This window comes from Natronosalvus caseinilyticus (assembly GCF_017357105.1).
Classification (GTDB): Archaea; Halobacteriota; Halobacteria; order Halobacteriales; family Natrialbaceae; genus Natronosalvus; species Natronosalvus caseinilyticus.
In genome coordinates this window covers 3,784,108-3,894,806 of record NZ_CP071596.1, presented here as the reverse complement: position 1 = coordinate 3,894,806, position 110,699 = coordinate 3,784,108, and the positions used below count along the sequence as shown (strand labels likewise).

Sequence of the window (110,699 nt, the reverse complement as noted above, 5' to 3'; positions counted from 1 at the left end):
CGGGGGCTCCTCCGGTGGTCGGACCAGCACCCGGACCTCGCAACGTTCCTCGAGGAGAACGCCCGGCCGAAACAGGTCGTCCAGAACTACGTTCGACTGGTCGAGACGTTCCTCGAGCAGGACGTCCCGCTCGTTGGATTCGTCAAGAACCCGGCGACGCGGGCGATCACCCGCGCAGTCCAGTCGAAGGACATCGAAGCGCCGTGGGGCGACGACGGGACGTTCTTCACTCGAATCCTCGAGCGCGGCGAGTACGTCTCGGACGTCGACGGTGAGCGCTGGGAACGCGACACCGAGACCCTGACCTACACCGGCTGGTTCCGTTCGCGAGGTGGCGTCGACAGACCCCTCTCGCCCGAGGGCAACGCACTCGGCGTCGACAGGAAACTCGACCTGGAGGCCTACGAGGTGACCTTCTTCGTGATCTACGACCCGCGGGACGACCTGGTCTACCGGGTGGAAGCGCCGTACGGAGTCGTTCGCGACGAGGATCACCGAGAACGACTCACCCGGCAGTTGCTCCAGGACGTGGCCGTCGCGGGCGGGCCGCCACAGACCATCGAGAAGGCGGACGAACTCGCCAGGATCAGCGCGTCCGAGAAGCGCTCGCTTCGGGAGGCGCTCGAGGCGCAGTTCGAGACGGTCGAGCGGCGAACGTACGACGACAAGCGGTGGGGGGAGGAGTTCGCCTGAAGTTAGGTCGCGTCTCCTTCGAGCACGTCGGCGGCGTCGAGTTCGTCCTTCTCGATCTCGAGGTCGACGGCCTCGCGGTCGATGCCGATGCGGGCGAACTGGGTCTGGATGTGCTCGGTCGCGGCCTCGAGCGCCTGTTCGCGGGTGTCGAATCCGCGTGGCATCGGCGACTCGAAGGCGATGTGTACCTCGCGGCCGTCGACGAGCTGGGGGGTGCCGCCGCTATCGACCTCGTAGAACTCGTCGCAGATCCAGACGTACGGGGCGCCTTCGTCCGGCGCACCGCGGAACGAAGGGGCCTGCTCGCCCCGCTCGTACAGCGTCCCGGTGAGTTCGGTCCCGCCGGCACGGCCGCGTATGAGGAGCATACCAAACGGTAGGGTATCGAAACGGAAAAACCGGGTGGTTGCAAGATGGCCTCGAGCGGCCGTCTCGAGGAAACATTCGGAAAATCAGTATCGTCTCCGATTCGTGACAACCGGGAATCTATGGTAGTTTACTTTCGCCCTGACGGGGTTCGTTCGGCTCGAGGGGTGGGTTCGATGTTGCTCCTGATGAAGGGGCGTTCCGTCGAACAGCTGAACCTCCTTACTATACTAATTATAGTATTGAGAATGCGATCAGGCGCTTGAGTCTGTCAGTACACGCCCCTCGTTCTCCGGAGCGCTCCCGACGGCGATTGAGGCGTCGTGATGAAAATTGGAAAGGTATTAGTTACCCGTTTCGAAGGTTGCATCCATGGCGAAACACCCACGGCGAAAGAACAGTTTGCCGTCCGAACTCGATTCTTCAGTCGACCGAAGCCGTCGTCGCTTTCTCGGGGCGACCGCCGGCGCCTCGCTCGCCGCGCTCGCCCCCGCCAGTGCGAGCGTCGCGGCGAGCGGCGAGACGGTGACGATCGTCCACGACACGCACTTCCACGGACGGTTTCGCAACGCACAGGAGTACGACCTCAACATCGCTCGCTACTACACCGTCATCGAGGACGTCCTGGACGACGCCGATAACTCGCTCTTCCTGGGCAACGGCGACGACATCGCCCCCTCGATGCTCGGCCTCGAGTACGAGGGCGAGCACATGATCGAGGCGCTCAACTACATGGACATCGACGCGGTGGGCGTCGGTAACCACGAGTACGACTTCGGGGCCGACGTCGCGACGACACGCTTCGAGGAGAGCGAGTTCCCGTGGCTCGTCGCGAACCTGCTCGACGACGCCGGCGACCCGGTGCCGGGGACCGAGCGCTGGACCACGCTCGAGGCGGGCGGGCTTACGGTCGGCGTCTTCGGCCTGGTCTCGACAAACTTCCACTCGCTGACGGACTACCCGGCGGAGTGGCAGGTGCTCGGCTACGTCGAGGGCGCTCAGGAGGCCGTCGACGCCCTGCGAGCGGACGGGGCCGACGTCGTCGTCTGTGCCTCCCACGTCAGCACGGGCGTCCACGACACGCTGGCCGCGGAGGTCGACGGACTGGACGCTATCGTCGGGTCGCACTCGGGCATCGTGTTCGACGAACCCGCGGTCGTCGACGGGACGGTCGTCAGCGAGTTCGGCGACGAGTTCGCCCACGTCGGGTCGATCACGCTCGACGCCGACGGCGACCTCGTCGACTGGCGGCGAGTCGATCTGATCCCCGAGAACTGGAGTCCGACCGACGCGGTCGACGAGTACGAGCAGATCACGGCCCGCGAGACGGCCGATATCGAGGAAGACCCCACCCTCACCGACATCTCCGAGCGGTGGCAGGGGGAACTCGACGAGCGCCTCGGTCAGCCGTTCTTCGAGAGCGAGACGGACCTCAACGGCACGTTCGACAACTACGCGATCGAAACCGGCTTCGGGAACCTCATCACCGACGCGATGGCGACCATCGGCGAGACTGCGGACATCGAGGTCGACGTCGCCGTCCAGAACGGCGGCGGTATCCGCGGCGGCTACTACGAGGGCGGGCCGATCACCGGGGCGCAGGTTATGGAGACCCTCCCGTTCCCGAACGAGATCGAGGTCGTCGAGATCACCGGTCAGCAACTCGTCGACTACCTCGAGAGCGAGGTTCGCCCGCACCCGAGCGAGGACTACGGCACGCAGCCGGCGATCCAGGTCTCGGGCGTCTCCTACGAGTGGTGGGGCCACGACGACGAGACGTGGATCGACAACGTGTTCGTCGGCGGCGAACCGGTCGATCTCGGGGCGACCTACTATATGGCGAACAACGACTACGTCGTCGGCAACGACCCAATTTTGAGCGAGGCCGAGACCGTCCTCGAGTCGGGCCAGTTCCAGGGACCGTACGTGCTCGACGTTCTCGAGGAGTGGGGGACCGTGGCTCCCGAGCGCGAAAACCGGATGATCCGGGTCGACGAGGACGTCGGCGCGGGATCGGTCGCACGCGAAGACGGCGAAATCACGATCACCGTTCCCTTCCCGGCGGGCGGCACCGCCGTCGTCGAGGACTCCTTCCGGGCCGTGATCCGCACCGGCGACGACCTCGCGGCCGAGTCCGTCGCCGAGGACGGCGAAACCGTCGAGGTCGCCTTCGACGCCGAGGCGCTGTGTAAACTCGCCTCGAGCGTCGAGAACCCCGTCCTGCGGGTCTTCGGCGGCTACGATCCGGACGAGGAGTACTGGGGATACGGCTTCGAGTTGCCCACCTCGAGCGGCTACGACTACTTCAAACTGAAGTCGAGCGTCGACGCAGCAGCCGTACTCGAGACGGGCGAGGGTACGGACGGTCAGGACGACGACGATCAAGACGGTGAGGGACAGAACGGGGATCAGAACGGCGAGGATCAGAACGGAGACCAGGACCAGGACGACGAGCAGGAGAACGACGACGTCGTCGACGAGGATACCGACGAGAGAAACGAAGAGGAGGACGGTATGCCCGGATTCGGTCCGTTCGCCGCCCTCGTCGGCGGAGCGGGTGGAACCTACCTCTACTCCCGTGCACGCGGCGCGAACGACGAGGGACCCGACCTGGCCTGAAGGACAAACCGTAAATTGCTCTCCGCCTAACTCCATTACAGATGCGCGGAACGTCCCCGCTTTCGCGACGCCGCCTCCTCCAGCGAGCGACCGTCGGAGCCGGTACACTCGCGGTCGCCGGCTGTCTCGAGCGCGGTGCGGACGACACCCCGGAATCGAACGGAGACGACGAGCCGAACCAGTCGAACGACTCCGACGACTCCGACGACCTGCTCGCGTTCCCCGAAATCGAGAACCCACCGGACGCGGTGTACCGCCCGACTCACCGCGAGCGCATGCGGATGCTCGAGCCCGTCGACGCCGGCGACTACCGCGTCGCCGGAATGGTCACCTATCCACACCCGTTCTGGCTCGTCGACGGGAGCGACGTCGAGCAAGTCGAACCCGACCGCGACGACGTCCACCTGATGGTCACCGCCTGGGATCGGGAGACCGGTCAGGTGGTTCCCGTCGACTCGAGCCCCGTCCTCGAGCTCTCCCGGAACGGCGAGTTCGTCCGCGAGGTTCGCCCGTGGCTCATGCTCTCCCAGCAGATGGGCTTTCACTTCGGGGACAACCTCTCCCTCGAAGGCGACGGTACCTATCGCGTCGAGGGCCGATTGAGCCCGGTCTCGATCCGCAAAACTGGCGCGTTCGCGGATCGACTCGAGGAAGCGGTCTCGTTCGAGTTCGCGTTCGACTTCGACGACGACCTTCGCCGACTCGCGACCGAGGTCGAGTACTTCCCCGAGGACGAGTGGGGCGAGCGTGGGGCGCTCGAGCCGATGGGCCACGGAGACGGCGGAAGCGACGGTGGCGACGATGCCGATCACGAAGGTGAAGACGGCGACAGCGACCACGACGACCACGGATCCGCTCACGACGGCCACGTCATCCCGTACTCGAGTGCACCGCCAGCGACGGACCTTCCCGGAACCCTTCAGGACTCGCTCGAGAGCGGTGACGCCGTCTTCGAGATCACGATCCTCAAACCGGGTTCCAGGTTCGTCGACGCCGATCCCGAGGCGGGCGCCGACGATCGGTATCTCGCCGTCTCCCCACGGACGCCATACAATCACTGCGTCCTCCCGCTGATGGGCCTCGAGGTGACCGTCGACGGCGACTCCAGGCGACTGACCGAAACCCTCGACCACGAACTCGGCCTCCACTACGGGACGGCGCTGGCGACCGATTCGAACGAGGCCACCCTCGAACTCGACGTACGAACGCCACCACAGGTCTCGAGACACCGGGGCTACGAGACGGCCTTCCTCGAGATGCCATCTGTGTCGACGGTGATATCGCTATGACCGGGCGACGGCTCCTCGTCACGGTGCTCGCGCTGGCACTGGTGACGTCCGGCGTCGTCATAGCCGGTTTCGGGGTCGGAACCGTCGGCGCCGGCGACGCCGTCGCCACCATCTCGCCGACGCCCTACGAGGTCGAGGCCCAGCCCGGCGAGGAGATCGAGATCGACGTCGTCATGCGCAGCCAGGGCGCCCACGGCGAGGGCGTCGCCTCCTACGAGTTGATCGCCCAGTACCACCCTGACTACCTCGAGGTCACGGACGTCGAGGCCGGCGACTGGCTCGAACAGGGCGAGGAAACCGAGATCCGCGAGGAACGGGTGATCGCCAACGAGGTCGGAACGGCGATCCTCGAACAGCGGCGCGATCCGGCGGCCGGCGGGGCGACGGGGCAGGCTCGCGTCGCCACGATCACTCTCGAGGTCTCGGAAGACGCACCGGCGGCACAGACGACGCTCTCCTTTGGCAACTCCGAAGTCTACCTCGAGCGCGAGTTCCCGCTCGCGGTTCACGACCGGGAGGTGACGATCTCGATCGATGACGGCGAGGAACCGCACGAGCCGTTCGACCACCCCGATCCGCAGGACCGCGATGCGCTCGAGGCGATGGCGGACGATTCGACCGGAGAAAACGACACCGCCGGTGCTGGAGACGATCCGGACTCGAGCGACGGGGACGACTCCAGCGACGAGCCGGATGAGGATGCCTCGGGATCGGTGGACGAATCGGATAGCGACGAGCCACGCGATGCGGACGACGCCGATTCGGTTCCCGGGTTCACGGCCGTCTCCCTGCTCGTCGTGCTTCTCGCGCTTGCCGGATACCGCCGGTTCCACGACGGGGAGAAATAGCGACGTCTCGAGTCGAATTCACTGACGCTCGAGCAGTCGTCGACACCGAATCGCTCGAGCGATTACCGACGTCGATTCCTCGAACAGTCCTCGATCAGCGATTCCACGCCGCCGCATCCGGATCGACCAGTCGGTCGCCACGGTCGAACTCGGCGATGCGATCCAGTTCGTCGTCGCTCAACTCGAGGTCGAGCGCCGCGTAGTTCTCCTCGACGTGGTCGCCGGTCGCCTTCGGGATAGGGACCACGCCCTCGCGAGCGTAGTGCCAGGCGAGCGTCACCTGGACGGGCGTGGCGTCGTGGGCGTCGGCGATCGCCTCGAGCGTGTCGTTCCCGGCGACGTCGCCCTTCGCGATTGGGCAGTAGGCCACGGTCGTCACGTCGTGTTCGCGTCCGTACTCGACCAGGTCGTCCTGCTGGAGGAACGGGTGCAGTTCGACCTGGTTGGCCAGGATTGGCGACTCGAGAATCTCGCGGGCCTCCTCGAGCAACTCGACCGTGAAGTTGCTTACGCCGACGTTGTGCGTCAGCCCGCGCTCGCGAACCTCGTCCATCGCGGGCAGCGTCTCCTCGGGGTCGTAGGCGTCGGTCGGCCAGTGGACGTACAGCAGGTCGACCGTATCGACGCCGAGTCGCTCGAGGCTCTCCTCGGTCGTCTCGAGGATGTCGTCGTGTGCGAGGTTCGATGGATGGACCTTCGTCGCCAGAAATACGTCCTCGCGGTCGACGTCGCTTCGCTCGAGCGCGGCCCCGACTGCGGCCTCGTTGTCGTACATCTGGGCGGTGTCGACGTGGCGGTAGCCGGCCTCGAGCGCTCGCACGACGTTTTCGGTGCAGGTCTCGCCCTCGTGACCCGACGTTCCGAAGCCAGGTTGTGGGACGGGTGTCTCGCTCATACGGGGCCGGACGAGCGCCGAGTACTCGAGTGTCGGGGAAGCGGCAAGTGGTCGGCCGTCCCTCGAGTCGGTTTCGCGCCTCCGTCGTGCGCCTCGAGTTTATATACGATCGGGCGGCCAGACCGTCCATGGCTCGACAGCCCACTCGAACTCGCCGTACCGTCCTCGGAACGACCGTCGGCCTCGCCACGGGCGCTACTGCGGTAAGCGTTAGCGGAAGCGGCTCTGACGCACCGTCTCGGGACGGGACCACCGAGGCTTCAGAATCACGCGCTCGGTCTACGGCTCCCGCCTCGGGCTCGGGACTCCCGTTCGAAACGTTCGTCGGGACCGTCGACCGAATCGTCGACGGCGAACACGTCGTCATCCTGCTCGAGGAGGGCGGGCGAACCGTCGATCAGCTCGTCGTTCCCCGTGATCGACTCCCGGACGTCGAGGAGCGCGAGCGACTCGTCGTCCTCGTTCGCGACGGGGACCTCGCCGCGGCCTGGCCGCTTCCCGAGCGTCTCGACCCCCGCTCGAGGGAGTAATCACGAGTGCTGATTCCGGCAGGGCTCGCCAGGGTATCTCGACAGCGAAGTCCCAGGCACGACGTCTCGAGCGGACCGATTCGCCGTTCGCTCGCCGTCGCCTGAGTCGAACGTGCGCCGTGCGCGAGAGCCGAAGCTAGAGGAGTCGAGACGTCACTCCTCTCGCTCGACGTTGTCATTCGCATCGCCGCCACCGACATCGTCCTCGTCGTCACCTGCCTGCGGCGCGTCCGGATCGGTCTCGTCCTGGCGCATCGCGTCGTCCGCGTCGGCTTCGTCCTCGCTGTCTTCGTCCGCGTCGGCTCTGCTCGAGTCGTCGCCGTCCAGGGCACCGGGTCTCGGTCCACCGGTTTCGGGGTCGACCTCGCTATCGATCGACATCGTCGGTTGTGCCTGTTCGGCCGACGGGCCGGTCGCTTCGCTCGCTTCGTCCGCGATTTCGGTATCCGAGAGGTCCGCCTCCTCGGCGTCGTCATCGTCAAGACGTGGATCGCCCTCTGACGGCGCCTCTTCGGCCGATTCGTCGTCGACGGCCGGCTCGAGCGAGGACGTCTCGTCGTCTTGCCAGTCGAACTCTTCGCTCGAGGCATCGAGCCCGGTTTCGCGACCCTGGTCTTCCCGCTGTGCTGCTGCGTGAGCCTCGTCCGACGTGGACTTGTCCGATTCCCCGGTGCTCGCGCGACGTCTCTTGACGCCGGTACCGACGGCTGCCATGCCGATGGCGGCCGGGATGATACCACGCACTCGACCCCGTCGAATCGATCGAAGGCCTCGCCAGAGGACCACGGCGCCGGTTGCCATCGCGAGCGACCCGTCGCTCGCGCCCCGTTTGGCCAGTGACAGCGCCCGATCGATCGTCGACCCGCCGTCGAGCGGCGCGTCCGACTCGAGGGCTCGTTCGGTCAGATCGCCCGTCTGATTTCCGCCGTCTCCTGTGTCGACCATTGGATCGGGAGCTACACCGTCGATGCAAGTGAATCTTAGCCCGGCATACCAATCCACGCTCGATGCCGTCGCTCGCCGGCCGACGATTGTTGAGGACGGCGCCCGATACCGGAGACGTGACCGCCGAAACGTCACACCTCGAGCGCGCTCGCGAGCACCTTCGACGCGCGAGCGACGCCGCCGACCGAACCGTCCAGGAGCAGGCCGATTCGATTCAGGAGGGGCTAGATGAGGAACTCGAGGGCCACCGCACGCAGGACGAACCCGGACCGAAGACCGACCGGATCGCCGAACTCATCGAAAAACTCGACGGCCTCGAGTCCGAGGCGTCGGGCGAGGCCGGCGAGCGGCTCGCTCGTGCCCGGGAGGCCTGCGTCGAGTACCAGAAGTCACAGGCCCAGGACGACGAGACGTAGCACCCGGGGCGCGGTCGCCGCTCCCGACTTCGCCGACCTCGTCCTAGAGGCTCTCACTCGAGATCCGCACAGATCCCGACGAAGTTCCGCAGGATCTGGAGCCCCGTCTCGCCGCTCTTCTCCGGGTGGAACTGGGTCCCGAAGACGTTGCCCGCCTCGTTCGCGACGATCGAGGGGAACCGTCGCTCGTAGTCGGTGGTCGCGACCGCCGCCGACTCGTCGTCGGGGACGGCGTAGTAGGAGTGAACGAAGTAGGCGTATCGCCCGTCGACGCCCTCGACGAGCGGGTGTTCTCGTTCGACGGCGAGTTCGTTCCAGCCCATGTGGGGGATCTTTTGCCCTTCGGCGAAGCGGACGTTGGTTCCCGGGATCAGGTATAGTCCACTGACGGCGGACTCGCCGTCGGTTTCGCCCTCCTCGCTCGAGGTCAGGAGCATCTGCATGCCGAGACAGATCCCGAAGAGCGGCTGTCCGCGCTCGGCCACCGCCAGCAGGTCCTCCCGGAGCGGGTCGGCGTTCTCGACGCCCTCGCGGAACGCGCCGACGCCCGGGAGGACGACCCCGTCGGCGTCTTCGAAGTCGGCCGGGTCGTCGGTGATTTCGACGGCGGCGCCCGCCCGCTCGAGGCCGCGCGTGACGCTCCGGAGGTTGCCCAGGCCGTAGTCGACGATGGCGACGTCGGCGAGGGTCTCCTCGCTCTCGGTCGGGGACGATAGCGTGCTCTTGGTCATACGTACGGGTCGGCGACGAGCGAGCAAGTGCGTTGCCCTTCGAGAAAGAATTCCCCTCCTGAGTCGACTTACTTCGCGAGCGACCGGGCCATCCGCTTCGGGAAGCCCTTCAGCAGTTCCCACAACCCCATCGGCTCGGTGTCGTCGGCGCGGAGACGGGCGCGAATCCGCTGACTGAACATCTCGACGGAGATGATCATCACGAGGATGACGAGGATGGTCGCCATCGCGTTCGTGTAGGCGAACAGCCCCATTTGGACCTCGAGAACCTGGCCAAGTCCTCCACCGCCGACGATGCCGAGCGAGACGGCGATGCGGACGTTGATCTCGAAGATATAGAGCGTCCACGCGATGAACGGCGTGTGGACCTGACTCAGCATCCCGAAGGTGATCGTCTGTCGCCGGCTCGCGCCGGTCGTCTTCATCGCCTCGATGGGTCCGTCCTCGATTTCCTCGAGTTCGTCGACGAACAGTCGTCCGAGATTACCGATAGTGTCGACGGCGATAGCGATGGTCGCGGTGACCGGACCGATCCCAGCCAGTGGGATGAAGATCAGGATCCAGACGAGCGCGGGAATCGCCCGGATAGTGCTCATCGTCCCGCGGAAGATGAAGTTGAACGGGAACGGCGTGACGCGTTCGCTCCCGAGAATGCCGAACAGCAGAGCGAAGGGGAATCCCATGACGGTCCCGGCGACGGCCATCGAAAGCGTCGTGCCGGCTTCTCCGAAGAAGGGAAGCGGACCGCCCTCGGAGACGAAAATCGCGAGCAGGAGGCTCGGGATCGAGAGCAGGAAGCCGAGCGGGTCACCGAGCGGGCTCGGGTACTGGCCCAGTAACTCCTTGTCGTACAGGAGGTTCCGCTCGTGGATGTAGGACGTGTACTCGAGGAACCCGCTCGGGTCGAAAAACGGCGGTTCGGTCAGCAAGAACGGGAAGAAGTCCGTCGCCCGACGGGCGAAGGTGCCGTACTGCTTGTTAGTGGTGAACCACTCGACCGAGGTGAGTGCACTCAGGAACAGGTATCCGAGGACGCCGACGAGGATCCCGTAGCCGATCCACCGGACGCGGCGCCGTCGCTTGATGGCCTCGAAGCGTTCGACGACGCGGGAATCCGTTCCCGTTTCCGTCCCCTTCTTCGTTCCCGTACCGGTATCTGTACTCATACGTACTCACCCGAGGTCGGCGACGTCGCCCCATCGGTCTCGCCGCTCTGGTCGTCGCCCCGAGCGCTCGCCGACTCGGAGGCCTCGAACATCCCTTCGGTGTCGATGCCGCCGTAGATTTCGTCGATGACGTCCATCGTGAAGTCCTCGCGGTAACCGTCGAAGACCAGCTGGCCGCTTCGCAGGCCAATGAAGCGCTCACCGAACTTCCGGGCGAGGTTGACCTGGTGAAGACTAATCAGCGCCGTCAGTCCGCGCTCTTTGGCGGCCCGGCGAAGGTACCCCATGACCTGTTGTGAACTCCCAGGGTCGAGACTTGCGACGGGTTCGTCGGCGAGCATCGTCTTCGGATTCTGCACGAGCGCACGAGCGATGCCGACGCGCTGTTGCTGTCCGCCGCTCATCTGGCGGGCTCGTTTCTGGGAGTGGTCCAGCAGGCCGACTGTGTCGAGCGCTTCGAGCGTTTGGATCTTTTCCTCCCTGTCGTGAAGCTGCAACAGGCTCTCGAGGTAGTTCGACCGGTTCAGCGCCCCGGTGAGGGCGTTCGAGTACGCGGTCATCTGGCCGATGATATTGTGTTGCTGAAAGATCATGGCCACGTCCTGCCGCGGTTCGGTCACCTCTTCCCCGTCGATGGAGACGGACCCTTCGGTCGGCGTCGTCAGTCCGTTCATACAGCGTAGAAGCGTCGATTTACCCGAGCCGGAGACGCCGAGTACGATGACGAACTCACCGTCGGCGATTTCGAACGAGACGTCGTCTAATGCGACCGTCTCGCCGAACACTTTGGTCAGCCCGTCGACTGTTATCTCACTCATGCACGATTCTAAAGAGTGTTTCAAACGGGACTATTCAAGGTCTTCGAACTCGAGGCCGAGTTCGTCGAGGACGGTCTGGATCGGTTCGTAGTCGTCGATCGACCCCTCCTGGACGCCGGTGAACCAGAGTGGCTCGCCGTCGTAATCCTCGTCGTGCTGGAGGTCCTCCTCGGTAACGTTGAGGATGGCCTCCTCGACGTCGGAGCGGACGTCGGATTTCCACTCGGAGCGAACCATCAGGGGCGCACGCGGGAGGGGATCGGAGACCGCCAGCAGCTTGAGTTCGGCGTTGGGGTCGGCATCCTCGTTGCCGATGTCTTCGCCAGCCCCGTCGTACTCGGCGGAAATTTCGGCGAATTCGGGGTACTCGTCGAACTGCTCCTGGGGGACCAGCGGTGCGGACACGAATGCTCCGCTGAAGGCGGCCTTGACCTCGTCCCGGTTGATCAGCTGGTTGCGGGCCGTCGCGTGGTCGTCGTACCCGATTTCGAAGTCGACAGGGTCGCCGTCGGGCGCAGTTCCGGTGTCGAGACCCGCTTCCTTGACCATCGTGAGAGGAACAAGAGTCCCGCTCACGGAGAGGGGGGAGGCCGCGTTGACGACCTCTCCCTCGAGGTCCGCCAGTTCTTCGATGCCGCTGTCAGGCGTCGTCGTGATCGTCGAGAAATACTGGGCCGCGCCGTAGGCGACGCGGATTCCGATGACGTCGGCCACGTCTTTTCCGGCGACGGCTGCGGAGGGCGACGTGTCGGCGACGTCGGCCTGATCGTCGCGAATCGCCGTCAGCGTCTCCGAGTACGACTGGGTCGTGACGGGTTCGATGGTCGCGTCCGTCTCCGACTCGAGGTAATCGAACATCGGCTGGTACTGATCTTCGATAGAGACGTCAGCCTCGGCCGGGTTGAGCACGAACCGGACGGTGTTCTCGTCGTCGTCACTCCCACCACCAGTCAAGTCTCCCAGACAACCCGCCAGCCCCGCCGTCGCCGTCACACCTGCACCTTTGAGGAACGTTCGCCGCTTGTTTGTCCACCGTGTCTTATCGGACATGGATGACACTATGAACGCCACCATTTAGGCGTTTCTATGTCATCTACATACCCATCCATCGGTATCCCGATTGGGACGCGTTTTGTACACAAACCCGGCGGGTTTATCCACTATTTCCCTCCAATAGAGATATTATTAAACAAACGATTATCGAAAAATCTTTCGGTTTTCTGTATTGTTCGTCCGCACGAGATACGACATTTTCACGTATTCGTAACTTACCGATCGAACCTCGAGTGAGAGTGAGAGGATAGTGAGTGACCGTCAGCGTCCACCGTTCGATACGGCTAGTCGAACCCGTCGAGTCGCGCCTGCCCGCTCCCCTCGCTTCCCTCGAGTCCCGCCAACTCGGCCGCCGTCTCGAGCGTCTCTGCGAACGTATCGGTCTGGCTCCGGTCGTACAGCGTCGCGGCCGGGTGGAGACAGATCAGGACGCGTCTCGCGGTGCCGCCGATGCGGGCGTCCTCGACAGTTCCAGCCTCCTCGGTCACCGCGACCGACCGCTCGAGCAGGTGTTCGCTCGGCACCTTGCCGAGCGTGACGATCACCTCCGGATCGAGTCGGGCGATTTCGGTCTCGAGGTAGCCTCGACAGTGCTCGAGTTCCACCTTCGTCGGGTCCCGGTTCTCCGGTGGCCGACAGCGCACGCAGTTCGTGATGCGGACGTCTTCCCGGAGGAGGCCCACGTCCCGGAGGTGGTCGTCGAGAACCGACCCACTCCTGCCGACGAAAGGCTCGCCTTCGCGGTCTTCGGTCGCGCCGGGCCCCTCCCCGACGAACAGGAGGTCGGCGTCCTCGGGGCCGGTTCCGTTGACGATCTGGGAGCGCGAGTCGACCAATTCGGGACAGCGGGTGCAGGCCGTCACCTCGAGGCTGTCCATGTGTTCGGCGTCGGTGGCTTGCTCGGGGTCAGTCGACAGTTCACCGTTGGCGTCACCGTCGTCCGCGGTCATACGCTTCGCTCGGAGAGCCACCTACTAGAACCCTTCCACGCGCGTTCAAAAATCGGAGGGGAGCAGACGACCTACCGCGAAACCGACTCGAGACGTTCGCCCTCCAGTTCCTCGAGGCACCGCTCGAGTGGGGCGAGCGCCTCGTCGGCGATCGTGTACGGGTCGGTCTCGCCCGTCCGGACCGCCTCCGCGAGCGCGTCGACGCCGCCGGCGCGCTCGAGTTCGCCCTGGAGCAGGTCGTGGACGTCCTCCCGGAGCAGGGTTCGGATCTCCTCGCCGTACCGTCGTCGGGTGCGCTCGGCGAGGGTTCCGGAGCGCTCGAGGTAGCGGCGGTGGTGTGCCAGGTCCTCGATCAGGTCGTCGACGCCGGTTCCGTCGGTGGCGACGGTTTCGACGACGGGTGGGACCCACGTGTCGGGTTCGTCTGGTTGGGCTGCTTCGTGTGATTCATCTGGTTCCCCCTCACCACTGTCCTCGCTCGAGTGTGGACTCGAGCCACCCTCCCCCATCGCGTCCGCGCCGTGGTGGCCGCCTCCCGAACTCGAGAAGCCGCCGCCGTCGCCCAGTTCGATCATCTCGAGGAGTTCCTGGACCGTCCGGTCGGCGCCGGGCCGATCGGCCTTGTTCACGACGAAGACGTCGGCGATCTCGAGGATGCCGGCCTTGAGCGTCTGGATGGAGTCACCGGAACCGGGCGGAACGAGCACGGCGACCGTGTCCGCGGTTCGAACGATGTCGATCTCGTTTTGCCCGGCGCCAACGGTCTCGATGATGATCCGATCCTTGCCGAAGGCGTCCATCGCCTTGACGGCGTCGGCGGTCGCCGTCGAGAGCCCGCCGAGGGTTCCTCGGGCGCTCATCGAGCGCACGAAGACGTCCATGTCCCCGACGGTCGAGGCCATGCGGATGCGATCGCCCAGCACGGCCCCGCCGGTGAAGGGCGAGGAGGGGTCGATGGCGATCACGCCGACGGTCTCGCCTCGCTCGCGGTAGGTCTCGGCCAGTTTGTCGACCAGTGTGGACTTGCCTGCGCCCGGACTCCCCGTGATGCCGACGATTTCGGCGTTGCCGGTGTGGGCGTACAGGTCGGAGACCAGTTCGCGGTAGCCCGGCGCCCGGTTTTCGATCTTCGAGATGACGCGTGCGAGTGCCCGGTGTTTTCCATCGAGGAGGTCCTCGAGCAGGTCGTCGTCGCCGCTCATCGCTCGGGGGCGTTCTCGCGGACGAACTCGACGGTCTCCTCGATCGACGTGCCGGGTCCGAAGACGGCGGCGACGCCCTCGTCTCGCAGGGCTGCCTTGTCCTCCTCGGGGATCACGCCCCCGACCAGCACGAGGGTGTCCTCGGCGGCGTCGTACTCCTCGAGGCCGTCCATAATCTTCGGGACCAGCGTCTTGTGGGCTCCCGAGAGGATCGAGATGCCGAGGACGTCGACGTCCTCCTGGACGGCCGCCTGGACGATTTCGGCGGGCGCCTTGTGCAGTCCGGAGTAGATGACCTCGAAGCCGGCGTCGCGGAACGCTCGAGCGATGACGTGGGCCCCGCGGTCGTGGCCGTCGAGGCCGACCTTCGCCACGAGACACCGGATCGATCGCGTTTCCTGTTCGCTCATGCCCGTTCCTTTTCCGCCAGTCGGTTTGACTCTAACGGAAGTTCGTGGGGGATCGAGCGTGTGGGGGCTCGAGCGCCAATCGACGCGCACAAATCGCCGGCGCACCAGTCACCGCCAATGACCGATCTCGCGACCGACCTCCCGTTCACCGTCGACGTCCCGATCCGCTATCGCGACCTCGACACCTTCAGCCACGTCAACAACGCCGTCTACGTCACCTACCTCGAGTCGGCCCGAACCGCGTATCTCGAGGCGGTAACCGACCTATCCATCGAGGACTACGGGTTCGTCGTCGCGAACCTCGAGATCGACTACGAGCGATCGATCACGATGGGCCAGGACGTCGTCGTCGCGACGGGGACGACGAAGCTGGGCACCTCGAGCTGGACGATGAGCTACGAGATCTACGCCGACGAAACTCGTGCGGCGACCGGAGAGACGACGCTCGTGTGCGTTGACCCCGAAACCCGATCGTCGGCGCCGATGCCGGACTCGATGCGCCAGCGGATCGTCGAGTACGAGGGGCTCGAGGGTTGACGGGTCGCTCGAGGGACGCCCGACTCGACGATACCCGACCAGAGTCAGATCAGTCGATTCGCCCGCCAGTCAGCCGAACCACGCCACCAGCGTGGGTCTCGTGGGCGACCGCGCTCGCCCGCGCTCGGAGCCGATCGTGGGCGTCTCGCACCTTTCGATCGAGCTGTCCCGAGAGGTCGCGGTCGTAGCGAAGCCGCGTCGTCGGCGGCGTCGACAGGGTGACGACGACCCCGAAGAGTGCGTTGACGGGCGGGGCGTACCAGCGCTCGCTCCGACCGGCGTTGACGAGGACGAGGTGGCCCCCGAGCGCGAGCGTGTCACACCACTGGTCGACCGCTCGAGCCGGCTCGTCGAGCATGCCGACGACGAAGGTGGCGAGGATCGCGTCGACCCCGTCCTCGTCGGGAATCGGCGGCTGGGTCGCGTCCGCCCGGACGACGTGGACGTTGTCGTACGTGGCCGTCGCCGCACGCGCTCGCTCGAGCACGCCCCGGGTGAAGTCGAGCCCGACGACGGTGCCCTCGGGGCCGACCTGCTCGCGCAGGTACGGCAGGTTGGCACCCGTTCCACAGCCCATCTCGACCACGGTGTCGCCCGACTCGAGTCGGCAGGCGAGTGCGGCCTGGCGCCTGAGGGTGACGATACCGGGCGTTCGCGTGGCCAGCAGGTCGTACAGACGGGCCCAGCGGCCGTAGAACGCCTGTGCGTCTTCGGTCATACCAGCTCGCGAATCGTCCTCGCGACCGCCTCCGCGTCCGGACCCAGTACGTACGTGAGGGGCTCGATGCCCTCGCCGCCGGTCTGGTAGAGGACGGTCGCCTCCGGCGTCTCCTCGATGGCCGCCCCGACGCTCGAGGCGACGTCGCCCGATTCGTCGAACTCCGCGAGGTCGTGGCCGCGTTCGGCCAGTGTGTCCAATAGCGCGGGATCGTACCGGACGTTCACGGCGGCCGCCGCGTCGCTGCCGTGGCGTCGCGCGGCGAGGAGTACCGTGGCCACGTGCTCGGAGACGCCGAACTCGGGCTCTCCGGGGACCGTCGCTCGCCCCTTGACGTCGAAGATTCGCCCGGGGACGCCCGCCACGTCGTCGACGTCTTCGGCGTCGGGGACGCAGGCGACGAGGTTCGACCCCACCGCCGGGATCAGGCCGGCGAACCCGCTCGCGTTCTCGAGGATGCGGAGCCCGCGCCGGAGCGAGGACCGAACCCGCTCGCTCGAGCGGACGGCGCTCTCGGGGTCGTGAACGCGAAAGCTCGCGTCGTGTTCGGCCAGTTGCGGGACGGACGCCTCGTGGAGCGTCGCCAGCAGGTCGCCGGGGCTCTCGAGGTCTCGAACGAGGACTTCGATCTCGACGAGCGCCTGGACCGGCGACATATCGCCGCTCGAGAGCCCCTCGCCGAGGCGCGTCACGAGTTCCTGGACGCGGTCGTCCTCGGCGATGCGGTCGTTCGTGGCGACGTCGCCGTGGGCGTACTTCGAGACGGCGCTCTGGCTGATGCCGAGGACCTCGGCGACCTCGCTCTGGGTCAATCCCCGCTCGCGGAGTTCCCCCGCGAGCTGTGAGCGGATCGTCGGCAGGAACTCCTCGACGACGATCTCTTCGACGAATTTCATCTGCCCGGGCCTAGGTGCCGGGGTGCAATAACTGTGGGGATCGTCCTGGCCGTACTTCTCGTAGCTCGCGGCTCCCGTCGCTCGAGGCGCGCGGCTCGGTCTACGGGAAGAAGCTTCGAGGCTTGACCCCGAGGCGGTTCACTCCTCGCGGCGGTCGAGCTGATCGCCGCCGAACTCGTCGTCGCGCTGGATTCGGGAGGCCTGCGGGCCGTCCTGGTCCTGGTACTTCGAGCCGCGTTCGCTCCCGTAGGGGCGATCCGCCGGCGTCTTCAGCTCCGTGAAGGTGAGCTGTGAGATCCGCATTCCAGGCGAGAGGGCGACCGGCGCACTGCCGAGATTCGACAGCTCGAGGGTGATCTGGCCACGATACCCCGGGTCGCACAGGCCGGCAGTCGCGTGGACGACCACGGCGAGGCGCCCCAGCGAGGAACGGCCCTCGACGTGAGCGATCAGGTCCGCCGGAATCTCGACGCGCTCGTGGGTCGTCCCCAGCACGAAGTCGCCGGGGTGGAGGATGAAGTCCTCGCCGTCCTCGACGACGGTCTCGGTGACGTAGTCGTCGACCTCGCGCTCCTCGTTCGGGTGGATGCAGGGGATGTTCGTCCGCTGGAACTCGAGGAATCGGCTCCCCAGCCGGAGGTCGACGCTCGCCGGCTGGATCTGCAGGTCGTAGTCGTCGATCGGTTCGACAACGAGGTCGCCCGCCTCGAGTCGGTCGAGGATGTCCGCGTCCGAGAGGATCATGTACGGGGACTCGCGTGCGGCGTGGTAAATGGTTCGGATCTGCGGGCGCTCTGGTTTGGCCCTTAGGCGTTTTGTGGCGGGGCTGATGGTGGCGCGGGTGCGATGTAGCCAGAGCCGTGTCTATCCTGCAGCCGACGCGTCAGTCGTCTGCGAGTGCCTCGTCGATCGCCCCGACGATCGCCGCCGTGTCGGCCTCCACTCGCTCGCCATCGACGACGATCCAGGGGGTGGCGTCGATGCCGAGCTCCATCCCGTGGGCACGCTCGGCCTCGAGGCCGTCCCGGTAGGTCACGTCCTCGGCGTCGGCCCGAACCTGCTCGGCGTCGAAGCCCAGGTCGCTCGCAACCTGTTCGATGAGGTCGTAGGAGTACCCGTCACTCCAGTGGGTGAAGATTTCGCCGGTGAACTCGAAGAACGCCTCGTCGCCCTCCTGATCCTGGACCGAGCGGGCCGCGCTCGCGACGGCGTAGGACCACTCCTCCTGGACGGGGATGGGAAAGTCCCGGTGTTCGTAGCGAATCTGCTCTGCGTCGACGTACGCTTCCTTGATGTCCGGAAAGATCTCCGTGTGGTAGATAGCGCAGTGGCCGCAGCCGAAGTCCTCGAAGACGGTGACCGTAACGTCTGCGTCCGGGTCGCCGATGACGGGTATCTCGAGCAGGTCGTCCTCGTCGACGTCGGATCCGTTTCCGTTGCCGTTCCCATTCCCGTCGCCGTTTTCGCTGTCGCTTTCGTCGCCGTCGCCGTTTCCATTCCCGTCGCCCTCCGCATCACCGCCACCGAGACAGCCAGCACCGGCGACCGCCGATCCGGCGGCGAGCGCGGCGAAGCGTCGTCGCGTCACGTTCATGGTCCACCGTATCGAGTCCGTGCGCAAATAGGTATCGCAGTCGGCCATCTGTAGCTCGAGCGTAACCGCGGACATTTTACCGGTCGTCCACCTCGTCGACTGCATGAAACAGGCAATCGTCGCCCGAACGGACATCGGCATGGGAACGGGAAAACTCGCCGCGCAGGTGGCCCACGCCTCGCTGTCGGCCTACGAGAAGGCCGACGATCGGTCACGCCGGCGCTGGAAGAACGGCGGCCAGAAGAAGATCGTGCTGAAGGGCTCGAGCGAGCGCGAACTCCACGAACTCGCGGCCATCGCCGACCAGGAGGGACTGCCGAACGCGATCGTCCGCGACGCGGGTCACACCCAGCTCGAGCCGGGGACGGTGACGACGCTGGCGGTCGGCCCCGGCGCCGAGGAGCTGGTCGACCGGGTGACGGGCGAGTTGTCGCTGTTCTGATCGACGGGGTCCGCCTCGTGACGCGTTGGCTCCGTCTCGCGATGCGACGCCGACGCCACTCGTCCGGAGGTGTTCTCGAGCGCGCCCGCAGATCGCCGCCTCGAGAACGCCTTTCACGCTCGAGGCCCTTCGTGTCCCCATGAGTGGAACGCCGACCCCGAACGCCGGCGACGACCCGCACGGCGACCAACCCGTCGAGCACGCCGGCGCCGACCTCGAGGACGCCAGTGCCGCGATGATCCTCGTCCACGGTCGCGGCGCCCGCGCTTCGGGCATGCTCGAACTGGCTGCCCAGTTCGACCGCGACGACGTGGCCTACCTCGCGCCCCAGGCCGCCCGCGGGACCTGGTACCCCCAGTCGTTTCTCGCCCCGATCGAGTCAAACGAGCCGTACCTGACCTCGGCGCTCGGCCTGCTCGAGTCGACGCTCGAGACCGCGAACGAGTCGGTCCCGGCCGAACGGACGATCCTGGCCGGCTTCTCCCAGGGTGGCTGTCTCGCCAGCGAGTTCGCCGCCCGGAACGCCCGCGAGTACGGCGGCGTCGTCGCATTCTCCGGCGGGCTGATCGGGCCCGAGGGAACCCCGCGGGAGTACGACGGCTCACTCGAGGGAACGCCAGCGTTCTTCGGGTGTAGCGACCAGGATCCCCACATCCCGCTCGAGCGGGTGCACGAGTCCGTTTCGGTCTACGAGGACCTGGGTGCCGACGTCACGGAGCGAATTTACGAGGGGATGGGCCACACGATCATCGACGACGAGATTGAATTCGTTCGCGAAATTGTCGACGACGCGGCCGACCAGTAGCCCGAGAAGACGCTACTGTGGCGTTCGACGCAGTGGCCGTGTGGCGATGACGAGCGTCCGTCTAAACTATATATTTTGTAGTGTGGATGGATTGCTGACTCGAGCGGATCGTTCTCCTTCTGCCAGCGTTGCTCGAGACGGCGGTTTTTGTCTATTGACTGAAATCGTCGCCTGCCACGGCTTCGCTCGTTCACTGCCTATCGCTTCGAAATCCACATGCAGTCAGTAAATACCGATATTAAACGAATAAATTCGTAATTTATGACTATTATACAGGATTTATTATGAATGTGGCGGCAGTCTTAGATAGATCTGAAGCCAATTACGCGTGTGATCGTAACCCATGGCTAACGTCAGCGAACGAAATCTGGCATCCCGTACCATCGAGGGAGTGGAAGCGCTGGTTAGTACGGAATCCGGTGAGGTCTTTATCGACGTGCCTGCCGCGAATCCGCGCTACATCCGCGTCGAGGAGGGCGACGTGATTCAGGAAGGAGACGCTCGCTCACGAACGGAAGAAGAACTCGCATCCGACTCCCTTAGAAAATGGACGGTAGATACGATCGGACCGGAGACGGTCATCGGGACGGATCGAGAGACAGACGAGCGACGCGAATGGGATCGGGAGTCGCTCGAGCAGAAACTCGCGATCGGCAGTCTCTCCACGAATCTCACCGATTTCGAGCGAGTAAACGTCGGGGGATCCCATACGGCGGATCGGGACGACGGACGGTCGGACGAGCAACTCGTAACCGTGACCGCGTACGGGAACGACAGTCGAAAATTCACCCAGTCGTTCCGCCACGTCGACGTCGATGAGGGCAGCGACGAACGCCGCCTCGAGCTGGCCAAATCGGACAAACGGATCGACGGGTTCGAAGACGACCTGCGAAAGCAGTTCAACGAAGCGGTCGAGTTCGCACTGCGGAACGAAGGGTACGCGGTCTGACCGACGTTTCGCTTCGGCTCGGCGTTCCTTTCAGGGGTGTTTCGAGGCAGACCTGTCGTCGGTTTTCGTTTCTCGGCCCCTGACTCACTCCACGGACACCGGCTCTCCACGCTCGGTACTCTCGTACAGCGCGTCGATCACGCGCATGTTCGCGACCGCTTCGTCGCCGTCGGTTCGCGGCTGATTCCCGGCCTCGACACAGCGGGCGAAGTGCTCGACCTCGAGCCGATACTGATCGACCGGTTCGAACGTCTCGACGCCGTGCTCGCCGTCGATTTCGTACTCGAGTTCGAGTGCGCCGTCGGGCACGTCGAAGGCGTCGTCGACCTCGAGCCAGCCGTTTGCCGCCTCGACGCGGTAGCGCTGGTGTTTCGGCGTGTCGAACCCGGAGGCAATTCGTGCCGTCGCCCCGTCGTCGTACTCGAGAACGCCAGCGAGAGCAGTGTCGACACCCGCCCCTCGCGAGTCGTGAGCGTGGGCGTAAACCCGCTCGGGTTCCCCGAGGAACTGCCGGACGGCGGAGACGGGGTAACAGCCGACATCCATCAGTGACCCGCCGGCGAGGTCCGGATTCAGCCGGACGTCGTCGGGATCGCCGCGCAGGGAGAAGGTGAACGACGCGGTGACCGAGCGCACGTCCTCGAGCGCCTCCCGTGCGAGTTCGATCGCCCGCTCGGTTCGCGGGTGGTAGCGGTACATGAACGCCTCCATCAGGACGACGCCCTGGTCGTCGCAGTGGGCGACGACCTCGCGCGCTTCGTTGGCGTCGGCGGCGAGCGGTTTCTCACACAGGACGTGGAGCCCCGCGTCGGCGGCCCGTTTCGTCCACTCGCCGTGGAGCGCGTTGGGCAGGGGGACGTAGACCGCGTCCAGGTTCGAATCGGCGAGCAGGTCGTCGTAGGTGCCGTACGACCGCGGGACCCCGTACTCCTCGGCGACCGATTCAGCCCGCCCGGCGTTGCGGGAGGCGATGGCGCCAACGTGGTGCTCGCTCGAGTCGATCGCCGGTAGCAGTGCCTTCTGGGCGATTCCGGCCGTCGACAGCACGCCGAGTTCCATACGCGAATCGCCGCCGGGAAGGCGCAAAAAGCCAGCGGATGCGGCGGAGAGAGGGAGTGGCACGGATACGATTCGGATATATAGTGATCGTATTCCACAAAATCCACCTCGAGACGACTATCGATTCGGTGAGGATAGCGTTTTCCGACACTGGTACGCTGAAAGCGCTTCGCCTCACCTTTCACTCTCCAGCTGACGGCTGTCAGGAAGTTCAACAAATATTTATAGAAACGTTCTGACATTCGATTATGGATCGAAAACGCCATAATTATGCTGGGGTTCTCGAGCGCGGCCTCGCGTTGCTTCTCGATGGTATCATCACATTCGTGCTCCTGCTTGCAGTCTTACTCCCACTGCTATTCGTCCTCCAGCCCGAATCCCCGGAATCGGCTGAAGCGCTGGGAGGGTTCGTCGGGGTCGTCGGAAGTGCCGTGTACTACGTGGGGACTGAAGCAAAGTGGGGTGCAACGGGCGGGAAGATGGTCATCGGTCTGCGAGTGGTCAATCGACACGGCGAGAAGTGTTCACCTGGAGAGGCTATCATACGGAATATCACAAAGCTCCTCGGATCGGGGACACTTCTGGCGGTCATCGTTGCCATTATCCTCATTCTCTCGTCAGAAGATAACCAGCGCCTCGGGGATATGATGGCAGACACGATGGTCGTTCGAGACTAACGGAGGCACGCACGAAACGCTCCGCCTCACCGTTCACTCCTTGTCTGAACATCGCCAGGACACGAGACCGAATCACTATGTCGCCGTGCCCGGTAGGCATCGCCATGAATATCTATCGCACTCGAGCCGGCCTGTTCCACCAGTTCCGGGACGTCTTGCAGTTCTACTACCCCGCAATGATCGACACCGCGGTGGGCGGCTACGCCGCCCAGGTCGACGAGCAGGACGGCTACGTCTACGACGCGCGGACGAGACACCTCGTCGCCGCGGCCCGCGGCATCCACAACTTTAGCCTGGGCGTCCTCGAGGACGGGCCCGACTGGTGTTGGTACGCCGCTGAACACGGCCTCCAGTTCCTCTCGAACGTCCACTGGGACGACGAGCACGGGGGATACGACTGGATGCTCGACGGTCGCGAGCCGGCCGACTGCACCCGCTACTGTTACGGACACGCGTTCGTCCTGCTCGCTGGGGCGCGGGCCCACCAGGCCGGTATCACCGGCGGTCGCGCGGAACTCGAGCGCGCGTTCGACGTGCTCGAGGAGCGGTTCTACGAGCCCGAGCACGGGTTGTACGCCGACCGAGCGACGCCCGACTGGGACTCGCTGTCGCCCTACCGCGGGCAGAACGCGAACATGCACGCCTGTGAGGCGCTGCTCGCGGCCTACGAGGCCACCGGCGAGGAGCGATACCTCGAGCGGGCGTACACGGTCGCCGATCGGTTCACCCGCGAGGTGACGAGCGCGACCGACGGTCTGCTCTGGGAGCACTACACCGAGACATGGGAACCGGATCTCGCGTACAACGAGGACCAGCCGGCCCACCAGTTCCGGCCGCCCGGCTACCAGCCGGGACACCACGCCGAGTGGGCGAAGTTGCTCGCGTTGCTCGCCGAACATCGGTCGGAGGGGTGGCTCCTCGAGCGCGCCAGAGAACTGTTCGACGCCGCGGTCGACCTCGGGTGGGACGACGAGCACGGCGGGCTCTACTACACGGTCGAGGACGACGGCACCCCCATCGTCGGGGACAAGTACGGCTGGGTGCACACGGAGGCCATCGGCGCGAGCGCGCTGTTGAGCCGGTTCGACGACGCGTACGCCGAGTGGTACGATCGCCTCTGGGCGTACTCGCGCGAGCACCTGATCAACCCGACGTACGGCAACTGGTACGCACGGCTCACGCGCGCTCACGAGCACGACGATCCGAACCACGGACCCGCGGTCGAACCGGGCTACCACCCGCTGACGAACTGCTGGGTCGCGATGCGGGCGCTCGAAGCCGATTCGCCGGCGTTCGGTACCAGTTAGGCCCTCGACTACCGCCGACCCGCGGCGTACCCGCGGCCGATCCGCCGGCTCGAGACGAGCACCGCGTAGGCGCCGATCAGGGTGCCGGCGACGAGGGCGACCCCGCCGCGGGAGACCAGCGCGCTCGAGAGCGCGAGTCCGACGAGCAAGAGCGTGATCCCCGAGGCCCAGCCGACGAAGTACGCGCCGTGACCGGCGACCGAGACGATATCCGCGAACCCGGCGCGGATCGATCCGGCCCGTCCGTAGTTCGCGAGGGCGATCGGCAGGAGGTAGGCGGCGATACCGAGAACGAGGAGGACCGTCGTCGAACCCACGAGGACGGCGAACGTGCCGCCACCACTTGGCACTTCGCCTGACTCAGTGAGCAATCGAACCGTCGAAAGCGCGATGACGAGGGGAACCGTCCCGTAGGCGATCGCGATTCCGGCGGCGCCTAGCGCCTGGCGAAGAACAGTGCGTTCGAGAAACGGCGGCGGGTCGCGTTCGGAGCCGAGGACGAGCACCGAAACGACGTACCCGAGGAGCGCCACGAGCGGGAGAACGGGGACGACCAGCACGTGGACGAGGACGCAGAGCCAGGCGGCGATCAGGGACGTCTCGGCGTGGTCGCCCCGGAGCGGATACGCGAGGGCGTCGTCCATGCCCGTGAGTCGAGTTCGCCGAGGTTTACCTCTTGCGAGACCGGGGTTGCCACGTGACGGTTCGGGCCACGTACCCGACTCGAGCCACCTGTCTCGAAATAAACTCGTTATCGAGTGAAATATGCACACATTTATTATAATGACGAACCCATTTTCAGTCGATATGGGAAACCAGAACGGAGTTACTCGTCGACGGTATCTGGTGACGACTGGGGCGATCGGTACCGCTGCCCTCGCGGGTTGTGCGGACGACGAGGAGGGGAATGGAAACGGGAACGCCACCGGAAACGGGGACGGGAACGGGAACGGAGGTGGCGACGGCGACCTCGAGATCGTCCACTGGTGGACCGCGGGCGGCGAAGAGGAAGCGTTCAACGCACTCGTGGATGGGTACGACGAGAACACGGACTACACGGCCAATCCGAATCCGGCACCCGGTGGCGCCGGTTCGTCTATCGACGCCGCGATCCAGACGCGCGTGATCGACGAGGAGCCGCCGGGAACGTTCCAGATCTGGCCGGGCGAGGCACTCCGGACCTACACGGACGCCGACGCGCTCGAGCCGGTCGGCGACTTCTACGAGGACGGCGCTCAGGACGCCTACCTCGACAGCGTCGTGGAGGCGGCCACCATCGACGGCGACGTCGTCTCGGTCCCGATCAACATCCACCGGCTGAACAACATCTTCTACAACGTCGAGGTGCTCGACGACGCCGGTGTCGACGTCGAGAGTATCGACGGCCCCGAGGGGCTGCTCGAGGCGTTCGAGACGGTCGACGGCGCGGGTTACGTCGGCATGGCCCAGCAGACCGCGGAGCCGTGGGGCACCCTCCAGCTGTGGGAGGTCGTCTTCACCGGCCAGCACGGCGTCGACACGTTCCAGCAGTTCCTCGACGGTAATGCGGCCGACCTCGAGAGCGAGATCAACGAGTCGCTCTCGCTGGTCGCCGACTACAGCGAGTACTTCAACGAGGACGCCTCCACGGTCTCCTGGGACGAGGCCAACAACGCCGTGATCACCGGCGACGCCGCGTTCCACCACAACGGCGACTGGGCGGCCGGCGAGTACCAGACCGCCGAGGACTTCGAGTACGGCGAGGGCTGGGACTACGCCGCCTTCCCCGGCACCGAAGGCGTCTACACGCTCGTGATGGACTCGTTCGTCATGCCGACGAACAATCCCACGCCGGACGCGACCGAAGCGTGGATCGAGTACTGTTCGACGGTCGACGCCCAGGAGCGGTTCAACCCGGCGAAGGGGTCGATTCCGCCGCGAACTGATGTCCCGACCGACGAGTTCCCGCCGTTCCTCCAGGACCAGATGTCGGCCTTCCAGGATTCCGACGAACAGATCACGTCGATCGCTCACGGGAGCGGGCTCCAGCCGGCCCAGGCGAGCGAGGTCCAAGAGGCGTTCGCGGTCTTCACGGACAACTGGGACCCGGACGAGACCACCCAGGAACTCATCAACATCTTCTGAGGGAACTCAGAACCCCACGTGTTATGGATTTTGACATACGACGAACACTGACCCGTCTTTCCCGCGGGCGTCGTCGAGCGGCGGGTTCCGACGAGAACCGAACCGACGACCGACCCGTCCGGACTGACGGCGGCGCCTCGAGCGCGAGCACGAGTGCGAGCGCAAGCACAAGCGGACACACCAGTCGCTGGACCCGACTCCGTCACAGCGAGGCCGTGCAGGCGATTCCGTTCTGGCTCCCGCCGGCATTGCTGATGGGGTTGTTCGTGTACGGAGCGATCGGCTGGAACCTGCTCATCTCGCTGACAGACTGGAGCAGTCTGCTGGGGCCCGATTACACGGACCTGTCGCTCGAGATGTACCGCCAGATGCCGGACGATCCGTCGTTCGTGGCAGCGTTCCGGAACACGATCGTCCTGCTGGTCGCGTTTACGGGCGTTTCACTCGCGATTGGACTCGTCCTGGCGATTCTCGTCGATCAGAACATCCGCTTCGAGAACACGTTCCGGACGATTTACCTGCTGCCGATGGCGCTGTCGTTCGTCGTCACGGCCATCTTCTGGGCGTGGATGTACAACCCGACCACGGGGACGATCAACGTCGTTCTCCGGGGGCTCGGGCTCGACTTCCTCACGAGAAACTGGATCGGTAACCCGGATACCAGGCTCGCGGCGATCATCTTCGCGCTGACCTGGCAGTTCAGCGGCTACGCGATGGTCGTCTACCTGGCTGGGCTCCGGGCGATCCCGGACGCTCACTACGAGGCGGCGAAAGTCGACGGGGCCAGTACGTTCCGCATGTACTTGCGCGTCATCGTCCCCCAGTTGAGCGCGGCGACGACGTCCGCGGCGGTCGTGTTGATGGTCTTCGCGCTGAAGGCGTTCGACTTCATCTTCGTCATGTTCGGGAACAATCCCGGTCGATCGGCGGACATCCTCGCAGTCATGATGTTCCGGGTAGCCTTCTCCCGGAGCCAGTGGGCGTACGGGGCCGCGGTCGCGACCGTACTCTTCTTGCTGGCGCTCGCCGTCGTTGGGCCGTACCTGTACCTGCAGTACAGACGAGGTGATCTCTGATGGCACACGCTGACGCCGATTCGGCCGACGGATCGCTCGCACGGACGCTCGAGGAACTCGATACCCAGCGGATCGCGCTCTACGTGGTCCTGGTCGGCTTGATCGCGTTCTACCTCTCGCCGCTGTGGGGCGGGGTGACGACCGCGTTTAAGACCGACGCCGGGTTCGTCCAGACGACGCCGCTGATCCCGCCGACGCCCGAGTGGTTCACTCTCGCGCCGTGGCAGGAGGCGTTCGGCCGATTGCAGGGCGGACTCCTCAACAGCGTCACGTTCGTCATTCCGGCGACGGTCCTGTCGGCGCTGTTCGGCAGCCTCGCGGCGTACGGCCTGACGAAGCTCTCCTGGCGCGGCCAGGTCGGCGTCCTCGTAATCTTCCTCGCAGGCGTCTTCCTGCCGTATCAGTCCGTGCTGGTGCCGCTCCGGCAGTTCTGGTCCATGGTCGGCCTCGCCGACTTGCTCTCGTTCGCGCCCTTCCTCGCCGAGCGAGCGGACCTGATCGAACTAACGATCACTCACACCGCTTACGGGATTCCAATCTGTACCATCCTGTTTCGATCCTACTACAAGGGGATGGACGACGAGATGATCGAGGCGGCGAAGATCGACGGAGCGAACGCCTTCGGCATCTACAGGCGGATCGTCTTCCCGCTGTCGCTGCCGATGTTCGCGGTGACGCTTATCTACCAGTTCACCCAGATCTGGAACGACCTGCTGTTCGCGCTCGTGCTCATCACCGCGCGTTCGAACTACGTCGTCACGCAATCGCTAAACGAACTACAGGGATCGCTGGCCCAGGAGTACAACATCCAGATGGCCGGCGCGTTCATCGCCGCATTGCCGACGATCCTCGTCTACGTGATCTTCGGCCGCCAGTTCGCGCAGGGAATCACGGGGGCATCGTAACCGACCACACCTGGCACACCAGCACACCCACACCAACAATGGCCAACCTCACACTCGACACCGTAACGAAACGCTTCGACGACGGCGACGACGTGATCGTCGCGGTCGACGACGTCTCGATCGACATCGACGACGGCGAGTTCCTCGTCCTCGTCGGCCCATCCGGCTGCGGGAAATCCACCACGCTCCGGATGATCGCCGGCCTCGAGACCGTCTCCGACGGCACGATTTCGATCGACGGCGAACGCATCAACCACGTTCCAGCCCAGCAGCGGGACATCGCGATGGTGTTCCAGAGCTACGCGCTGTACCCGCACATGACGGTCCGGGAGAACATGCGCTTCGGCCTCGAGGAGTCCACCGACCTCGACAAGGATACGATGAACGCCGCCGTCGAGGAGACCGCGGAACTGCTCGAGATTGCCGACCTGCTCGATCGCAAACCAGGTGAACTCTCCGGCGGGCAGCAACAGCGCGTCGCCCTGGGCCGAGCCATCGTCCGGGATCCCGCCGTCTTCCTGATGGACGAACCGCTGTCGAATCTCGACGCCAAACTTCGGTCGGGGATGCGCATGGAACTTCAGCGCCTGCAAAACGATCTGGACGTGACGACCGTCTACGTCACCCACGACCAGACCGAGGCGATGACGATGGGCGATCGGATCGCCATCCTGGATGACGGAAAGCTCCAGCAGGTCGCGACGCCCCTCGAGTGCTACCATCGCCCGAAGAACCGCTTCGTCGCGGGCTTCATTGGGGAGCCGGCGATGAACTTCTTCGACGCGACGCTCGAGGGCGATCGACTCCTGCTGGAGGGGACCTCTCTCGAGTACCCGCTCTCCTCGTCGGTCCGCGAGGACCTCGGCGATGCGACCGACCTCGTTCTCGGGATCCGTCCGGAGGACGTCGAATTGCTCGAGTCGGGCGGCAGTGTTCACGACTTCCCGGTCGAGGTCGACGTCGTCGAGCCGATGGGCAACGAGAACAACCTGCTGGCGACGTTCGCGGGGACCGACCTGTCGATCAACGCGATCACCGAGGGGATGCGCCTCGTGCGCGATGGCGAGCAGTACGCGGCGCGGCTCCCGGAGTCGGCGATCCACCTGTTCGATCGCTCGAGCGGGCAGGCGCTGCACAACCGTCAGATCGAGGACGAAGACGAGTTGCTCGAGCCACGGGTTTGACCCGCTCGCCGAATCGACACGGATTCTTTATCGTTGAACGTCACTGCCTCCTCGGTCGCGACTGGACGGGCGGAACGACTGATTCCGGTCGACTACCTGCGACCGGTGGGGTTTTGTTGAAACTCATTGGAAGTTTACCTGGGTCCTGTGCTGCATACAGGGAATGAGTGCAGCACGGTGGCGCTATTTATTTCACCCTATCTGGGAAGAACTAACTGATACACACAGCTGCGTACTGATCAAAAGCACTCGAGGAGAGTACCATCTTCGATCGGATCGGGCATCTCCTCATCACTCACACTGTACTTGGTTCCTGCACGGACAATTCCTGTCTCGTCAACGCCGTACGCGGCAGCTCCAGCACCATCACCGGCAGCGGGGAACTTCCTATCTGTGATAGTGCCCGTACCGTTAAAAAATCGGATATAAATGATGGTAATGCCATTTTCTGTCTTTTCTATCCGTGTCTCGTCCTCCTCAACACGGAGTCCAGCGTGCGTTAACTCATCCCGGTATTTTTCCACCATCGAGTTGTGGAAATACGTATCCCCATACCTATAGACGTATGACACGAGCGTGTCCTGATCGAATGAGTCCGGTGGTTCCGGGTATGGTTCAACGCCAGCGCTGTGAATCGTGCGTTCTTCACCACTTATAACGGGTGTGAATGTCGTACAAACATCTCCAGTCGGCTCTGGGCGCCGAGCACTCGAACAATCATACCGACCTGCAATAGATGTTGGATCTGGATTTTTCGGACCTTTGTCAATATCGCTATTCCATTCATCCTTTTGCATACAGTCCGGGACATCATCTTCACTGTTACCAGAGTTATCTCCTAGCCACGAATTGCCAGTTTCAAGACAGCCACCAACCCCGAGAAAAGCACTCGTGCTGATTCCCGTCAAGAGCTTTCGGCGGTTCATTATTTGACTTATAGTTGGTATATTTATATATCTTTACCTCCAGCAGAATCGGGATTTCTCACCCTCAAGACCTTCCTTCCCGATACTGAGCGATACACGATTCCCCCGGACTGAGCAATCACTCCTTACGCAAATCGAGCCAGATTGCGTGCCACATTCGCGCCTTCTATTTAGCACGGCCGCTGGAACTTATCATCAGTTAAGGCTTCGACAGTGCTGCGGATGAGTAAACCGTTCCACTGATTACTATCATTAGACGTCGCTTCCCGATCCGAGAACCATCCGCACGTCCTGCGGATCGATCAACCCGCTGGCGAAGGCGAGCCCGGCCCAGACGACCACGCCGACGGCGATGCTCGCGAACAGCATGCCCAGACTTGAGATGAAGGGCGCGAGGACGACGACCAGTAGCCCCATGACGCCGGTGATAGCGACGATTTTCCCGACCGTCGCCGCGAGTTCCTCGAGTCGCAGGGAGAGTTCGGCGTGGACGACGTAGAGGTTCACGCCGACGTAGATGGAGTGGGTGGCGACCGTCGCGATGGCCGCGCCGACGACGCCGATGGTCGGGATCAGGACGACGTTGAGCCCGAAGTTGGCGAGGGCGGTTCCGCCTTTGGCCATCGCTCGAGCGCGGGCGCGTCCGAGGTAATCGAGGCTATCGCTCGTGAGGTTCGTGATCGCCTGCAGGACGACGAAGGCACAGAGCACCTGCAACACGGGGACGGCGCCGGCGTAGTCGCCGCCGAAGACGAGGATCACGAACGGGTCGGCGACGATGGCCAGGCCGACGGCCGCGGGCACGTAGAGCAACAGCGTGTTCGTCAGCGCCGTCTCGTAGAGCGTTCGAGCGTACTCGATGTCGCCAGCGGCCTTCTGTTCGCCGAAGTTGGGCGAGATGGTGAACCCGAGGGAATCCGCGGGCGCGAGGACGAAGTCGACGACCTGCTTCGCGAGGGTGTAGAAGGCGACAGCTACCGGGTTGAGGAAGAAGCCAACGAGGACGATGTCGATCTGTTTGTCGATGACGTTCGCGCCCCGCGTCGCGGTGAGGGGGACGCTGTACTCGAGCACCCGACGGGGGAGCCCCGGTTCGAACGACGACGCACGCTCGAAGGTGCGATAACACTGGAGGTAGAGGACGGTGATCCCGAAGACGGCGGCGATGGCGTAGCCGACGACGTAGCCGAAGAAGGCCCCGAGCGCGCCGAAGCCGGCGACGACGAACGCGACGGCGAACAGGAGCCGCGAGACGCCGCCGATCGCCTGGACGGCGGCGCTGTACCCGAGCATGTTGAACCCCTGGAAGGTGATGATGGCGAGGCCGTGAAACGACATGGCCAGGACGTAGACGGCGCCGGCGGCGAGAAACGGTGCGACGGCCCCGTCGCCGAGCATCGCGGCGATCCGATCGTGGCCAACGAGCAGGATGACCGAGACGGCTGCGATACAGAGCACCTGCACGGCGACGGTCAACTCGAGGACGCGAGGGATCTGGTCGGGTGCTTTCTCTCGATACTCGGCGAGGTAGCGCGCGGCGGACTTCCCGAGCCCGCCGCCGGCGATCAACTGGACGACGCTCAGCACGCCGATCGCCCAGAACAGCGTGCCGTAGCCGTCGGGGTCGAGGAGGAATCGCGCCAGAACGACCATCAATACCGCGCTCGAGGCCATGTAGATCGCTCGAGCGACGAGCATCGCCTTGAAGCCGCGGACGATGTGATTCAGCGTGCGTGAACTCATTGTGTGGGTGTCGTAACAGTGGGTGGAGGCAATGTGTGGGTGTCGTGACAGCGGGTGGGAGACGGCGGCGTCGCGGGGCGCCTGTCGTCCGTGCGACTGATCGATCGTGGTTCGCGGGGATCGACGGTCGCTGATACGAGGCGGCCCACCGGTCGACAGCCGGCGCCGAACCCACCGGTCGCTCGAGTCCAATGCCTGGACGGTGGTTTGTAATGCGGTCCGTTCGCCTTCGAACGAACGGGCTACCGCCGGGGGTTCGAGAACGCCTCTGGCCGTCGGTTGGGACTCGAAACCGACGCTCAACTCCAAACGGTGGCCAGTAAGCGGATCCTACTCGTGACGTCGACGAGCTGACGACCGTCCAGCGGCTGATCGTCCCTGACGACGCGAGAACGCGGGCCGATTACGCTGAGTCGAAATAGTCGGGGCGGACGTCCTCGAGCGCGACGCCGGAGGGGGCGATCACGTTCGTCTCCGAATCGTACTCAAGTACGTGCATATCGGCCATCTTGGGGAGGTGATGGTGGTGAAGGGTAGTCGCAACGCGGTCGGCGCCCTCCTCGTCGGGTGTGTCGACTCCTTCCTCGCGAGCGGCAACACCGGCGGCCAACTCCTCGAGATCGACTGGCGTAGTCGTTCCAGCGAGAATGTCGAGCACTAGTCGTCGTCGGTCGTCGGCAAGCAATCGATGGCGATCGCTCGTGGTGAGATCGATCGAGCGCGCACGTTCGTCCATCATATTTGGCTGTGACATTGATTCGCTCCAGCCGGCCAGCAGCGCAGTTGCCAGCACGTACCGGGCAAACGGCACCGACGGCTGTAAGGACACACTAGAAGTGATTAGGCTCCGGTCGGCCTCGATTCCGGCGGCGCGAGTCACGTCTTTCTTTTCGACGTGAACGTTACAGTCGGAAGCGCCACTCCCCGCAATTGCTTGCCGGTGACGTGGGGGACTCCATCGACGGAACATTGATGCACGTCACGCTGGTAACCGGTTGCATGCAGCCGAAGCCGCTGACCGACAGCCTTCGCGAGACGCTCGCCGTCTTTGATGGGTCGGGCGAGCCATGGACGACCCCCGAGGTCGCCGCAGCGCTCGATCTCGGTCGGCGAAGTACGTACGCCAGACTCGAACGGCTCGTAGAGCGAGACCACCTCGAGACGAAGAAGGTCGGTGCGAACGCTCGTGTGTGGTGGCGACCGACGCGGCCGTCTGCCACCGACGAGCCGCCCATGGACTGGCCGAATAGCCCTGGCGCGATCGAGACGCTCCTCGAGTCGGTCGAGGAACCCGCCGTCTTCGCGCTCGACGCCGACGGCGCGGTCCGGTTCTGGACGTCGGGCGCCGAACGTACCCTCGGCTACGAATCCGACGCGATCATCGGCGACCCCCTCTCGGTACTCCACACCGACGACGACCGGGAAGCGGGCGTTCCAGAGCGTCACCTGGAGCGGGCGTTCGAACGCGGCTTGATTCGGGACGAGGGCTGGCGCGTCCGTGCGGACGGAACGCGATTCTGGGCGGCAGTCAAACTCGAGGCTATCCGGGAAGATGGCTCGCTCCGGGGGTACGCGGCGATCGTCCACGACATCACCGACCGTCGCGAGCGTGAACGAGAACTGCGCCAGGAACGAGACCTCACGGAACGACTCCTCGAGACGGCGCCGGTCGGCCTCGCGGTCGCTCGAGCGGACGGGACGGTCGAACGGATCAACACTCGAGCGAGAACCCACCTCGACGTCGAGACGACCGAGGTCTCGAAACTTACCGTCGACGACTTCGACGTCGCGGGCGTCGACGGAAATCCGCTTACGGCCACAGATAATCCGGTATCGCGGGCGGTCGAGACCGGCGAACCGGTTTCGGATCGCCTCGTGACGCGCGAGGACTCGGACGGAACGCGCTGGTGGATTTCGGTCACGGCTACGCCACTGCTCGAAGACGGGACCGTCTCCGCCACACGATGCGTGGTACCGCGACGTCGTCTACCCGTCCGAATCGGGACTGTCGATCTACTTCCAGGACATCACGGAGCGAAAGGCGGCCGAAACGGCGCTCCGTGACAGCGAAGAACGCCTCCGTCTCGCGCTCGAGGCCGGCGAGCTGGGCGTCTGGGAACTCGACCTGCAGACCGAGGACGTCCCCGGACGATCGCCTCACCACGACCGCATCTTCGGCTACGAAGAGCCCGTCGACGACTGGAGCTTCGAGCGGTTCCTCGAGCACGTTCATCCGGCCGACCGCGACCGCGTCGAACGACAGTTCGAGGCCGCGTTCGAGAGCGGCGAGTGGTCGTTCGAGTGTCGCATCCTCGGTGCGGACGACGAACGGCGCTGGATCGGGGCTCGCGGCGAATTTTTCTTCGACGACGGCGACCCGGTTCGCGCGGTCGGCGTCGTCGCCGACGTCACGGATCGAAAGGAGCGCGAGCGGGAACTCGAGCGGTACGAACGCGCCGTCGAAACGATCGACGATGGCGTCTACATCCTCGACGACGATCGCCGGTTTACGATGGTGAACGACGGCTTCGCGTCGATGGCAGGGTACGATCGATCAGATCTCGTCGGAGAACCCGCCGAAACCGTCTTCAGTTCGGAGTTCGTCGACCTGGCAGACGAGAAGCAGGCTGAACTCGAGTCGGGCAACCGGGAGTTCGCCGTCCTCGAGGAGGACGTTCACCGGGCCGACGGTACCTCGGTGATCGTCGAGAGTCGATTCGAGGTCTTCGAGTTCGACGACGGTTCGACGGGGCGCGTCGGAACCGTTCGAGACGTCAGCGAGCGCGTCGAGCGCGAACGGGAATTGGAGGAAGTGCGCCGTCGCTACCGGACGATCGCCGATCACTTCCCCAACGGCGCCGTCGCCCTCGTCGACCAGGACCGCCGCTACGTCACCTTCGGTGGGACGCCGGAAGGATCGACGGACGTGACCAGAGCGGACCTCGAAGGAGCGCTGCTCGAGGACGCACTTCCCGAGCAGATCGCCGAGGTCGTCGTCCCTCGCTACGAGGCCGCACTCGCGGGCGAACGCTCCACGTTCGAGGAGACGATCGACGACCGCGTCTACCAGTTTTTCTTCGCTCCGGTCCGAGACGACGACGGCGACGTGTTCGCGGCCATGGCGATGTCCCAGGACGTCACGGAGCGAAAGCGCCAGCGCGACCAGCTCGAGGCGCTGAACAGTCTGAACGAGGTCGTCAGGGAGATCACGGACGCCGTCATCGACCAGTCGACGCGTGACGAGATCGAGACGACGGTCTGTGAGCGCCTCGCCGCGTCCGATTCGTACCGGTTCGCCTGGATCGGCGACGTCGACGCCAATCAGACCGTCTCCGTGCGGACCGAAGCCGGGGTCGAGGGCTACCTCGACGACATCGTCATCTCCGTCGATCCGAAAGACACCCGGAGCGAGGGGCCCACCGGCCGTGCCCTCCGAACGGGCGACGTACAGACGATGCGAGATATCGAATCCGATCCCCGATACGAGCCCTGGCGAAACTCGGTCGAGCGCTACGACTTCCGGTCGTCGGCGGCAATCCCGGTCTCGAACCAGGGGACGATCTACGGGATCCTCAACGTCTACGCCGAACGCCCACATGCGTTCGAGGGCCAGGAAGCGGCGCTGATCGAGCAACTCGGCGAGATCGTCGGTCATGCGATTGCCGCTGCCGATCGGAAACAGGCGCTCATGAGCGACGAACTCGTCGAACTCGAGTTCCGGATTCAGGACATCTTCGCGACGGTCGACGCACCCGTCGAGACGGCGGGAACGATCACGCTCGACCAGGCGGTTCAGATCGAAGACGACGAGTACCTCGTCTACGGTACCGCGACGTCGGACGCGGTCGACGCCGTGACCAGCCTCACCGAAGCCCTCCCCCACTGGGACGACGTAACTTTCCGCTCGGCGAGTTCTCCAACGGGATTCGTGCTCCGCCTGTCCAGCCCACCGGTGCTCTCAGTGATCGCTTCCCTCGGCGGCGTCGTCGAGGGGGTCGTCATCGAAGACGGCGACTTTCGGATGACGATCCACCTGGCCCCGACCGTCGACGTGCGTCGGGTGATCGACGCCGTCGAGGCGTCCTACCCGAACGTCGAAATGGTTAGAAGGCGACAGATTACTCGATCGCACGACGACCCACAGCGTATCCGGCGCCGGCTCGTCGCGGACCTCACCGACCGACAGCGCGCCGCCTTAGATGCCGCCTACCACGCGGGCTACTTCGAGTGGCCGCGCGAATCGTCGGGCGAAGACGTCGCAGCGTCGCTGGACGTAGCGGCCCCGACCTTTCATCAACACCTCCGAAAGGCCGAACGGAAAGTGCTCGAGTCGCTGTTCTCGAACGAGGGACAGGCCGAAGGGTAACCGAAACATCTCGAAGTGGCGTGAAGTCGCGACCGGACCGTCTGGTTGGGGTGAAAGACGGCGATCGGTGACTGGAATACTCGGCGGTCGGTCGCCGGGATACACGACGACGGCTGTACTCGAGCCAGAACGAGAGTGAGAGCGAGAGTCAGAATGAGGGGCAGAACCAGAGCGGGAACGAAAACGCGGACTCGATCAGAGGTACGACGCGTCCCAGCGCGTCGCCTTCCGCCGGTTGTCACAGCTGTTACAGACGATTCGTCCCATCGAGTCCATTGCGTTGTCCAGCGAGTCACAGTTGCCACAGAACCAGCCGTAGCGCTTGCTCGCCCCCTCGTTCGCGTACACCGTGTAGAAGGGCGCCTTCGATCCGCGCGCCGGTTCACCGTAGCTCACGTAGCGCGTCTGCCCGTCGTCCTCGATCGTCTCGAGCGCGCGCCACGCGTCGTCGTCGTGGTCGCTCTCGACGTAGACGTTCTCGGTGTGGGTCTCGTCCCCGACCTCGAGTTCGCGGGAGCCGACTCGATCGAACCCGTGGGTGGCGTAGAACTCGTTGCCGACCTCGTTCGCCTCCAGGACGACGCCCTGAATCTGTTCCGCTCCGGCGTCGAGGAGGGTCTCGCGCGTTCGAGCCAGGAGCCGCGGGCCGATTCCGCTCCCGCGGTGGTCCGGATCGACGTGGATCCACTCGATACGCCCGACACTGTGGTTCTCGCCGACGAGTTCGCTCTGGGAGAACCCTACAGTCTCGCCGTCGTCCTCCGCGACGACGTACACCTCGTGTTCGCGTTCGATCGCGTCCTCGAGGTCGTCGCCGTACCAGTTCCCGGCGGCCTCGTCGATGGTCTCGTCGTCGAGGAAGTGGGTGTAGGACTCGGCGAGTGAGCGCTGTGCGACCGACCGGATTCTCTCGCTGTCCGCGGACGTGGCTTCGCGTAGGTCCATACCCGCTGCTACCACGCCCTCCCAGAAAACTTCTTGCTCGAGTGACGGCGCGCGAAGGTGTCGAGATGGGAAGACGCGCGAAGGTGATTTACCGAAGGCTGACCACCGGGAGACCGCCGCGAGCGGAAGCAGGTCACATGAGTTTTACCAGTCCCCCTCTTTTTGCCGACTATGAGCGAGGATCGCGCCGACTCAAGTTCGGCCGATGGCGGGCCCGGCGAGGAAGTGTTCACCTACAACGGTGGGCGCGTCGACCCTGGCGAGTCGGCGAACATTCGGTACGGAATCAGCGAGACCTACCTCGGCGACCCGGTTCGCATCCCCGTGACGGTCATCAACGGCACCCACCCGGGGCCAACGGTCTTCCTGTCCGCAGCGGCCCACGGCGACGAACTGAACGGCATCGAGGTCGTCCGCGAGGTGGCCCACGACTGGGACCACGCCGACCTCCACGGGACGCTGATCTGTCTCCCCGTCATGAACGTCCCCGGCTTCCTGGCCCAAGAGCGGTACCTGCCGATCTACGACCGGGACCTGAACCGGTCGTTTCCCGGCCGGGAGGACAGCACCAGCGCGCGCCGGATGGCTCACCGGATCTTCACGAACTTCATCGAGCCCTGCGACCTCGGCATCGACTTTCACACCTCGACCCGCGGCCGAACGAACATGCTCCACGTGCGGGCGAATATCGACGACGCCGACGTCGAACGGCTCGCGAAGGCGTTCAGTTCGAACGTCATCATCGCCGGGCAGGGACCGTCCGGTACCCTCCGCCGGGAGGCGACCGACGCCGGCGTCCCGACGATCACTGTCGAGATGGGGGAGGCCCACCGCTTCCAGCGACAGCTCATCGACCGCTCGCTCACGGGCGTCGCGAGCGTGCTCGCGGAGTTCGGTCTCCACCCCGACTCCTCGGTTCACTGGCCCGGCTGGCGGGTGATCATCGACGACGCGGGCGAGAAGACCTGGCTCCGGGCCGACGCCGGCGGCATCGTCGACATGAAACACTCGAGTGGCGACCTCGTCCGGGAAGGGGAGACTATCTGTGCGATCACCAACCCGTTCAAGGAAGAAGACGTCATCGTCACCGTCGAGGCGCCGTTTACGGGTCTGCTCGTGGGTGTCCTGGAGAATCCGGTGGTCTACCCCGGCAATCCGCTGTGTCACCTCGTCAAACTGGACGACACCATCTTGAACGCCCTCGAGCGCGAAATCGAGCGACAGGATCCGTTCTTAGAGACCCTCGAGTAGCCGCCGTTCGGGTGTACCCGAACGTATTCGACCTCTCGACCGACACGGCACGGACGGCGCCAGGCGACCCGCCGTGAGCGGCGGCAGACGCGGCAGGATAAAAGTAACTTCTATAGCCCCAGGGTCCAACCCTCGAGATGAGCGCATGAGTCAGTCTTACAATCGCGGCCTCATCGAGGACTTCGGTCGCTGGAAGGAGTTCTCGGCCGGGATGTGGGCGTGGATCTTCCACAAGTTTACCGGGTGGATCCTGATCGGCTACCTGTTTACCCACATCGCGGTGTTGAGTAGCGCCATCTCGGGAGAACAAGCGTACAACAACACCCTCCAGGGACTCGAAGCACTGTTCCTCGTCCGACTGCTCGAGGTCGGCCTGCTGGCGGTCGCCGTCTTCCACATCCTCAACGGGATCCGCCTGCTGATGGTCGACCTGGGCGTCGGCCTCGAGGCCCAGGACAAGACGTTCTACCTCTCCTTGCTCCTCACGGGTGCAATTACGGTCGCCAGCGTCCCGACGTTCATGACGGAGGTGGGCTTCTAATGGCGGAACGCTACTCCTCGTTCGCGCCGGGCGGGACTGCATGGTTCCTCCAGCGCGTCACGGCGGCGTTCCTGATCGTCGTGTTAGCCTTTCACTTCTTCCTCTTGCACTTCGTCAACCACGCCTGGGAGATTGAATTCGCCGGCACCCAACAGCGCATGTCGGACATCGGCTACTTCCTCACGATGGTCCTGTTCCTGATCACGGCCACGTTCCACGGCGTCAACGGCGTCTACAACGCGCTGGTCAACCAGGGACTGACCGGCACGTCGAAACGGATCGTCCTCGCGATCCTCGTGATCGCCGGAGGCGCGCTGATCGCCCAGGGTATCTGGGTCGCACTCGTCATGCGGGGGTTCATGTAACATGAGTACACAACAACAAGAACAACAGGAGCAACCGGACGAACCGGAGACGCAGGAGGTACCGGCCGACCAGGAGATGAGCGGCCTGACCTCGCCACAACAACAGCGACTCCAGCGCAAGGACTCTGCGCGAGTCGACCGCGAGCGGGCCGCCGAGACCGAAGACTTCGAGGAGGATTCCGTCCACCTCAAAGTATTCCGGTACGACCCCGAAGTCGAGGCCAAGCAGGAACCGCGCTTCGACGACTTTCACGTCCCCTTCACGAAGGGGATGACCGTCCTCGACGCGCTCATCTACGCGCGCGACGAGTTCGACTCCTCGCTCACGTTCCGCCACTCCTGTCGTCAGGCGGTCTGTGGCTCCGACGCCTTCTTCGTCAACGGGCGTCAGCGTCTCGGGTGTAAGACGCAAATCTCGGCGCTCGAGCAGCCGGTTCGCGTCGAACCCCTCCCCCACCAGGAGGTCGTGAAGGACCTGGTCGTCGAGATGGAGCACTTCTACGAGCAGATGCACGCCGTCGAGCCGTACTTCCAGCAGGAGGACCTGCCCGAGGGCGACCTCGAGGAACAACGCCAGACTCGCGAGAACCGCGAGAAGATCAAGATGTCCAGCCGGTGTATCTGGTGTGCAGCGTGTATGTCCTCGTGTAACATCGCCGCCGGGGACAACCAGTATCTCGGCCCCGCGGCCATCAACAAGGCCTACAAGTTCGCGATGGACGATCGCGAGGACGAGGAGATCAAGGAGCACCGACTGCGCATCCTCGAGCAGGAACACGGCGTCTGGCGCTGTCAGACCCAGTTTTCCTGTACGGAGGTGTGCCCAAAGGACATCCCGCTCACCGAGCACATTCAGGAGCTCAAGCGTGAAGCGGTCAAGAAGAACCTAAAGTTCTGGTAACTGAAATATGTACGAACACGACGTCATCGTAGTCGGCGCCGGCGGTGCCGGCCTCCGAGCGGCGGTCGCAGCGCACGAGGCGGGAGCGGACGTGGCCATGGTCACGAAACTCCACCCGGTTCGCAGTCACACCGGAGCCGCCGAGGGCGGCATCAACGCCGCCCTCCGGGAGGGCGACGACTGGGAACTCCACGCCTACGACACCATGAAGGGGTCGGACTACCTGGGCGACGCCCCCGCCATCGAAACGCTCGCCAAAGACGCCCCCGAGGACACGATTAAACTCGAGCACTGGGGGATGCCCTTCTCCCGCGAGGACGACGGCACGGTCTCCCAGCGGCCGTTCGGCGGCCTCTCGTTCCCGCGAACGACCTACGCGGGCGCCGAGACCGGCCACCACCTGCTCCACACGATGTACGAGCAGGTCGTCAAGCGCGGCATCCAGGTCTACGACGAGTGGTTCGTGATGAACCTCGCCGTCAGCGACGAACCCGATCCGAACGACCGAACCTGTCACGGCGTCGTCGCCTACGACGTCCAGTCCGGCGAGATTCAGGGCTTCAAGGCCCGCCAGGGCGTCGTCCTCGCGACCGGCGGCCCCGGTCAGGCGTTCGATCACACCACCAACGCCGTCTCCTGTACCGGCGACGGCCAGGCGATCGCCTACCGCGCGGGCGTCCCGCTCGAGGACATGGAGTTCGTCCAGTTCCACCCGACGACGCTCCCGAGCACGGGCGTCCTCATCTCCGAGGGTGTCCGCGGCGAGGGCGGTATCCTGTACAACGAAGACGGCGAGCGGTTCATGTTCGAACACGGCTACGCGAACAACGCCGGCGAACTCGCGAGCCGCGACGTCGTCTCCCGCGCCGAGTTGACCGAGGTCAACGAGGGCCGTGGCGTCAACGACGAGTACGTTCACCTCGACATGCGTCACCTCGGCGAGGAGCGCATTCTCGACCGCCTCGAGAATATTCTGCACCTCGCAGAGGACTTCGAGGGCGTCGACGGCCTCGTCGAGCCGATGCCGGTCAAGCCCGGTCAGCACTACGAGATGGGCGGCATCGAGACCGACGAGAACGGCCAGACGTGCATCGACGGTCTCTATGCTGCTGGAGAGTGCGCCTGCGTCTCCGTCCACGGCGCGAACCGCTTAGGCGGGAACGCGCTGCCCGAACTCATCGTCTTCGGCAAGCGCGCGGGCGCTCACGCCGCCGGCGCAGACCTCGGGGAAGCTGAGATCCAGACGGGGTACGCCGACGACGTCGAGGACGAGACCGACGCCGACCTCCCCGTGACGCCCGGCGAGGCGGGGCTCGAGCCCGCCGGTACCAGCGAGAACGAGGACGTCGCCGCCGACGGCTCCGGTCAGGTGACCGACGCCGACGGTCTCCTCGAGCGCGCTGTCGAGGCCGAACGCGACCGCGTCGCGCACCTGATGGGACGCGACGACGGCGTCAAACACGCCGACATCCGCGCGAAGCTGCAGAAGGCGATGACTCGGGACGTGAACGTTTTCCGCGAAGAGGAGGGGCTCAAACGCGCCCTGAAGGCGATCAAGGAGTGTCGGGAAATGTACCAGGATGTCTACGTGGAGGACCCCTCGCGGACGTTCAACACGGATCTGCAGATGACCTACGAGACGCGCAACCTGATCGACGTCGCCGAGACGATCGCGCTGGGCGCGCTCGTGCGTAACGAGTTCCGCGGCGCCCACTGGCGCCTCGAGAACCAGGTCCGCGACGACGAGAACTGGCTCAAGCACACGCTGATCTCCTGGAACGGTGGCAAGCCATCGATCTGGTACCGGCCCACGATCCTCGAGGGTGCGGACGAGACCTACGAGCCGAAGGTTCGCAGTTACTGATCGCTCGGCGTTCGCGATCTTCGTTTTGGCGTTCTCGGTCGGACCAGCGGTTTCGACACTCGAGGCACAGCGACAGTGGGGCTGAGAGTCACACTCGAGTTCACACCGTGTTCCATCTCACTCGTCCAAACCCGGCACCGACCCGCCCTGACGGGTCACCGAAACCGTCGACAGAGAGTCGAATACAACGGTAGGGCTAACTCCCGTCGATTCGACACTCGAGTCATGGAATCCGATACGTCGACGGAGAAGACGATCCACCTCGCATCCTGGGAGGATCGCTTCTGGGCGTGGCTGATCGACGTGCTCATCGTGGGTGCGGCCCTCTCCGGTCTGGGCGAAGCAATTGGGACGCTCTCGCTCGTCACCGGTGGTCTGTCGTTTTCGCCCTCGTTTCTCGGCGTCAACGGTCTCGGGATCTGGCTCTACTGGACCGCCCTCGAGGGGTACAACGGTCAGTCAGCCGGCAAACTCGTGATGAACATCGCGGTTACCGACGAGCGCGGCGACCCGATCGACTATCCCACGGCGGCGCTCGAGAGCTTCGGGAAGGCGTTCTTGCTCCCGCTCGACGCGCTGATCGGCTGGATCGCCATGGAGGGCGAATACGTACGCCTGTTCAACAGGCTCTCCTCGACGATCGTCGTCGAGGCTCCGGACGACGACGAACCCTCGGGTGTGACGTACGTTCCGCCGGAGTGATCCGAGACGCGACGACTCGAGTCATCCGAGACGCGACGACTCGAGTGATTCGATCGACGACCGACACTGATCCCGACGCGATTTTGCCCCTCGAGCGCCAGCGGTAGTGTATGAGTGGCGTCCGTTTCGTCGAGCGCAGTTGTGGTCTCGAGGTCGAGCGCGAGTACGGCCACGAGTGCGGAACTCGCCGATTGGCTACCCGGGTGCGACCATGAGCGGCCCGCGCCGACGTCCTCGCCAAACCGGCGACGTGTCGGGTGGTCGCCGCCTCAAACTCGGATTTTTGGTGCTCGTTGCGCTCTCGGGAGCCACGATGGCGTTTCAGGGCGGCGCGTCGCTTCCGGTCGTCGCCCTCGCGACCCTCATCGGCGGGCTGGCGGGTGGCGCGCTGCTGTGGTACGTCTCCTGGATCACGCGCTAACTCAGGTCTCTTTATAAGGGAGCTTCCGACCGAGTCACCACGGCTCGCCGGACGCCAGGTCGATTTCGCTGTCACTCTTCTCCGACGGACAGATGTCGGCGAGGACGCACGCCTCGCAGTCGGGCGACCGGGCCGAACACACCGCGCGCCCGTGATCGATGCAGAGGTGGGTGAACTGCTGCCAGTACCCGTCGGGAACGAGTTCCATGAGCTCGCGCTCGATTTGCTCGGGGTACGCCTCCTCGGTCAGGCCGAGTCGTCGCGAGAGTCGCTGAACGTGCGTGTCGACGACGATCCCCTCGACCACGTCGTGCCCGTGCTGGAGGACGACGTTCGCCGTCTTCCGACCGACGCCGGGGAGATCCGTGAGGTCGGCCATGGTGTCGGGGACCTCGCCGTCGTGATCGTCGACGATTTTCTCGCAGGCCGTGCGGATGTATTTGGCCTTGTTGTTGTAGTACGTGATCGAGTTCAGTGCCTCGGCGAGTTCCTCCTGGGGCGCGTTCGCGTAGTCTTCGGGCGTCTCGTAGGTCGCGAAGAGGTCCTCCGTCTCCTGGTTGACGCGCTCGTCGGTACACTGCGCCGAGAGGATCACCGCGATCAGCAACTCGAGGCGGTTCGAGTACCGAAGCGAGATGGTCGAGTCGGGGTACTCGCGTTCGAGGCGGTCGACCACCTCGGTGGCCTGCTCCTGGCGGGTCTCGAGAGGGGTTCCCATCGCCTGTGGGTTTCGAGAGCGGCCATTTCAGGCGTTCGGTTCCGCGGCGGGAGTTGCAGAAATGCAAATTGAGGGACACTCTTATCATCTTCCACTTCGAGTCTCTCGAAAAGGCTCCGGGGGGAGTCCACCAGGTGGGCGGGTCAGTTGCCACCTGACGACGACAGCGACAGACAGGGAACTCAGGTCATGACCGAAGCCAACGAACCACTCACGATTTCAGATGCGGACGAACCGTACGACAGATTCGGCGACGACTTGCTCGACGCCCTGCTCGCCCAGCTCAGCACGGACGAGGGCGGGGCCAGGCGTGACGCGCTCCGACGCGCCCTGAACATCGATACCAGCACGAGCAACGAGGTCCGCCTCGAGCACGTCGAGTCGTCGCTGACCGAACTCGAGGCCTACACCGACGCCATGCGCGAGTTCTTCGACGAAAACGGGACCGCCGAGGACGTCCTCGAATCGGTCCAGGACGGGCTCGAGTCGGCCCGTGCGGACCTCGAGGCGCTCGAGTCCAACGTCGGTGACCTCGAAATATCGGACGAAGCACTCGAGGGGCGTGTCGACGACCTCGAGGAGACGCTCGAGCGCCTCGACTCCCGACTCAAGTACGTCGGGACGGAGACGGCGGAACTCCGTGGCGACTTCGAGGCCGCGCGGGACTCGCTCGAGGATTCCGTCGCCGAGATCGGGGCGACTACCGACACCCTCGCCGACGACCTCGAGGCCCAGTTCGAGACCGTCCAGAACCTCGACACACATCAGGAGGATCTGGTCGACCGACTCGATTCGATGGCGGAGCAGCTGGAGGCCGACCGCACAGTGCTCGAGGCGCGGATCGACGGGCGAGCGGACGAACTCGAGGATCAAATGAACGAGCGAGCAGACGACCTGGAGGTCCGGATCGACGAGCGAGCAGACGAACTCGAGGAGCGCATCGACGCCGTCGAACGGCACGTCGACGACCGGCTGGCGTCGCTGCGCGAGGACCTCTTCGCGGAACTCGAGTCGGTGGACGCCTCGCTGACCGAGGACGTCGAGGAACTCGAAACGGACGTGAGCGACCTCGAGGAATCCGTCGACGATTCGATCACCGAAGTACGGGCGGCCGTCGCGGACGACCTCGACTCCCTCGAGTCCGGCATCGGAACGCTCGAGGAGACGACCGGCGAGCGGATCGACGACCTGCGGTGCGCGCTCGAGACCGATGTCGACGACCTCGAGGGACGGGTCGACGAACTCGAGGCGACCGCGGACGAGGCCGAGGAGTGGCGCCAGTCGTTACAGCACGCGTTTCAGTGAGCGAGTAGCACGCCTTCCAGTGAGCGGATCGGCGGCTGTCGGAACGGCTACGGACGGGCGCACTCGGCGACCACGCGGATGCCGTGACCTTTAAGCGGTCGTCACACACCTGTGGGGGTATGAAAGCGACGGCGATGGCCCACCCGATCCAGGGCCTGATCAAGTACCACGGGATGCGCGACGACATCGAGCGACTCCCGTATCACGACAGCATCAGCGTCTGCACCGCCCCGAGTCACACCCGCACCACCGTCGAGTTCTCGATGGACCACGACGAGGACGTCTACGTCGTCGACGGCGAGGAACTCGAGGGGCGGGGCTTCGAGCGCCTCGAGGCCGTCGTCGACAAGGCCCGCGACATGTCGGACGCGGCCCACACCGTCTACCCGGTTCGCATCGAGAGTGAGAACAGTTTCCCCTCCAACGTCGGCCTCGGTTCGTCGTCGTCGGGCTTCGCGGCCGCGGCCCGCGCCCTCGCGGAGGCCGCCGAGCTCGACGCCTCCCTCCAGGACATCTCGACCATCGCCCGCGTGGGATCGGCCTCGGCCGCCCGGTCGGTGACGGGGGCGTTCTCCCAGCTCTACACCGGGATGAACGACGAGGACTGCCGCTCCCGGCGCGTGCCGAGCAACCTGCACGAGGAGTTGAAGATCGTCGTCGGGCTCGTTCCCTACCACAAGGAGACCGAGGACGCCCACGACGAGGCCGCCGACAGCCACATGTTCCAGGCGCGCAACGCCCACATCCACGGTCAGATTGCGAAGATGCGCGACGCGCTCCGCAACGACGACTTCGACCGGGCGTTCGAACTGGCCGAACACGACTCGCTCAGCCTTGCGGCGACGACGATGACCGGCCCCGAGGGGTGGGTCTACTGGCAGCCGGCTACCCTCGCCATCTTCAACAAAGTACGCGAACTCCGCGAGGAGGAGGACATCCCGGCGTACTTCTCGACCGATACCGGCGCGAGCGTCTACGTCAACACGACCGAGGAACACGCTGAGACCGTCGAGGAGGCCATCGCCGAGACCGGCGTCTCGACCACCACCTGGGGCGTCGGCGGCCCCGCGCGGCTGCTCGAGGAGGAAGACGACCACCTGTTCTAACCCACCTTTTATTCTGCGGACTGCTTCGCTGACGGCTTCGCCGCACAGCGAAGCGGTCCTCGATAAAAGCTGGACCAAAAGCACTCCTCCCTCCGTTCCGAAGCGCTCTGCGCTTCGTCACATCGGTCGTCGGCCCGCTCGCTCACTGCGTTCGCTCACGGTGAGCGTCGGTGAATCGCCTGCCCTTCCCCGAGTCGCGAGAAGTCGCCGAATCGGCGACCCCTCGCTCCCGGCCGTTCGTCTTTGTAACGAAAACACGCGTATTCATCGATTCCACAAATGCTCGAGGCCGTCAGCGTCGCCACTCGTCTTCTCGAGCCAGACTACGACCTGTTACGGGTACGCACCGCTATCGCGGCATCTCAACAAAATGGGGTCGTCTGATCGATCACGCTCGGATAGCGCTGAACGACACTGCTCGGAGCGCCGCTCCCGTGAACAGGAGGACGACGAACGCGATGGCCAGCCACATGCCGACCTGCGTTCCGAGTGCGCCAGCGATGACACCGAGGAGATCGACACCGAACGCTTGCCCGAGCGCGAACAGCACGATCGTCAGGCCGACGACGGCGACCGCCGTCTGCAGTGCCGTCGAGGCGGCCCAGGCCCCCGCAGCGCTCTCGTCGCGGCGCTCCGCGGGTGGTCGCTCGTCACGAGCACGTGTTTCGGATCGATCGGCAGTGCGGTCTCGAGTCATCGGTCTCGTACCCCATCTGAGGCCACAAGACGGCTACACGTCAACGCTCACCCGGCAGGCGCATGCCGTACTTTATCTGTCGGGCAGAAATCGCCGAGATGCCAATCCGGGATTACCGGCAGAAAAGCGCGATTACGCCGCCCAGATGACTACGTCCACTTGTCCAATCCGGTTTGCGTGACGCTCTCCTCGATCCGCTCGAAACCGCGTTCGACCTCTCCGGCGTCGACGTCCCACTCGTCGACCACGTAGGCGCGGGCTGCCTCGAGGTCCGGGTCCAGGCTCGTCTCGAACTCGTAGTCGTCGGTGACGTCAGGGTCCCGGAAGAGCTGTCGAACCCGGTCGCCGTACTCGACGTGGTCGCCGCGGGCCTCGAGAACACTCCAGAGGTCGCCGTGTTCGGCGATCTCTTTCAGGGCCGTCTTGGGGCCGATACCGTTCACGCCCTCGTTGAAGTCCGTCCCGATCAGGATGGCCGCGTCGATGAGTTGTTCCTGGGTCAGGTCGTGTTTCGCGAGGGTCGCCTCGAGGTCCATCAGTTCGGGGTCCCCTTTGCTCGTCAACTGTCGAAGCGTGTAGGGAGCCCCGAAGAGGAGCGCATCGTAGTCCTCCGAGCCGACGTAGTCGGCGTCCCCGCGGCGGGCCATGTGCGCCGCCTGCGCCTCGCCCTCCGCGGGCGCCTCGACGATGGGCACGTCGAGCAACCGGAGCAGTTCGCGACTGGTCTCCTGAATCGTTGGCGTCAGCCGCTGGGTTCGGGACTCGAGTTGGGCGATGGCGACCGTGTCACCCTCCTCGCGGGCGCGCTCGAGTTGGGCCTCGTAGGTTTCGCGCTGGTCGCGCCGGGATTCGATCTCGTCGGCTTTCAGCTCCGAGGGGCCGCCGTCGAAGACCATCACGGGGACGATGTCGTGTTCGAAGAACTTCGGCAGTCCCTGGACGATGCCGATCAGGTTCGCGACTTCGGTGCCGTCGGCGGTCGTGTACTTCCCGCTGGCGGTCCACTTGACGGTCGTCGTCAGGTACCGGTAGAGCCAGTTGTGGGCGTCGACGGCGACGACGCCCTCGACGTCCGAGAACGGAATCGACTCGATGACGGCGATGTCCCGGAGTGCTGCGTTTCCCATTGGGTGTTCTTGGAAGGAGAGGGATTTGAAACGTTCCCTCCTGGGTTTCGTTTTCGTCGTCTGTCTCCGACAGGGGCGGATCCCCTCTCGACCACCCACGCTACGGCGAATCGATTCGCGAGGGCGGCCCCTCCTCGAGTCGGTGCTCTACGAACGCGCGTTCGCCCGCGGAGAGGTCGCGTTCCAGGAAGCGCTCGAGGCCCCGGCGATACGTCTCCGTGGTCGCTCGCGTCGGATGCTCGAGGACGAGTTCGGCGATGCCGGTGGTCTCGCCGGTGAACCCGAAGTCGGCCTTCCAGAGGGCGTCGTACGCGTAGGGATTGTTGACGGCGATCTGTAGTCGATCGTAACCGCGCTCGAGCGCCGCGTCGCGGACGAAGGCGACGAGTTTCGGGCCAAGCCCCCGGCCTCGGTGGGCGCGGTCGACGGTGACGTACCGCAGCCAGAGCGTCGAGGCGTCGGTCCGATCCTCGTTGAACGCGACGGCGGCGAGGACGTCGGTCGCGTAGGGGAGCTCGGCGCGTTCACTCGAGTCGAGATCGGCCGACTCGATTCCTGCGTCGACGGCTTCGGGCTCGTACTCGTCGTCGTCCGCTCGAGCGCGCGCGACCGCTTTCCCGGTCGACGACATCACGAACTTGCCCGCGTAGCTGAACCGCTCGTGGTGAAGCCTGAGCGTGGGCCCGTTGGGCGGCCAGCCGAGCAGTTCGAGGGCGACCTGCGGTTCCTCGGGCATTGCGTGCAGTTCGCGCGCCTCGCGGAAAAACCCGCGTGTTCGGTGAATCGAACGCTTCGCTCGAGTGTCGTCTCTTCCAGACCGGGAATCGACGGGAGGTCGTGAGCGGCCACGACCGCGGAGTAGACCCCGACTTCAACGACCGGGCGGTCGCCAGCCGTTCGCTTTTGTCGCCTTCCGTGCTAGCATACGACATGAGTGCGAACACTGACACGACCAGCGGGTTCGGCATCGGCGGGCACATCGGCTGGCCCATCGGTGGCGCGATTGGCGGCGCCGTCGGCGCCGCCGCGTTCGGCCTACTCGTCTGGCTCCTCAACCCCGACGTCATCGAGGCGACGATTCCGGCGGCGTACGGCCTCGAGGCGGCGGGCACGATCGGCTGGGCGATTCAGCTCGCACACGGGGCAGTACTGGGGCTGATATTCGCGTTCGTCGTTACTCGCCAGGCCGTCCTGGGTCTGCTCCGGGCGGACGTCGAGACGGACGCAATCGCTCGAACCGGCCCGACGGGTCGCCTCGTCGCTGCCGGACTCGTCTTCGGATTCGCCGTGTGGGCCGTCCTCCCGATGCTCATCCTCCCCGTCTGGCTGAGTGCCGTCGGTGCCGGCGAAACCACGCAGTTCCCCGCACTCGCGACCAGCGGCCTCGTCGGGCACCTCCTGTTCGGGACGATCCTCGGCACCGTCTTCGCGCTGCTGGTCGACGTCGACGAGCGCGCGTCGCAAAACGTGCTCGAGGAGTGATCTCGACCCTTACGACACCGGCTCGAGGGTCACCGACTTCGTCTCGTAGTCCTCGACGAACGCGCCCTCGCCCCCGAGGGTGACGGTGTGGCTGTCGCCGTCCTCGCCCTCGCTCTCGTCTTCACCCTCGTCGTCTCCCGCTCCATCGGCGGCCTCGATCTCGACGATCAGCGCGTTCTCGACCGCGAACGTGTCCCGCGTCGGTTCGAGGAGGCTCTGTCTGACCCCGACGAGTCGCCCTTCGACGGTGGCGTACTCGTCCGTCCGAACGGGACGGGCCTCGGCCCTGACGACGATCTCGCGCCCGGCCTCGAGGTGGAGCGTCGATTGCAAGACGGCGTGGCGGAAGTCGGTGTAGGTCCGCGGGAGGTCATCCGGGTCCGTGACGTACACCTGCTGGGCCATCGGCCAGTAGTTACCGAAGAAGGAGCCGACGATGATCGGTACGAGTTGGGCCTGCGAGATGGCGATCCCCTGCGCTCCGGCGTTCGAACGGACGATCATCTCGTTCGGGGCGAACAGGCCGAGGCGGCGCTCGGCGGTCACGATGAGCGGCGCGTTCTCTCCCCAGACCCTGACGACGCTCGCGATGCCTTCGAAGCGCTCGGCGGGGAGGGTGTCGTCGCCAGTCACGAGCAGGATGACTAGCACGCCGCGGTCGACCGTGCTCCGCAGTTCGTCCTCGACTTCCTCGAGCAGCGAGGCGGGAATCGAGAGCGTCACCTCCTCGGTGGCGCGCTCGAGCAACCCTTTGATCCGCTTCATGATCGTCGTTCGGGTCTTGATGACTTCGAACTCCCGTTCCTGTTCGGAGACGTTCCCGTACCGGGTGGTGAGTTCGGGTTCGAGCGACTCGAGGTCGCTCGTGAGCGCCGCGACGACCTCCTCCGGCGGGTTCGCCCGGATGGTCGTCGGCACGACGTGGTCGATGACGTCGACGAAGCCTCGCTCGTCGAGTTTCTCGCTGACGCTGTAGACGTAGCGCTTCGAGACGCCGGCGTCCTCCGCTACCGTGCTCGCCTTCGCCTCCCCGTGCTCGAGAATAGTGAGATACGTGTCGATTTCCTTCTCCGACAGGCCCAGCTGCCGGAGGTTGTCCGCGACCGTCTCGTCGTCCATACTGACTGTTGGTTAGTCGGGTACAATGAGTGTTCTGCTCGGCGGTAGAGCGAACGAGGGTGGGAGAGGTGAGGGACTGAGGATCGGCCCGCGTCTCACCTCGTCTCGAGGACGACCACATCGTCCACGGTGATCGCCGTCTCGCTCCCGTCGGTCTCGCAGTCGACGGAGTTCCCGGTGACGAGGTCCGTTGGGTCGACCGTGACCGTCGCGTCGAACGTGATCGTCGCGGGTTTCTCGCCGAAATTCAGGACAACCACGACGCGCTGGTCCTCGTGGTCTCGAGCGAACGCGACGGCCGCGTCAGTATCGGCGTCGTACGCGAGGTTTCGGAGCGTCCCACGGGAGAGCGCTGGTTCGGACCGACGGGCGGCCACGAGTCGTCGGTGGAACACGGTGGACTCGCCGTCGCCCTCCCAGGGCATCGGTTGCCGGTAGCCGGTCGCGCCTCGCTCCTGGCCGTAGTAGATCATGGGGACGCCAGGGAGCGTGAGCACCGCCGCGGCGGCCGCGCGCTGGGCGTGTGGGCCGCAGGTCTCGAGGTAGCGATCTTCGTCGTGGTTCTCGATGTAACGCATGTGGAGCGACCAGTCGGGAAACCCCTCCCGTTCCGGCGCTCGAGCGGCCTCGAGAATCGACTCGGCGGGCGCTTCACCGGAGCCGACGTCGACCAGCGTCCAGTAGAGGGTGGTGTCGTAGTGAACGTCGAACTCGGCCTCGGCGTAGGCGGGGTCGCGCGGAATCGTCTCGTCGAGCAGGAGGAACTCGGGGTCGCGGCTCTCGAGCCGGTCGTGGACTTCCTTCCAGAAGCCGTGAGGGACGCCCCAGGCGACGTCACACCGGTAGCCGTCGACGACGTCCGCCCACTCGTCGACGACCTCGAGCATGAATCGTCGAACCGCAAGGGAGTCGTAGTTGACGTTCGGGATGTTCCGCCAGTTGAAGTAGTACTGGGCGACCTCGGTGCCCCGGTTGGGGAGGTACCGTCGTGGTGGGCCGTACTCGTCTCGTCCCTTCTCGAGGTCGCGCTCGGTGAGGTGGTTCTCCGCGAACGGCTCCCAGACGTACCAGTCGGCGTAGTCGTCGACCCCGGCGGCGCTCAGGTCGAAGTTCGCGTGCTCGCGGGCGGTGTGGTTGATAACGAGGTCGAAGACGACGCGGATGCCCGCCTCGTGACAGCGGTCGACGAACGACTCGAACGCGTCTCGAGAGCCTATATCCGAAGCCGTGTCGAAGTAGTCCGTCGTGTGGTAGCCGTGGGTCGTCGGGCTCTCCAGGACTGGCGTGAGCCAGACGCAATCTACTCCGAGGGACTCGAGGTAGGGAACGCGACGTTCGAACGACTCGAACGTCCCCTCGTCGGTGAACGAGCGGACGAACACCTCGTAGACGACGGCGTCGCGAATCCACGCTGGGGGGTCGTTCACGCGGTCGACCGACCCGTCCGGCGAGACGGCGACGCAGTCCGCGACGCTGTGGCGTTCGCCGACGGCAACGGCGTGGACGCGAACGGGGTCGTCCACAGACTCGAGGGCCCGGAGCGGGAGGCGGGCCTCGTGTCCGTCGACTTCGAGCACGCCGTCGTCCAGCCCGTCCCGGTCGTCGATCAGGAACTCGACGGCCAGTTCGTCGTCCGCGAACTCGCTGTCGAGTCCGGCGGTCGCGTCGGCGCCGATCACGACCGCCTCGTCCTCGACACGGCCGTCGAGGCGAATCCGCGGGCGGACGGGGCCCGGAACCGTCGTCTCGGTCCAGACGTCGTGTTCGCTCCCCTCGCCGTGGACGAACCCGTGGCGGTGCTCGCCCGGCGGTAGTTCGACGTCAAAGATGTAGGTGCCGGCCTCGAGCCTGGGCCGGTCGCGGCCGGCAAGGTGCTCGTTGAACGGCCCGATGACCGACACGTTCGCCGGGTCGTGCTCGGGGAGGTCGTCGCGCTCGAGTTCGAAGGTCGTCTCGCGGCGAACGTCGGGGAACACCCTGACGCGCTGGACCGCGGTGCCATCGGGTCCCGCGCACTCGAATCGGTAGGTTCCGGCCACGTCGGGTTCGACGTGCCAGACCGGCGTATCGGGGGCCGTGAGGTCGCTTTCGTCCGGTTTTTCGAGGACGCGCCACCGGTAGGTGGCCGTCGGATCGGGATCGCGGGGGGCGAGTTCGACGGATTCGCCAACGGACGCGAAGCGAGGTGGTCCGGGGTGTCGCATACCAACGCCATTTGGGGCCCCGCTCTTACGCTTTTGGTCTCCGGCCGATTTCCGACGGTCTCCCGCCCGCTATGCAGTGAACAACTGTGAACTAATTTTACAACATACTTTTGTACCCCCCGTTCGTGGTCAGAGTTAATGACGCTACGCGCCGCGCTCGACGACTACAAGCGATACCAGGGGTCCCCGACTGCGTTCCCCGGCGAGCGCCGGACCACGAGCGGCCGTTTCTCTGGACTGGCCGGCCGAACCGTCCACGTCGGCCGAGATGGAACGCTCCGAGACTTTTCCTATCCGCTCACTGGCTACTATGGGATTGACCGCTCTCGATTCGGCGTTCGGATCGACGGCGAGATACGGTGGCTCGACGAACTCGAGACGACGTCCCAGTCGTACGTCGACGACACGGCGCTGGTCCAGACGACCTTCGCGGGCGAGGACCTCGGCATCGAACTCGAACTCGAGCGCCTGGACCTCACGCTCGATGAGGTGCACGTGACCCACGTCACGGTCACCGAGGGGAGTGCCGACGCGCTCGCGGCGTTCGTCTCGTTCGCGCCGGGAGGACGCGACGACCGGATCGGGCAACTCGTCTACGACGATCCGGGCATCGTCGAGGTGTACCATCGGGCGGAACACGACTTCCTGACGAGCGAACCCCGCTTCGAGACGGTCGGCGGTCAGCTTCCCGAACGACTGGCGGACGTTCTCGACGACGGACCCGTGGATTTCCCCCGCGGCGAGGAGACGGGCCAGTACGAGGACGGCCGACTCGGCGGGTACGTGCTCGGCTTCGTGCCGTTCGAGGACGGGAGTGCGACGGTCGTCAGCCGTCTCACCGGCGCCCCCGACTCGTCGGCCGTCGTCGACGACCTCGTCGAACGAACCGCTGCGCTCGCCGACGGCGAATCGATCCGAGCGGCGGCGCCCTCGATTTCCGCGGGTCGGGAGGGAAGCGACGATGCCGGGACCGGGACCGGAGCAGGAATCGAGATCGAGACCGAGACCGAGACCGAGACAGCGGACCTCGAGCACGCGGCCGTCGTCGACGACCTCCGCGTCCTCGGCGTCCTCTCGAGCGAACGCGGCAGTCGCATGGCCGGTCCCGACTTCGACCCCCACTACGAGTACTCCGGGGGTTACGGCTACACCTGGTTCCGCGACGACGCCGAAATCGCCCGCTTCCTCCTCGAGAGCGCGGACGCCCTCGACCTGGACCTCGAGACCGTCCACGAACACAGCGCGACCTTCTACGTCGACGCCCAACTCGAGGACGGCACCTGGCCTCATCGGGTCTGGCCCGACGACGGCTCGCTCGCGCCTGGCTGGGCGAACGATCACGTCGGTGGCGACGGCGTGGACTACCAGGCCGACCAGACCGCTAGCGTCCTCTCGTACCTCGCGACGTACGCGGAGACGAGCGACGAGCGAGCCCGCGAGGTCGAGCCCGTGATCGAGCGGGGCCTGGCGGGTCTCGACGCCACCCTCGCCGAGGATGGGCTGCCGGTCGCCTGCCAGAACGCCTGGGAGAACATGGCCGGCCGATTTACCCACACCGCTGCGACCTTCCTCCACGCCTACGCCGCCGTCGCGGGGGCTCCGATCGACGAGGAACTGCGAGCACACGCCCGCGAGCAAGCGCGAGTCGTCTACCACGGCCTCGATCAACTCTGGGATGACGACCGCGGCATCTACGTCCTCCGGGACCGCGACGGCGACCTCGACTCTCGGCTGGACTCGAGCACGTTCGCCCTCGTCGACGCCCACGCGGCCTACGACGCGCTCGAGTCGGTCGACGACGAACGCCGCGAACGCCTGCGCCAGCACGTCGACGCGACGCTGGACGGACTCGCCCGGGAGACCGACGCCGTCTCCGGGCTGATCCGCTTCGAGGGCGACGACTGGCGTACTCGCACGCAAGCAGACGAGAAGATCTGGACCGTCTCGACGGCCTGGGGAGCCAACGCCGCCGTCTCGCTCGCTCGACTCCTCGAGGACGACGCGTACCTCGAGCGCGCCCGCGACCTCCTCGCGGAACTGTTCCCCGGGGGGAGTCTCTGCCTCGAGTCGGGCTACCTGCCCGAACAGGTCTTCGACGACGGCACCCCCGACAGCGCGACGCCGCTCGGGTGGCCCCACGCGCTCCGGCTGGCGACGGTCGCGCAGTTGCGCGAGCTCGACGACCCGGTTCGTCAGGAGCGCTCGACGCCGGTCTCGAACTGACGGTAACGACGCTCGAGCGTGCTCGCCTCGATACCTTTTTTCTTCGGGCTGTCCAACCGCGAACGAACTGAGTCTCGATGACCGAATCGAAGCCGACCTGCGTCCACCCGCCCGCAACGTCGACGAACCCGAGGCCGACCGAATCCCTCGCGACCGGGGTCGATCGATCGTGAACGGGTTCGTCCTCGCCGGCACGAGTTCCGGCGTCGGCAAGACCGTCGCGACGCTCGCGACGATCCGGACCCTCGAAGACGCCGGCTACGACGTCCAACCTGCGAAAGCGGGTCCGGATTTCATCGATCCGAGCCACCACGAGGCCGTAGCGAGTCGCCCCTCGAGAACGCTCGACCCGTGGCTCGAGGGCGTCGAAGGGATGCGACGAAATTACCACCGCGGCGAGGGCGACGTCTGCGTCGTCGAGGGAATGATGGGGCTGTACGACGGCGACGCCTCGAGTACGGCGGGGCTCGCCGAGGCACTCGACCTCCCCGTCGTCCTCGTGGTCGACGCGGCTGCCGGGATGGAGAGCGTGGCTGCGACGGCGCTCGGATTTCGCCGCTACGCCGAGCTCGCCGACCGCGACGTCGAGGTGGCCGGAATCGTCGCCCAGCGCGCTCACGGCGGCCGTCACGAGGACGGAATCAGGAACGCACTCCCGGAAGACCTGGCGTACTTCGGCCGTGTCTCGCCGCATCCAGACCTCGAGATTCCCGACCGTCACCTCGGGTTACACACCGGGGAGGAGGCGCCGCTCGAGGCGGATGCGCTGCGGACGGCCGCCAACCTGGATGTCGACCGATTGGTTTCGCTCGCTCGCTCACCCCCGAAACCGCGGTCGGTCGCCGAAACCGCCGCCGGGGGCGATGCCCGTATCGCGGTTGCGTCTGACCAGGCGTTCTGTTTTCGATATCCGGCGACGATCGAGCGGCTGCGCGAACGCGCTGCCGTCCGAACGTTTTCCCCCGTAGCGGGCGACCCGATCCCCGACTGCGACGGCGTCTACCTCCCCGGCGGCTATCCGGAACTCCACGCCGCCGACCTGTCCGCCGGGGGAACGCTCGCAGAACTCGAGGCGCGGGCGAGCGAGGGCGTCCCGGTGTTCGGCGAGTGCGGCGGGTTGATGGTCATGGCGGAGTCGTTGACGACGGTCGACGGCGAACACCATCGACTGGCTGGAATTTTGCCGGCGGACGTGACGATGTGTGAGCGCTATCAGGCGCTCGATCACGTCGAACTGGCGGCCACACGCGACGGACTCACTGCCCGAGCCGGCGAAACCCTCCGCGGCCACGAGTTTCACTACTCCCGGGCGGACGCGGCCACCGACGCGCGGTTCGCCTTCGAAGTGCGACGCGGCGAGGGGATCACCGGCGACGCCGACGGCCTGCTCGAGTACGCGTCCCTCGGGACGTACGCGCACGTCCACCCCGAGAGCGGCGCGTTCGACCGGTTCCTCGAGGCGGTTGCGGCGAACGGCGGCGGTTACAGCCGCTGAACCTCGGTCTCTGCGGGCACTCGAGCCGTCAGTGCGGCGATCGTGGAGGCCGGAGACGGCGGGCATCAGGAATCGGGCATCGGGAATCGGGTATCTTCGAGCAACTGAGAGAACGCGTCCGGTTCGGGAACGGGAAACGCCACCATTTTGCGCCCGCCGACCGAGCGAGTCGGTAATGCGTCAGTCTGTGCCACCGAACGGTACGAACGTGGGCGTCGGACGACCACGAGTGCGTGCTGCCCCGTTCTCGAGGGGATCGAACACGGATGACTGAAACCGTCCTCGTCGCCGGCACCGCGAGCCACGTCGGCAAGAGCACGCTCGCGGCCGGACTCTGCCGGCTCCTGGCTCGACGGGGCGTCTCCGTGGCTCCGTTCAAGGCCCAGAACATGAGCAACAACGCTCGAGTGGCACTCGCGCCCGACGGGACGTGGGGCGAGATTGGGGTTTCCCAGTACGTCCAGTCGCGAGCGGCCCGTGTCGTTCCGACGACCGACGTCAACCCCGTTCTGCTGAAACCGAGAGGGGACGGTGAGAGTCAGCTGATCGTTCACGGCGAGGCGGTCGCGAACGTCAGTGCCGGGGGGTACTACGACGACCATTGGTCGGTCGCCCGACGCGCCGCCGAGGAGTCCCACGAGCGTCTCGCGGCGGATCACGACGTAATCGTCGCGGAAGGGGCCGGAAGCATCGCCGAAATCAACCTCCACGATCGGGACCTGGCCAACGTCGAAACCGCACGGTTCGCCGACGCCGACATCGTGATTGCCGTCGACATCGAGCGCGGCGGCGCGTTCGCCAGCCTGTACGGGACGCTCGAGCTCCTCCCGGACGACCTCCGGGAACGGGTCGCTGGTGCGATCATCACCAAGTTTCGGGGCGACCCGTCGCTCCTGACCTCCGGCATCGAGGAACTCGAAGCCCGGACCGGCGTGCCGATACTCGGGGTGGTCCCCCACGACGACCCCGGGTTGCCCGCGGAGGACAGCGTCTCCGTCCCCGAGTTGAACGCGAACGAGTCGCGTCCCGTCGGCGACGACGTTCCCGCTGGTCGATCGGTCACGATAGCGGTCCCACGGCTCCCCCGAATCTCGAACTTTACCGACCTCGAGCCCCTGAGTAGCGAGCCGGGCGTTCGCGTGGAGTACGTGCCGCTCGAGGCAGATCTGACCGACGCCGATGCGGTGATCGTTCCGGGAACGAAGAACACCGTCGACGATCTGCAGGCGCTCGTCGACGCCGGGTTCGACGACCACCTCCGGGCCTTCGAGGGGCCGATCGTCGGCCTGTGTGGCGGCTATCAACTGCTCGGCGAGCGCCTCGAGAACGCCGCCCTCGAGAGTACGCGGGACGTCGACACCGTCGAGGGGGTCGGACTCTTACCGGTCGAAACGCGGTTTTCACCAGAGAAGCGCGTCGAGCGCGTCTCGCGGTCGGTAAGCGGCGACGGACCGTTCGACATCGCGGGAGCCGTCACCGGTTACGAGATCCGGATGGGGCGCACCACACTCACGGCACCGGCCCCCCAGCCGTTCGGTCCGGAGAGCTGTGCCTCGGGGCTGGTGGTCGGAACCTACCTGCACGGCCTGTTCGAGAACGATTGCGTCCGCGAAGCGTTCCTCGCGTCGGTGTTCGAGTCGGCGAGCGTGCTTCCGCCGCGTTCCCAGGCCGACGACGAGGGGTCGCCGTACGATCGAGCGGCGTCGCTGCTCGAGACGCACGTCGACATCGGACCGGTCGGATTCTGATCGACGTCGCTGAAGGCGAACCGTTCGATCGCACGGCAGCAACCGGGCGAATGGCCAGAAAAAACGCGTTCAGGCTTCCGGAGCCGCCGGCTCACGTCGCTGGGGGTGGAGCAACGACTCGCCAGTGTCCCGGTCGAAGAGTCGGATCTTCGATTCGTCGAACGTGATCTCGATGGTCTCGCCCACGGTGGGCTTGACGTCGGCGTTGACGCGAGCGATGAAGTCGTCGTGGACGTCGAGGTAGAGGTAGTTGTCGCTCCCGATCGGCTCGAGGACGTCGACCGTCGTCTGGATGCCGTCCGAACCGGGATCGGCCGTGTAGATGTCCTCGGGGCGGATGCCGAGGGTGACCGGCTGTCCGTCCTCGACGTCGATATCGGCGGCGTACTCGGGCGACAGCGAGTAGCGGAAGTCCTCGCCGTCAGTGAGGACCAGCGAGTTGCCGGACGTGCGGGCAACGAGGTCGAGGAAGTTCATCGACGGCGACCCGACGAAGCCGCCGACGAATTCGTTCGCGGGTTTATCGTAGACGTGGGTCGGCGCGCCGACTTGCTGGAGTTCGCCGTCGTTGAGGATGACGATCTTGTCACCCATGGTCATCGCCTCCTCCTGGTCGTGGGTGACGTAGACGGAGGTGATGCCGAGTTCGTCCTGGAGGCGCTGGATCTCGGCGCGCATCGTGGTCCGGAGCTTCGCGTCGAGGTTCGAGAGCGGTTCGTCGAACAGGAAGAGTTTGGGTTCGCGGACGATCGCTCGCCCGAGGGCGACGCGCTGTTTCTGGCCGCCGGAGAGTTCGTCGGGCTTCTGGTCGAGGAGTTCCTCGATGTCCATCATCTCGGCCGCCCACTGGACTTTCTCCTCTCGCTCGGCTTTCGACAGGTCCGTGCTCATCCGCAGGCCGAAGGCCATGTTCTGGAAGACCGTCTTGTGCGGATACAGCGCATAGTTCTGAAACACCATCGCGATGTCTCGATCCCGGGCACTCTGGCTCGTGACCTCCTCGTCGCCGAGGGAGATCGACCCGCTCGTCGGTTTCTCGAGGCCGGCGATCATGCGCAGCGTCGTCGTCTTCCCACACCCCGAGGGCCCGACGACGGTGACGAACTCGCCGTCTTCGACCTCGAGACTCAGATCGTCGACGGCGACAATTGCTCCGCGGTCGTACTCCTTTCGGAGGTTCTCGACTCTCAGACTCGCCATTTCCTAGGTGTGGGTGAATCGCACATATAATTCTTTTCCTCGATTTCAAACGAATGATGCACTATTTCGTAGTATTTTTATCCGTGGCTGGGTGAGATTCGGTATCGTATTCCAGCGGCTGCTGGCACTTTCGGTCGAGACTCGCTTCACCAGTCCTCGAGAGCGCCCGCGGGTAGGTCGTCCATCGTTCGACGACACGCACGCAGCAGTCAGCATTGAGATACCCATGACGACACCGAATTCGACCCACGACGACTCGAATCGATTTCCCGCCGTGAGCTGGGCGAGCGGCGAAACCTACGGACTCGAGACGCCCCACGACTACGACACCGACGATCCAACGCGCGTCTGGTGTACGCTGACCGAGGGAGCGATCACCGAACCGCGATTCCCGCGCGTGGACGTGATGAACCTGCGAACGCTGTCGTTCATCGTCACCGACGGCGACGGCTACGTAGCGCGAACGAGTCGACCGACCCAGCGTACGACCGATTCGCTCGAGCGCACCGTGATGCCGACGGCCGACGACGCGCTCGTCTACGAACACCAATTTCGTGAGACGGCGGCGGGTCACGACTGGGCACTGACCGTCGAAACCGCCGTCGATACCGAGAGCGAGGCGCTGTGCTGTTCGCTCGCCTTCGACGCGGCCGACGCGCTCACCGAGTACGATGTCTACGTCGTCGGCCAGCCGACGCCATCCGCACGAGGCGTCCACATCCGCGCCGAACGCGTGGGCGAGACCGGCGACCACGGCCTCGTCGCGTACGACACCGAGGGTGGCTCGACCGTCATTCACGACCAGGATGGCGAACCCTACCGCGTGGCGTTGGCACTCGAGGCCGCAGACGGATTCGACTGGGCGGCGGTCCGCGAGGGCGGCGAGAACGGGACGGAACCGCTCGAGGGGGACGACGGGGCCGCGGCTTCGGGCGAGGGAATCGTCTCGCTCGGCGCTCGCGTCGGGACGGATGTTTCTGCTCTCGAGACCGAGGTCGCGCTCGGATTCGCGACCGACGCGGACGTGGACGCGGCACGGGCGGAAACGAGGCGAACGCTCGAGCGCGGCTCCGAGACGATTCGCGAGGACTACGTCGCCTCCTGGCGGTCGTATCTCGCGGACCTGGACGTCCCCGCGAGCGTCGTCGACGACCCGGACCGGCGCGTCCAGTACGACTTCGCGGCGATGACCCTCAAAGCCGTCGAGGACAAGACGTTCGTCGGGGCGGGTCTCGCCTCTCCCTCGGTCCCCTGGGGAACCGGCGTCGAGGCCACCGAAGCGGCGGACTACGGCTACAACTTCGTCTGGTCGCGCGACCTCTACCAGGTCTCGACCGCCTTCGAGGCGATGGGCGACGTCGAGAGCGCGATCGACGCCACGGCGTACCTCTTTCGCTACCAGCTCGAGGACGACGGCTTCCTCCCGCAGAACACCTACCTCGAGGGGACCACGCGATGGGGTGGCGAGCAACTGGACAACATTTCGTTCCCGATCGTGATGGCCTACCAGCTCGCGAACCGTCACGACCACGGGCTCGATCAGGCCAGCTACGACTACGAGGACGTGCGGACCATCGCGGAGTATATCCTGCGAAGCGGGCCCGACAGCGAACAGGAGCGCTGGGAGGAAGAGGCGGGCTACTCCCCGAGCACGATCGCCGCCGAAATCGCGGGGCTCGTCTGTGCGGCCTGGTTCGCCGACCGCGTGGGCGCCGACGAGGACGCCATCCGCTATCTCGCGGTCGCCGACGACTGGTCGCGCGGCGTCGAAGAGTGGTGCGCCACGACGACGGGCACCGACGAGCACGCGACGCCCTACTACGTTCGCGTGAGCGTTGACGGCCGGCCCGATGAGCCGAGCGAGCGGACGCTCGCCAACGGCGGCCCGACGCTCGACGAGCGCGACATCGTCGACGCGGGCTTCCTCGAACTCGTTCGGCTGGGAATCCTCTCCTGGGACGACGAGGTCGTCCGCAACTCGCTCGCCGTCGTCGACGAGACGATCCGCGTCGACACGCCCCACGGCCCCGCGTGGTACCGCTACAACGGCGACGGCTACGGCGAACAGACCGCCGACGGACCGGACGGCGCTGGCGCACCCTGGTCGCTCACCCACGCGGGCAAGGGGCGACTGTGGCCAATCTTCACCGGTGAGCGCGGAGAGTACGAACTGCTCGCCGACGAGACCGACGCCGACCTCGAGCCGGCGGCCCTCCTGGAGACGATGACCAGTTTCGCCAACAGCGGCCGCATGCTCCCGGAACAGGTCTGGGACAGCGAAGACCCGACCGACTTCGGCTGGACGTTCGGCAGCGGAACGGCGGCCGCGACGCCCCTGGCGTGGAGTTGCGCCCAGTACGTTCGGCTCGCTCACTCGATCGACGCCGGATATCCGATCGAAACGCCCGAAATAGTCGCGGACTTCTTCCGCGAACGAGGTCGTGGTCGCACCTCGAGTGAGTCGACGACCCCGACGCTCGAACTCGAGGCTGATAACGAGACGGTGTCGGGAACCACCGACGGCGATTACGTCGTCGCGCAGACGGATGCAGGAGTCGAGACGAGAGCGGTCACGGACGGGCGGTTCTCGCTCGAGAGGGGCGATGCAGCGTCACCGATACGTGTCGTCGCCGTCAGCGGCGGGGAGGACGTCTGGGACCTCGACACAGCGACCGTGGTCCTCCAACCGAATCGGGACGCACCGTGACCACGAGTGTGGTTGGCATCCGCATCCAAAGGACTAAATAGGTGAAGTTATAATTCATCACGTATTCACCATGACAATGGATAGGAGGACGCTGGTGAAGTACCTCGCGGGTGCCTCGGCGGCAGGTGCCCTGGCAGGATGTATCAGTACCGAAGATCCCAGCGGCAACGGTGATGGGAACGGAAACGGCAACGGGGATGGCAATGGAAACGGCAACGGGAACGGCAACGGAGACTACGAGGAGGACGAAGACTGGCCGACCGTCGAACCCGAGGGCGTCTCCGGCGAGGCAGAACTCTGGCACGACCTCAGCGAAGGCGAACAGGACTCCTTCACCTCGTACGTCGAGGAGTTCAACGGCAGCTACGACATCACGATCAGCCCGAACGCGGTGTCGGAACTCGAGGATCAGACGACGGCGTCGATCCCCGCCGGCGACGGTCCCGAACTGTTCGTCTGGGCCCACGACTGGGTCGGGAAGTACTACGAAAACGGCTTCCTGAGCGACCAGAGCGACAACCTCAACATCGATCCCGAGGAGTACTTCGGGGAGAACGCGAACTCGGCGCGCTACGACGGCGCGACCCTCGGCCTGCCATTCGCAGCCGAAACCGTCGCTCTCGTCTACAACAAGGAGTACGTCGACGAGGCGCCCGAGACGTTCGATGAAGTGCTCGAGATCGCCGAGGAGTACCACGCTCCCGAGGACAACACCTACGGGTTCACCTGGCCGATGGACGCTTACCACGTCAGCGCGTTCCCACACGGCTTCGGCGGCTACTACTACGACGAGGAGTCGGGCGAACTCGGCCTCACGAACGACGAGACCATCGCCGGCTTCCAGTACGTCATCGATAACGTCTGGGACTACATGCCGGCCGATCCCGGCGGAGAGGCCCAGCAGTCGGTGTTCATCGAGGGCAACTCGCCGTTCCTCATCACTGGCCCGTGGAACCTCGGCAACTTCGAGGACAACGACCTCGACTACGGTATCGCACCGTGGCCCGAGGTCGAGGGCAACGAGCCCAGCCCGTTCACGGGCGTCCAGCTGTTCTACTTCGCCGCCGCGATGGACGAAGACCAGGAGCGAGCCGATTCGGCAATCGGGTTCGCGGAGTGGTACACGACCAACACGAGCCTGATCGCCGAACAGGCGGACAAACACGGGTTCATCCCGGTCCACAACGCCTTCGCGGACGACGGCGAAGAATCGGATGCACTGTCCGACAACTTGCAGGGCTTCTCCGCGGCCGTGAACCAGGGCAACCCGATGCCGACCGCCGCCGACTTCCAGGCCGTCTGGGAACCGCTCGAGACCGAGTGGTTCGAGGCTCTCAACGGCAACAAGTCCGTCGAGGATGCGATGGCCGACGCCGAGAGTCAAATTCAGGACGCCTGGAACTGAACGTCTGACCACCAATGAGCCTTTCTTCAGCCGGAGCGCGCTCACGGGACGGGTACCGTGCGGTAGTACCGGAGTCAATGCGAGCGTGGATCAGTGACAACAGCGCGTTGTTCCTGGTCTTGCCGGGTCTGTTTTTCTTCTCGCTGTTCATGTTCTTCCCGCTCCTGTTTACGATCTACCTGTCCTTTACGGACGCCGAACCAGCGACCGTCTTCCAGGACGGCCCCGGCGGAATAACTGGCTTCTTCGGCCTGCGCGGGGTGGAGAACTTCGTCGGTCTGGAGAATTACGTGTCGGTTCTGTCCGATCCCGCCTTCTGGAATTCGCTCGGAATCACGTGGCTGTTCGTCGTGCTGAGTGTCACGCTCAAGGTGGCCTTCGGCATCTTCCTCGCGATGCTCGTGACGAGCGACCGCGTCCGCGGAAAGCGGTATCTCCGGTCGATCATCATCATCCCGTGGGCCCTGCCACCGATATTCACGATCACCATCTGGAGGGGGGTGTTCAGCTCGGCTCGGTTCGGCCTGGCGAACCAGGCGATTGCCGTCTTCGGCATGGCGCCGAAATCGTGGTTCAACGACCGATGGCTCGCGTTCGGGACCTACCTGCTGACCGAGATGTGGCTGGCGTACCCCTTCATGGTGATCATCACCGTGAGCGCGCTCCAGGCCGTCCCGGACGACCTGATCGACGCCGCGAAGGTCGACGGCGCTGGCTTCATTCACCGATTCCTGAACGTAACCGTGCCGTCGATCAAACGACCCGTAATGTTCGCGGCAATCCTGACCGCTGCGGCGTCGTTCACCCAGTTCCTGATCCCCTACGTGTTCAACCGGGGCGGACCGGGTCGAGCGAACGAACTCATCATCCTGTACGGCTACCGGGAAGCGTTCACGTTCGACGCCTACGGGGCCGGGGCCGCGATCATGATGACCGCCGTCGTCTTCATCGGCATCTTCATGCTCGCCGCGGTCTGGAAGGGGCAGCTGGCAGAGGGGGTGAACTAACCATGACGATGCTCGAAAGTATTCGCCGAAAACTCGCACGCGACGTACGCACGGCAATCGACAAGCCGGCCGAATTCCGGGCCGACGTGGAGTACACGATCGAGGGAGTCAAGCGGGGAACGATCTCGCCGCGGGACGTGTTGATCCCCGCCGTCTCGACGCTCGCGACGCTCGCGTTCGTCTTCGTGCTGTTGATCCCCATCTACTGGGTACTCATGATCGCCCTGCAGGGAGACGGGGCCACGCTTTACTCCACCGACAGCGCGGGTCTGATCCCCAAGGAATTCAGCCCGGAGGCGTTCGTCTGGGTCGTTGGCGACCTGTACATTCCCGGCGCAATCGTCCGGATCGCCGTTCCCTTTACCGACGTCGTGTACTACTTCGAGTGGCCGCGCATCGTCTTCCTCGACGCGAGCAACTACGTCGACACGACGTCTGACTTCCCCAGGTACTTCTGGAACAGCCTGTTCATCGGCGTCGCCACCGTCGTGATCGCCATGTCACTCATCGTCCCGGCCGCCTACGCGTTCTCTCGCCGGGAGTTCGCCGGCCGGATGAAGCTGCTCTACGGCTACATTCTGTTCACCCAGATCGGCGGCGGCCTCGGCATCGCGGCGCTGATCGCTCTGTACACAATCTTCTCGAGCACCGGGCTCACCAACAACAAACTCGTGTTGGCGGTCTACTACGCGGCGATGGCCGTACCGTTCAACACCTGGCTATTGAAGACGTACATGGACTCGATTCCGGTCTCCTACGAGGAGGCGGCGATCATGGACGGGGCCTCCCCGTTCCGCGTCGCCTGGGAGATCGTCCTGCCGCTGGCGAAGCCGGGGCTGGCGACGATCTTCATCTTCATCTTCCTCACCGGGTGGATGGAGTTCATCGTCGCCCAGCTGGTGTTGCGTCCCGAGAACTACACGCTCCCCGTCGGGCTGTTCAGCCTGGTCGACACCTACACAGTACCGTGGGGGCGGTTCTCGGCGTTCGCACTGGTGTACGCCTCGCCCATCGTGTTCGTCTACATGTTCGCCCAGCGCTACATCGAGAGTGGACTCTCCTTCGGCGGCGTCTCGGGGTAGGGGTAGGGGTAGCCCGCCCTCGAGCAACGTTCTCCAGTTTTCACGTCCCAAAGCGTCCTCAATTTCCACGTCCCATGGCGTGACGCTCGCGCGAACGAGTTCCGACACTATCGCGAGTCACATTGCGGGCCAGATCCGCTCCGGATTGCCGAACGCGTGCGAATCGGCTGCCCGATCCTGGTGAGCCTCGAGACGACCACCGCCGGCGAGTGGCGTATGCAAGTGTAGCGACTACTCCCGTGGCCCGTGAAACGAACGGACATGACCCAGTTCGGGTACACGCTCTCGAGCGAGGAACAGGGCCCTGACCGACTCGTCGACCTCGCGGTCGCTGCCGAGGAGGCCGGCTTCGACTTCGTCTCCATCTCGGATCACTTTCACCCCTGGATCAGCGCCCAGGGCGAGTCCCCGTTCGTCTGGAGCACCCTCGGCGCGATCGCCCGGGAAACCGAGGAGATCGAGATTGGTGTCGGCGTCACCTGCCCCATCGTCCGCATCCACCCGGTTAACGTCGCCCAGGCCGTCGCGACGGTCCAGGAGCTGGCCGACGGCCGGTTCACCTTCGGGGTCGGAACCGGCGAGAACCTGAACGAACACGTCGTCGGCGAGCGCTGGCCCGAGCACTCGGTTCGCCTCGAGATGCTCGACGAGGCCATCCACGTCATGCGCGAACTCTGGACGGGCGAGCCGATCAGTTTCCACGGGGAGCACTTCACCGTCGAGGACGCGAGGCTCTACACCGTGCCCGACGAGGACCCCGACGTCGTCGTCTCGGCGTTCGGTCCGAAAACTGCCAGGATGGCCGCCGCGGAAGGTGATGGCCTCTGGACCGTCGGCCCACAGGAGGAGGTCATCGAGGCCTACGAGGACGCCGGCGGGGACGGACCGACCTACACCCAGCTCGACGTCTGCTACGCCGACAGCGAGGAGGAGGCGATCGACACGGTGTACGAAATGTGGCCGAACGGCGCGCTCCCGGGCGAGCTGAGCCAGGCGCTTCCGAGCCCGGCCCACTTCGAGCAGGCGACCCAGATGGTCGAGAAGGAGGACATCGCGGAGGGGTCGACGGTGACCGATCCCGACCCCAACGCGCACGTCGATTCGCTCGAGGAGGCGGTCGACGCCGGGTTCGACCACGTCTACGTCCACCAGATCGGCGACGAGGAGGAGCGCGCGATCGAGTTCTACGCGGAGACGGTGCTGCCCGAGGTCAGGTAGAGTTGGGTCCGAGGGTGGTGTCGGATCGCGTTCGACCCGGCCGGTCACATTCTCGAGGCGCCTCGGCCGTCTCGGCCGGCAGACACTGTCAGCGAGCACCTCGACTATCTCGGCTGATAGCCACCGTCACCGGGCATCTTCGGCCGCGTCCACTCCGGCCGCGGTCGGCGTGCGGCTCCCGGCGTAGGCGACGTAGCCGGCGAGCAGCGCCGTCAGGGCACCCGAGACGATGGTGCTCCAGTAGGCGCCACTGGCGTCGGTCCCGTACGCGAGCACGAACGGCGAGAGCAGTACCCACAATCCCAGGATCGTCACGAGTGCCATCGCGGGCGTACTCGAGGGGTGAGCCGACTGGATCCGGTAGTAGTTGTAGCCGGCGAGCAGGAAGATCGACGCGCCCACGAGCGCGTTGTTCCAGATGGCCGTCTCCGCCGTCCCGTAGACGAACGGCGAGACCGCGATCCAGAGGCCGATCAGCGAGACGAATCCGCTGAGCCACTTCTGGCCGCTCGCGTTCCCTCGCGCCGTTCGCGTCGTTCGGTCGTCGACTGTCGCATCCGTCGAACCGCGTGATGAGTCGCTCATGTTTATCCTCGAGTCGGCTCCAACCAGGGCGCCCTAAAAGGCGGTCGACCGTTCGAGCCGCTGGTTCGCGGCCTCGAGGCTCCGCGCTGCCGGCTGTGACTGCCACCCGAGTCGACGATCGACTGTCTGGACGACTAATCCAGGATTATCGGCGACTCGAGGTGCCACGAAACCGGAAGGGTCGGCGTGGACAGTCGACTCGAGCGTGTCGGAATCGATAACGGCTGGTTACCCGCTCTGGGATCACGCACCGACGACGACGAGCGCGTCGACCAGAATCGCCACGAGGACGGCCCCGAGGAACGCGTTCGAGGCGTGGAACGCGCGGAACGCGGCCCGTTCGGTCTGCTCGAAGTGGAGGTCGACGGCGAACCAGAGGAAGAGGCCGCCAAAGCACACGACGGTGACGGAGTAGAGCGCGCCGAGGTTCGTGAGCCAGACGAGCGCGACCGCGCCGACGAGCGTCGCCCCGATGTAATACAGGATGTGCTTTCGCGTGACGGTTTCGCCCCGGACGACGGGCATCATCGGGAAGCCGCCGCGGGCGTAGTCGTCCTGGTAGGCCAGCGCGAGGTTGTAGAAGTGCGCGGGCGTCCAGAGGAAGATCAGGCCCGCCAGCGCCAGGGCGGGGACGCCGATCTCGTTGGTGACGGCCGCCCAGCCAATGAGCGCCGGAAGCGCGCCGGCGAACCCGCCGATGACCGTGTTCTGGACGGTGTTCGGCTTGAGCAACAGCGTGTAGACGACGCTGTAAAAGAGGATGGCTACGAGGCCGAGGGCGGCCGCCAGCGCGTTGATCGACAGGAAGACCGTCATCGACGCAGCTGTGAGGAACAACCCGAACAGCAGGGCGTTCCGGACCGGAATCAGGTCGGTCGCCAGCGGGCGGTCAGCCGTCCTGGACATCTGCTTATCGATGTCGCGCTCGAGGACGTGGTTGAACGTCCCCGAGGCGCCGATGGCAAGGACGCCGCCGCCGAGGGTCGCGACGATGGTCGAGGCCTCGAGGTCCGGCCCCGCGGCCAGCGCCATGCCGGCGGCGGCGACCAGACACAGCAGCCACATGAGCCGCGGCTTCATCATCTTGAAGTAGGCGTAGGCGGTGAGCCGGGCTCTGGCGAGTCCGCCGTCGGGAAGCTGTCGGGGCGGGGCGTCGCCGGTGTCGATCGGTTCCGGCGGCTCCATCCGGTCGTCGTTCGAGCCGGTGGTGACCTCGAGGTCCCACGCGAGCGCGAGGACGACGAACGCGAAGATGGCGACGCCGATGGTGAGGTGTAATCCGGGGATCAGCGCCTGCGGTCCCATCGTCGCCGTGAGTGCGCCGACGGCGACCTGGATCGGGTACAGGGCGACGGCGGCGTACAGGGCGCACCGGACGCGCCGGGTGGCGTCGCCGATCGCGGCCACGAGGGTCGTGCCGATCAGCAGGAGGCCGACGAAAACGGCGGCGATGCGATGGCCCCACGCAATCGCAAGTTCGGTCTGGCTCAGCGGGTCGGTAGGCGGGGCACACACCGGCCAGGACGTGCACGCGGTGACGGCGTTCGTCAGCGACGTGGTCGCGCCGACGATCACCAGGAGGTAGACGCCGACGGCGGTCGCTGCCAGCAACCCGGCGAACCGTGAGCGCGTCTCGATCGGACGAGGGAACGGCGGCGATGACACGTGTCTCTAGAGGAGGGTTCGTCTCCGTGTATTTAGGGGTCCCGCTTTTTTGCCCGGCCGTCCACCGTTCGCGGCGCTCGATTCGGCGCCCATTCGGCCGGCCGATTCGTCACTCGGCTGTCCGACCACCCACGGCGCCGGTCGTACGTTCGACGAACGACACTCGATATCGGGGCGCCTTTGCTCCTCGAGGTGCCCCGTCGAGACACGTATGTTCGCTCGACGAAACCCTCGCTCCTCGAGACCCGCGGCAACCGGAAAACCACTCCGAACGGAGGCGGAGGATCGATGAACGTGCTCGCCGTCGTCGGCGCGGTGCTGGTGGTAAGCGGCGTCGCCGGGATCCGGATGGCACCGCGGATGATCGACGCACAGGCCGAACGCGGGGTCGGCGCCGCGGCCTCGGCCGGCGTCTCCCGGGACGATCGAATTCGCGTGATGAAGGGGTCTGGGGTGGTGATTACGCTCGTCGGATTCGGACTGATTCTCCTGAGCGTTTCCTGAGGTCACCGCAAGCAGGCCGCCACGACCTCGAGCATCGACTCGCCTTTGACCTCCTCGGCGAACAACGGGACGCGCCGCACGTCGGTCGCGCGAAAGAGGTCCTGGGCCTCCATCAGCGCGTTCTGCTGGACGTCCCAGCGGCGCTGGCAGAACGCACAGGACTCGAGGTCGGGCTGTAGAAACTCACCCTCGACGTCGTCGGTGACCTCAGCCAGCGGCTCCATCACGCGATTGACGACGACTGTCCCGACGGGAATGTCGAACTCGTTCAACTGGGCACGCAGTCGCTTCGACTCGAGGACGCTCATCTCTTCGGGGACCATGACGATCCGGAAGTCGGTTCGCTCGGGGTCCTGGAGTACGGCGCGGAGGCGTTCGATGCGCTCTCGGAGGATCTCGAGGTCCTGGAGGTCGTTTTCGTCTGCCTCACCGGCGTCGCCGAACATCCCCTTGATCCCGTCGACCATGCTGCCCACGCGCTGGCGGAAGCTGATGATCCGGCCCATCATCGTGTCCATAATCTCTGGCAACTGGAGCAATCGGAGGGTATGGCCCGTCGGTGCCGTGTCGACCACCACACGGTCGAATCGGTCGTCGTCGAGGTACTCGAGGAGGGTCTGCATCGCGGCGGCTTCGTCGGCACCGGGCATTGTCCCGCCGAAGAGCATATCCATCGGCGTGTCCTCGCCCATGAACTGGCCGAGGCCGCCCAGCGCGTCGGGGCCGCCTTCGGCCATGAACGCGGCCTGGCCCTCCTCGAGGGCCGCGTCGGGATCGATCTCGGCCGCAAAGAGTGGAATGTCCTCCCGGAGGCGCTCGGGCCGGGTCCCGATCTCGGTCTCGAAGGTGTCAGAGAGGGAGTGCGCTGGGTCGGTCGAGACGACGAGCGTCGCGGTTCCGCGTCTGGCGCTGTCGAGGGCCGTCGCGGCGGCCATGGTCGTCTTGCCGACGCCGCCTTTCCCGCCGTAGAGGACGTAGGCGGGACCGTCGACGGGTTCGTCGGATGGCTCGACGTCGATAGTCTGTCGATCTGTGTCCCCGCTCGCGTCCATATCCTCGTCGGCCCCGTCGTCGACCGATTCCGTCGGCGTCACTTCGATCGTGTTGTCCGCGTCTTCGGCCGCGTCGGTCTCGTCGACGGGATCGACATCGAGTCCGCTCATGCTCGAGGCTATCGGTCGGAGCCACGAGTACCCGTCGGTTGCGAGCGCTCGAGTCGAGCAGCGATTAGCGATTCGCGGTTAGCGAGTGGCGAGCAGCGAGCAGCAAATACGGAGCAGCGATCAGCCGAAGTACTCGGCCAGCCGATCGGCGGCCACCTCGAGTCGCGGCGTCACGAGCGCGAATCGGAGCCAGTCATCGCGGGCGGTGCCGAATGCCTCGCCTGGCATCCCGGCGACGCCGGCCTCGTCGATCAGGCGCTCGACGTTCTCGAGCGTACCAGGATACCCCTCGAACCGGGCCAGGACGTAGAACGCGCCGTCTGGACGGGTGTACTCGGCGCCGGCCTCCTCGAGCGCCGCGGTGAAGGTGTCGACGCGCTCGCGGAGCAGTTCGCGGTTGGCCTCGTAGTACTCGGGGCCGGTCTCCCGGAGCGCCTGGAGGACGGCGTACTGGGCCGGGGCGCTTCCGGCGACGTTCACCAGCATGTGGCGACTCTTGGCGTCGTCGACGAGGTGCGGTGGGAAGATGGCGTAGCCGACGCGAAAGCCCGTGATCGCCAGCGACTTCGAGAACGCGTTCGTGACGATCCGGTGATCCGAGTCGATCCCGAGCGCGCTCGAGAACGTCCCGGAGAGGTCGTAGTGGTCGTACACCTCGTCGGCGACGAGGATCGAGTCGTTGGCCTCGGCGATGGCGACGAGTTCCGTCACCGTCGACTCGGGGTAGACCGCGCCGGTGGGGTTGTTCGGGGTATTGACGACGATGGCGGCCGTCTCCTCGCTCGCCGCCTCGCGGACTGCATCGGGATCGAGCTGGCCGTTTTCGGCCGCCTCGACGTACGTCGGCTCGCCGCCGAGCATCGTCGTCTTGCCCGGGTAGTACGAGTAGACGGGGTCGGTCAGGATCACCTCGGACCCTGCACCCCGCTCGAGCGCCCGGGCCATCGCCAGGTAGTTCGCCTCGCCGGCCCCGTTCGTGACGACGACCTGCTCGAGGTCGACGCCGCGGCGAGTCGCAATCTCCTCGCGGAGGCTTCGAAGGCCCTCGCTGGGCGGGTACTGGAAGTACTCGCTCTCGAGGTCGGCGTACTCGTGGAGGCCGTCCCGGAGGGCCTGTGGCGGTTCCCAGTCTGGGTTGCCGCTGACCATGTCGACGACGTCCCGGTCGGCCTCGGCGGCGTAGCCCATGACGTGAAAGAAGAGGGGCGTTTCGTACTCCATGTGCGCTCGTGCGCCGTCGGAGATGGTGATTCTTTCGTCACGCGGATCCAACGACCGGGCGGGCCGATGCCATAGAACCATTGCCCTCGAGTGCGTGTGATGGGCCATGCCTCCGCTGGATGACACGCCCAACGGAATCGACCCCGAGGCGCTCGTGCGGCGCTACTACGATCGCGTCGACGCCGACGACGTCGAGGGACTGCTCGAACTCTTCTCGAAGACGATCACCTACGAACGTCCCGGACAGGACCCGATCGAGGGCCGCGAGGAACTTCGGGCGTTCTACGAGCGGGGCCGCCCGCTCGAGGACGGTGAGCACCGCCTCGAGGCCGTAATCGTGGACCTCGGCGGTGCTGGAGACGACGGCGGAAACGGCGACAGCAACGGCAATCGGGTAGCCGTCCGCGGCCGTTTCTCGGGCGTTCAGGACGGCGAGTCGGTTTCGTTCGGCTTCGCCGATTTCCACGACGTAAACGCCGACGGCGTGATCGAAAACCGCTGGACGTACACGGATCGCGATACGGTCTGAGGGGGCGCTTGAGCCACTTTCGAGTGAACGGCCTTCCTCTGACGGTACCTCTCGACGGAACCGCGTGACGAAAGCACGCTCTCGAGCGGTTCGTCAACCCCACGATTCACGGCGGTGGCTCCCGTCGGAGGAGACATGAGCAACGCCAACGTCGATTCGGAACGGCCTGCCGAATCGTCACCGACAGATCCAGCCACCCGTACCGATTCGGCGTCTGGAGCGATACAGTTCGAAGCGCTCCTCGACCTCGTCTCCGGAGTAGGCGAACGACTCCGCGAGCGCGGTGACACCCTCGCCGTCGCCGAGTCCTGCACCGGCGGCCTCCTCGGAGGCGCGATCACCGCGATTCCAGGCTCGAGCGACTACTTCGACAGCGGCCACGTCGTCTACGCCTACGACGCCAAACGACGCCACCTCGGCGTCTCCCGCGAGTCGCTGGACGAACACGGGGCCGTCTCCGAACCCGTGGCCCTCGAGATGGCGCGCGGGGTACGCGACGTCACGGACGCCACGTGGGGGCTCTCGATCACGGGCGTCGCCGGGCCCAGCGGCGGAACCGCGGAGACGCCGGTCGGGACGGTCTTCATCGGGGTCGCCTACGCCGGTCCCTGGGGGACCGAAACCTCGTTCGCGACGGCGACGCGCCATCAGTTCGACGGCGACCGACACGACGTTCGCATGCAGACGGTTCGCACGGCGCTCGAGCGGTTGCAGGCGGTGCTCGAGTCCGAATCTGACTCCGAATCGACGCCGTGATTTCACTACACTTTCGATACTAATACGGTATATTATCTATAGCAAAGACGGATTGTCTGGCGATGTGGACGGTACCTCGAACGAACAGGTGGTGAAAAAGCCTGACCGGTGACGAGAACGCTCGAGCGAACGGTAACCGGTACACCTGGCACCACTCGTGGCGAGGGGGCTCGCAACCAGCCGAACGCGGATACGGCTCTGGCCACCCTGACCGTCTCGAAGACAGGCTTTTCTCCCTCGGCGACACAGACCGAATCGATGAACAAGAAAGGACACGTGCTCAACGCCGCCCTCCTGGGGATCGGGCTGGCGTACCTCCTCGAGCCGGCCGGGGACGAGACGACTTTCGCGACGGTGCTCGAGGTGGGCGTGCCCGTCACACTCGGGGCGCTGTTCCCGGACGTGGACACGGCGTTCGGGAGACACCGCAAGACGCTGCACAACCTGCCCATCCTGGTGGGGTTCGCCGCCTTTCCGTTCTACTTCGGCAACCTCGAGTGGGTCTGGCTCGGCATCCTGACCCACTACGTGCTCGACGTCGCCGGGAGCAAGCGCGGTATCGCCCTGTTCTACCCGGTCTGGAAGCGGGAGTTCGGTCTCCCTGTCGGCGTCGCCGTCACGAGCCGGCAGGCGGACCTGGTGACGGTCCTCGTCACGGCCGGCGAACTGCTGATCGCCGCGGCCGTTATCTACCGGATGGACGTCTGGGCGAGCGAGACGGCGCGCGCGATGCTCGGGGTGTAGCCGGTTCTCGAAACTCGGCACTGCTCGGAAACTCGACGACGACGCGCATCTATACACGAACACGCATATTCTATCGCTCGAGAAGCCGGATGCGAGCACGAACACGGGGGATTTTTATCGCCCTGGCCCGGTAGGTTCAGCCATGACTGATGGGCGGGGCGAGACACCCCGGCGAACAGGAATGACCGAGAAGTGCGGCGTCGTCGGCGTCGCCCTCGCGGACCGCGACGTCGCGCGGCCGCTCTACTACGGACTCTACGCGCTCCAGCACCGCGGCCAGGAGTCAGCGGGCATCGTCACCCACGACGGCTTCCAGCAACACAGCCACGTCGAACTGGGGCTCGTCGGCGACGCCTTCGACGAGGGCGATCTCGAGTCGCTCACGGGCTCGGCGGGGATCGGTCACGTTCGCTATCCCACCGCCGGGAGCATCGATACCTCCTGCGCCCAACCGTTCTCCGTCTCGTTCAAATCGGGCTCGCTCGGGCTCAGCCACAATGGCAACCTCGTCAACGCCGACGAGATTCGAGACGACCTCGCCGCGCTCGGCCACGCCTTCACCTCCGACGGCGACACGGAGGTGATCGCCCACGACCTCGCGCGCAACCTGCTCGAGGAGGACCTGATCCGGGCGGTCAAGCGGACGATGCAGCGGATTCACGGTTCGTACTCGCTGACGATCATGCACGACGAGACCGTGATGGGCGTCCGCGATCCCCGGGGGAACCGGCCGCTCTGTCTCGGCGAACTCGAGGACGGCTACGTGCTCGCCTCCGAGTCGGCAGCGATCGACACCCTCGGCGGCGAGTTCGTCCGCGACGTCCGACCCGGGGAACTCGTCGTGCTGGAGGAAGACGGCTCCGGGTTCGACTCCTACCAGCTGGTCGAGGCCGAGGCGACCGCTCACTGCTTCTTCGAACACGTCTACTTCGCTCGTCCAGACTCCCAGATCGACGGCACGCTGGTCTACGAGGCCCGGCGCAGACTCGGGCGCAAACTCTGGGAGGAAAGTGGCGTCGAGACCGACGTCGTCATGCCGGTTCCCGACTCCGGGCGTGCGTTCGCCTCGGGGTACGCCGACGCCGCCGACGAGACGACTGCCCAGGGAGAGCCTCGGGAGGAAGACGACGACGGCGTCGAGTTCGCGGAGGGCTTGATGAAAAATCGGTACGTCGGCCGGACGTTCATCATGCCGACCCAGGACGAGCGCGAGCGCGCGGTGCGACTCAAGCTCAACCCGATCACCTCGACGGTCGAGGGTAAGACCGTCACCCTCATCGACGACTCCATCGTCCGGGGGACGACCTCGAACCAGCTCGTCGAACTCCTCAAGAACTCCGGGGCGAAGGAAGTCCACATGCGCATCGGTGCGCCACCGATCGTCGCTCCCTGTTACATGGGGATCAACATGGCGACCCGCGAGGAACTCATCGCCTCGGACAAGACGATTCCCGAAATCGGCGACGAGATCGGTGCCGACAGCCTCGCGTACCTCTCGCCAGACGCCGTCGCCGAGGTGCTCGAGACCGACCGGGACGACCTCTGTCTGGGCTGTGTCACCGGCGAGTACCCCTACGACATCGACGGCGAGGCGACCGACCGCGACGTGACCCGCCCGCAGATCGGGCAAGCGGCCGTCGACGCGGACGACTGAGCGGGCGGCTGTACTCGAGCCGCGCTGTTGTGTCGGGTGCCGTTCTCGAGTGAAGCTGGTGTACTCGTCCGTCAGTCTCGAGTCGATCTGGCTCTCGTTCGTCGGTCAGTAAATCACGTGCAACAACACGTAGACGACGACCCCGAGACTGAACGAGACGAGCCAGAGCACCGCGGCGACTCGCCCGATGCGCGCGTGGGCGGTTCGTCGAAGCTCCGGCACGCTGTGGCTCGCCGCGAGCAGGAGGACGTAGTACAGCAGGGGAATGCAAACGATCGCCAGCAGGATGTGGATCGCCAGGACGGGCAGGTAGACGTACAGTCGGATCGCGTCCGGGCCCGGAAATGGCTGGGAGCCGCCGAGGACCACCAGCCGGTACAGGTACAGGACGAGAAAGGTTGCGAACAGCACGGCCGAGGTCGCCATCAGCAGGCGGTGGCGGTCGACGTTTCCGCGTCTGATCGCGCGCCACCCCGTCGTGATCGTCACGATGGCGGTCAGGCTCAGGAAGACGTTCACCGTCGGAATCGCCTCGAGGAGCCACGCGGGCGGTTTCGGAACGGCCGTCTGTGGAATCACGCCGCCAGCGGCGCCGAACACGAGCGCCAGGGAAACGAGCGAGAGCAGGGCCGTCAGGTGGGGAACCCGATCTCGAGCAACGGCAGTCATAGTCGGGACTCTGGCCCGAATCCCCAAATCGCTACCGTTCGCACGACGATGACGGGACGCAGGGCTGGCGACGCACGATATCGATTACGGACCGAGGCCGAGAGCAGGGGCCAGCTATCCGCTACTCGCCCAGCGCCGCAATCTCGTCCTCGAGCCACTCGCGGAACCACTTCACGCGCTTGAGTCGGCGGTGGGCGATCCCTTCGGCGGTGTCGCTCCGGACGCGCGAGGCGGCGTCGAGGCCGCGCTCGAGGACCCGATCGACCATCTCGTCGGCCTCCATGTGCGTCCGCGCCTCGTAGCCCATCCGCAACAGCATGAGCGCCGTCCCGTTGGCACCGATCTTGTCGAGCAGGTCAGCCTCGATCACGCACTGGCTCTCCATCGAGAGGTCAGTCACGTCGCCCTGGTAGGAGTGGTACTCGATGGCGCGGGTGATCTGGGCGATGAACGACTCCGGGTACTCGCCCTGGGCCTCGAGGTACTCGCGGGCGACGCGAGCGCCGGCCTCGGCGTGGAGTTCCTGGTCGGTCTCGAGTTTCGCGACGTCGTGAAACAGCGCGGCGACGCGCGTGACGTCGACGTCAGCGCCCTCTTTCTCGGCGATCTCGGTCGCCAGCTCGACGACGTTGAGGATGTGGTTGTGGCGGTACTCGGCGGAGTGCCAGGGGTACCACCGCATCCGGCCGCCCTCGTCTTCCTTCTCCACGCTGGCGGCGAGGTACTCGAAGACGAACTGTTTCATGGCCTCGAACTCGGTGTCGGTGACCGTGGTCTCGGTTATCTCGACACCCACGATAGATCCCTCCGCAATATACGAACGATAGTCATTACACGGACATTAGCGTGATTCACTCTTTAGCCTTTGGTTCGGGGCGATGGACAGACGTTGGGTTTTGTCTCGATCAACGACACTCGCCAGCATATATCTCCCTCGAGCCCCTGGGCTCGCCTATGACCGACCTCCTGTACCTCGAGGACTCGAACGTTCGAACGTTCGATGCCACCGTCGAGCGAATCCTCGAGGACGGCCGCGTCGTCCTCGATCGAACGCACTTCTACCCCGAAGGCGGGGGCCAGCCGGCGGACACGGGGACCCTTCGCGTCGACGCTGACGGAGCGACGCTCGAGTGGCCCGTCGCTGACGTCCAGAAACGCGATACGGTGTACCACGCCCTGGATCTCGAGGCGGGTCCAGATTCGACGGCCGCGTCGATCACGGACGCCCTCGAGCCCGGAACAACCGTGACCGGCGAACTCGACTGGGATCGACGGGACGCACACATGCGCTATCACACGGCCCAGCACCTCCTCTCGGCGTACCTGCTCGAGGCCTACGACGCGCCGACGACGGGCAACCAGCTCTACGCCGACCGCGCCCGCCTCGACTGCGCGTACGACCGCTTCCAGGACGACGATCTCGCGGCGATCGAGGCGGCCATCAACGACCTGATCGACGACGACCTTGCCGTTCGCTGGTACGAACTCGAGCGCGACGTCGCCGAAACCGACCTGGACCTCGAACGCACGCGCATCGATCTCCTGCCCGCCAGCATCACGGAGATCCGGATCGTCGAGATCGGGGACGAGAACGACCCACTCGACCGGGTGGCGTGTGCCGGCACGCACGTCCAGTCGACCGCGGACCTCGGCACCCTCGAGATCACTGGCCGCGAAACTGCCGGAAGCGGGGAGGAACGTGTCAGGTTTCGGCTCCTCGAGTAACCGCCCTAATATTTTTGGCGGAATTATTGAGGGGGAGAGGGTCCCGGTAGTAGTTATGTCAACCGTTCGAACCCCATCGGTGGAGCCGCTCTTCGAGGCGCTTGCGGACGCCCGGCGCCGGTACGTGCTGTCGCTACTACTGGCCCGTCCGGAGGTGAGCCTCGAGGAACTCTGCGACGAGGTCGTCGGCTGGGAGCGAGCGGGGGCCGACGACGCCGTCGTCCGAGGCTCGATGATCACCGTTTCGCTGGTACACAACCACGTGCCGAAACTCGACGAGGTGGGGCTGGTCGACTACGACGCCGAGAACGGACGCGTCACTCGAGCGGACGTCGACCTCGAGACGCGGCGCATCGTCGAGCGAGCGATCGAACTCGACGAGTCGGTACCGGTGGCACCCGCGTCGCCGGTCGGCGGCGATTACCGTCCGGAATCGTCGCTCGCGCTCGACGACGAGTGATCGCTCGAGGGAGTGCGAGCGCGAGCGACTGTATTCACATCTGCGCTGTCACTCGCCTCCCTCAGCCTTCGCAACTGTATCCGCGCCATCACTCGCATCTTTGTCAGTATCCGCATTTACGTCCTCACCATCGACCGCGTCCGCCTCAGCATCCGCATCTGCCTCAGCGTCCACGTTCGCGTAGACCGCGGCGTGGTCGACGCAAAACGCTGGCTCCACTAGCTGCGCCCGAACGAGGTCTTCGTGGGTGTGGGCGTTGTACAGCCGACAGGTCGGCTCCGGACAGAACGGCTCGCCGGTCTCGAGGTAGTGGACGGCCTGGAGCACGTACCCGCACATCGCGTCGGTCGTCCGGGGGTCGTCCTCGAGGAGGAACTCGTCCGCGACGTCGCGCTCGAGAATCTCCCTCGGCGGCACGTCGCCCGAAACCAGCGCCCGTCGTTGTTGCTCCTGGTAGTACGATTCGGGCTTGGCCGGCGCCTCGTACAGTCCGGGAACCGAGACGAGCGCCGGCTGGCCGGGAACCGTCACCCGCTTGTGCCAGCGTCCGTCGTGGTTGCCCCACGTCGCGAGTGCGCGGTCGAGGAGGACGACGTGTGCCCACTCGAGTCCTCGCTCGTCGGCCGGCAGTTCCCGGTTGAGCGCGCGAGCGATTTGGGCGCCGTCGTAGAGCACGCCGCCTTCCCGCTCGGGGTGCTCGAGTGCTCGCATTTCGTAGCGAACGGTCCCGAGCATCGTGTTCCCCGTCTCTCGCTCGCGCGGCCCTCGAATCCGGGCAGCCGCGAACCGTTCCGCCAACTCGTCGCCATCAACGTCGTCCAGAAACCGTTCTCGTACCGTTACCGACGCTTCGAGTCGCGACTCGAGCCACGCGGCGACGGCCTCGGTGTCGACGACGGTGGTCGGTGCGCGGTAGATGGCGACGTGCTCGACCATGGTACAATGTAGTGGTACCATCGGGTGTAACCATTGCGGTCGATCCTCGAGCGAGTCGAAATATAGAGGTCTTCGAGCGGGCCGAGCGACGAATCCGACCGCGTCGCTCACTCCAGAAACAGCGGCCCCGGCACTTGCTCGAGTTCGGCGTCCTCCCACGTGTGCTCGGGCTGCCAGTCGAGTTCTCGACCCGCCTTCTCGGTGCTGAACGCCGACTGGTCTCCCTCGAGGGTACAGGAGTCGGGCAGGTCGCCGAAGACCGTCTCGATCACCTCGGCGGTCGGGCGGTCGAGGAAGTTGTTCTCGGCCGCCGCGAGGTACACCTCGTGGCTCCCGTGGCCGTGGCCCTCGCGGTCGGCCTTGGGGTCCACCTCGAGCGCCGCGCGAACGATCGTTACGACGTCGCGAACGTCGACGTACGACCAGAAGTTGCCGTTCGGGTCCGCTGTCTCCGGATCGAACGTCTCCCGTCCCTGGGCCGTCCGCTGGCTCCCTGGGTACGTGATCCAGGAAGGCCGAATCGACGTCACCGAGATGCCGTACTTGCGGGCGGTCGCCGCGGCGAGGTCCTCGCCGACGAGTTTCGACGTGGCGTAGGGATCCTCCGGTCGCAACGGGTGGTCCTCGTCGATCGGGAAGTACTCGGGAAGCCACGGTTCGTCCGCGAAGACCGACCCGTAGATGCTCTCGCTCGAGGCCCAGACGACGTCCGCGCCGACTCGGCCCGCGGCCTCGAACACGTGGTAGGTGCTCTCGACGTTCGTCAGAAATGTCTCGGCTCCCAGTTTGATCCCGTTACGCGGAATCGCGGCGAAGTGGACCACGGCGTCGGGGTCGTACGTCTGAAGAAGTTCCCACGTCTGGCCCTGTTCTCTAAGATCGGCCTCGAGGAAGGTGACGTTCTCGCGGGCCCGGGGCGGACGCTCGAGGTCGACGACGTCGTAGCCGTCTCGAGCGAGGTCCTCAACGATCCAGCTGCCGGCGCCGCCGGTTGCGCCGGTGACGATGACGGTCATATCGACCGTTTCTCGAGCGGTCCCTAAATGCTGTAGCTTTCGGCGTCGATCACCGGCTCCGGAACGGGGCGGTGACCAACCGTCTCAGTCGTCCGCGGGGACTCGACTCGTCAACTCCACCGGTTCGGCGTCCACCTCGAGTTCATCGAGGGCGACCTGGGCGGCGCGCTTGCCGGAGACGAGCATAGCGCCGAAGGTGGGGCCCATGCGGGGCAGGCCGTAGGCGGTCGCTGTCGCCATGCCCGTCGCGATGAGTCCGTCGTGGACGAGACCGGTGTGTTCGACGACGGCGTCCTCGCTCTTGCCCACCCACATCGAGTCGTGACCGGGTGAGTCGTGACCGGGGGCGCCGTAGGTGTCGCCATCGGTCTGATCCATCACCGTGCCGCGCTCGCGAGCGTCTCGGATTCCGGGCGCGTCGAGGACGCCGCGTTCGTCCAGCTTGGTGATCGCCATCGCGTCGTGGCCCGTTGCGTCGATTACCAGGTCCGCCTCGACGGCGATGGGGTCGACGCAGGTAATCTCGCGGGGCAGGGCGTGGACCGGCGTCCAGTTCATCACGATGCCGGCGACGCGGTGGTCCTCGCGGATGACGATGTCCGTGAACTCCGTCATGTTCTGCATCTTCGCGCCCGCGTCGCAGGCGGCTTTGATCAGCGCGGAGCAGGCGTGGGGCCCGTTGGCGACGTACAGCCCCTCGGTGTCGGCCGCGGGTTTGTACTCGACGTCGAGTTCCTCGAGCACCCGTTGGGCGGGGGAGCGGACGGTAACCTTGTTCATCAGGAAGCCGCCGAGCCAGAAGCCGCCGCCGAGGTAGTTGTTCTTCTCGACGACCATCGTCTTCACGCCGCGCTCGGCGAGTTCCTTCGCGGCGGTCAGTCCGGAGGGGCCGCCACCGACGATGATGACGTCCGAGTCGGAGAAGTCCATGAACTCCTCGGTCCACTCCTGTCCAATCGCTCGAGTTACGTCTGCTTCGCCAACGTCACTGAACGGTTCGAACTCGCTCATATTCACAAGTGGTACGACCAGGTAGTAAAACGTATCGAATCGGCTCGAGCACACACCGGTCGCCACAAAGCCGCTCGTACTGCTCGAGCCGTCCGACGACGGGCGGCCGGCGTCGTTCACTTGACACGGCCGTTCCCGAAGGCTGAAGAGTCGACCCGTCGAACTGGTAGCTGACTCGCGTATGAAACGCCGCGCGCTCCTCGCGTCGACCGCCCTCGCCTCGCTGTCCCTCTCGGGGTGTCTCGACCTCCTGACGGACAGCGGCGAGGACATCCTCGAGCCGACGGACCTGGTGGTCGTCTGGTCGGATCTCCTCCGGGAGAACCCCTGGACCGACGAGGAGCGCGTCTCTGTCTGGGGACTCATCCGTAACGAGGGGGAACGTGAACCGACCTACGTCGAGATCCGGGCGACGTTCTTCGACGCCGACGGCGAGGAGATCGATACCGTCATCGAACACATCGACGACACGACGGAGGGAACCGACTGGCCGTTCGAAGTGGAGTTCCCGCACTTCGGCGAGGCGGCCAGAGAGGTCGCCAGCTACGAACTCGAGCCAGCGACGAGCGTCTGAGCGGGTATCTGTGACCGACTCGAGCCGAACCACCAACCCAGCAGTCGACTCAATACACGACTCTCGAGGACATGACCGAACACGATTCAGGGGTTTCCACGCTGGCGAAACAGGGGAGTATCACGTTCGTCGGGAACGTCCTCAACGGCGTTCTCGCGTTCGCCATCGTGATGCTGATGACGCGGTTCGTCAGCCCTTCCGTCTACGGACTGTGGGTGCTCGCGACGTCGGTCATCCTCTTCATGCAGGTGTTCGCGAACCTCGGATTGCCCCTGGCGATCGATTACTTCGTCCCGCAGTACCTTGAGGCGGACGAACCCGGGAAGGCCAAAGGCGTCATCGTGCAGGTGACGGCGACCGTCCTGGTCACGTCGTCGCTGGTCGCGCTCGCTCTCGCGATGACGGCCGACCAGTTCGGCGTCTTCTTCCGAGAGCCCTCGCTCGAGGTCGCGCTCCTGTTGCTGGCGGTGACGATTCCGATGCTCGCGATGTACAACGTTCTGCTCAAATCCTTCTACAGCATCAAGAAGCTCCAGTACCGGGTCGTGATGCGCGACATCGTTCGTCCGGTGGTTCGGTTCGTCGTCACCGCGGCGCTTCTCCTGGCCGGGTTCGGGTTACTCGGACTCGCGGGCGGTTACCTGGTCGGACTCTTCGTGTGCATCGTGGTCGGCGCTCTCCTCTTCACCTACCGCGCCTGGGAGATTATGTCGGCGACGTTCGAACCCGTCGCGCCGGGGCCGATGATCCGCTACTCGGTACCCTTGGCCATGACGAGCGTCGTCTTCGTCCTGATGGGCCACGTCGATTACTTCGTCCTCGGGTACTTCCTCGACTCGGGCGAAGTCGGTATCTACCGCGTCGGTTACATGCTCGGCTCCGGGTTGATGATCATCTTCAATTCCCTCTCGCCCGTGTTCAAACCGCTCATCGCCGAAACGCGAGACGACACCGCCCTCGTCCAGGAGCGCTTTCGCGTCGCCGCTCGCTGGATCGCGGGCATCACCCTCCCGTTCGCGATCATCATCTCTCTCGGTGCAGAAGCGTTTCTCTCCGTCATGTACACGCCCCAGTACGGTGAAGCCAGCGCCGTCGTCGCCCTCCTCGCGATGGCCTTCCTGTTCAACGTCACCTTCGGCGGTCCCGACGGCACCCTCCTGCAGGGGATGGGCTACTCCCGAATCGTCTTCGCCAACACCCTCGCACTCTTCGGCACCAACCTCGTCGTCTCGTTCCTCCTCGTCCCGATCTACGGCATCAACGGGGCCGCCATCGGGTCGGCGTCCGCGCTCGTGGTCGTCGGCCTCCTGACCCTGGGCGAACTCCACGTCGTCGACGAAATCCACCCCTTCACTCGAGACTTCGCCACCGTCGTGTTCGCGGGGATCCCGGCCGCTCTCGCCGGGCTTCCGCTCGTCCTCCTCGTCGACTCGCACCTCGTCGTCGTCGCCACGCTCCCGCTCGTGGTTCTCTTCGTGTACGTGGCCACCCTCGTCGTCACTGATGCGTTCACTGACAAGGACATCCAGCTCGCCAACGAGTTCGGGTTCAATCTCCGATCCTGGTTACCGAGGCGGGGCGGACAGTGACGGGTGGCGGCCGCGACCGCTCGAGCCGATCCGTCTCGAGCTACTGTCTAATGCACTGGCTCGAGCTACTGACGTTCGGCACCGACTCGAGCCACCACGAGTACCAGCGTAACCGACGGTAGACCGTCCTCGAGAACGCAGACGCTCGATGGACAGATGAACAGGAAACCGAGCGGAAGCCGGAAAAAGACGCGACGAGAGATGGTTCAGTTGTTCTCGGCGTAGTGGGTTCGCACGCGCCGGCCAGCCGGGATGAGTGCCCAGAACGTGACCGCGCCCAGGATACCGAAGTAGAACGCCGCTTCCTTGACGACCAGTGCCAGCGTCGTGTACGTGCCGGGGTCTTCGGGGTTCGGTCCGACGAGCTGGGTGTCGTAGAACGACGGCGTGTTGTACCAGCCGGCGAAGGTCATCCACACCAGGAGCCCGAGGGACAGGATTACGAAGCCCTTGACGAATTCGTCAGCCATTGTGTGATCCTTCGTCGGCGTCGTCTTTAGCGTTTCCCATTCCAGCCGTTCGAAATCGGGTCGAGAACGCGTAGGCTCCGGCCCCGCACGCGATCAGCGCTACGCCGAGCAACGCCAGCCCGATGCTCACGTCCGAAGCCGCCGCCTGTGCTCGATCGGTCGCGACGTCGAGTACGATGAACCCGCCGAGAATGGCGACCACCGCGAGCAGCGTCGAGAAGACGGTGATCGTCTTGTACAACCGCATGGGAACGACGACCTCGCGCTGTCCCGAGGCGCCGACTCGAGGTCCTTCGGCGGTGCCATCGCTCTCGCTCTCCTTCTCGCCCCCGTCCCCGTCCTCGAGGCCTCGTTCGCGCTCTCCCGTCCGCGCCTCCTCCGCCGGCGGGTCCGACCCCGATTCTGAGCCGCTCATAGCCTGGCTACGCGGCGACGGAAAATGAGTACTTTGACTTCACTCGGCGGTACGTCTCGAGTTGAGCGGCTCGACTGGATGGAGAAACACAGCGGCTGGTTGGACACCACCGTGAACGACGAAAGTAAAAGCCCGTACGCAACGACCTACCGCGGCGGTCGTAATCGGTAGTACCGCTTGTTGAGGTTGTACATGTACCCCTCCCGCATCGTCTTCAACACCGCGTAGGTGATGATAGCCCCGATGACGGGCAGGAAGAACGCCATGTCGAACGTGATGTGGACGTCCCAGGGGAACATGGCCTCGATCGGCAGGAGCGATAGCGTGAACGCGAAGATGACGCCGCCGACGCCAATCGATGCCCAGAACGGCTCCTCGACGGGCCGCCGGGCGCTCCCCTTGTTCAGGAACGGGAGAACCGCGATTGCCCCGAAGACGACGCCGTTCGCCAGCACGCCGTAGAGCTGGTCGGACATGATCTTCTCGCCCCCGGCGAGCGCCAGTTCGGGGTTCAGCGACTCGAGGTGCAGCAGACCGAACGACCAGTAGAGGTACCAGTCGGGCAGGATGACCGAGGGCGTCTCGGATGGATTTGCCGGGTCCTCGATCGTCGGTGGCAACAACGCCGCGAGGAACAGCAACATACCGACGAAGAAACTCGCGAGTGCGAGGTTTCGGATCGTCTCGTGGGGCCAGGCGGGGAAGCCGAGTACGTCGCGCTCGACGTAACTCGACTCCTGACGGAGGTCCTGGTCCTCCCGGCGGGCCCGCTCGAAGTACTCGTAGGTGAGTCGCGAGAGCCCGGTCGTTCGCTCTTTGCGTTCGCTCCAGGTCGGCACCTCGTCGTCGGGAGCGACGATGCCGGTGCCGCTTCCGTCGGTTCGGACGTCGTTGTTTGCGTCGGTGTCTGTATCAGTCATAGTAGATCAGTGTGGTTCGGCGATGCCCTGCATCCAGACGATGCCAATGTGGAGTGCGATCAGCGCCGTGACGACGAACGGCAAGACGAACACGTGCAGGATGTACATCCGCTGGAGCGTCGGTTGCCCGAGGCTGAGACCGCCGAACAGCAGGTTCGCGGCCCACTCGCCGACGATGGGGACCGAAATCGCCATCTCGACGCCGATCTGTCCCGCCCAGAACGCGAGCTGGTTCCAGGGCAGGAGGTAGCCGGTGTACCCGAAGAGGACGGTCAGCGCCAGAAGTACGACGCCGAGCAGCCAGTTGACCTCACGCGGTTCCTTGTACGCGCCCGTGAAGTAGACGCGAAGCATGTGCAAGAAGACCGCGGCGACCATCACTTGCGCAGACCAGCGGTGGATGCTCCGGAGCATGAATCCGAAGTTGAGATCCGCCATGATCGCCTCGACGGTCTGGTACGCAACCGGCGTTTCGCCGGCCGTCGACGGGGAGTAGTAAAAGCCCAGCAGTGCGCCGCTTATCGCGGCGACGATGTACGCGAGCAGTGAGAACGAACCCAGTGCGTAGAGCGGATACCAGTACCAGAACTTGTTGTCGAGGTTGTACTGTTCGGTGTGGCTCTTTGGCATCTGGAGGTTGATCTTGTAGTACATGTCCTCCAGCAACTCGAGGTAGTCGACGAGTCGGAGCCGTCGGTCGAGCCAGATCAGCATCGTCAGGTAGGATTTCTCGATGAGCGAGAGGTCCTTCTCGGCGAGCCACGCACCGTGGTCGTGTTCGTCTTTGCGCTCTAAGCTCATTCGTCATCACCCTCCGGTCGCGGGAGCGCCACGAACTGCTGTTCGGTGATGTTGAAGGGTTTGTAGACGGAGTTGTGGCAGTTGCAGTAAATTTCGTTCGCGGCGCCGAACGCCGCTGCGTCGTCGAGCGTTCGGTAACCCGGCGCACAGCAGAAGTGCGTACACTTGTTGACGTAGCCGAGGTAGCGCCCGCCGTCTTCGTCCTCGGGGCAGGACGCTTCAACCCACTCGCGGGTGGCGTCGTCCATGCTGTCGACGTCGAGTTGATCCGTCTTGATCACCAGCACGGGAACGGTCTGTTCCGGGGGAACGTTCTGTGACCGCCAGGTTCCCGTTGCGGGTTTACCCTGGCCCGGTTCGCCGATGTCGTTGGTCCACTCGTCGTAGTCCTCGAAATCCTCGGTGAGCATCGGGTCGCCGTTCTCGACGTCCGACATCCACTCGTACGAACCGGCGTCGTAGCGAAGGACCTGATCCTCGCCATCGGCGTCGGGTTTGATCCCGCCGAACGTCTGGACGCCGCAGTACTGGTACCACTCGGTCGTGTACTCCACGCCGCCGAGTTCCATGCTCGCTTCGGTGAATTCGCTCCCGTCGGGGAGGGTTTGCGTTTCTGGCTCGGGCCAGATTCCGAGCAGCTGTCCATCGTCGTCGATCTCGATGGGAATCTGTGGAAGTCCGCGGGGGGCCGGACCGGCGGTTCGTTCCGCGCCGAAGTAGTTGACGAACCCGCCACCGCCGCTCGAGGGAGCGGTCGCGCTCGAGACGGCGACTGCGCCAGTCGTCAGCACGCCGGCGAGCACGGACCCACCGACGACGCCCTTGACGAAGCGGCGACGATCGGACTCGACTGGATATTTGTCGTCGTTAGCCATTGGTTATCGTTTGTAGTAGGGGTAGATTGCGCGTTTGATCGTGTCCCATGCACCGGCGTCGTCGGACAGCGTCTGTCCCTCGACGTCTGACTCGCGGACGTAGAGGTCTTCCCACTTGCGACGGCGCTTCTTGACGATCATCACGTCGGGCAGGAACTCCTTGCGGTACAGCAGGAGGATGAACCCGAGGTTGAGGAAAATCGCCGACAGCAAGAACCCGAGGAACGTGTTCCCGACGCCGGCATCGAGTCCAGCGATCGCCCAGTTCGCCGAGAGACCGTACACGAACAGCGAGACGAAGATGATCTGCACGAACGTCAGCAGGACGATCGCGATCGCCGCGGCGGTGCTCTCACGTGGGGGTTCGTAGCGGTGAATATCGCCGTAGGTGCTTCCTGACGATGACATGGTTATTTCCTCCCTGGGCTGCTGGTGTTGGCCGATTCACCGTACTTCAGCAGGTAGAACGTGAAGACGAGGGCGATGAAAATCGCGAAGAACGACGCGACGCCGACGAAGTGCTTCTGGATCGGGACGCCGAGGTCGTGGATGTCGACGTCGGCGGCCGCTGCGCCTTCGCCGCCTGCGTCCTGGGTCACTTCGATGGAACCAGTCATGCCAACGCTCACGTGAGGCTCACAGATGTAGTCGTACGTTCCTTCGACATCGAAGGTGTGTTCGTACGTCCCATCCGACTGAAGATCGGGGTGTCCCTCCCAGTCAGCGTCTTCCGGGATCTCGCTCGGGGCGATGTTGTGATCCGCGTCGCCAACCCACTCCCAGACGACCGTCGTGCCGGGTTGAACGGTTAGATCTGCGGGAACGAACTCGTTGTCGTCGACTTCGACGGTTTCGGTGCCGCCGCCTCCGCCGCCTCCGCCACTGCCGTCGGCAGACTCGTTGCCGCCTTCTTCGCCGCCGGCTTCGGTGTCGTTTCCGTCGCCACCGTCACCTGTTTCGGTGTCGTTACCGTCCTCTTCTTCCTGGGCTACGACGGGTGTCGCAGCAGTGGCGGCTACGGCACCCCCGGACACGCCGCTGGCCGCTACCATAAACTCCCGCCTCTTCATACAGTGTGGACTCAGGAACGTGTTCGCTTAAACCCACCGATGCAGCCGCTGGCCGTGCCCCGCAGTATCGTGGTGTTACTCCTCGAGCGGCGACCGATTTCGAGGCGGTGCGTCGCGCTCGAAGGCCTCGTCGTCGATGGGGAGAAACGAGGGCCGATCCCCGGAGCCGATCGTTCGCAGGCGCGACTCGTACGCTTCGGTCCGGAATCGATTCGAGAGTCGGGCGTTCGCCACCATCAAGAACAGCACGAGCGAGATGACGACGAGCGCGAAGCCCACGATGCCGAGGACGAGCTGGGACTGGAGTCCCTGCACCAGCCAGACCCCGATCGCGACGACCCCGATGACGAGCTGGGCAGCCGCCAGCAACTGGAGCATCCAGTTGCCGAGTTCGCTGTGTTCGCCCTCGAGGTCGGCGGGCTCGGGGAGGTGCCAGTCGGCGGGCGGTTCCTCGACGTCGTAGCTCTCCATCGAACACAGGGCGACGGTGGGTTTGACGTCGCGAACGACCGTTCCGCGGCCCTCGACGGTTCCGTCCGGGAAGATGATCGCGTAATCGGTGTCGGAGTACGCGACGAGACTTCGTCGGCCGTCGACGACGGCGTACTCGAGCATCGCGAACACCTCCCGGTAGGCGATCCGGGATTTGAGTTCCCGTTCGACGCGCTCGAGGAGTTCGTCGCCGGTGATCCAGGTGTCCGCGTCGAAGGCGACGTCCCACTCCTCCGGGCTTATCTCGGCCATATCGGCCTCGCTGAAGTTCTCGAAGTCGTACTTCGCCTCGACCTGCCGGCGGAGGTCCTCGACTGACTGGTCGTCATCTCCGGTCGCCGCAGGGTCGGCCGACGGCTCGGTCGTTCGGCCGGCGGACGGTTCGTCCGAAGCGTCGGTCATCGTTCGAGGATGGGACCCGTAGCCGCATAAGCGCCGCGACGTGTACTGACGAGCGAAACGGTGCTCCGCTCCGTGCTGCCGAATCATTCCGCCCGAGGGAAAGAGGGGAAGGGGACGAGGTATCAGGCAACACCACTACGTGCGTGGCCGTGATACCCCCGGCCAGCAATGAGCGTCACGCTGGAGTTTACCGTCGAGAGCGACCAGTTCACACTCGGACAGGTGCTATCTGGTCCGCCGTCGATGCGCATCGAACTCGAGCGGATCGTCCCCACTGGAGACTCCGCGATGCCATTTCTGTGGGTATCAGGCGAGGACTACGCCTCGTTCGAGGAGAAGGTCGTCTCACACCGCTTCGTCGAGGACATCATCGCCATCGACCGCGTCGAGAACGCGGTTCTGTACCGCGTCACGTGGCACGATCATCACACTGATCTGATCCAAGGAATCACGGACGCACAGGGGACGGTGTTACAGGCGTACAGCAACGACGGCTGGGAGTTCCACGTTCGATTTCCGGACCACGACCAGCTCTCGCGGTTTCACAACTACATCACCGACGAAGGCATCTCTATCCACATCAATCGAACCTACACGGTCACCGAGCGAACCGAGAGCGTCCACCAGTTCGGCCTCTCGGACGAGCAACGCGAAGCCCTCGTCCTCGGGCTCCGTCGCGGCTACTTCGACACGCCGAGCGAGGCGAGTCTAGACGAACTCGCCGACGAACTCGGCATCTCCCAGCAGGCCGTCTCCAACCGCGTACGTCGGGGTACGAAGCAGGTGCTCAGTGAGATATTACTCTCGACTGCGGCCGACTTCGACTGACCCCCGTCTTAAGAGGGTTGTCTCAACAATAATGACCCCTTTCTCGATGGATCAAATACCCCTAGCCAGGCCATGTCGAGACCAACCCTCGAGGACGAATTCGACCCCGAGACAATCGACGACCTGCAATCAATACTCTCGAACGGGTACACCCGTGGAGTGATAGACTATTTCCACCGCTGCACCGACGACGTCGCCTCGCTCGACGAACTCGCTAACTACGTCGTCGACGCTCAGTTCGACTGCGCGGCGGAATCGCCGCGAGATGCCGCGATCTACCTGCACCACGCCGGACTCCCGAAATTAGCCGACGTTGGGCTCCTCGAGTACGACGAGCGGAGCAACCACGTCAGACGGCGGGACCACCCCGTGCTCGAGGCGTCCAGGGCATTCCGCGAGTACGCCGAGTTCGACGACAACGCCGGCGTCGCATAACGGTGTTTCCGCCCCGCGAGGCGACGTTTCACACCCGGTGAACGCACGTTTCGTTCACGAAGGTCGGAATCGACCTCCCTCTCGAGGGCCCTGAATTCGACGAGTCAACCCCCGCCCACGCCCCGGAACGCTTTCGCTTCGTTTATTCGTTCACTCTCCCGACGTCCAGTATGGTCTCTGAGCTGGCGACGGCCACCGTCGCGCTCGTGATGGTCACCGCCAGTTTCCCCTTCTACCTCTACGGCGCCTGGATCATGATCGACGCGGAGATTGTCACCTGGGACGTCCTCGTCTATCACCTGAAGGTCATCGCCGTGGGTCTGGTCCTGAACACGATTCCCGTCCTCCTCTGGATGGCACCGCGGGTGCTCGAGCAGATAAGCGGGCTAGCGGCCGTGCACGCGTTCTTCGGGCTCCAGGCGTACGCGATGTTACTCGTCGCGCTGACCGGCATCGTTCGTATCCTCCAGGTCAAACTTACCCACGACGTCTACGGCAACCCCGACCAGGACGTCGACCTCGACGACCTCCACGAGCACATGGGTGCCTGGCGACGGCGACTTCGCGTGGGCGTCTTCGGCTACGTGTTCTTCTGGCTGGTGGCATACCTGCTCGGGGTGGTTCGCTATCTCCTCCGATACGACGTGTTCCGGTGACCAGGGGCGGCGCGTACTCAGATCTCGTCGACGATCGACGCGAAGTCGTCGGTGTCGAGAATCTCCATCGTCTCGCAGTCCAGGCCGTGTCGGTGGAGGGTCAGTGCTGACGTAAACGCCTTCTCGTGGTCCGGTGCCTCGAAGATGACCAGGAAGTCGTGACTGCCGAGGACGGCGTAGGAATCCTTGAGTTCAGCGTTGTGTTCTTCGAACTCCGACTGCACCTCGCCCCAGATCGACGCGAGTTCCTGTGCGTTCTGGACGTCGCGGTCGCCGACGTCGACGAACGATGCGTAGAGCGGCATGTGTCCGACCACCTTCTCGCGGAAGAAAACCGTTTGGCAGGCAGGTGCCACCGCGACCGCCCCGTCGACCGTCGTCGAGGACGCACCTTTTTTCACAGCGCTCGGCCAACGGTCGGCCATGCGAAACGCGAAGATCGTCTGTACCCTGGGGCCGGCGACGAACAGTCGCTCGGCTATCCGAGAGCTCTCGGAGGCGGGGATGTCCGTCGCCCGGTTGAACGCCAGCCACGGCTCGCTCGAGGACCGCGCGGAGTTGATCGACCGGGTTCGACGCGTCGACGAGGCGACGCCAAGCCCCGTCGCCGTGATGCTCGACACGAAGGGGCCGGAGATTCGAACGGCGCCGCTCCCCGGTGGGGAGACGGTGACCCTCGAGACCGGGAGCGAGGTTCGGTTCGTCGAAGGGACGAACGCCTCCGCCGAGGAAGTCGGCCTCTCCGTGCCGCTCACCAGCGTTGAACCCGGCGACCGAATCCTGCTGGACGACGGATTGATCGAGACGACCGTCATCGGAGTGGACGGGGAGGCGGTCCTCGCCCGCGTCGAGACCGGCGGCGAACTCGGCGGACGAAAGGGGGTCAACCTGCCGGGCGTCGCCCTCGACCTCGACGTCGTCACCGAGAAGGATCGGCGCGACCTCGAGCTGGCCGCCGAGAAGGAGGTCGACTTCGTCGCGGCGAGTTTCGTCCGTGACGCCGACGACGTCTATGAGGTCAGCGAGACCCTCGAGTCCTTCGGCGCCGAGATTCCGATCATCTCGAAGATCGAACGCGCGGGCGCGGTCGAGAATCTCGACGAAATCATCGAGGCCTCCTACGGGATCATGGTCGCCCGCGGGGACCTGGGCGTCGAGTGTCCGATGGAGGACGTCCCGATGATCCAGAAGCGAATCATCCGGAAGGCGAAAAACGCGGGCCGGCCGGTCATCACGGCGACGGAGATGCTCGACTCGATGGTTCACTCCCGCCGACCGACGCGGGCGGAGGCCTCCGACGTGGCGAACGCGGTCCTCGACGGGACCGACGCGGTCATGCTCTCGGCCGAAACCGCCGTCGGCGACCACCCGACGGCCGTCGTCGAGGCCATGGACAGCATCATCCGCCAGGTCGAACGGTCGGGTGAGTACGCCGAACTGCTCGAGCAACGTGTGCCGACCGCCGGCGAGGCCCGGACCGACGCGCTGGCCCGTTCGGCGCGATACTTGGCGCGCGACATCGGCGCCGACGCCGTCGTCGCGGCGACCGAATCCGGCTACACGGCGCTGAAGACGGCGAAGTACCGGCCCGGTGTCCCCGTGGTCGCCTCGACGCCGAGCCACCGCGTCCGACGCCAACTCGCGCTTTCCTGGGGGGTGACGCCGCTCTACGCCAGCGTCTCGGACCAGGGGGCCGACGCCGTCGTCTCGCGGGCGGTTCAGTCGGCGCTCGACGCCGGGGTCGCCGAGAGCGGCGACACCGTGGTCGTCCTCTGTGGCATGATGACCGAACTCGAGGGTGCGAATACGACGAACATGATGAAGGTTCACGTCGCGGCGGACGCTCTCGAGACGGGACGCGTGGTCGTCGACGGTCGTGCGACGGGTCCGATCGCCCGCGTCACCGACGGCGACCTCGAGGCCATTCCCGATGGCGCGATCATCGCCCTTTCTGCGGACTTCGACGCCGAGTTCACCGGTGACGTCGGGAAGATCGGCGGCATCGTCGACGCCAGACCGGGCATGACGGGGTATCCGGCCCTCATCGCACGCGAAACGGGCGTCCCGATGGTGAGCGACGCCGACGTCACCGACCTCGAGGACGGGCGGACGGTGACGATCGACGGCGAGCGGGGCGTCGTCTACGATGGCGACGTTCGCGGACGGTCGGTGCGGGACTAGGTCGGATCGACGTCGAGAACGAAGCGAGGAGTCGAACCGCGGCTTTTTGCCTGCAGCGACCGAAGACGGGGTATGGACGACAGGGAATCGGATCGCGGCTCGGACCGATCGAGCGAGCGGGACGAGCGTGCGCAGGCCGGACCCGATGGACTCGAGCGAGGAGGCGACAGGGACGGCGACGCCAGCGGCGAAAACGAAAACGAAAGCGAAGACGAAGACGTGTGGGGCCGCATTCCCATCTCGAACCCGGCCTCGCGACGGCAGCGAACCGAGGACGACGACGCCGTCGATCCCGGCGATTCTGTCGCCTCTGGCGATCCGTCCGCCTCCGAACCCGAGCCCAACAGCCAGCCGGTCCGCTCGGGCGATCCGTCGCTCGAGGGCGCCGTCTTCGTGCTGCTCGGGGCGATCGCCATGATGCTCGTGATGGTGAGACTCGGCTCGATCTTCGCCATCTGAGTCGCCAGCCGCGGTAAACCTTTAATCGGACTGAGACCTAACCCTCACGCATGGTCGAATTCCTCGTCGACAATCTCCCCGTGGTGCTCCTGGCGGCCGGGCTCGGATTGATGGTGCTCGAGGCGATCTCACCGGGCGCACACCTCATCGTCATCGGCGTCGCCCTCGCCGGCGCAGGGCTCGTCGGGATGCTTCTCCCCCTGACGCTCAGCCCGTTCGTCCTCGTCGCGTTGACGCTGGTCATCGGCGTAATCGCGACGTACGTTTACCGCGAGTTCGACTTCTACGGCGGAAAGGGAACGGCCCAGACCCGTGACTCGGATTCGCTCGCGGGGTCGACCGGCTACGTCACCAAAACGGTCACGAACCGGAGCGGCGAGGTCAAACTCGAGGACGGCGGGTTCGCCCCGTACTACTCCGCACGCTCACACGACGGGACGATTGAGGAGGGCGAGGAGATCATCGTCCTGGACCCCGGCGGCGGGAACGTCCTGACCGTGGCGTCGCTCGAGGCGCTCGAGACCGACAGCATCGACCGGGAACTGGCCCGGGAAGCCAGGCGGGCGGACGCCGAAAATTCCTCGTCTCGAGATACCGTCTCCGAGACGGAAGGGTCAGGCTGAAAAAAATGTTAGCGAAATAAGGGAACGCTTTTAGTCCCGCCGACATAAGTTCCGCGTATGGTTCCGGAGCTGATACTCGCACAAGCGGCAACGGTTGGGCTCTTCATCGGCGCCCTCCTCCTGATCGTAGTCCTCGCGGCGCTCCTGAGTGCCATCGAGATCGTCAACGCGTACGAAAAGCGCGCGCTGACGGTCTTCGGGGAATACCGAAAACTGCTCGAGCCCGGTATCAACGTGATTCCGCCGTTCGTCTCCCAGACGTACACGTTCGACATGCGGACCCAGACGCTCGACGTCCCACGCCAAGAGGCGATCACGCGCGACAACTCGCCGGTGACCGCCGATGCCGTCGTCTACATCCGCGTTATGGACGCCAAAAAGGCGTTTCTCGAAGTCGACAACTACAAGACCGCCGTCTCGAACCTCGCCCAGACCACCCTGCGGGCCGTGCTGGGCGACATGGAACTCGACGAGACGCTGAACAAGCGCCAGGCGATCAACGCACGCATCCGTACGGAACTCGACGAACCCACCGACGAGTGGGGGATCCGCGTCGAGTCCGTCGAGGTCCGCGAGGTCAATCCCTCGAAGGACGTCCAGCGCGCGATGGAACAACAGACCTCCGCTGAGCGGAAACGCCGTGCCATGATCCTCGAGGCCCAGGGTGAACGTCGCAGTGCCGTCGAGAAGGCCGAAGGTGACAAACAGAGCCAGATCATCCGCGCACAGGGTGAAAAGCAGAGCCAGATTCTCGAGGCCCAGGGTGATTCCATTTCGACCGTCCTTCGTGCCCGCTCGGCCGAGTCGATGGGCGAGCGCGCCGTCATCGACAAAGGTCTGGAGACGCTCGCGGAAATCGGTCAGAGCGACTCGACGACGTTTGTCCTGCCACAGGAGCTGTCCTCGATGGTCGGGCGCTACGGCAAGCACCTCACCGGCAGCGACGTGAAAGCCGACGGCGAGAGCCTCGATAGCCTCGAGTTCGACGAGGAGACGCGCGAACTCATCGGCCTCGACGACATCGCCGAGATCATCGGCGAGATTGACCAGGAAGCCGAGATGGATCTCGAGGCGATGGAACAGCAGGCCCAGGCGATCAAGGAAGGGAAGGACACTGGGGCGATCTCAGAGGCCGAAACCGAGGAGAGCATCGGCGGAATCGACAAGGACTTCGACTCCTCGAGTGAGGAGCCGACATCGCCGGAAAACGACTGAGTCGAATAAGACGTCTCGGTCGACGGCTTTCGTCGGCTAGGTGTGAACACCGCTCGATTTTCTCTACACGCGGTGGAGCGAAACGCGTTTTACCCTCCGCCACTTTTCAAACGATACGCAGCATATGACGGGTTCCGATGGGGTCGACGAGAAGAAACGAGCCACGCTTCGGCGGTTCGCCGCCGTCGGCGCGGCCTCGCCGCTCACGCGGTTTTCGGAGTCAGCCGCCGTCGACACGGGCGAGAGCGACGCCCGAGACGCCATCGTCGGCTACCTCTCGACGACCCCCGGTGCCCACTTCTCGAAGGTCAGAGACGACCTCCAGCTCGGAACCGGCGAGACCCAGCACCACCTGCGCCGGCTCGAGGACCTGGACCTCGTCGAATCCTACAGCGACGGCGACTACAAGCGGTTCGTCCCCGCCGCCCGGTTCGACGGCTTCGAGAAGAACGCCCTCGGATATCTCCGGCGAGCGACCCCGCGAGGCATGCTCGTCGAACTCCTCTCGAATCCGGACGCGACGGCGAGTGACCTTGCGGCCGCCCTCGAGGTGTCCCCGCCGACGGTGAGCAAGTACGCGGGCGAACTCGAGGAGGCCGGTTTGCTCTCTCGGGAAGACGGGTACGCGGTCGAACGACCCGAAACCGTCCTGTTGTTGCTCGTTCGCTACGCCGATTCGTTCGGCGAACGAGCGGTGACGCTGGCGCGGGACGCGGACGCGTTGATCAGCTACGACGGGTAGCCCGAACGGAGCTACGACTGGGGTGGTATTGATGGCTCAGTTTCGGTTTCTGTTTCGATTTCCGGTTTCGAGAGGCAATCACTCAACGAGAGACGCCGTTTTCGGTACGTAAATACAGGCAAGATGGCGTAAAAATCGATCGACTGCTAACCGAGCCCAGTTACAGAAGCACTTTCCAGGTCGTACTCGAGGAGTAGCCCCACTTCTCGATCTCGATGTCGTAATCGCCGTCCTGGATCGCCGTGATGTTCGCACCGACTTCCTTCGCGGTCATCCCGAGTTCCTCGCCGATTAACCGGGACTTGAAGTACGTCTTGGTCGCAGCGTGTTCGCGGAGGTACCGCAGGATACGGGTTTGTTTGCTCGTGAGGTCGGCGGCGACTGCTGTGCTCATACTGCCCCCGAGTACCGGTGTCGACTTAGGGGGTTTGGTACACCCGGTTAACCCGTTGCAGTCTCTCGGTTTTTGGGTCGGTAAACCGGCCACTACTCCACCCGGCGGTCGCTCTTGGTACGGCCGGTTAATACGTTCTTTTACGTGACGATCACCGGTAATTGAACGATACCCCCGTTCTCGAAGGGGGTGTCGGCTGTCGAGTTAGTCGGTAAACCGACTCGAACGTTTCGAGAGTACGAGAGCGACGGGTAATCGTGGCTTATCCGACTACTCGTAGTACGGCGTCACGAACGGCCCTGCGGCACAGGAGACGGCAGCCGCGAGCGCAGTCGTTCGGTCGGTCAGTCCATCAGTGAGCGCGCCAGCGGCGCCCTCGGTTTCGGCGATGTCGGTCGTTCCCAGCAGGTCGTTCATCACGGGTCCGAGTTCGGCGCCTCGCTCGAGACGCTCGGCGACGACGGCCGGGAGTCGAAGGCTGGGTCCGCTTCCGAGGCCGACTCGTTCGCCGTCCGTGACGGCCGCCCACATGATCAGGAACAGGCCGTCAGTACCGTCGATTCGGGCGACGCCGCCCTCCAGGCCGACGCCCCAGTCGGCGTCGGACCGCTCGAGGGCGCGCCTCGCTCGCGTTTTCGCCCCGGTGACGGTCTCGCGCTGGCCGGTCGGTTGTTCGGACACGCTGGAGTCGACGGCGACGCCGAAAACGGACGGATCGTACCGCTCGAGGGCGCGTTCGGTAGCCTGGACTTTGACCGGGTTCGTGCTGCCCACGGCGACGTGCATTGGCTCGACGGTGGCGTTCGGCGCCTAAAGCCGGTCCGAAAATCGTGCGAGTGGGGCGCACGAACGTATTTTAATGTTTGGATTGATAATGCCATTTCCGACGAATAACCAGGTTCTGCGCACTCTCGGTATATGCTTTCGAAACGTTTATATACAACACCTCTGAACCCAGTAGGTAACGAATCCGTCCGAGCTTTTCCGATTTCGTTCGGCCGGGGAGAGTTATCATCGTATGACAAACGCCCGACTATCCGCTAGAGCCCGACGCACCGAGTCCGAGACCGAAACTGAATCCGAATCCGAGGACGTCGCAGACAGCGAGCTCGCCTGTCCGGAGTGTGCCGGCCAGCTGGTCGTCGACGACGAACACGGCGAGACCATCTGTGAGGACTGCGGCCTCGTCGTCGAGGAAGATTCCGTCGATCGCGGGCCCGAGTGGCGCGCGTTCGACTCCGCCGAGAAGAACAAGAAGTCCCGCGTGGGTGCGCCCACGACGAACACGATGCACGACAAGGGTCTCTCGACCAACATCGACTGGCGAAACAAGGACGCCTACGGCAACTCCCTGGGCAGCCGCCAGCGAGAGAAGATGCAGCGCCTGCGCAAGTGGAACGAGCGCTTCCGCACCCGCGACAGCAAGGAGCGCAACCTCAAGCAGGCCCTCGGCGAGATCGACCGCATGGCCAGCGCACTCGGCCTCCCGAACAACGTTCGCGAGACCGCCAGCGTGATCTACCGACGGGCGCTCAACGAGGACCTCCTGCCCGGTCGATCCATCGAGGGCGTCTCCACCTCCTGTGTCTACGCCGCCGCCCGCCAGGCCGGCGTCCCGCGCAGCCTCGACGAGATCGCCGACGTCAGCCGTGTCGAGAAGAACGAAATCGCGCGCACCTACCGCTACGTCGTCCGCGAACTCGGCCTCGAGGTCCAACCGGCCGACCCCGAGAGCTACGTCCCCCGCTTCGCCTCGGGACTCGAACTGTCCGACGAGGCAGAACACCGCGCCCGCAGCCTCCTGCGAAACGCCAAGGAGAAGGGCGTCCACAGCGGCAAGTCGCCGGTCGGTCTCGCGGCCGCCGCGGTGTACGCCGCTGCCCTGTTGACCAACGAGAAGACCACCCAGGCAGCCGTCAGCGATGTCGCCGACATCTCCGAGGTCACGATCCGCAACCGTTACCACGAGTTACTCGAGGCCGAAGAGACGATCGGGATGGCCTGATCGCGGTTCCGGTTCCATTTCTCCCGTCTCGATTACCCAACGCGCGAGCATCGCCGCCGACGCGTCTTTTTTCTCCGTTCCCCTCGAGCGACGCACATGGACACGAACAGGGACGAGGACGAAGACGGAGGTGGGGACGAGAACAGGACCCTCGTGTTCGAGACGTTCACGCTCGCCGCCTCGACGGCCGATTTGAGCGAGGAGCCGGCGGCTCGAGGCCGTGCGGACTGTCTCGAGTTCCGGATGGACCTCGCCAACGCACCGGTCGCGGCGCTCGAGTCCTACGACGGCGAGTTGCCGATCCTGGCGACGAACCGGGCCGCCTGGGAGGGCGGCGAGGCCGACGACGAGGGGCGACTCGAGGCACTCACCGAGGCGATCACCGTCGAGGCCGTCGGGGCGGTCGACGTCGAACTCGAGTCGATACTCGCAGGGGAGGCGGACGAGCTGCTCGAAGTGACTCGCGAGCGCGGCGTCGCCGTCGTCGCCTCGACGCACGATTTCGAGGGGACGCCACCGCGATCCGAGCTAGTGCGAACGCTCACCGAAGCGGGGAAGTACGCCGACGTGGCGAAGCTGGCGGTGACGGCGGAGACGAACGCCGACGCACTGGCGTTGCTCTCGGCGACCGAACAGCTGACGGCGCACGGAGCGTCGGTCGCGACGATGGCGATGGGCGAGGTCGGTCGGCACACCCGGGCCGTGGCGCCGGTGTACGGCTCGAGGATCGGGTACGCGCCGGTCGACCCCGAGCAGGCGACCGCGCCGGGCCAGTACGACCTCGAGACGCTCTCGCGGCTTGTCGCGGCGCTCGAGTCGACGGACTGACGGCGTATTGATGGCGGTAGCGGGCCTAGCCTGAGATTCACGATTCACGCCTGAAACCTCGAGCGAAACCGGAATGTTAACGGAGTCGACACCGAACGCATACACGAATGACGCTGGTCCGTGCCCTCGTCGCCGCCGCGTGTTCGCTGCTGTTCCCCGGGATCGGCCACGCCGTGCTCCGCGAGTGGGTACGTGCCCTCTTCTTCTCGGGATTGTTCGTCACGGCCGTCGCGCTCTCGTTCTCGACGGACCAGCTGGCCGCGATGTCGTCGCTCGAGGGAACGTGGACGGTCGTGACCGAGGAGACGAGCGCGGTCGATCGGTTCGTCCTCGTGTCGATTGCCCTCTTCACGGCGACTGACGCGCTCTTTCGTGGGCTCGGGGCAATCGGCCGCGACGACGACGAGGGCCCGACCTGTCCCCACTGCGGCCGCCCGCTCGATACGGACCTCGAGTTCTGTCACTGGTGTACGACGCGTCTCGAGCCAGTGGAGCCGGATTCGACGCCGTAGCTCGAGTGGCGCTCGTCACTTCTCGATGATGCTCTCCTCGACGGCCTCCCCGAAGTGGCGCGCGGTGTCCTCGTAGTAGAGCAGGAGTTCGTCGCCGGCCGAGAGGTCGGTCACCGCTCGGCGCCCGTCCCTGGTCGCCACCTTGATCGTCTCGGCGTTCTGGAGGAGCGTTTCGATCCGGTCGCCGGAGCCGGTCTCGAGGGCGACCCGGAACATCGGGCGCTTCTCGATCTTTACTCGGCCGACGATGGCCTCGCGAGTGTGGCCGTTCGTGTCGACGACCTGTACTTCGTCGCCGCTGGTGAGTTCCGAGAGGTACTTCGTGCCGCCGTCGGGCGTCCGGACGTAGGCGTGGACGGCGCCCGCGTTGACCCGGAACGGACGGGAGGCGACGTACGGCGACTCGGCGGTCTCGGCGTGGACGAACACGAGGCCGCGGGCCATCGATCCGACGAGCATCCCTTCTTCGTGTTCGAACAGGTTTCCCGTGTCGACGCAGACCCGGTCGGCCGAGCCGACGGGTTCGATCTCGACGACGGTGCCCCACTCGAGGTCGAGCGATTCGCGTTCGGCCTCGTCTCGAACCTCGACGGTCCGGCGAATTTCGTCGGGATCGTCCGAATCGAGCAGGACGGCGTCGGCGCCGCGCTCGAGGGTCTCGAACGCGGTTTTGGCCTCCGCGGCGTCCGTGACGCCCGCCACGAGGGTCGTCTCGTCGCCGATCCGGGCGATCAGGTTCTCGAGGGGGATGATCGTCCAGTCGTCGCCGATGACGATGGTGTACTCCGCGGTCTCGGCGGCGGCTTCCGCGAACGACTCGTAGTCCGTCCCGAGGATACGAACGTAGGCCGCCTGGTCGACGGCGCCGTTTCGACGCAGCGTCGAGAGGTCGGCCGACCCCGAGAAGTCGTTGGGGAGGTCGATCGTGCCGTCGCCCTCGCCGTCTTTGCCGGTGACGTAGGCGTCCGGCCGTTCCTCGCGCTCCTGGTTCTCGGCGTCGTCGATCAACGTCACGTCGCCGTCGGTTCGAAAGGCGGCGATCGAGACTTCGCCCAGCTCGCGCACGCGGGCGACGTCGTCCTCGTCGACCAGTACCCAGTCGGCGCCGGCCTCGAGGGCGGCGGTGATCCGTCTTCGGCGGGCGTCCCAGTCGCCGACGGTGCCGTCGGCTTTCACCCAGACTGCTCTCGTCATGGCTCCACCCTCGAAGGGAACTGGCTTCAACGTGGCGGATTCGTCAGTGCTCGCCGTCGCTCGCTGTCACGGTCATGGTGATCGTTGCTGGTCGAGTCGAGACGGGCTATCCGAATGCGTTGGATTATGATGAAGGTAAGAAAGTATCGATAGTTACGATGGTAACGATACTATCACAGATGTCAATAATATACGGTAGAAACGAGATGGAGATATGCTGTGGAATACCGAATCGGTGCCCACGGACGACTCGACCGTCGAACGCATCAGCCGGGACCTGGGGTGTGCCGGCGTCGCCGACGACGCTCGAGCTGTCGTCGCCCGCGCCGAAGCGGTACTCGGGTACCAGTACGATCGCGAGGTGTTGACCGTCGCCGCGCTTTCACTGCTCACCCGCCGCAGCCGGGATTCGCGTCCGCCCCTCGAGCGAGCGGCCGTCTGCGAAACGCTCGCGATGGACCCCGAAACGGTCGCCGAGGCCGAAGCCGTCCTCGCGGCGACCCTCCAGTCCCCCGCTGACGAAACCGACATTCGCGCCCTCCGACGGACGGTCATCACCCTCCAGGAACTCCTCTCCGCGGTCGAGGCCGGTCGCTCGTGTGCCCCCTATCGGCCGGGTTCGAACCTGGTCGGACTCGATCCCGAGCTGGCGAGGCTCCTCGAACAGTCCCTCGACGAACTCGACGCCGACGCCCTCGAACGCCACCTCGAGCGACTCGAGACGGACCTCGAGATGGCGCGACTGGGTGTCGAGCTGTACGCGTTGCTCGAGGGTGACACGGAATCGGCGGACGACGAGGGCGACGAGAACGACTAGCAGAACCGAACGTCAGGGGAAGGTACCGCCTTCCTCGAACGCGTTGACGACCCGTTGCATAGCAACGACGTAGGCCGCCGTCCGGAAGTTCTCGAGGTCGTTCGCCTCGTAGGCGCTCGTCAACTCGTCGAAGGCATCGACGATCACCGTCTCGAGTTCGTCGTTGACCCGTTCTTCGGACCAGTAGAACCGCTGGCGGTTCTGCACCCACTCGAAGTACGAGACGGTGACGCCGCCGGCGTTCGCGAGGATGTCGGGGATGACGTGGACGTCGCGCTCGGCCAGTACGTCGTCGGCGCCCGGCGTCAGCGGTCCGTTCGCGGCTTCGACGATCAGGTCGGCCTCGACGTCGTGGGCGAGGTCCTCGTCGATTGCGTTCTCGAGGGCGGCCGGGATCAACACGTCGACCTCGAGCGTGAGCAGGTCCTCGTTCGAGAACTCCTCGTCGGCGTCCTCGTACCCATCGACGGTTCCGGTCTCGTTCTTGAACGTCTTGACGGCCGCCGTGTCGAAGCCGTCCTCGGCGTAGATCGCCCCGCTCGAGTCCGAGACGGCGACGACACTCGCTCCGAGTTCCTCGAGCAGGTTCGCGGCGATCCAGCCGGCGTTGCCGTACCCCTGTACCGCCACGGTGGCGCCCTCGATGTCCCGACCGAGGTAGTCGTAGGCCTCGCGGGTCGCGAGCATCGTCGAGCGCCCCGTCGCCTCGACGCGGCCCTCGCTGCCGCCCGACTCGAGCGCTTTTCCGGTAATTACACCCGGTTCGGTCGTGTTCTCGAGGGTCTCGTAGGTGTCCTTGATCCAGTTCATCTCGCGCTGGCCAGTGTTCACGTCGGGGGCCGGAATGTCCCGATCCTCGCCGATGAACGGGCGCAGTTCCGTCGCGAACGCGCGCGTGATCCGCTCGAGTTCGCTCGCCGAGTAGTCGGCGGGGTCGATGACGATGCCTCCCTTCCCGCCGCCGTAGGGGATGTTGACGACGGCACACTTGTAGGCCATCCAGCCCGAGAGCGCCTTCACCTCGTCGCGGGTGACGCCGGGGTGATAGCGGATGCCACCCTTGTACGGCCCGCGGTCGCCGTTGAACTGCGACCGGAACGCTTTGAATCGCTCGAGCGTGCCGTCGTCGAGTTCCACGGTGAGGTTCGTCTCGAGGACTCGCTCGGGGTGTTTGAGTCGGTCGAGCACGTCGTCACCGATTTCGAGGTGGGCCGCGGCGTCGTCGATCTGTGACTGGAGGCTCTCGAATGGATTCGCGGACTCAGTCATACGGTCATATTCTGGTGAAGCCGGTAAAAGCGCGTCGACAAGGGTGAATATTAGGCGAGAAGACTGTGCTCGCTACCGAACCGAACCCTCCGTCGACGGAACGGCGCCTGTACGTGCACCCGAGACGGAATCACTCGCCGCCGTCGGAATCGGCCGCAGCCTCCGCACGCTCGAGGATTCGTTCGGCCTGGGCGATCAGCGGGGCGTCGATCATCTGCCCGTTAACCTCGAAGACCCCTCGACCGTCCGCGTCGGCCTCGCGTTTGCCCTCCAGGACGGCCTCGGCCCACTCGACGTCCGCGGGTTCGGGGGTGAACGCCTCGTTGATCGGCTCGACCTGGGCCGGGTGGATCGCCATCTTTCCGTCGTACCCCAGTTGAATGGCGAACTCGGTTTCCTCGACCAGGCCGCGCTCGTCGCCGAAGTCGGTGTAGACGGTGTCGATCGCGTCGACGCCGTTCGCCGCCGCGGCGATTACCACGCGCTCGCGAGCGTAGAGCACCTCGAGGCCCTCGTCGGTCCGGGTCGCACCGATGTCCGCCGAGAGGTCCTCGGCGCCGAAGACGAGGGCATCGGTCGCCGGCGCCGCAGCGACGTCGGGTGCGTTCAGGACGCCGCCAGCAGTTTCGATCAGCGCCAGAATCGGGACGGAGGCGTCGTGCGCCTCTAGTCCGCCCGCCAGCCGGTCGACGTCCGTCGCCGACTCGACTTTCGGCTGCATGATGGCGTCGAGTCGCGGATTTCTATCCGCGTCGTCATTGTCACCGGCACCGCCACCGTCACCGAGGATGGCCTCGAGGTCCGCTCGCGCCTGATCCGGCGCGGCGTTGACTCGCATACACACCTCGCAGTCGGGATCGAAGTCCGGGTCGGTGAGTACCTCGCGAACGGTCGTCCGCGCCTCGGCGATCCGAGCGGGTGAGACGGCGTCCTCGAGGTCGAAGACGAGGACGTCGGCGCCGGCGGTCGGCGCTTTGCGTAGCATCTCGGGTCGATCGCCGGGCGTGAACAGGACGCTTCGACGTGTCATACCTACCGTTTCGAAGAGAAAGAACGTGAATCTGCGGATCCGGTCAGGGCCAGAGGCCGCGAGCGTCGTGGGCCTCGGCGATCCGCTTGAGAGCGACGATGTACGCGGCGTCGCGCCAGGTGACGTCGTGAGCTTCGTACTCCGTTCGCACGGCGTTCCAGGCCTGGAGCATCTCGGTCTCGAGTTCGTCGTGGACGCGCTCGAGCGACCAGGCGCGCCGGTTCGTGTTCTGGAGCCACTCGAAGTACGAGACGGTGACGCCGCCGGCGTTCGCGAGGATGTCGGGGATCACCGGAATCTCGCGTTGCTCGAAGACCGAGTCCGCTCGCGAAGTGGTCGGCCCGTTGGCACCCTCGACGATCATGTTTGCCTGGATGTCGTTGGCGTTGTCGGCCGTCAGGACGTTTCCGATCGCTGCGGGGATCAGGACGTCGACGTCCAGTTCGAGTAGTTCGGCGTTAGTGAGCTGTTCGGGGGCGTCATACCCCGAGACCATTCCGGGACGGGCGTCGTGGTCCTCGACGTCGTTTGTGTCGAGTCCGTCGGGGTCGTAGATCGCCCCGTCGACGTCGCTGACGGCGACGACGCTGGCGCCGTGGTCGTCGAGGTAGCGTGCGGCGGGGGCGCCGACGCTCCCGAAGCCCTGGACGGCGACGGTCGTGTCCGTGATGTCCCAGCCGTAGTGTTCGATGGCCTTCTCGGCGACAATCCCGACGCTCCGTCCGGGTGCTTCCTCGCGTCCTTCGCTGCCACCGACGGCGGGGGGCTTCCCGGTGACGATTCCGGGCTGGGTCTCGCCTTCTTGCATCGAGTAGGCGTCCATGAACCACGCCATCATCTGCGGGTTCGTACCCATGTCCGGCGCGGGGATGTCCTTCATCGGCCCGATGACGGGGCGCAGCTCTTCTGCCAGGCGTCGCGTGAGTCGCTCTTCTTCCGTCTCGCTCAGATTCTTGGGATCGACGACGATGCCACCCTTGGCGCCGCCGAAGGGGAGATTCATGACGCCGCACTTCCAGGTCATCCACATCGAGAGCGCGACGCATTCCTCCTCGGAGACGTCCGGATGGTACCGGATACCGCCCTTGTAGGGGCCGCGAACGTCGTCGTGGTGGGCGCGGTAGCCGGTGAGGATCTCGGTCGTTCCGCTGTCGCGCTTGAGCGGAATCGCTACCCGGTAGACCGAGTCGGGGTGCCGGAGTCGCTCGATGATGCCGTCGTCGACGTCGAGGTGTGCAGCGGCACGCTCGAGTTGCGCGCGAGCGGTTTCGACGGCTGACTCTGCCTCAGATTCGCGTTCTGGTTCGGACGTGGATTCAGCGGTTACCATGGTATTTCTGGAAACGGACACGGTCCGGTCGCGGACGGTGTCTGGACCAACCCGTCGACGGCCCCGTCGAGAGCGGACGGGTGCGTCGACGCATTCGTTCGGATTTCCCGAGGCCGACGCTTAATCCTTGCTATTACTCCCTGGATTGGGCAATACTTGCACCCCGATTACGGCCACGGTGTCGACCAGGGATCGATCGGTGACATTTTACTCGCCCCCGTCGACGCTCGAGACGATGACTGGCCTGTACTACGAGGAGTTCGAGGTGGGCGAGACCATCGAACACGAGCGCCGGCGGACGATTTCCGAGGGCGACAACCAGCGGTTCTGCGATATGACGATGAACCAGCAGCCGTTGCACCTCGACGAAACCTTCGCTGCGGAGACCCAGTTCGGCGAACGACTGGTCAACGGCATCTACACGATGGCGCTGGCGGTCGGCATCTCGATTCCCGAGACGACGGACGGGACGATCGTCGCGAACCTGAGCTACGACGACGTCGAGCACCCGACGCCGGTGTTCCACGGGGACACGATCCGCGTCCAGTCGACGGTGACCGACAAACGAGAGACCAGCGACGGCGAGCGCGGCATCGTCACGATGAACGTCGAGGTTTTCAACCAGGACGACGACCTCGTGTGCTCGTTCTCCCGAACCGTCCTCTCGCTCAAGCGCGAGTTCGCGGACGACTAGACTCCGAACTCGGGCGGCGCTCGAGTTCGGTTCGATTCAGTTCGCGAGTCGTCTATCCAATTTGCGAGTCGTCCGTCGACCGACGTCGACCGCTGTCGCGATCACTCCTCGGAGACGGTGGATGGCTGCGGACGTTCACGCTCTCGCTCGTCCTCCGGCGCCGGCGTCCATCGCCGCGGTTCCCCCTGCGGGCGCATCGTGGGGTGATCCTGGAGTTCGCGGGCCTCGTCCGCGTCGACCTCGCGGTCGTCGCCTCCACGCCGATGACCGTACTGACGGCGCTCGAGCGCTCGAGCGCGCCGCGTCGTGTCCCAGTCCTCGAAGAGCCCGTAGTCGGTCATCGTCTCCATGCCGGCGATCGCGGCGGACAGTTTGATGCCCACGAGCGGAATCTCCGCGACGGAGACGATCACGTCGGCGCGCACGACCGCGCCGTCGCGCAGGAGCACGTCGAGGACGTCGACCAGTGCGTCGTCGTCTCGGTCGGGTTTCATCGCTGGCGATCACCCGTCTGGGTTTCCGTTTCCGTTTCCGTCTCGGGTCGCGTCCTCGTCTCCGTGCTCCCAGGCCGACCACCGCTCGCGCCAGCGTCCGTCTCCTCCCCGAGCGTAGGCGCGAACGAGTACGGCGGCCACGGCCCGGTGAACCGGACCTCGAGCCCCGGTTTCTCGGCGACGTCGTCGAGTACCGAACCGATCGTCTCCTCTTCGCTCTCCCGGGCGAGGACGGTCAGCCGGCAGAGCCGGGTGCCGTCAGTCGGTTTTCCCGCCCCGCCGGAACCGCTGGAACCGCTAGAAGCGCTAGAGAGACTCACCGACGGCTGGCGCTCGAGCACCTGCACCTCCCGCGCACACGACTCGAGCGACTGTCGCAGGGACTCCCGAATCGACGCTCGTCGGTCGCGCCGAAGGTCCCTGATCCGCTGGTCGAACTGCTTCTCGAGGAGGAACGCCCGTCCCTCCGAGGCCTCCTCCCGCTCTTCGGCCAGCGACGCGAGGTCGTCGTTGCGCTCGATTAGCGTCTCCTCGTCCGGCGGATCGGTCTCGACGACCTCGATCCGGTACTCCGCGTGGCCGGCGAGATCCGCGAGCGCCGCCTCGAGCGGGGCCCGCTGGTCGGCGAGCCACCCGCGGACGGCGTCGTCGTCGCCCCGGACGATGGTGTCGAACTGGAAGGGCAGCGGCGTGCCAAACTGCTGGCTCGCCCGGTCGATGACCGTCTGGTGGCGGACCAGCCACCGTTTGACCTGCGCGAGGTCGGCCGAATCGTACAGCGAGTCACAGGCGTGAACGACTGCAGCGAGGGTCGCGTTCCCGTCCTCGTCCCCGCCCCCGCCCCCGTCTCCGCGATCGAGCGCGACGACCGACACGGGTTCGTCGTCGATTCCGTCGACGTCCAGGTCGGCCTCGCCGCCCTCGAGCGTGACGACGCAGTAGACGTAGCGCCCGTCGTCGAAGTCGGGGGTTTCGTCGGCGTCCGGAACGGGTTCGTCGTCGCGACCCGCCGGGTCGTCGCGGTTCGCCTCTCGTTCCTGAGCCGTGGTTTCGCGCTGTTCACGCCCCATCGTCGTCACCTCCAAGGATGGCGTGGCCCGGTTCGACGTTCGTCGGATCGCCCTCGAGTTGCCTGATCGCGTCGCTGACCAGGCCGTCGAGGTCGTTTCGGAGGTCGTCGACGCCCTCCTCGATCCCCTCGTCGGCTTTGAGTTGCTCGAGTTCGGCCTCGATGGACGCGAGTTGTCGCCCCAGCCGGTCGATTTCTTCGTCGGTGAGATCCGGGGACTCCATCCGCCGGATCGCCTCCCGCTCGAGCGCTTCGACGAGGAGTTCCACGACGGTGATGACGAGGGTCATCAGTCCCTGGCGCGCGTTGCCCTCCTCGCCGACGTCGATCGTGGTCACGTGGTCTCGCCTCCGTCGGTCTCGGCTTCGGCTTCGGCCTCGCCCTTGGTTTCGTCTTCGCTCTCCTCTTCGTCGTCAGCGTCCGCCCCACTCGAGTCGTCCGCGTCCGAACGCTCAATCTGGTCGTCCTCGCCAGTTACGTTCACGCCGTGGACTGGTGCGACGGGCGGAATCAGCCGCCGGTCCTCCTCCGCGAGTTCCGGTTCGCCCGCGGCCTCCGCCACGCGGCGCATGTCCGTCCCCTCGGGGAACTCGAGGCCGTACTTCGCGGCCGTCTCGAAGGAGGCGATGGCGGCCCGAAGCTGGATGCCGAGTAGCTGGGTATCGCCGATGGAGACGGCGATGTCGGCGTTGATCACGATCCCCTTATCGAGCAGCATCTCGACGACGTCCGCGAGATCGGCCTGCTGACGGCTTGGCTGAACGGCGTCGACCATCAGCGCTCACCCCGCTGGCGTTCCCGTTCAATCTCAAATCGTCTGCCGTAGATCCGCCGCCGGGCAGGCGCCGTCGACAGCTTGACCTGCTGGGGGACCGTCGAGTAGCGGCTGTCGCTCCCGAGGTCCGCCCGGCCGACCGGCATGGTCGACGCCGCGGTCGGGTTCCTGGACGTGGTCCCGCGGTCCTGGCGGCGCATCCGCTCCCGGTTGAACTCGTAGAGCTTCTCGAACTGCTCGTGGGTCTCGAGCAGCGTCCAGCGGACGCCGTCGATGGCCTCCATCGCAGCTTGCTGGATCGAGACCTGTACGTACTCGGGGTCCTCGAGCACGTCGACGTCGAGGGCGTCCATGGTTTCCTCGGCGCTGACGTCGAGTTCGTCCTCGAGGAAGTCGTCGTCATGGTCGTCATCGTCGTCATCGTCGTCCGTTACCGTCGACGCCGCCGCGCCGACGGCCGAATCCTCCTCGCTCACGTCCTCGAGCGTATCGGTGAGGTCGTCGCCCTCCCTGAGCACGTCGGTCACGTCGGTCGCGCCCCACGCCTCGAGCAGATTGAGCGCGTCAAGCAGGGCGGTCACGTTGACCGCGTCCGTGATCTCTCCCGACTGGAGCGCATCCGGGATCTCGCCCATTTCGATTGCGTCGAGCAACTCGCCTGGTTCGACGACCTCGGCCAGGTCTTCGAGATCCATCGCTTCGACGAACTCGGCGAGGGCCGTCGTCACGTCCTCGAGCGCGTCGAGATTCTGGCGCACGTTCTCGAGTGCATCGTCGTCGAGTTCGCCGAGTGCGTCGACGTCGGCGAGGTCGTCCTCGAGCGCGTCGAGTGCGGCGGCGCCGGTTTCGACGATCGACTCGAGGTCGTCGGCCTCGATGTCGATTCCGTCGTCCACTTCGCTCGTTTCGCTCGTTTCGCTCGTCTCATTCATGGATATCACCATCCGTGGAGCCAGGGGCATCTACCCGGGTCACCCGAACCGTGAGGATGCCGTTGTTCACCGTCGCGTCGGCCTCCGTCTCCGGCCACGGCAGGCTCACGCGTGACAGTTCGTTATCGTCGTCGTCGGCCAGCACGAGGTCGTCGTCCTCGAACCCGACGCGGACCCGATCCTCCCCGACTGACGAGACGTCGGCGACGACCTCGAGTTCCGTCCCATACCGTCGCTTCGCGACGTCGATCGACGGGGTCGCGTGGCGTCGAGCGCGTTCGGACGAGCGCTCGTCGTGCACGCTGTGGCGCCGATTTCGACGGCCATCGTCCCCGGTGGGTTCGATCGAGCTGAATGTCAGGTCGACGTCGGTGTCGAACCTGAAACGGCTACCGTCGTCGCGTCGGCTCGAGTCGCCGAAGGGCGCGTTTCCGTACGCGCCGCCAAATCCGGTCCCGCTCTCGGCGCCCGACTCGAGGAGCCGAAAGAGCCGCGACAGGAGCTGTCCGCCCGGCCTGGCCTCGAATCCGGACTCCGAGTGGTGCCGACGGGAGGACGGAGACGACGGACGCCGCTCGTCTCCGTGTTCGTGTTCGTGCTCGCGTTCGTCGGACCGATCCGCTCGCTCGTTCGGTTGACTGCCGGATTTGTCGGGTTCGTCGGATTCGCTGGATTCGCCGAATCGGTCCTCCGTCGCGTCCTCGCTCGCGTCCATTTCGTCGACTTCGTTGACCTCGTCGACTTCGTCGTCTCCCGCGGTCGACTCCTGGTCGGACGGCTGGCTCGAGTCGGACACCGAATCGTCGTCGCCGTCGTTCGGTGGCGTCGCGGACGATTCCTCGGGTGGTTCATCGGGCGGTTCTTCGGACGGATCGTCGGGTGAATCTGGGGGGTCTGGT

At 65.2% G+C, this 110,699-nt stretch carries 115 protein-coding genes (2 of these 115 only partly in view); 58 read left to right on the top strand and 57 right to left on the bottom strand.

Annotation, left to right across the window (positions count from 1 at the left end; genetic code table 11):
- Positions 1-693: the 3' portion of a DNA double-strand break repair nuclease NurA gene (locus tag J1N60_RS18940; RefSeq protein WP_312909509.1), read on the top strand. It extends 582 nt beyond the left edge of the window; the window shows 693 of its 1,275 coding nt (coding positions 583-1,275); its start codon lies off the left edge, out of view; it ends in the stop codon at positions 691-693.
- Between the two features lie 2 nt (positions 694-695).
- Here J1N60_RS18940 and J1N60_RS18935 read toward each other — a convergent pair whose 3' ends face one another.
- Complete coding sequence (locus J1N60_RS18935) at positions 696-1,061, bottom strand: DUF7113 family protein (RefSeq protein ID WP_312909507.1); 366 nt, start codon at positions 1,059-1,061, stop codon at positions 696-698.
- A 370-nt stretch (positions 1,062-1,431) separates the two neighbouring features.
- On the opposite strand from J1N60_RS18935, the gene J1N60_RS18930 reads away from it, so the two are divergent.
- The 3 genes from J1N60_RS18930 to J1N60_RS18920 are packed head-to-tail and all read left to right on the top strand — an operon-like array spanning position 1,432 to position 5,815.
- Positions 1,432-3,678, top strand: coding sequence for a bifunctional metallophosphatase/5'-nucleotidase (locus tag J1N60_RS18930; RefSeq protein WP_312909506.1), 2,247 nt, complete (start codon positions 1,432-1,434; stop codon positions 3,676-3,678).
- Positions 3,679-3,719: 41 nt separating this feature from the next.
- Positions 3,720-4,967: a DUF7350 domain-containing protein gene (locus tag J1N60_RS18925; protein ID WP_312909505.1), complete on the top strand. Its 1,248-nt coding sequence runs from the start codon at positions 3,720-3,722 to the stop codon at positions 4,965-4,967.
- Positions 4,964-5,815 (top strand): cohesin domain-containing protein, encoded by an 852-nt coding sequence (locus J1N60_RS18920; protein ID WP_312909503.1) that lies wholly within the window; start codon positions 4,964-4,966, stop codon positions 5,813-5,815. Before J1N60_RS18925 ends, J1N60_RS18920 begins: the two co-directional genes overlap by 4 nt.
- 94 nt (positions 5,816-5,909) lie before the next feature.
- Here the strand turns inward: J1N60_RS18920 and J1N60_RS18915 are convergent, their stop codons facing one another.
- Positions 5,910-6,710: an aldo/keto reductase gene (locus tag J1N60_RS18915; RefSeq protein WP_312909502.1), complete on the bottom strand. Its 801-nt coding sequence runs from the start codon at positions 6,708-6,710 to the stop codon at positions 5,910-5,912.
- 128 nt (positions 6,711-6,838) lie between these two features.
- Between J1N60_RS18915 and J1N60_RS18910 the strand changes: the two genes are divergently transcribed.
- Positions 6,839-7,240, top strand: coding sequence for a DUF3006 domain-containing protein (locus J1N60_RS18910; RefSeq protein WP_312909501.1), 402 nt, complete (start codon positions 6,839-6,841; stop codon positions 7,238-7,240).
- A 153-nt stretch (positions 7,241-7,393) separates the two neighbouring features.
- On the opposite strand, the gene J1N60_RS18905 is transcribed toward J1N60_RS18910, so the two are convergent.
- Positions 7,394-8,185: a hypothetical protein gene (locus tag J1N60_RS18905; RefSeq protein WP_312909499.1), complete on the bottom strand. Its 792-nt coding sequence runs from the start codon at positions 8,183-8,185 to the stop codon at positions 7,394-7,396.
- A gap of 116 nt (positions 8,186-8,301) precedes the next feature.
- Between J1N60_RS18905 and J1N60_RS18900 the strand changes: the two genes are divergently transcribed.
- Positions 8,302-8,601 carry a DUF7553 family protein gene (locus tag J1N60_RS18900; RefSeq protein ID WP_312909498.1) on the top strand — a complete coding sequence of 100 codons (300 nt, stop codon included), beginning with the start codon at positions 8,302-8,304 and terminating at the stop codon, positions 8,599-8,601.
- Between the two features lie 53 nt (positions 8,602-8,654).
- Here the strand turns inward: J1N60_RS18900 and hisH are convergent, their stop codons facing one another.
- The 7 genes from hisH to J1N60_RS18865 form a co-directional block, all read right to left on the bottom strand.
- Entirely contained in the window at positions 8,655-9,332 is a 678-nt protein-coding gene (gene hisH / locus J1N60_RS18895) for an imidazole glycerol phosphate synthase subunit HisH (RefSeq protein ID WP_312909496.1), read from the bottom strand.
- Positions 9,333-9,400: 68 nt separating this feature from the next.
- Positions 9,401-10,498 (bottom strand): phosphonate ABC transporter, permease protein PhnE, encoded by a 1,098-nt coding sequence (gene phnE / locus J1N60_RS18890; protein ID WP_312909494.1) that lies wholly within the window; start codon positions 10,496-10,498, stop codon positions 9,401-9,403.
- Entirely contained in the window at positions 10,495-11,316 is an 822-nt protein-coding gene (gene phnC, locus J1N60_RS18885) for a phosphonate ABC transporter ATP-binding protein (RefSeq protein WP_312909492.1), read from the bottom strand. Before phnC ends, phnE begins: the two co-directional genes overlap by 4 nt.
- Before the next feature lie 30 nt (positions 11,317-11,346).
- Positions 11,347-12,366, bottom strand: a complete 1,020-nt coding sequence (locus J1N60_RS18880) for a substrate-binding domain-containing protein (protein ID WP_312909491.1) — start codon at positions 12,364-12,366, stop codon at positions 11,347-11,349.
- A 287-nt stretch (positions 12,367-12,653) separates the two neighbouring features.
- Positions 12,654-13,247 (bottom strand): uracil-DNA glycosylase, encoded by a 594-nt coding sequence (locus tag J1N60_RS18875; protein ID WP_312912621.1) that lies wholly within the window; start codon positions 13,245-13,247, stop codon positions 12,654-12,656.
- A 143-nt stretch (positions 13,248-13,390) separates the two neighbouring features.
- Positions 13,391-14,521 (bottom strand): methylmalonyl Co-A mutase-associated GTPase MeaB, encoded by a 1,131-nt coding sequence (gene meaB, locus J1N60_RS18870; protein WP_312909490.1) that lies wholly within the window; start codon positions 14,519-14,521, stop codon positions 13,391-13,393.
- Positions 14,518-14,931 carry a cobalamin B12-binding domain-containing protein gene (locus J1N60_RS18865; protein WP_312909489.1) on the bottom strand — a complete coding sequence of 138 codons (414 nt, stop codon included), beginning with the start codon at positions 14,929-14,931 and terminating at the stop codon, positions 14,518-14,520. Before J1N60_RS18865 ends, meaB begins: the two co-directional genes overlap by 4 nt.
- A 117-nt stretch (positions 14,932-15,048) precedes the next feature.
- Here J1N60_RS18865 and J1N60_RS18860 point away from each other — a divergent pair, with 117 nt between their 5' ends.
- The gene (locus tag J1N60_RS18860; RefSeq protein WP_312909488.1) at positions 15,049-15,468 is read left to right on the top strand and encodes an acyl-CoA thioesterase; all 420 of its coding nucleotides are present in this window, start codon (positions 15,049-15,051) and stop codon (positions 15,466-15,468) included.
- A 49-nt stretch (positions 15,469-15,517) separates the two neighbouring features.
- Here J1N60_RS18860 and J1N60_RS18855 read toward each other — a convergent pair whose 3' ends face one another.
- The 4 genes from J1N60_RS18855 to J1N60_RS18840 all read right to left on the bottom strand — a co-directional run bounded on the left by J1N60_RS18855 (position 15,518) and on the right by J1N60_RS18840 (position 18,676).
- On the bottom strand, positions 15,518-16,186 hold the full coding sequence (locus J1N60_RS18855) for a class I SAM-dependent methyltransferase (RefSeq protein WP_312909487.1): 669 nt from the start codon (positions 16,184-16,186) through the stop codon (positions 15,518-15,520).
- A complete protein-coding gene (locus J1N60_RS18850) occupies positions 16,183-17,082 on the bottom strand; it encodes a thiamine-phosphate synthase family protein (protein ID WP_312909486.1) in 900 nt (299 codons plus the stop codon). Before J1N60_RS18850 ends, J1N60_RS18855 begins: the two co-directional genes overlap by 4 nt.
- 138 nt (positions 17,083-17,220) lie before the next feature.
- Entirely contained in the window at positions 17,221-17,826 is a 606-nt protein-coding gene (dcd, locus tag J1N60_RS18845) for a dCTP deaminase (protein ID WP_253429747.1), read from the bottom strand.
- A 139-nt stretch (positions 17,827-17,965) separates the two neighbouring features.
- Positions 17,966-18,676: a thioredoxin domain-containing protein gene (locus J1N60_RS18840; protein ID WP_312909485.1), complete on the bottom strand. Its 711-nt coding sequence runs from the start codon at positions 18,674-18,676 to the stop codon at positions 17,966-17,968.
- A 103-nt stretch (positions 18,677-18,779) separates the two neighbouring features.
- Between J1N60_RS18840 and pth2 the strand changes: the two genes are divergently transcribed.
- From pth2 to J1N60_RS18825, 3 genes are all read left to right on the top strand, one after another.
- Entirely contained in the window at positions 18,780-19,118 is a 339-nt protein-coding gene (gene pth2, locus J1N60_RS18835; RefSeq protein ID WP_312909484.1) for a peptidyl-tRNA hydrolase Pth2, read from the top strand.
- Between the two features lie 139 nt (positions 19,119-19,257).
- Positions 19,258-19,923: an alpha/beta hydrolase gene (locus J1N60_RS18830; protein WP_312909483.1), complete on the top strand. Its 666-nt coding sequence runs from the start codon at positions 19,258-19,260 to the stop codon at positions 19,921-19,923.
- 343 nt (positions 19,924-20,266) lie between these two features.
- Entirely contained in the window at positions 20,267-20,872 is a 606-nt protein-coding gene (locus tag J1N60_RS18825; RefSeq protein WP_312909482.1) for a hypothetical protein, read from the top strand.
- Between the two features lie 84 nt (positions 20,873-20,956).
- On the opposite strand, the gene J1N60_RS18820 is transcribed toward J1N60_RS18825, so the two are convergent.
- Positions 20,957-21,931: a Gfo/Idh/MocA family protein gene (locus tag J1N60_RS18820; protein ID WP_312909481.1), complete on the bottom strand. Its 975-nt coding sequence runs from the start codon at positions 21,929-21,931 to the stop codon at positions 20,957-20,959.
- 248 nt (positions 21,932-22,179) lie between these two features.
- On the opposite strand from J1N60_RS18820, the gene J1N60_RS18815 reads away from it, so the two are divergent.
- Together J1N60_RS18815 and J1N60_RS18810 are read left to right on the top strand one after the other, a co-directional pair.
- Positions 22,180-22,608 carry an RDD family protein gene (locus J1N60_RS18815; protein ID WP_312909480.1) on the top strand — a complete coding sequence of 143 codons (429 nt, stop codon included), beginning with the start codon at positions 22,180-22,182 and terminating at the stop codon, positions 22,606-22,608.
- Positions 22,609-22,712: 104 nt separating this feature from the next.
- Complete coding sequence (locus tag J1N60_RS18810; RefSeq protein WP_312909479.1) at positions 22,713-23,915, top strand: AGE family epimerase/isomerase; 1,203 nt, start codon at positions 22,713-22,715, stop codon at positions 23,913-23,915.
- Between the two features lie 8 nt (positions 23,916-23,923).
- Here the strand turns inward: J1N60_RS18810 and J1N60_RS18805 are convergent, their stop codons facing one another.
- Positions 23,924-24,559 carry a DUF4013 domain-containing protein gene (locus J1N60_RS18805; protein WP_312909478.1) on the bottom strand — a complete coding sequence of 212 codons (636 nt, stop codon included), beginning with the start codon at positions 24,557-24,559 and terminating at the stop codon, positions 23,924-23,926.
- A 163-nt stretch (positions 24,560-24,722) separates the two neighbouring features.
- Here J1N60_RS18805 and J1N60_RS18800 point away from each other — a divergent pair, with 163 nt between their 5' ends.
- Genes J1N60_RS18800 through J1N60_RS18785 form a run of 4 tightly spaced genes read left to right on the top strand, consistent with a single transcriptional unit; the run spans position 24,723 to position 29,204 of the window.
- Positions 24,723-26,039: an ABC transporter substrate-binding protein gene (locus J1N60_RS18800; protein ID WP_312909477.1), complete on the top strand. Its 1,317-nt coding sequence runs from the start codon at positions 24,723-24,725 to the stop codon at positions 26,037-26,039.
- A 23-nt stretch (positions 26,040-26,062) separates the two neighbouring features.
- Positions 26,063-27,115, top strand: coding sequence for a carbohydrate ABC transporter permease (locus J1N60_RS18795; protein ID WP_312909476.1), 1,053 nt, complete (start codon positions 26,063-26,065; stop codon positions 27,113-27,115).
- Positions 27,115-28,020: a carbohydrate ABC transporter permease gene (locus J1N60_RS18790; RefSeq protein WP_312909475.1), complete on the top strand. Its 906-nt coding sequence runs from the start codon at positions 27,115-27,117 to the stop codon at positions 28,018-28,020. The genes J1N60_RS18795 and J1N60_RS18790 overlap by 1 nt, the downstream gene beginning before the upstream one ends.
- 38 nt (positions 28,021-28,058) lie before the next feature.
- The gene (locus tag J1N60_RS18785; protein ID WP_312909474.1) at positions 28,059-29,204 is read left to right on the top strand and encodes an ABC transporter ATP-binding protein; all 1,146 of its coding nucleotides are present in this window, start codon (positions 28,059-28,061) and stop codon (positions 29,202-29,204) included.
- Between the two features lie 239 nt (positions 29,205-29,443).
- On the opposite strand, the gene J1N60_RS18780 is transcribed toward J1N60_RS18785, so the two are convergent.
- From J1N60_RS18780 to J1N60_RS18770, 3 genes are all read right to left on the bottom strand, one after another.
- Positions 29,444-30,130: a hypothetical protein gene (locus tag J1N60_RS18780; RefSeq protein ID WP_312909473.1), complete on the bottom strand. Its 687-nt coding sequence runs from the start codon at positions 30,128-30,130 to the stop codon at positions 29,444-29,446.
- A 252-nt stretch (positions 30,131-30,382) separates the two neighbouring features.
- Positions 30,383-31,873 (bottom strand): flippase, encoded by a 1,491-nt coding sequence (locus J1N60_RS18775; protein WP_312909472.1) that lies wholly within the window; start codon positions 31,871-31,873, stop codon positions 30,383-30,385.
- Between the two features lie 403 nt (positions 31,874-32,276).
- The gene (locus J1N60_RS18770; protein ID WP_312909471.1) at positions 32,277-32,627 is read right to left on the bottom strand and encodes a DUF7344 domain-containing protein; all 351 of its coding nucleotides are present in this window, start codon (positions 32,625-32,627) and stop codon (positions 32,277-32,279) included.
- A gap of 245 nt (positions 32,628-32,872) precedes the next feature.
- Between J1N60_RS18770 and J1N60_RS18765 the strand changes: the two genes are divergently transcribed.
- Together J1N60_RS18765 and J1N60_RS18760 are read left to right on the top strand one after the other, a co-directional pair.
- Positions 32,873-33,937 carry a PAS domain-containing protein gene (locus J1N60_RS18765; protein ID WP_312909470.1) on the top strand — a complete coding sequence of 355 codons (1,065 nt, stop codon included), beginning with the start codon at positions 32,873-32,875 and terminating at the stop codon, positions 33,935-33,937.
- Positions 33,879-36,239 (top strand): bacterio-opsin activator domain-containing protein, encoded by a 2,361-nt coding sequence (locus tag J1N60_RS18760; RefSeq protein WP_312912620.1) that lies wholly within the window; start codon positions 33,879-33,881, stop codon positions 36,237-36,239. Before J1N60_RS18765 ends, J1N60_RS18760 begins: the two co-directional genes overlap by 59 nt.
- 195 nt (positions 36,240-36,434) lie before the next feature.
- On the opposite strand, the gene J1N60_RS18755 is transcribed toward J1N60_RS18760, so the two are convergent.
- Complete coding sequence (locus J1N60_RS18755) at positions 36,435-37,184, bottom strand: GNAT family N-acetyltransferase (protein WP_312909469.1); 750 nt, start codon at positions 37,182-37,184, stop codon at positions 36,435-36,437.
- Between the two features lie 171 nt (positions 37,185-37,355).
- Here J1N60_RS18755 and J1N60_RS18750 point away from each other — a divergent pair, with 171 nt between their 5' ends.
- The 7 genes from J1N60_RS18750 (at position 37,356) to J1N60_RS18720 (ending at position 43,229) form a co-directional block, all read left to right on the top strand.
- On the top strand, positions 37,356-38,435 hold the full coding sequence (locus tag J1N60_RS18750) for a succinylglutamate desuccinylase/aspartoacylase family protein (RefSeq protein ID WP_312909468.1): 1,080 nt from the start codon (positions 37,356-37,358) through the stop codon (positions 38,433-38,435).
- A gap of 145 nt (positions 38,436-38,580) precedes the next feature.
- A complete protein-coding gene (gene sdhC, locus J1N60_RS18745; protein WP_254158108.1) occupies positions 38,581-38,976 on the top strand; it encodes a succinate dehydrogenase, cytochrome b556 subunit in 396 nt (131 codons plus the stop codon).
- Positions 38,976-39,341, top strand: coding sequence for a succinate dehydrogenase/fumarate reductase transmembrane subunit (locus J1N60_RS18740; protein ID WP_312909467.1), 366 nt, complete (start codon positions 38,976-38,978; stop codon positions 39,339-39,341). The genes sdhC and J1N60_RS18740 overlap by 1 nt, the downstream gene beginning before the upstream one ends.
- A gap of 1 nt (position 39,342) precedes the next feature.
- Entirely contained in the window at positions 39,343-40,242 is a 900-nt protein-coding gene (locus J1N60_RS18735; RefSeq protein WP_312909466.1) for a succinate dehydrogenase/fumarate reductase iron-sulfur subunit, read from the top strand.
- A 7-nt stretch (positions 40,243-40,249) separates the two neighbouring features.
- Entirely contained in the window at positions 40,250-42,106 is a 1,857-nt protein-coding gene (locus J1N60_RS18730) for an FAD-binding protein (protein WP_312909465.1), read from the top strand.
- Positions 42,107-42,331: 225 nt separating this feature from the next.
- Positions 42,332-42,808 carry an RDD family protein gene (locus J1N60_RS18725; protein WP_312909464.1) on the top strand — a complete coding sequence of 159 codons (477 nt, stop codon included), beginning with the start codon at positions 42,332-42,334 and terminating at the stop codon, positions 42,806-42,808.
- Positions 42,809-43,019: 211 nt separating this feature from the next.
- Positions 43,020-43,229 carry a hypothetical protein gene (locus tag J1N60_RS18720; protein ID WP_312909463.1) on the top strand — a complete coding sequence of 70 codons (210 nt, stop codon included), beginning with the start codon at positions 43,020-43,022 and terminating at the stop codon, positions 43,227-43,229.
- Positions 43,230-43,263: 34 nt separating this feature from the next.
- Here the strand turns inward: J1N60_RS18720 and nth are convergent, their stop codons facing one another.
- Positions 43,264-43,947: an endonuclease III gene (gene nth / locus J1N60_RS18715; RefSeq protein WP_312909462.1), complete on the bottom strand. Its 684-nt coding sequence runs from the start codon at positions 43,945-43,947 to the stop codon at positions 43,264-43,266.
- A gap of 147 nt (positions 43,948-44,094) precedes the next feature.
- Here nth and J1N60_RS18710 point away from each other — a divergent pair, with 147 nt between their 5' ends.
- Positions 44,095-45,252, top strand: coding sequence for a hypothetical protein (locus J1N60_RS18710; protein ID WP_312909461.1), 1,158 nt, complete (start codon positions 44,095-44,097; stop codon positions 45,250-45,252).
- 119 nt (positions 45,253-45,371) lie between these two features.
- Positions 45,372-46,358: a phosphomevalonate decarboxylase MvaD gene (gene mvaD / locus J1N60_RS18705; RefSeq protein ID WP_312909460.1), complete on the top strand. Its 987-nt coding sequence runs from the start codon at positions 45,372-45,374 to the stop codon at positions 46,356-46,358.
- A 388-nt stretch (positions 46,359-46,746) separates the two neighbouring features.
- On the opposite strand, the gene J1N60_RS18700 is transcribed toward mvaD, so the two are convergent.
- The 3 genes from J1N60_RS18700 to J1N60_RS18690 form a co-directional block, all read right to left on the bottom strand.
- On the bottom strand, positions 46,747-47,055 hold the full coding sequence (locus J1N60_RS18700) for a hypothetical protein (RefSeq protein ID WP_253429687.1): 309 nt from the start codon (positions 47,053-47,055) through the stop codon (positions 46,747-46,749).
- Between the two features lie 149 nt (positions 47,056-47,204).
- The gene (fen, locus tag J1N60_RS18695; protein ID WP_312909459.1) at positions 47,205-48,182 is read right to left on the bottom strand and encodes a flap endonuclease-1; all 978 of its coding nucleotides are present in this window, start codon (positions 48,180-48,182) and stop codon (positions 47,205-47,207) included.
- Positions 48,183-48,282: 100 nt separating this feature from the next.
- Complete coding sequence (locus tag J1N60_RS18690) at positions 48,283-48,918, bottom strand: GNAT family N-acetyltransferase (RefSeq protein ID WP_312909458.1); 636 nt, start codon at positions 48,916-48,918, stop codon at positions 48,283-48,285.
- A gap of 194 nt (positions 48,919-49,112) precedes the next feature.
- Between J1N60_RS18690 and J1N60_RS18685 the strand changes: the two genes are divergently transcribed.
- Positions 49,113-49,664 (top strand): hypothetical protein, encoded by a 552-nt coding sequence (locus tag J1N60_RS18685; protein WP_312909457.1) that lies wholly within the window; start codon positions 49,113-49,115, stop codon positions 49,662-49,664.
- A gap of 9 nt (positions 49,665-49,673) precedes the next feature.
- On the opposite strand, the gene J1N60_RS18680 is transcribed toward J1N60_RS18685, so the two are convergent.
- Together J1N60_RS18680 and J1N60_RS18675 are read right to left on the bottom strand one after the other, a co-directional pair.
- A complete protein-coding gene (locus J1N60_RS18680) occupies positions 49,674-50,783 on the bottom strand; it encodes a TrmB family transcriptional regulator (RefSeq protein ID WP_312909456.1) in 1,110 nt (369 codons plus the stop codon).
- Positions 50,784-50,878: 95 nt separating this feature from the next.
- Positions 50,879-52,987 carry an alpha-amylase family glycosyl hydrolase gene (locus J1N60_RS18675; RefSeq protein ID WP_312909455.1) on the bottom strand — a complete coding sequence of 703 codons (2,109 nt, stop codon included), beginning with the start codon at positions 52,985-52,987 and terminating at the stop codon, positions 50,879-50,881.
- A 138-nt stretch (positions 52,988-53,125) separates the two neighbouring features.
- On the opposite strand from J1N60_RS18675, the gene J1N60_RS18670 reads away from it, so the two are divergent.
- From J1N60_RS18670 to J1N60_RS18660, 3 genes are all read left to right on the top strand, one after another.
- Positions 53,126-55,210, top strand: coding sequence for a DUF7997 domain-containing protein (locus J1N60_RS18670; RefSeq protein WP_312909454.1), 2,085 nt, complete (start codon positions 53,126-53,128; stop codon positions 55,208-55,210).
- A gap of 169 nt (positions 55,211-55,379) precedes the next feature.
- Positions 55,380-56,705, top strand: a complete 1,326-nt coding sequence (locus J1N60_RS18665) for a cobyrinic acid a,c-diamide synthase (RefSeq protein WP_312909453.1) — start codon at positions 55,380-55,382, stop codon at positions 56,703-56,705.
- Between the two features lie 266 nt (positions 56,706-56,971).
- Positions 56,972-58,453 carry a cobyric acid synthase gene (locus J1N60_RS18660; protein ID WP_312909452.1) on the top strand — a complete coding sequence of 494 codons (1,482 nt, stop codon included), beginning with the start codon at positions 56,972-56,974 and terminating at the stop codon, positions 58,451-58,453.
- A 69-nt stretch (positions 58,454-58,522) separates the two neighbouring features.
- Here J1N60_RS18660 and J1N60_RS18655 read toward each other — a convergent pair whose 3' ends face one another.
- On the bottom strand, positions 58,523-59,653 hold the full coding sequence (locus J1N60_RS18655) for an ABC transporter ATP-binding protein (protein WP_312909451.1): 1,131 nt from the start codon (positions 59,651-59,653) through the stop codon (positions 58,523-58,525).
- A 226-nt stretch (positions 59,654-59,879) separates the two neighbouring features.
- Here J1N60_RS18655 and J1N60_RS18650 point away from each other — a divergent pair, with 226 nt between their 5' ends.
- From J1N60_RS18650 to J1N60_RS18630, 5 genes are all read left to right on the top strand, one after another.
- A complete protein-coding gene (locus tag J1N60_RS18650) occupies positions 59,880-62,360 on the top strand; it encodes a glycoside hydrolase family 15 protein (protein WP_312909450.1) in 2,481 nt (826 codons plus the stop codon).
- Between the two features lie 76 nt (positions 62,361-62,436).
- The gene (locus J1N60_RS18645; protein ID WP_312909449.1) at positions 62,437-63,765 is read left to right on the top strand and encodes an extracellular solute-binding protein; all 1,329 of its coding nucleotides are present in this window, start codon (positions 62,437-62,439) and stop codon (positions 63,763-63,765) included.
- A gap of 77 nt (positions 63,766-63,842) precedes the next feature.
- Entirely contained in the window at positions 63,843-64,772 is a 930-nt protein-coding gene (locus tag J1N60_RS18640; protein WP_312909448.1) for a carbohydrate ABC transporter permease, read from the top strand.
- Positions 64,773-64,774: 2 nt separating this feature from the next.
- On the top strand, positions 64,775-65,854 hold the full coding sequence (locus J1N60_RS18635; protein ID WP_312909447.1) for a sugar ABC transporter permease: 1,080 nt from the start codon (positions 64,775-64,777) through the stop codon (positions 65,852-65,854).
- A 261-nt stretch (positions 65,855-66,115) separates the two neighbouring features.
- Positions 66,116-67,072 (top strand): TIGR03557 family F420-dependent LLM class oxidoreductase, encoded by a 957-nt coding sequence (locus J1N60_RS18630; RefSeq protein ID WP_312909446.1) that lies wholly within the window; start codon positions 66,116-66,118, stop codon positions 67,070-67,072.
- 126 nt (positions 67,073-67,198) lie between these two features.
- Here the strand turns inward: J1N60_RS18630 and J1N60_RS18625 are convergent, their stop codons facing one another.
- Together J1N60_RS18625 and J1N60_RS18620 are read right to left on the bottom strand one after the other, a co-directional pair.
- Positions 67,199-67,657, bottom strand: a complete 459-nt coding sequence (locus tag J1N60_RS18625) for an SPW repeat domain-containing protein (protein ID WP_312909445.1) — start codon at positions 67,655-67,657, stop codon at positions 67,199-67,201.
- A gap of 243 nt (positions 67,658-67,900) precedes the next feature.
- Entirely contained in the window at positions 67,901-69,322 is a 1,422-nt protein-coding gene (locus tag J1N60_RS18620; protein ID WP_312909444.1) for a heme o synthase, read from the bottom strand.
- 288 nt (positions 69,323-69,610) lie between these two features.
- On the opposite strand from J1N60_RS18620, the gene J1N60_RS18615 reads away from it, so the two are divergent.
- Positions 69,611-69,826: a hypothetical protein gene (locus tag J1N60_RS18615; protein ID WP_312909443.1), complete on the top strand. Its 216-nt coding sequence runs from the start codon at positions 69,611-69,613 to the stop codon at positions 69,824-69,826.
- Between the two features lie 2 nt (positions 69,827-69,828).
- Here J1N60_RS18615 and J1N60_RS18610 read toward each other — a convergent pair whose 3' ends face one another.
- Together J1N60_RS18610 and J1N60_RS18605 are read right to left on the bottom strand one after the other, a co-directional pair.
- Positions 69,829-70,989, bottom strand: coding sequence for an ArsA family ATPase (locus J1N60_RS18610; RefSeq protein WP_312909442.1), 1,161 nt, complete (start codon positions 70,987-70,989; stop codon positions 69,829-69,831).
- A gap of 120 nt (positions 70,990-71,109) precedes the next feature.
- Positions 71,110-72,210, bottom strand: coding sequence for a pyridoxal phosphate-dependent aminotransferase (locus J1N60_RS18605; protein WP_312909441.1), 1,101 nt, complete (start codon positions 72,208-72,210; stop codon positions 71,110-71,112).
- Between the two features lie 106 nt (positions 72,211-72,316).
- Here J1N60_RS18605 and J1N60_RS18600 point away from each other — a divergent pair, with 106 nt between their 5' ends.
- The 4 genes from J1N60_RS18600 (at position 72,317) to purF (ending at position 75,893) form a co-directional block, all read left to right on the top strand.
- Positions 72,317-72,739 (top strand): nuclear transport factor 2 family protein, encoded by a 423-nt coding sequence (locus tag J1N60_RS18600; protein ID WP_312909440.1) that lies wholly within the window; start codon positions 72,317-72,319, stop codon positions 72,737-72,739.
- Between the two features lie 135 nt (positions 72,740-72,874).
- Positions 72,875-73,495: a CinA family protein gene (locus J1N60_RS18595; protein WP_312909439.1), complete on the top strand. Its 621-nt coding sequence runs from the start codon at positions 72,875-72,877 to the stop codon at positions 73,493-73,495.
- Between the two features lie 258 nt (positions 73,496-73,753).
- Complete coding sequence (locus tag J1N60_RS18590; protein WP_312909438.1) at positions 73,754-74,239, top strand: metal-dependent hydrolase; 486 nt, start codon at positions 73,754-73,756, stop codon at positions 74,237-74,239.
- A 181-nt stretch (positions 74,240-74,420) separates the two neighbouring features.
- Positions 74,421-75,893, top strand: coding sequence for an amidophosphoribosyltransferase (gene purF, locus J1N60_RS18585; protein ID WP_312912619.1), 1,473 nt, complete (start codon positions 74,421-74,423; stop codon positions 75,891-75,893).
- 105 nt (positions 75,894-75,998) lie between these two features.
- Here purF and J1N60_RS18580 read toward each other — a convergent pair whose 3' ends face one another.
- Both J1N60_RS18580 and J1N60_RS18575 read right to left on the bottom strand, forming a co-directional pair.
- A complete protein-coding gene (locus J1N60_RS18580) occupies positions 75,999-76,562 on the bottom strand; it encodes a DUF420 domain-containing protein (RefSeq protein ID WP_312909437.1) in 564 nt (187 codons plus the stop codon).
- 121 nt (positions 76,563-76,683) lie between these two features.
- On the bottom strand, positions 76,684-77,358 hold the full coding sequence (locus tag J1N60_RS18575) for an HD domain-containing protein (protein ID WP_312909436.1): 675 nt from the start codon (positions 77,356-77,358) through the stop codon (positions 76,684-76,686).
- A 158-nt stretch (positions 77,359-77,516) separates the two neighbouring features.
- Here J1N60_RS18575 and J1N60_RS18570 point away from each other — a divergent pair, with 158 nt between their 5' ends.
- The gene (locus J1N60_RS18570; RefSeq protein ID WP_312909435.1) at positions 77,517-78,287 is read left to right on the top strand and encodes an alanyl-tRNA editing protein; all 771 of its coding nucleotides are present in this window, start codon (positions 77,517-77,519) and stop codon (positions 78,285-78,287) included.
- Positions 78,288-78,342: 55 nt separating this feature from the next.
- Positions 78,343-78,747 carry a DUF7344 domain-containing protein gene (locus J1N60_RS18565; RefSeq protein ID WP_312909434.1) on the top strand — a complete coding sequence of 135 codons (405 nt, stop codon included), beginning with the start codon at positions 78,343-78,345 and terminating at the stop codon, positions 78,745-78,747.
- A gap of 48 nt (positions 78,748-78,795) precedes the next feature.
- Here the strand turns inward: J1N60_RS18565 and J1N60_RS18560 are convergent, their stop codons facing one another.
- The 3 genes from J1N60_RS18560 to J1N60_RS18550 form a co-directional block, all read right to left on the bottom strand.
- Entirely contained in the window at positions 78,796-79,683 is an 888-nt protein-coding gene (locus J1N60_RS18560; protein ID WP_312909433.1) for a DUF7001 family protein, read from the bottom strand.
- 107 nt (positions 79,684-79,790) lie between these two features.
- Positions 79,791-80,699 (bottom strand): NAD-dependent epimerase/dehydratase family protein, encoded by a 909-nt coding sequence (locus J1N60_RS18555; RefSeq protein ID WP_312909432.1) that lies wholly within the window; start codon positions 80,697-80,699, stop codon positions 79,791-79,793.
- An 84-nt stretch (positions 80,700-80,783) separates the two neighbouring features.
- A complete protein-coding gene (locus tag J1N60_RS18550) occupies positions 80,784-81,710 on the bottom strand; it encodes a sulfide-dependent adenosine diphosphate thiazole synthase (protein ID WP_312909431.1) in 927 nt (308 codons plus the stop codon).
- 181 nt (positions 81,711-81,891) lie between these two features.
- Here J1N60_RS18550 and J1N60_RS18545 point away from each other — a divergent pair, with 181 nt between their 5' ends.
- Positions 81,892-82,284, top strand: coding sequence for an FxLYD domain-containing protein (locus tag J1N60_RS18545; RefSeq protein WP_312909430.1), 393 nt, complete (start codon positions 81,892-81,894; stop codon positions 82,282-82,284).
- 71 nt (positions 82,285-82,355) lie between these two features.
- Complete coding sequence (locus J1N60_RS18540; RefSeq protein ID WP_312909429.1) at positions 82,356-83,873, top strand: flippase; 1,518 nt, start codon at positions 82,356-82,358, stop codon at positions 83,871-83,873.
- 206 nt (positions 83,874-84,079) lie between these two features.
- On the opposite strand, the gene J1N60_RS18535 is transcribed toward J1N60_RS18540, so the two are convergent.
- From J1N60_RS18535 to J1N60_RS18500, 8 genes are all read right to left on the bottom strand, one after another.
- Positions 84,080-84,343: a DUF7314 family protein gene (locus tag J1N60_RS18535; RefSeq protein WP_312909428.1), complete on the bottom strand. Its 264-nt coding sequence runs from the start codon at positions 84,341-84,343 to the stop codon at positions 84,080-84,082.
- Positions 84,336-84,590 (bottom strand): DUF7315 family membrane protein, encoded by a 255-nt coding sequence (locus tag J1N60_RS20710; protein ID WP_425499360.1) that lies wholly within the window; start codon positions 84,588-84,590, stop codon positions 84,336-84,338. Before J1N60_RS20710 ends, J1N60_RS18535 begins: the two co-directional genes overlap by 8 nt.
- A gap of 314 nt (positions 84,591-84,904) precedes the next feature.
- Positions 84,905-85,678 (bottom strand): cytochrome b family protein, encoded by a 774-nt coding sequence (locus J1N60_RS18525; RefSeq protein WP_312909426.1) that lies wholly within the window; start codon positions 85,676-85,678, stop codon positions 84,905-84,907.
- Between the two features lie 6 nt (positions 85,679-85,684).
- A complete protein-coding gene (locus J1N60_RS18520) occupies positions 85,685-86,479 on the bottom strand; it encodes a cytochrome b (protein WP_312909425.1) in 795 nt (264 codons plus the stop codon).
- Complete coding sequence (locus J1N60_RS18515; protein WP_312909424.1) at positions 86,476-87,354, bottom strand: hypothetical protein; 879 nt, start codon at positions 87,352-87,354, stop codon at positions 86,476-86,478. Before J1N60_RS18515 ends, J1N60_RS18520 begins: the two co-directional genes overlap by 4 nt.
- 3 nt (positions 87,355-87,357) lie before the next feature.
- Positions 87,358-87,762: a DUF7318 family protein gene (locus J1N60_RS18510; RefSeq protein ID WP_312909423.1), complete on the bottom strand. Its 405-nt coding sequence runs from the start codon at positions 87,760-87,762 to the stop codon at positions 87,358-87,360.
- Between the two features lie 2 nt (positions 87,763-87,764).
- Positions 87,765-88,424 (bottom strand): plastocyanin/azurin family copper-binding protein, encoded by a 660-nt coding sequence (locus J1N60_RS18505; RefSeq protein ID WP_312909422.1) that lies wholly within the window; start codon positions 88,422-88,424, stop codon positions 87,765-87,767.
- A gap of 75 nt (positions 88,425-88,499) precedes the next feature.
- Complete coding sequence (locus J1N60_RS18500; protein WP_312909421.1) at positions 88,500-89,318, bottom strand: DUF7319 domain-containing protein; 819 nt, start codon at positions 89,316-89,318, stop codon at positions 88,500-88,502.
- Positions 89,319-89,486: 168 nt separating this feature from the next.
- Between J1N60_RS18500 and J1N60_RS18495 the strand changes: the two genes are divergently transcribed.
- The 3 genes from J1N60_RS18495 (at position 89,487) to J1N60_RS18485 (ending at position 91,237) form a co-directional block, all read left to right on the top strand.
- Positions 89,487-90,146, top strand: coding sequence for a helix-turn-helix domain-containing protein (locus J1N60_RS18495; protein ID WP_312909420.1), 660 nt, complete (start codon positions 89,487-89,489; stop codon positions 90,144-90,146).
- A gap of 72 nt (positions 90,147-90,218) precedes the next feature.
- Positions 90,219-90,581 (top strand): DUF7344 domain-containing protein, encoded by a 363-nt coding sequence (locus J1N60_RS18490; protein ID WP_312909419.1) that lies wholly within the window; start codon positions 90,219-90,221, stop codon positions 90,579-90,581.
- A gap of 170 nt (positions 90,582-90,751) precedes the next feature.
- Complete coding sequence (locus J1N60_RS18485) at positions 90,752-91,237, top strand: DUF7321 family protein (protein ID WP_312909418.1); 486 nt, start codon at positions 90,752-90,754, stop codon at positions 91,235-91,237.
- Positions 91,238-91,254: 17 nt separating this feature from the next.
- Here J1N60_RS18485 and J1N60_RS18480 read toward each other — a convergent pair whose 3' ends face one another.
- A complete protein-coding gene (locus J1N60_RS18480) occupies positions 91,255-91,542 on the bottom strand; it encodes a GYD domain-containing protein (protein ID WP_312909417.1) in 288 nt (95 codons plus the stop codon).
- A gap of 118 nt (positions 91,543-91,660) precedes the next feature.
- Here J1N60_RS18480 and pyk point away from each other — a divergent pair, with 118 nt between their 5' ends.
- From pyk to J1N60_RS18455, 5 genes are all read left to right on the top strand, one after another.
- The gene (gene pyk / locus J1N60_RS18475) at positions 91,661-93,418 is read left to right on the top strand and encodes a pyruvate kinase (RefSeq protein WP_312909416.1); all 1,758 of its coding nucleotides are present in this window, start codon (positions 91,661-91,663) and stop codon (positions 93,416-93,418) included.
- A gap of 72 nt (positions 93,419-93,490) precedes the next feature.
- Positions 93,491-93,877, top strand: a complete 387-nt coding sequence (locus J1N60_RS18470; RefSeq protein ID WP_312909415.1) for a DUF7312 domain-containing protein — start codon at positions 93,491-93,493, stop codon at positions 93,875-93,877.
- Between the two features lie 50 nt (positions 93,878-93,927).
- On the top strand, positions 93,928-94,500 hold the full coding sequence (locus J1N60_RS18465) for an NfeD family protein (RefSeq protein WP_312909414.1): 573 nt from the start codon (positions 93,928-93,930) through the stop codon (positions 94,498-94,500).
- 57 nt (positions 94,501-94,557) lie between these two features.
- Entirely contained in the window at positions 94,558-95,715 is a 1,158-nt protein-coding gene (locus J1N60_RS18460) for an SPFH domain-containing protein (protein ID WP_312909413.1), read from the top strand.
- Between the two features lie 124 nt (positions 95,716-95,839).
- Positions 95,840-96,457, top strand: a complete 618-nt coding sequence (locus J1N60_RS18455; RefSeq protein WP_312909412.1) for a winged helix-turn-helix transcriptional regulator — start codon at positions 95,840-95,842, stop codon at positions 96,455-96,457.
- A gap of 160 nt (positions 96,458-96,617) precedes the next feature.
- On the opposite strand, the gene J1N60_RS18450 is transcribed toward J1N60_RS18455, so the two are convergent.
- A complete protein-coding gene (locus J1N60_RS18450; RefSeq protein ID WP_253429557.1) occupies positions 96,618-96,851 on the bottom strand; it encodes a DUF7123 family protein in 234 nt (77 codons plus the stop codon).
- 270 nt (positions 96,852-97,121) lie between these two features.
- Positions 97,122-97,637, bottom strand: a complete 516-nt coding sequence (gene yjjX, locus J1N60_RS18445) for an inosine/xanthosine triphosphatase (RefSeq protein WP_312909411.1) — start codon at positions 97,635-97,637, stop codon at positions 97,122-97,124.
- Between the two features lie 232 nt (positions 97,638-97,869).
- Between yjjX and J1N60_RS18440 the strand changes: the two genes are divergently transcribed.
- The 3 genes from J1N60_RS18440 (at position 97,870) to J1N60_RS18430 (ending at position 100,196) form a co-directional block, all read left to right on the top strand.
- Positions 97,870-98,856 (top strand): transcription initiation factor IIB, encoded by a 987-nt coding sequence (locus J1N60_RS18440; RefSeq protein ID WP_312909410.1) that lies wholly within the window; start codon positions 97,870-97,872, stop codon positions 98,854-98,856.
- A 96-nt stretch (positions 98,857-98,952) separates the two neighbouring features.
- Positions 98,953-99,684 (top strand): type I 3-dehydroquinate dehydratase, encoded by a 732-nt coding sequence (locus J1N60_RS18435; protein WP_312909409.1) that lies wholly within the window; start codon positions 98,953-98,955, stop codon positions 99,682-99,684.
- Between the two features lie 107 nt (positions 99,685-99,791).
- Positions 99,792-100,196 (top strand): DUF7575 domain-containing protein, encoded by a 405-nt coding sequence (locus tag J1N60_RS18430; protein ID WP_312909408.1) that lies wholly within the window; start codon positions 99,792-99,794, stop codon positions 100,194-100,196.
- A gap of 15 nt (positions 100,197-100,211) precedes the next feature.
- On the opposite strand, the gene J1N60_RS18425 is transcribed toward J1N60_RS18430, so the two are convergent.
- Positions 100,212-101,390 (bottom strand): 3-dehydroquinate synthase II, encoded by a 1,179-nt coding sequence (locus tag J1N60_RS18425; protein ID WP_312909407.1) that lies wholly within the window; start codon positions 101,388-101,390, stop codon positions 100,212-100,214.
- Positions 101,391-101,604: 214 nt separating this feature from the next.
- Between J1N60_RS18425 and J1N60_RS18420 the strand changes: the two genes are divergently transcribed.
- The gene (locus tag J1N60_RS18420) at positions 101,605-102,207 is read left to right on the top strand and encodes a hypothetical protein (protein ID WP_312909406.1); all 603 of its coding nucleotides are present in this window, start codon (positions 101,605-101,607) and stop codon (positions 102,205-102,207) included.
- A 12-nt stretch (positions 102,208-102,219) separates the two neighbouring features.
- Here J1N60_RS18420 and J1N60_RS18415 read toward each other — a convergent pair whose 3' ends face one another.
- The 3 genes from J1N60_RS18415 to gdhB all read right to left on the bottom strand — a co-directional run bounded on the left by J1N60_RS18415 (position 102,220) and on the right by gdhB (position 105,836).
- On the bottom strand, positions 102,220-103,476 hold the full coding sequence (locus J1N60_RS18415) for a Glu/Leu/Phe/Val family dehydrogenase (RefSeq protein ID WP_312909405.1): 1,257 nt from the start codon (positions 103,474-103,476) through the stop codon (positions 102,220-102,222).
- Positions 103,477-103,606: 130 nt separating this feature from the next.
- Positions 103,607-104,506, bottom strand: coding sequence for an HpcH/HpaI aldolase/citrate lyase family protein (locus J1N60_RS18410; RefSeq protein ID WP_312909404.1), 900 nt, complete (start codon positions 104,504-104,506; stop codon positions 103,607-103,609).
- A gap of 43 nt (positions 104,507-104,549) precedes the next feature.
- On the bottom strand, positions 104,550-105,836 hold the full coding sequence (gene gdhB, locus J1N60_RS18405) for a glutamate dehydrogenase GdhB (RefSeq protein ID WP_312909403.1): 1,287 nt from the start codon (positions 105,834-105,836) through the stop codon (positions 104,550-104,552).
- 235 nt (positions 105,837-106,071) lie between these two features.
- Here gdhB and J1N60_RS18400 point away from each other — a divergent pair, with 235 nt between their 5' ends.
- Positions 106,072-106,530 (top strand): MaoC family dehydratase, encoded by a 459-nt coding sequence (locus tag J1N60_RS18400; protein ID WP_312909402.1) that lies wholly within the window; start codon positions 106,072-106,074, stop codon positions 106,528-106,530.
- 101 nt (positions 106,531-106,631) lie between these two features.
- On the opposite strand, the gene gvpM is transcribed toward J1N60_RS18400, so the two are convergent.
- The 6 genes in view from gvpM to J1N60_RS18370 are tightly spaced (each overlapping or abutting the next) and all read right to left on the bottom strand, a layout consistent with a single transcriptional unit that may run on beyond the window.
- On the bottom strand, positions 106,632-107,024 hold the full coding sequence (gene gvpM, locus J1N60_RS18395; protein ID WP_312909401.1) for a gas vesicle protein GvpM: 393 nt from the start codon (positions 107,022-107,024) through the stop codon (positions 106,632-106,634).
- A complete protein-coding gene (gvpL, locus tag J1N60_RS18390; protein ID WP_312909400.1) occupies positions 107,021-108,094 on the bottom strand; it encodes a gas vesicle protein GvpL in 1,074 nt (357 codons plus the stop codon). The genes gvpM and gvpL overlap by 4 nt, the downstream gene beginning before the upstream one ends.
- Positions 108,084-108,431, bottom strand: coding sequence for a gas vesicle protein K (locus J1N60_RS18385; protein ID WP_312909399.1), 348 nt, complete (start codon positions 108,429-108,431; stop codon positions 108,084-108,086). Before J1N60_RS18385 ends, gvpL begins: the two co-directional genes overlap by 11 nt.
- Positions 108,428-108,868, bottom strand: coding sequence for a gas vesicle protein GvpJ (gene gvpJ / locus J1N60_RS18380; protein WP_312909398.1), 441 nt, complete (start codon positions 108,866-108,868; stop codon positions 108,428-108,430). The genes J1N60_RS18385 and gvpJ overlap by 4 nt, the downstream gene beginning before the upstream one ends.
- Complete coding sequence (locus J1N60_RS18375) at positions 108,868-109,800, bottom strand: hypothetical protein (RefSeq protein ID WP_312909397.1); 933 nt, start codon at positions 109,798-109,800, stop codon at positions 108,868-108,870. The genes gvpJ and J1N60_RS18375 overlap by 1 nt, the downstream gene beginning before the upstream one ends.
- On the bottom strand, positions 109,793-110,699 hold the 3' portion of the coding sequence (locus tag J1N60_RS18370) for a gas vesicle protein GvpH (RefSeq protein ID WP_312909396.1). It continues 14 nt past the right edge of the window; only the last 907 of its 921 coding nucleotides appear in the window; its start codon lies beyond the right edge, outside the window — the gene reads right to left on this strand; the stop codon is at positions 109,793-109,795. The genes J1N60_RS18375 and J1N60_RS18370 overlap by 8 nt, the downstream gene beginning before the upstream one ends.

Excerpts from the sequence above, each read along its gene's own strand:
- J1N60_RS18935 (WP_312909507.1), bottom strand. The coding sequence starts at position 1,061 with ATGCTCCTCATACGCGGCCGTGCCGGCGGGACCGAACTCACCGGGACG.
- J1N60_RS18930 (WP_312909506.1), top strand. The coding sequence starts at position 1,432 with ATGGCGAAACACCCACGGCGAAAGAACAGTTTGCCGTCCGAACTCGAT.
- J1N60_RS18925 (WP_312909505.1), top strand. The coding sequence starts at position 3,720 with ATGCGCGGAACGTCCCCGCTTTCGCGACGCCGCCTCCTCCAGCGAGCG.
- J1N60_RS18920 (WP_312909503.1), top strand. The coding sequence starts at position 4,964 with ATGACCGGGCGACGGCTCCTCGTCACGGTGCTCGCGCTGGCACTGGTG.
- J1N60_RS18915 (WP_312909502.1), bottom strand. The coding sequence starts at position 6,710 with ATGAGCGAGACACCCGTCCCACAACCTGGCTTCGGAACGTCGGGTCAC.
- J1N60_RS18910 (WP_312909501.1), top strand. The coding sequence starts at position 6,839 with ATGGCTCGACAGCCCACTCGAACTCGCCGTACCGTCCTCGGAACGACC.
- J1N60_RS18905 (WP_312909499.1), bottom strand. The coding sequence starts at position 8,185 with ATGGTCGACACAGGAGACGGCGGAAATCAGACGGGCGATCTGACCGAA.
- hisH (WP_312909496.1), bottom strand. The coding sequence starts at position 9,332 with ATGACCAAGAGCACGCTATCGTCCCCGACCGAGAGCGAGGAGACCCTC.
- phnE (WP_312909494.1), bottom strand. The coding sequence starts at position 10,498 with ATGAGTACAGATACCGGTACGGGAACGAAGAAGGGGACGGAAACGGGA.
- phnC (WP_312909492.1), bottom strand. The coding sequence starts at position 11,316 with ATGAGTGAGATAACAGTCGACGGGCTGACCAAAGTGTTCGGCGAGACG.
- J1N60_RS18880 (WP_312909491.1), bottom strand. The coding sequence starts at position 12,366 with ATGTCCGATAAGACACGGTGGACAAACAAGCGGCGAACGTTCCTCAAA.
- J1N60_RS18875 (WP_312912621.1), bottom strand. The coding sequence starts at position 13,247 with ATGGACAGCCTCGAGGTGACGGCCTGCACCCGCTGTCCCGAATTGGTC.
- meaB (WP_312909490.1), bottom strand. The coding sequence starts at position 14,521 with ATGAGCGGCGACGACGACCTGCTCGAGGACCTCCTCGATGGAAAACAC.
- J1N60_RS18865 (WP_312909489.1), bottom strand. The coding sequence starts at position 14,931 with ATGAGCGAACAGGAAACGCGATCGATCCGGTGTCTCGTGGCGAAGGTC.
- J1N60_RS18860 (WP_312909488.1), top strand. The coding sequence starts at position 15,049 with ATGACCGATCTCGCGACCGACCTCCCGTTCACCGTCGACGTCCCGATC.
- J1N60_RS18855 (WP_312909487.1), bottom strand. The coding sequence starts at position 16,186 with ATGACCGAAGACGCACAGGCGTTCTACGGCCGCTGGGCCCGTCTGTAC.
- J1N60_RS18850 (WP_312909486.1), bottom strand. The coding sequence starts at position 17,082 with ATGAAATTCGTCGAAGAGATCGTCGTCGAGGAGTTCCTGCCGACGATC.
- dcd (WP_253429747.1), bottom strand. The coding sequence starts at position 17,826 with ATGATCCTCTCGGACGCGGACATCCTCGACCGACTCGAGGCGGGCGAC.
- J1N60_RS18840 (WP_312909485.1), bottom strand. The coding sequence starts at position 18,676 with ATGAACGTGACGCGACGACGCTTCGCCGCGCTCGCCGCCGGATCGGCG.
- pth2 (WP_312909484.1), top strand. The coding sequence starts at position 18,780 with ATGAAACAGGCAATCGTCGCCCGAACGGACATCGGCATGGGAACGGGA.
- J1N60_RS18830 (WP_312909483.1), top strand. The coding sequence starts at position 19,258 with ATGAGTGGAACGCCGACCCCGAACGCCGGCGACGACCCGCACGGCGAC.
- J1N60_RS18825 (WP_312909482.1), top strand. The coding sequence starts at position 20,267 with ATGGCTAACGTCAGCGAACGAAATCTGGCATCCCGTACCATCGAGGGA.
- J1N60_RS18820 (WP_312909481.1), bottom strand. The coding sequence starts at position 21,931 with ATGGAACTCGGCGTGCTGTCGACGGCCGGAATCGCCCAGAAGGCACTG.
- J1N60_RS18815 (WP_312909480.1), top strand. The coding sequence starts at position 22,180 with ATGGATCGAAAACGCCATAATTATGCTGGGGTTCTCGAGCGCGGCCTC.
- J1N60_RS18810 (WP_312909479.1), top strand. The coding sequence starts at position 22,713 with ATGAATATCTATCGCACTCGAGCCGGCCTGTTCCACCAGTTCCGGGAC.
- J1N60_RS18805 (WP_312909478.1), bottom strand. The coding sequence starts at position 24,559 with ATGGACGACGCCCTCGCGTATCCGCTCCGGGGCGACCACGCCGAGACG.
- J1N60_RS18800 (WP_312909477.1), top strand. The coding sequence starts at position 24,723 with ATGGGAAACCAGAACGGAGTTACTCGTCGACGGTATCTGGTGACGACT.
- J1N60_RS18795 (WP_312909476.1), top strand. The coding sequence starts at position 26,063 with ATGGATTTTGACATACGACGAACACTGACCCGTCTTTCCCGCGGGCGT.
- J1N60_RS18790 (WP_312909475.1), top strand. The coding sequence starts at position 27,115 with ATGGCACACGCTGACGCCGATTCGGCCGACGGATCGCTCGCACGGACG.
- J1N60_RS18785 (WP_312909474.1), top strand. The coding sequence starts at position 28,059 with ATGGCCAACCTCACACTCGACACCGTAACGAAACGCTTCGACGACGGC.
- J1N60_RS18780 (WP_312909473.1), bottom strand. The coding sequence starts at position 30,130 with ATGAACCGCCGAAAGCTCTTGACGGGAATCAGCACGAGTGCTTTTCTC.
- J1N60_RS18775 (WP_312909472.1), bottom strand. The coding sequence starts at position 31,873 with ATGAGTTCACGCACGCTGAATCACATCGTCCGCGGCTTCAAGGCGATG.
- J1N60_RS18770 (WP_312909471.1), bottom strand. The coding sequence starts at position 32,627 with ATGTCACAGCCAAATATGATGGACGAACGTGCGCGCTCGATCGATCTC.
- J1N60_RS18765 (WP_312909470.1), top strand. The coding sequence starts at position 32,873 with ATGCAGCCGAAGCCGCTGACCGACAGCCTTCGCGAGACGCTCGCCGTC.
- J1N60_RS18755 (WP_312909469.1), bottom strand. The coding sequence starts at position 37,184 with ATGGACCTACGCGAAGCCACGTCCGCGGACAGCGAGAGAATCCGGTCG.
- J1N60_RS18750 (WP_312909468.1), top strand. The coding sequence starts at position 37,356 with ATGAGCGAGGATCGCGCCGACTCAAGTTCGGCCGATGGCGGGCCCGGC.
- sdhC (WP_254158108.1), top strand. The coding sequence starts at position 38,581 with ATGAGTCAGTCTTACAATCGCGGCCTCATCGAGGACTTCGGTCGCTGG.
- J1N60_RS18740 (WP_312909467.1), top strand. The coding sequence starts at position 38,976 with ATGGCGGAACGCTACTCCTCGTTCGCGCCGGGCGGGACTGCATGGTTC.
- J1N60_RS18735 (WP_312909466.1), top strand. The coding sequence starts at position 39,343 with ATGAGTACACAACAACAAGAACAACAGGAGCAACCGGACGAACCGGAG.
- J1N60_RS18730 (WP_312909465.1), top strand. The coding sequence starts at position 40,250 with ATGTACGAACACGACGTCATCGTAGTCGGCGCCGGCGGTGCCGGCCTC.
- J1N60_RS18725 (WP_312909464.1), top strand. The coding sequence starts at position 42,332 with ATGGAATCCGATACGTCGACGGAGAAGACGATCCACCTCGCATCCTGG.
- J1N60_RS18720 (WP_312909463.1), top strand. The coding sequence starts at position 43,020 with ATGAGCGGCCCGCGCCGACGTCCTCGCCAAACCGGCGACGTGTCGGGT.
- nth (WP_312909462.1), bottom strand. The coding sequence starts at position 43,947 with ATGGGAACCCCTCTCGAGACCCGCCAGGAGCAGGCCACCGAGGTGGTC.
- mvaD (WP_312909460.1), top strand. The coding sequence starts at position 45,372 with ATGAAAGCGACGGCGATGGCCCACCCGATCCAGGGCCTGATCAAGTAC.
- J1N60_RS18700 (WP_253429687.1), bottom strand. The coding sequence starts at position 47,055 with ATGACTCGAGACCGCACTGCCGATCGATCCGAAACACGTGCTCGTGAC.
- fen (WP_312909459.1), bottom strand. The coding sequence starts at position 48,182 with ATGGGAAACGCAGCACTCCGGGACATCGCCGTCATCGAGTCGATTCCG.
- J1N60_RS18690 (WP_312909458.1), bottom strand. The coding sequence starts at position 48,918 with ATGCCCGAGGAACCGCAGGTCGCCCTCGAACTGCTCGGCTGGCCGCCC.
- J1N60_RS18685 (WP_312909457.1), top strand. The coding sequence starts at position 49,113 with ATGAGTGCGAACACTGACACGACCAGCGGGTTCGGCATCGGCGGGCAC.
- J1N60_RS18680 (WP_312909456.1), bottom strand. The coding sequence starts at position 50,783 with ATGGACGACGAGACGGTCGCGGACAACCTCCGGCAGCTGGGCCTGTCG.
- J1N60_RS18675 (WP_312909455.1), bottom strand. The coding sequence starts at position 52,987 with ATGCGACACCCCGGACCACCTCGCTTCGCGTCCGTTGGCGAATCCGTC.
- J1N60_RS18670 (WP_312909454.1), top strand. The coding sequence starts at position 53,126 with ATGACGCTACGCGCCGCGCTCGACGACTACAAGCGATACCAGGGGTCC.
- J1N60_RS18660 (WP_312909452.1), top strand. The coding sequence starts at position 56,972 with ATGACTGAAACCGTCCTCGTCGCCGGCACCGCGAGCCACGTCGGCAAG.
- J1N60_RS18655 (WP_312909451.1), bottom strand. The coding sequence starts at position 59,653 with ATGGCGAGTCTGAGAGTCGAGAACCTCCGAAAGGAGTACGACCGCGGA.
- J1N60_RS18650 (WP_312909450.1), top strand. The coding sequence starts at position 59,880 with ATGACGACACCGAATTCGACCCACGACGACTCGAATCGATTTCCCGCC.
- J1N60_RS18645 (WP_312909449.1), top strand. The coding sequence starts at position 62,437 with ATGGATAGGAGGACGCTGGTGAAGTACCTCGCGGGTGCCTCGGCGGCA.
- J1N60_RS18640 (WP_312909448.1), top strand. The coding sequence starts at position 63,843 with ATGCGAGCGTGGATCAGTGACAACAGCGCGTTGTTCCTGGTCTTGCCG.
- J1N60_RS18635 (WP_312909447.1), top strand. The coding sequence starts at position 64,775 with ATGACGATGCTCGAAAGTATTCGCCGAAAACTCGCACGCGACGTACGC.
- J1N60_RS18630 (WP_312909446.1), top strand. The coding sequence starts at position 66,116 with ATGACCCAGTTCGGGTACACGCTCTCGAGCGAGGAACAGGGCCCTGAC.
- J1N60_RS18625 (WP_312909445.1), bottom strand. The coding sequence starts at position 67,657 with ATGAGCGACTCATCACGCGGTTCGACGGATGCGACAGTCGACGACCGA.
- J1N60_RS18615 (WP_312909443.1), top strand. The coding sequence starts at position 69,611 with ATGAACGTGCTCGCCGTCGTCGGCGCGGTGCTGGTGGTAAGCGGCGTC.
- J1N60_RS18610 (WP_312909442.1), bottom strand. The coding sequence starts at position 70,989 with ATGAGCGGACTCGATGTCGATCCCGTCGACGAGACCGACGCGGCCGAA.
- J1N60_RS18605 (WP_312909441.1), bottom strand. The coding sequence starts at position 72,210 with ATGGAGTACGAAACGCCCCTCTTCTTTCACGTCATGGGCTACGCCGCC.
- J1N60_RS18600 (WP_312909440.1), top strand. The coding sequence starts at position 72,317 with ATGCCTCCGCTGGATGACACGCCCAACGGAATCGACCCCGAGGCGCTC.
- J1N60_RS18595 (WP_312909439.1), top strand. The coding sequence starts at position 72,875 with ATGAGCAACGCCAACGTCGATTCGGAACGGCCTGCCGAATCGTCACCG.
- J1N60_RS18590 (WP_312909438.1), top strand. The coding sequence starts at position 73,754 with ATGAACAAGAAAGGACACGTGCTCAACGCCGCCCTCCTGGGGATCGGG.
- purF (WP_312912619.1), top strand. The coding sequence starts at position 74,421 with ATGACCGAGAAGTGCGGCGTCGTCGGCGTCGCCCTCGCGGACCGCGAC.
- J1N60_RS18580 (WP_312909437.1), bottom strand. The coding sequence starts at position 76,562 with ATGACTGCCGTTGCTCGAGATCGGGTTCCCCACCTGACGGCCCTGCTC.
- J1N60_RS18570 (WP_312909435.1), top strand. The coding sequence starts at position 77,517 with ATGACCGACCTCCTGTACCTCGAGGACTCGAACGTTCGAACGTTCGAT.
- J1N60_RS18565 (WP_312909434.1), top strand. The coding sequence starts at position 78,343 with ATGTCAACCGTTCGAACCCCATCGGTGGAGCCGCTCTTCGAGGCGCTT.
- J1N60_RS18560 (WP_312909433.1), bottom strand. The coding sequence starts at position 79,683 with ATGGTCGAGCACGTCGCCATCTACCGCGCACCGACCACCGTCGTCGAC.
- J1N60_RS18555 (WP_312909432.1), bottom strand. The coding sequence starts at position 80,699 with ATGACCGTCATCGTCACCGGCGCAACCGGCGGCGCCGGCAGCTGGATC.
- J1N60_RS18550 (WP_312909431.1), bottom strand. The coding sequence starts at position 81,710 with ATGAGCGAGTTCGAACCGTTCAGTGACGTTGGCGAAGCAGACGTAACT.
- J1N60_RS18545 (WP_312909430.1), top strand. The coding sequence starts at position 81,892 with ATGAAACGCCGCGCGCTCCTCGCGTCGACCGCCCTCGCCTCGCTGTCC.
- J1N60_RS18540 (WP_312909429.1), top strand. The coding sequence starts at position 82,356 with ATGACCGAACACGATTCAGGGGTTTCCACGCTGGCGAAACAGGGGAGT.
- J1N60_RS18535 (WP_312909428.1), bottom strand. The coding sequence starts at position 84,343 with ATGGCTGACGAATTCGTCAAGGGCTTCGTAATCCTGTCCCTCGGGCTC.
- J1N60_RS20710 (WP_425499360.1), bottom strand. The coding sequence starts at position 84,590 with ATGCGGTTGTACAAGACGATCACCGTCTTCTCGACGCTGCTCGCGGTG.
- J1N60_RS18525 (WP_312909426.1), bottom strand. The coding sequence starts at position 85,678 with ATGACTGATACAGACACCGACGCAAACAACGACGTCCGAACCGACGGA.
- J1N60_RS18520 (WP_312909425.1), bottom strand. The coding sequence starts at position 86,479 with ATGAGCTTAGAGCGCAAAGACGAACACGACCACGGTGCGTGGCTCGCC.
- J1N60_RS18515 (WP_312909424.1), bottom strand. The coding sequence starts at position 87,354 with ATGGCTAACGACGACAAATATCCAGTCGAGTCCGATCGTCGCCGCTTC.
- J1N60_RS18510 (WP_312909423.1), bottom strand. The coding sequence starts at position 87,762 with ATGTCATCGTCAGGAAGCACCTACGGCGATATTCACCGCTACGAACCC.
- J1N60_RS18505 (WP_312909422.1), bottom strand. The coding sequence starts at position 88,424 with ATGAAGAGGCGGGAGTTTATGGTAGCGGCCAGCGGCGTGTCCGGGGGT.
- J1N60_RS18500 (WP_312909421.1), bottom strand. The coding sequence starts at position 89,318 with ATGACCGACGCTTCGGACGAACCGTCCGCCGGCCGAACGACCGAGCCG.
- J1N60_RS18495 (WP_312909420.1), top strand. The coding sequence starts at position 89,487 with ATGAGCGTCACGCTGGAGTTTACCGTCGAGAGCGACCAGTTCACACTC.
- J1N60_RS18490 (WP_312909419.1), top strand. The coding sequence starts at position 90,219 with ATGTCGAGACCAACCCTCGAGGACGAATTCGACCCCGAGACAATCGAC.
- J1N60_RS18485 (WP_312909418.1), top strand. The coding sequence starts at position 90,752 with ATGGTCTCTGAGCTGGCGACGGCCACCGTCGCGCTCGTGATGGTCACC.
- J1N60_RS18480 (WP_312909417.1), bottom strand. The coding sequence starts at position 91,542 with ATGCCGCTCTACGCATCGTTCGTCGACGTCGGCGACCGCGACGTCCAG.
- pyk (WP_312909416.1), top strand. The coding sequence starts at position 91,661 with ATGCGAAACGCGAAGATCGTCTGTACCCTGGGGCCGGCGACGAACAGT.
- J1N60_RS18470 (WP_312909415.1), top strand. The coding sequence starts at position 93,491 with ATGGACGACAGGGAATCGGATCGCGGCTCGGACCGATCGAGCGAGCGG.
- J1N60_RS18465 (WP_312909414.1), top strand. The coding sequence starts at position 93,928 with ATGGTCGAATTCCTCGTCGACAATCTCCCCGTGGTGCTCCTGGCGGCC.
- J1N60_RS18460 (WP_312909413.1), top strand. The coding sequence starts at position 94,558 with ATGGTTCCGGAGCTGATACTCGCACAAGCGGCAACGGTTGGGCTCTTC.
- J1N60_RS18455 (WP_312909412.1), top strand. The coding sequence starts at position 95,840 with ATGACGGGTTCCGATGGGGTCGACGAGAAGAAACGAGCCACGCTTCGG.
- J1N60_RS18450 (WP_253429557.1), bottom strand. The coding sequence starts at position 96,851 with ATGAGCACAGCAGTCGCCGCCGACCTCACGAGCAAACAAACCCGTATC.
- yjjX (WP_312909411.1), bottom strand. The coding sequence starts at position 97,637 with ATGCACGTCGCCGTGGGCAGCACGAACCCGGTCAAAGTCCAGGCTACC.
- J1N60_RS18440 (WP_312909410.1), top strand. The coding sequence starts at position 97,870 with ATGACAAACGCCCGACTATCCGCTAGAGCCCGACGCACCGAGTCCGAG.
- J1N60_RS18435 (WP_312909409.1), top strand. The coding sequence starts at position 98,953 with ATGGACACGAACAGGGACGAGGACGAAGACGGAGGTGGGGACGAGAAC.
- J1N60_RS18430 (WP_312909408.1), top strand. The coding sequence starts at position 99,792 with ATGACGCTGGTCCGTGCCCTCGTCGCCGCCGCGTGTTCGCTGCTGTTC.
- J1N60_RS18425 (WP_312909407.1), bottom strand. The coding sequence starts at position 101,390 with ATGACGAGAGCAGTCTGGGTGAAAGCCGACGGCACCGTCGGCGACTGG.
- J1N60_RS18420 (WP_312909406.1), top strand. The coding sequence starts at position 101,605 with ATGCTGTGGAATACCGAATCGGTGCCCACGGACGACTCGACCGTCGAA.
- J1N60_RS18415 (WP_312909405.1), bottom strand. The coding sequence starts at position 103,476 with ATGACTGAGTCCGCGAATCCATTCGAGAGCCTCCAGTCACAGATCGAC.
- J1N60_RS18410 (WP_312909404.1), bottom strand. The coding sequence starts at position 104,506 with ATGACACGTCGAAGCGTCCTGTTCACGCCCGGCGATCGACCCGAGATG.
- gdhB (WP_312909403.1), bottom strand. The coding sequence starts at position 105,836 with ATGGTAACCGCTGAATCCACGTCCGAACCAGAACGCGAATCTGAGGCA.
- J1N60_RS18400 (WP_312909402.1), top strand. The coding sequence starts at position 106,072 with ATGACTGGCCTGTACTACGAGGAGTTCGAGGTGGGCGAGACCATCGAA.
- gvpM (WP_312909401.1), bottom strand. The coding sequence starts at position 107,024 with ATGAAACCCGACCGAGACGACGACGCACTGGTCGACGTCCTCGACGTG.
- gvpL (WP_312909400.1), bottom strand. The coding sequence starts at position 108,094 with ATGGGGCGTGAACAGCGCGAAACCACGGCTCAGGAACGAGAGGCGAAC.
- gvpJ (WP_312909398.1), bottom strand. The coding sequence starts at position 108,868 with ATGGTCGACGCCGTTCAGCCAAGCCGTCAGCAGGCCGATCTCGCGGAC.
- J1N60_RS18375 (WP_312909397.1), bottom strand. The coding sequence starts at position 109,800 with ATGAATGAGACGAGCGAAACGAGCGAAACGAGCGAAGTGGACGACGGA.